The sequence below is a fragment of the Enterobacter dykesii genome, assembly GCF_008364625.2.
In the GTDB taxonomy this organism is placed as follows: domain Bacteria; phylum Pseudomonadota; class Gammaproteobacteria; order Enterobacterales; family Enterobacteriaceae; genus Enterobacter; species Enterobacter dykesii.
The window spans coordinates 2,919,305-3,034,647 of sequence record NZ_CP126604.1; the positions used below are offsets into that span (position 1 = coordinate 2,919,305).

Annotated in this window: 99 protein-coding genes and 2 riboswitches (2 of these 101 running past the window's edge); of the genes, 34 read left to right on the plus strand and 65 right to left on the minus strand. The window is 53.0% G+C overall.

All coding sequences use genetic code 11. The annotated features are described in order from the left end of the window. The 4 genes in view from hisH to hisIE are tightly spaced (each overlapping or abutting the next) and all read left to right on the plus strand, a layout consistent with a single transcriptional unit that may run on beyond the window. Window positions 1-195, plus strand: partial view of an imidazole glycerol phosphate synthase subunit HisH gene (hisH, locus tag F0320_RS14015; RefSeq protein WP_126331277.1) — the 3' portion only. The gene continues 396 nt to the left of window position 1, outside the view; 195 of the gene's 591 nt are visible here — the last part of the coding sequence; the start codon falls outside the window, past its left edge; its stop codon occupies window positions 193-195. Beyond that, window positions 195-932, plus strand: coding sequence for a 1-(5-phosphoribosyl)-5-[(5-phosphoribosylamino)methylideneamino]imidazole-4-carboxamide isomerase (gene hisA, locus F0320_RS14020; protein ID WP_126331275.1), 738 nt, complete (start codon window positions 195-197; stop codon window positions 930-932). The genes hisH and hisA overlap by 1 nt, the downstream gene beginning before the upstream one ends. Beyond that, a complete protein-coding gene (hisF, locus tag F0320_RS14025; protein ID WP_126331273.1) occupies window positions 914-1,690 on the plus strand; it encodes an imidazole glycerol phosphate synthase subunit HisF in 777 nt (258 codons plus the stop codon). The genes hisA and hisF overlap by 19 nt, the downstream gene beginning before the upstream one ends. After that, window positions 1,684-2,295 (plus strand): bifunctional phosphoribosyl-AMP cyclohydrolase/phosphoribosyl-ATP diphosphatase HisIE, encoded by a 612-nt coding sequence (hisIE, locus tag F0320_RS14030; protein ID WP_126331271.1) that lies wholly within the window; start codon window positions 1,684-1,686, stop codon window positions 2,293-2,295. Before hisF ends, hisIE begins: the two co-directional genes overlap by 7 nt. Window positions 2,296-2,334: 39 nt before the next feature. On the opposite strand, the gene wzzB is transcribed toward hisIE, so the two are convergent. Next, window positions 2,335-3,315 carry an LPS O-antigen chain length determinant protein WzzB gene (wzzB, locus tag F0320_RS14035; RefSeq protein WP_126331265.1) on the minus strand — a complete coding sequence of 327 codons (981 nt, stop codon included), beginning with the start codon at window positions 3,313-3,315 and terminating at the stop codon, window positions 2,335-2,337. Window positions 3,316-3,507: 192 nt separating this feature from the next. Here wzzB and F0320_RS14040 point away from each other — a divergent pair, with 192 nt between their 5' ends. After that, entirely contained in the window at window positions 3,508-4,512 is a 1,005-nt protein-coding gene (locus F0320_RS14040; RefSeq protein WP_126331263.1) for an NAD-dependent epimerase, read from the plus strand. A gap of 52 nt (window positions 4,513-4,564) precedes the next feature. On the opposite strand, the gene ugd is transcribed toward F0320_RS14040, so the two are convergent. The 36 genes from ugd to F0320_RS14220 all read right to left on the minus strand — a co-directional run bounded on the left by ugd (window position 4,565) and on the right by F0320_RS14220 (window position 44,642). Beyond that, on the minus strand, window positions 4,565-5,731 hold the full coding sequence (gene ugd, locus F0320_RS14045; RefSeq protein ID WP_126331261.1) for a UDP-glucose 6-dehydrogenase: 1,167 nt from the start codon (window positions 5,729-5,731) through the stop codon (window positions 4,565-4,567). Between the two features lie 226 nt (window positions 5,732-5,957). Beyond that, window positions 5,958-7,364: an NADP-dependent phosphogluconate dehydrogenase gene (gene gndA / locus F0320_RS14050; RefSeq protein WP_126331259.1), complete on the minus strand. Its 1,407-nt coding sequence runs from the start codon at window positions 7,362-7,364 to the stop codon at window positions 5,958-5,960. A gap of 167 nt (window positions 7,365-7,531) precedes the next feature. Further along, window positions 7,532-8,902 (minus strand): colanic acid biosynthesis phosphomannomutase CpsG, encoded by a 1,371-nt coding sequence (gene cpsG / locus F0320_RS14055; RefSeq protein WP_055703382.1) that lies wholly within the window; start codon window positions 8,900-8,902, stop codon window positions 7,532-7,534. Between the two features lie 18 nt (window positions 8,903-8,920). Next, window positions 8,921-10,348 carry a mannose-1-phosphate guanyltransferase gene (gene cpsB, locus F0320_RS14060; protein ID WP_126331299.1) on the minus strand — a complete coding sequence of 476 codons (1,428 nt, stop codon included), beginning with the start codon at window positions 10,346-10,348 and terminating at the stop codon, window positions 8,921-8,923. Between the two features lie 8 nt (window positions 10,349-10,356). Then, window positions 10,357-11,466, minus strand: a complete 1,110-nt coding sequence (locus F0320_RS14065; protein WP_126331301.1) for a glycosyltransferase — start codon at window positions 11,464-11,466, stop codon at window positions 10,357-10,359. Next, window positions 11,467-12,522: a glycosyltransferase family 4 protein gene (locus tag F0320_RS14070; RefSeq protein WP_126331303.1), complete on the minus strand. Its 1,056-nt coding sequence runs from the start codon at window positions 12,520-12,522 to the stop codon at window positions 11,467-11,469. Beyond that, window positions 12,519-13,793 (minus strand): oligosaccharide repeat unit polymerase, encoded by a 1,275-nt coding sequence (locus F0320_RS14075; RefSeq protein WP_126331305.1) that lies wholly within the window; start codon window positions 13,791-13,793, stop codon window positions 12,519-12,521. Before F0320_RS14075 ends, F0320_RS14070 begins: the two co-directional genes overlap by 4 nt. A 13-nt stretch (window positions 13,794-13,806) precedes the next feature. Beyond that, window positions 13,807-14,703 (minus strand): glycosyltransferase family 2 protein, encoded by an 897-nt coding sequence (locus F0320_RS14080; RefSeq protein ID WP_126331307.1) that lies wholly within the window; start codon window positions 14,701-14,703, stop codon window positions 13,807-13,809. Window positions 14,704-14,721: 18 nt separating this feature from the next. Further along, on the minus strand, window positions 14,722-16,179 hold the full coding sequence (locus F0320_RS14085) for an oligosaccharide flippase family protein (protein WP_126331309.1): 1,458 nt from the start codon (window positions 16,177-16,179) through the stop codon (window positions 14,722-14,724). A 2-nt stretch (window positions 16,180-16,181) separates the two neighbouring features. After that, window positions 16,182-17,006 (minus strand): NAD-dependent epimerase/dehydratase family protein, encoded by an 825-nt coding sequence (locus F0320_RS14090; protein WP_126331311.1) that lies wholly within the window; start codon window positions 17,004-17,006, stop codon window positions 16,182-16,184. Further along, window positions 16,999-17,559 (minus strand): dTDP-4-dehydrorhamnose 3,5-epimerase, encoded by a 561-nt coding sequence (rfbC, locus tag F0320_RS14095; protein ID WP_039262638.1) that lies wholly within the window; start codon window positions 17,557-17,559, stop codon window positions 16,999-17,001. The genes F0320_RS14090 and rfbC overlap by 8 nt, the downstream gene beginning before the upstream one ends. A gap of 26 nt (window positions 17,560-17,585) precedes the next feature. Next, window positions 17,586-18,461 (minus strand): glucose-1-phosphate thymidylyltransferase RfbA, encoded by an 876-nt coding sequence (gene rfbA / locus F0320_RS14100; RefSeq protein WP_039262639.1) that lies wholly within the window; start codon window positions 18,459-18,461, stop codon window positions 17,586-17,588. Between the two features lie 32 nt (window positions 18,462-18,493). Next, entirely contained in the window at window positions 18,494-19,576 is a 1,083-nt protein-coding gene (gene rfbB / locus F0320_RS14105) for a dTDP-glucose 4,6-dehydratase (protein WP_126331313.1), read from the minus strand. 32 nt (window positions 19,577-19,608) lie between these two features. Beyond that, window positions 19,609-20,193 carry an acyltransferase gene (locus F0320_RS14110; protein ID WP_039262641.1) on the minus strand — a complete coding sequence of 195 codons (585 nt, stop codon included), beginning with the start codon at window positions 20,191-20,193 and terminating at the stop codon, window positions 19,609-19,611. Beyond that, window positions 20,193-20,786, minus strand: coding sequence for a CatB-related O-acetyltransferase (locus F0320_RS14115; protein ID WP_126331314.1), 594 nt, complete (start codon window positions 20,784-20,786; stop codon window positions 20,193-20,195). The genes F0320_RS14110 and F0320_RS14115 overlap by 1 nt, the downstream gene beginning before the upstream one ends. 319 nt (window positions 20,787-21,105) lie before the next feature. Then, a complete protein-coding gene (gene galF / locus F0320_RS14120) occupies window positions 21,106-21,999 on the minus strand; it encodes a GalU regulator GalF (RefSeq protein WP_023312389.1) in 894 nt (297 codons plus the stop codon). Between the two features lie 176 nt (window positions 22,000-22,175). Continuing rightward, the gene (wcaM, locus tag F0320_RS14125; RefSeq protein ID WP_126331316.1) at window positions 22,176-23,567 is read right to left on the minus strand and encodes a colanic acid biosynthesis protein WcaM; all 1,392 of its coding nucleotides are present in this window, start codon (window positions 23,565-23,567) and stop codon (window positions 22,176-22,178) included. A 12-nt stretch (window positions 23,568-23,579) separates the two neighbouring features. Then, on the minus strand, window positions 23,580-24,800 hold the full coding sequence (wcaL, locus tag F0320_RS14130) for a colanic acid biosynthesis glycosyltransferase WcaL (protein WP_126331318.1): 1,221 nt from the start codon (window positions 24,798-24,800) through the stop codon (window positions 23,580-23,582). Continuing rightward, complete coding sequence (gene wcaK / locus F0320_RS14135) at window positions 24,797-26,077, minus strand: colanic acid biosynthesis pyruvyl transferase WcaK (RefSeq protein WP_126331320.1); 1,281 nt, start codon at window positions 26,075-26,077, stop codon at window positions 24,797-24,799. The genes wcaL and wcaK overlap by 4 nt, the downstream gene beginning before the upstream one ends. A gap of 17 nt (window positions 26,078-26,094) precedes the next feature. Continuing rightward, on the minus strand, window positions 26,095-27,573 hold the full coding sequence (gene wzxC, locus F0320_RS14140) for a colanic acid undecaprenyl disphosphate flippase WzxC (RefSeq protein ID WP_126331322.1): 1,479 nt from the start codon (window positions 27,571-27,573) through the stop codon (window positions 26,095-26,097). Window position 27,574: 1 nt separating this feature from the next. Further along, on the minus strand, window positions 27,575-28,969 hold the full coding sequence (gene wcaJ / locus F0320_RS14145; protein ID WP_047652466.1) for an undecaprenyl-phosphate glucose phosphotransferase: 1,395 nt from the start codon (window positions 28,967-28,969) through the stop codon (window positions 27,575-27,577). 46 nt (window positions 28,970-29,015) lie between these two features. Next, entirely contained in the window at window positions 29,016-30,386 is a 1,371-nt protein-coding gene (gene cpsG / locus F0320_RS14150; RefSeq protein ID WP_023312395.1) for a colanic acid biosynthesis phosphomannomutase CpsG, read from the minus strand. Between the two features lie 110 nt (window positions 30,387-30,496). After that, window positions 30,497-31,933 (minus strand): mannose-1-phosphate guanyltransferase, encoded by a 1,437-nt coding sequence (gene cpsB / locus F0320_RS14155; RefSeq protein WP_126330694.1) that lies wholly within the window; start codon window positions 31,931-31,933, stop codon window positions 30,497-30,499. A 3-nt stretch (window positions 31,934-31,936) separates the two neighbouring features. Continuing rightward, on the minus strand, window positions 31,937-33,160 hold the full coding sequence (gene wcaI / locus F0320_RS14160; RefSeq protein WP_047647341.1) for a colanic acid biosynthesis fucosyltransferase WcaI: 1,224 nt from the start codon (window positions 33,158-33,160) through the stop codon (window positions 31,937-31,939). Further along, a complete protein-coding gene (locus tag F0320_RS14165) occupies window positions 33,157-33,636 on the minus strand; it encodes a GDP-mannose mannosyl hydrolase (protein ID WP_126330696.1) in 480 nt (159 codons plus the stop codon). The genes wcaI and F0320_RS14165 overlap by 4 nt, the downstream gene beginning before the upstream one ends. Before the next feature lie 2 nt (window positions 33,637-33,638). Further along, window positions 33,639-34,604: a GDP-L-fucose synthase gene (fcl, locus tag F0320_RS14170; RefSeq protein ID WP_024908102.1), complete on the minus strand. Its 966-nt coding sequence runs from the start codon at window positions 34,602-34,604 to the stop codon at window positions 33,639-33,641. 2 nt (window positions 34,605-34,606) lie between these two features. Then, window positions 34,607-35,728, minus strand: a complete 1,122-nt coding sequence (gene gmd / locus F0320_RS14175) for a GDP-mannose 4,6-dehydratase (RefSeq protein ID WP_014884502.1) — start codon at window positions 35,726-35,728, stop codon at window positions 34,607-34,609. A gap of 24 nt (window positions 35,729-35,752) precedes the next feature. Continuing rightward, complete coding sequence (gene wcaF, locus F0320_RS14180; RefSeq protein WP_126330698.1) at window positions 35,753-36,301, minus strand: colanic acid biosynthesis acetyltransferase WcaF; 549 nt, start codon at window positions 36,299-36,301, stop codon at window positions 35,753-35,755. 15 nt (window positions 36,302-36,316) lie between these two features. Then, entirely contained in the window at window positions 36,317-37,063 is a 747-nt protein-coding gene (wcaE, locus tag F0320_RS14185) for a colanic acid biosynthesis glycosyltransferase WcaE (RefSeq protein ID WP_023312400.1), read from the minus strand. A gap of 16 nt (window positions 37,064-37,079) precedes the next feature. After that, a complete protein-coding gene (wcaD, locus tag F0320_RS14190) occupies window positions 37,080-38,300 on the minus strand; it encodes a colanic acid polymerase WcaD (RefSeq protein WP_029742034.1) in 1,221 nt (406 codons plus the stop codon). Further along, complete coding sequence (wcaC, locus tag F0320_RS14195) at window positions 38,275-39,492, minus strand: colanic acid biosynthesis glycosyltransferase WcaC (protein ID WP_126330702.1); 1,218 nt, start codon at window positions 39,490-39,492, stop codon at window positions 38,275-38,277. The genes wcaD and wcaC overlap by 26 nt, the downstream gene beginning before the upstream one ends. Next, window positions 39,489-39,980 (minus strand): colanic acid biosynthesis acetyltransferase WcaB, encoded by a 492-nt coding sequence (gene wcaB, locus F0320_RS14200; RefSeq protein WP_023312402.1) that lies wholly within the window; start codon window positions 39,978-39,980, stop codon window positions 39,489-39,491. Before wcaB ends, wcaC begins: the two co-directional genes overlap by 4 nt. After that, window positions 39,980-40,822 (minus strand): colanic acid biosynthesis glycosyltransferase WcaA, encoded by an 843-nt coding sequence (gene wcaA, locus F0320_RS14205; protein WP_023312403.1) that lies wholly within the window; start codon window positions 40,820-40,822, stop codon window positions 39,980-39,982. The genes wcaB and wcaA overlap by 1 nt, the downstream gene beginning before the upstream one ends. Before the next feature lie 65 nt (window positions 40,823-40,887). Beyond that, window positions 40,888-43,050: a tyrosine-protein kinase Wzc gene (gene wzc, locus F0320_RS14210; RefSeq protein WP_126330704.1), complete on the minus strand. Its 2,163-nt coding sequence runs from the start codon at window positions 43,048-43,050 to the stop codon at window positions 40,888-40,890. A 2-nt stretch (window positions 43,051-43,052) separates the two neighbouring features. Beyond that, window positions 43,053-43,496 (minus strand): low molecular weight protein-tyrosine-phosphatase Wzb, encoded by a 444-nt coding sequence (wzb, locus tag F0320_RS14215; RefSeq protein WP_023312405.1) that lies wholly within the window; start codon window positions 43,494-43,496, stop codon window positions 43,053-43,055. Between the two features lie 6 nt (window positions 43,497-43,502). Next, window positions 43,503-44,642 (minus strand): polysaccharide export protein, encoded by a 1,140-nt coding sequence (locus F0320_RS14220; protein ID WP_014170829.1) that lies wholly within the window; start codon window positions 44,640-44,642, stop codon window positions 43,503-43,505. A gap of 693 nt (window positions 44,643-45,335) precedes the next feature. Here F0320_RS14220 and F0320_RS14225 point away from each other — a divergent pair. Then, the gene (locus F0320_RS14225) at window positions 45,336-46,919 is read left to right on the plus strand and encodes a TerC family protein (protein ID WP_023312406.1); all 1,584 of its coding nucleotides are present in this window, start codon (window positions 45,336-45,338) and stop codon (window positions 46,917-46,919) included. A gap of 109 nt (window positions 46,920-47,028) precedes the next feature. Here F0320_RS14225 and asmA read toward each other — a convergent pair whose 3' ends face one another. The 3 genes from asmA to udk form a co-directional block, all read right to left on the minus strand. Further along, window positions 47,029-48,879 carry an outer membrane assembly protein AsmA gene (asmA, locus tag F0320_RS14230; protein WP_126330706.1) on the minus strand — a complete coding sequence of 617 codons (1,851 nt, stop codon included), beginning with the start codon at window positions 48,877-48,879 and terminating at the stop codon, window positions 47,029-47,031. A 22-nt stretch (window positions 48,880-48,901) separates the two neighbouring features. After that, on the minus strand, window positions 48,902-49,483 hold the full coding sequence (dcd, locus tag F0320_RS14235) for a dCTP deaminase (protein ID WP_023312408.1): 582 nt from the start codon (window positions 49,481-49,483) through the stop codon (window positions 48,902-48,904). 91 nt (window positions 49,484-49,574) lie between these two features. After that, a complete protein-coding gene (gene udk / locus F0320_RS14240) occupies window positions 49,575-50,216 on the minus strand; it encodes a uridine kinase (protein WP_008500855.1) in 642 nt (213 codons plus the stop codon). Between the two features lie 344 nt (window positions 50,217-50,560). On the opposite strand from udk, the gene F0320_RS14245 reads away from it, so the two are divergent. After that, window positions 50,561-53,890, plus strand: coding sequence for a diguanylate cyclase (locus F0320_RS14245; RefSeq protein ID WP_047652475.1), 3,330 nt, complete (start codon window positions 50,561-50,563; stop codon window positions 53,888-53,890). Here the strand turns inward: F0320_RS14245 and alkA are convergent. Continuing rightward, window positions 53,849-54,727 carry a DNA-3-methyladenine glycosylase 2 gene (gene alkA, locus F0320_RS14250; RefSeq protein WP_126330708.1) on the minus strand — a complete coding sequence of 293 codons (879 nt, stop codon included), beginning with the start codon at window positions 54,725-54,727 and terminating at the stop codon, window positions 53,849-53,851. The two genes, F0320_RS14245 and alkA, sit on opposite strands and share 42 nt — an antisense overlap. Before the next feature lie 130 nt (window positions 54,728-54,857). Between alkA and yegD the strand changes: the two genes are divergently transcribed. The 10 genes from yegD (at window position 54,858) to yegQ (ending at window position 70,930) form a co-directional block, all read left to right on the plus strand. Further along, the gene (yegD, locus tag F0320_RS14255; RefSeq protein WP_126330710.1) at window positions 54,858-56,210 is read left to right on the plus strand and encodes a molecular chaperone; all 1,353 of its coding nucleotides are present in this window, start codon (window positions 54,858-54,860) and stop codon (window positions 56,208-56,210) included. A 169-nt stretch (window positions 56,211-56,379) separates the two neighbouring features. Further along, window positions 56,380-57,582 (plus strand): MdtA/MuxA family multidrug efflux RND transporter periplasmic adaptor subunit, encoded by a 1,203-nt coding sequence (locus tag F0320_RS14260; protein ID WP_126330712.1) that lies wholly within the window; start codon window positions 56,380-56,382, stop codon window positions 57,580-57,582. Then, window positions 57,582-60,704, plus strand: a complete 3,123-nt coding sequence (locus tag F0320_RS14265) for an MdtB/MuxB family multidrug efflux RND transporter permease subunit (protein WP_126330714.1) — start codon at window positions 57,582-57,584, stop codon at window positions 60,702-60,704. The genes F0320_RS14260 and F0320_RS14265 overlap by 1 nt, the downstream gene beginning before the upstream one ends. Beyond that, a complete protein-coding gene (gene mdtC, locus F0320_RS14270) occupies window positions 60,705-63,782 on the plus strand; it encodes a multidrug efflux RND transporter permease subunit MdtC (RefSeq protein ID WP_126330716.1) in 3,078 nt (1,025 codons plus the stop codon). After that, entirely contained in the window at window positions 63,783-65,198 is a 1,416-nt protein-coding gene (locus F0320_RS14275) for an MFS transporter (protein ID WP_126330718.1), read from the plus strand. Beyond that, window positions 65,195-66,598: a two-component system sensor histidine kinase BaeS gene (gene baeS / locus F0320_RS14280; protein ID WP_126330720.1), complete on the plus strand. Its 1,404-nt coding sequence runs from the start codon at window positions 65,195-65,197 to the stop codon at window positions 66,596-66,598. Before F0320_RS14275 ends, baeS begins: the two co-directional genes overlap by 4 nt. After that, a complete protein-coding gene (gene baeR, locus F0320_RS14285) occupies window positions 66,595-67,317 on the plus strand; it encodes a two-component system response regulator BaeR (protein WP_126330722.1) in 723 nt (240 codons plus the stop codon). Before baeS ends, baeR begins: the two co-directional genes overlap by 4 nt. A 134-nt stretch (window positions 67,318-67,451) precedes the next feature. Beyond that, window positions 67,452-68,681 carry a pentapeptide repeat-containing protein gene (locus F0320_RS14290; protein WP_126330724.1) on the plus strand — a complete coding sequence of 410 codons (1,230 nt, stop codon included), beginning with the start codon at window positions 67,452-67,454 and terminating at the stop codon, window positions 68,679-68,681. After that, a complete protein-coding gene (locus F0320_RS14295; RefSeq protein WP_126330726.1) occupies window positions 68,678-69,373 on the plus strand; it encodes a nucleotidyltransferase domain-containing protein in 696 nt (231 codons plus the stop codon). The genes F0320_RS14290 and F0320_RS14295 overlap by 4 nt, the downstream gene beginning before the upstream one ends. 195 nt (window positions 69,374-69,568) lie before the next feature. Continuing rightward, complete coding sequence (gene yegQ / locus F0320_RS14300) at window positions 69,569-70,930, plus strand: tRNA 5-hydroxyuridine modification protein YegQ (protein WP_023312421.1); 1,362 nt, start codon at window positions 69,569-69,571, stop codon at window positions 70,928-70,930. A 132-nt stretch (window positions 70,931-71,062) separates the two neighbouring features. On the opposite strand, the gene F0320_RS14305 is transcribed toward yegQ, so the two are convergent. Then, window positions 71,063-71,593 (minus strand): DUF523 domain-containing protein, encoded by a 531-nt coding sequence (locus F0320_RS14305; RefSeq protein WP_126330728.1) that lies wholly within the window; start codon window positions 71,591-71,593, stop codon window positions 71,063-71,065. A 141-nt stretch (window positions 71,594-71,734) separates the two neighbouring features. Here F0320_RS14305 and yegS point away from each other — a divergent pair, with 141 nt between their 5' ends. After that, the gene (gene yegS / locus F0320_RS14310; protein WP_126330730.1) at window positions 71,735-72,634 is read left to right on the plus strand and encodes a lipid kinase YegS; all 900 of its coding nucleotides are present in this window, start codon (window positions 71,735-71,737) and stop codon (window positions 72,632-72,634) included. Between the two features lie 56 nt (window positions 72,635-72,690). On the opposite strand, the gene fbaB is transcribed toward yegS, so the two are convergent. Continuing rightward, entirely contained in the window at window positions 72,691-73,743 is a 1,053-nt protein-coding gene (gene fbaB / locus F0320_RS14315) for a class I fructose-bisphosphate aldolase (protein WP_023312424.1), read from the minus strand. Window positions 73,744-73,993: 250 nt separating this feature from the next. Between fbaB and F0320_RS14320 the strand changes: the two genes are divergently transcribed. Genes F0320_RS14320 through F0320_RS14330 form a run of 3 tightly spaced genes read left to right on the plus strand, consistent with a single transcriptional unit; the run spans window position 73,994 to window position 77,222 of the window. After that, window positions 73,994-75,271, plus strand: a complete 1,278-nt coding sequence (locus tag F0320_RS14320; RefSeq protein ID WP_033145997.1) for a nucleoside permease — start codon at window positions 73,994-73,996, stop codon at window positions 75,269-75,271. Then, window positions 75,268-76,272 (plus strand): ADP-ribosylglycohydrolase family protein, encoded by a 1,005-nt coding sequence (locus tag F0320_RS14325; protein WP_126330732.1) that lies wholly within the window; start codon window positions 75,268-75,270, stop codon window positions 76,270-76,272. The genes F0320_RS14320 and F0320_RS14325 overlap by 4 nt, the downstream gene beginning before the upstream one ends. Further along, entirely contained in the window at window positions 76,269-77,222 is a 954-nt protein-coding gene (locus F0320_RS14330) for a PfkB family carbohydrate kinase (protein ID WP_126330734.1), read from the plus strand. Before F0320_RS14325 ends, F0320_RS14330 begins: the two co-directional genes overlap by 4 nt. Here F0320_RS14330 and F0320_RS14335 read toward each other — a convergent pair. From F0320_RS14335 to thiM, 3 genes are read right to left on the minus strand one after another with little or no spacing between them, the layout of a single operon-like run. Then, window positions 77,196-77,942: a GntR family transcriptional regulator gene (locus tag F0320_RS14335; protein WP_023312428.1), complete on the minus strand. Its 747-nt coding sequence runs from the start codon at window positions 77,940-77,942 to the stop codon at window positions 77,196-77,198. The two genes, F0320_RS14330 and F0320_RS14335, sit on opposite strands and share 27 nt — an antisense overlap. A 42-nt stretch (window positions 77,943-77,984) precedes the next feature. Further along, the gene (gene thiD / locus F0320_RS14340) at window positions 77,985-78,785 is read right to left on the minus strand and encodes a bifunctional hydroxymethylpyrimidine kinase/phosphomethylpyrimidine kinase (RefSeq protein ID WP_126330736.1); all 801 of its coding nucleotides are present in this window, start codon (window positions 78,783-78,785) and stop codon (window positions 77,985-77,987) included. Continuing rightward, on the minus strand, window positions 78,782-79,552 hold the full coding sequence (gene thiM / locus F0320_RS14345; protein WP_126330738.1) for a hydroxyethylthiazole kinase: 771 nt from the start codon (window positions 79,550-79,552) through the stop codon (window positions 78,782-78,784). Before thiM ends, thiD begins: the two co-directional genes overlap by 4 nt. Before the next feature lie 35 nt (window positions 79,553-79,587). Then, window positions 79,588-79,684, minus strand: a riboswitch (TPP riboswitch). 391 nt (window positions 79,685-80,075) lie between these two features. On the opposite strand from thiM, the gene F0320_RS14350 reads away from it, so the two are divergent. Continuing rightward, window positions 80,076-80,747: an EAL domain-containing protein gene (locus F0320_RS14350; protein ID WP_149323820.1), complete on the plus strand. Its 672-nt coding sequence runs from the start codon at window positions 80,076-80,078 to the stop codon at window positions 80,745-80,747. Window positions 80,748-81,101: 354 nt separating this feature from the next. Here the strand turns inward: F0320_RS14350 and F0320_RS14355 are convergent, their stop codons facing one another. From F0320_RS14355 to F0320_RS14385, 7 genes are all read right to left on the minus strand, one after another. Then, window positions 81,102-82,160, minus strand: coding sequence for a major capsid protein (locus tag F0320_RS14355; RefSeq protein WP_149323821.1), 1,059 nt, complete (start codon window positions 82,158-82,160; stop codon window positions 81,102-81,104). Window positions 82,161-82,184: 24 nt separating this feature from the next. Further along, a complete protein-coding gene (locus F0320_RS14360; protein WP_228553234.1) occupies window positions 82,185-82,523 on the minus strand; it encodes a hypothetical protein in 339 nt (112 codons plus the stop codon). Between the two features lie 628 nt (window positions 82,524-83,151). Next, complete coding sequence (locus F0320_RS14365; protein WP_149323822.1) at window positions 83,152-85,284, minus strand: chemotaxis protein; 2,133 nt, start codon at window positions 85,282-85,284, stop codon at window positions 83,152-83,154. After that, on the minus strand, window positions 85,281-85,625 hold the full coding sequence (locus F0320_RS14370) for a hypothetical protein (RefSeq protein ID WP_202815419.1): 345 nt from the start codon (window positions 85,623-85,625) through the stop codon (window positions 85,281-85,283). Before F0320_RS14370 ends, F0320_RS14365 begins: the two co-directional genes overlap by 4 nt. Window positions 85,626-85,897: 272 nt before the next feature. Beyond that, the gene (locus tag F0320_RS14375) at window positions 85,898-86,485 is read right to left on the minus strand and encodes a hypothetical protein (protein ID WP_149323823.1); all 588 of its coding nucleotides are present in this window, start codon (window positions 86,483-86,485) and stop codon (window positions 85,898-85,900) included. An 8-nt stretch (window positions 86,486-86,493) separates the two neighbouring features. Continuing rightward, window positions 86,494-87,582 (minus strand): hypothetical protein, encoded by a 1,089-nt coding sequence (locus tag F0320_RS14380; protein WP_149323824.1) that lies wholly within the window; start codon window positions 87,580-87,582, stop codon window positions 86,494-86,496. Between the two features lie 199 nt (window positions 87,583-87,781). Continuing rightward, window positions 87,782-88,228 carry a hypothetical protein gene (locus F0320_RS14385; RefSeq protein ID WP_080329704.1) on the minus strand — a complete coding sequence of 149 codons (447 nt, stop codon included), beginning with the start codon at window positions 88,226-88,228 and terminating at the stop codon, window positions 87,782-87,784. A gap of 2,386 nt (window positions 88,229-90,614) precedes the next feature. Between F0320_RS14385 and F0320_RS14390 the strand changes: the two genes are divergently transcribed. Both F0320_RS14390 and F0320_RS14395 read left to right on the plus strand, forming a co-directional pair. Continuing rightward, window positions 90,615-90,881 (plus strand): hypothetical protein, encoded by a 267-nt coding sequence (locus tag F0320_RS14390; RefSeq protein ID WP_061354404.1) that lies wholly within the window; start codon window positions 90,615-90,617, stop codon window positions 90,879-90,881. A 46-nt stretch (window positions 90,882-90,927) separates the two neighbouring features. Next, complete coding sequence (locus tag F0320_RS14395) at window positions 90,928-91,923, plus strand: DUF4062 domain-containing protein (RefSeq protein ID WP_149323825.1); 996 nt, start codon at window positions 90,928-90,930, stop codon at window positions 91,921-91,923. Between the two features lie 126 nt (window positions 91,924-92,049). On the opposite strand, the gene F0320_RS14400 is transcribed toward F0320_RS14395, so the two are convergent. After that, window positions 92,050-93,402, minus strand: coding sequence for a tyrosine-type recombinase/integrase (locus F0320_RS14400; RefSeq protein ID WP_149323826.1), 1,353 nt, complete (start codon window positions 93,400-93,402; stop codon window positions 92,050-92,052). A gap of 63 nt (window positions 93,403-93,465) precedes the next feature. Continuing rightward, window positions 93,466-93,565: riboswitch (TPP riboswitch) on the minus strand. A gap of 614 nt (window positions 93,566-94,179) precedes the next feature. Here F0320_RS14400 and F0320_RS14405 point away from each other — a divergent pair. Beyond that, entirely contained in the window at window positions 94,180-95,148 is a 969-nt protein-coding gene (locus F0320_RS14405) for a YadA C-terminal domain-containing protein (protein ID WP_126330740.1), read from the plus strand. Window positions 95,149-95,361: 213 nt separating this feature from the next. Continuing rightward, on the plus strand, window positions 95,362-95,823 hold the full coding sequence (locus F0320_RS14410) for a hypothetical protein (RefSeq protein ID WP_185807267.1): 462 nt from the start codon (window positions 95,362-95,364) through the stop codon (window positions 95,821-95,823). Between the two features lie 84 nt (window positions 95,824-95,907). Here F0320_RS14410 and F0320_RS14415 read toward each other — a convergent pair whose 3' ends face one another. Together F0320_RS14415 and F0320_RS14420 are read right to left on the minus strand one after the other, a co-directional pair. After that, a complete protein-coding gene (locus F0320_RS14415; RefSeq protein WP_126330742.1) occupies window positions 95,908-97,341 on the minus strand; it encodes a glycoside hydrolase family 32 protein in 1,434 nt (477 codons plus the stop codon). Window positions 97,342-97,357: 16 nt separating this feature from the next. After that, window positions 97,358-98,599, minus strand: a complete 1,242-nt coding sequence (locus tag F0320_RS14420) for an MFS transporter (protein WP_047652490.1) — start codon at window positions 98,597-98,599, stop codon at window positions 97,358-97,360. 244 nt (window positions 98,600-98,843) lie between these two features. Between F0320_RS14420 and F0320_RS14425 the strand changes: the two genes are divergently transcribed. From F0320_RS14425 to F0320_RS14435, 3 genes are all read left to right on the plus strand, one after another. Continuing rightward, window positions 98,844-99,851, plus strand: coding sequence for a LacI family DNA-binding transcriptional regulator (locus F0320_RS14425; RefSeq protein ID WP_126330744.1), 1,008 nt, complete (start codon window positions 98,844-98,846; stop codon window positions 99,849-99,851). Between the two features lie 332 nt (window positions 99,852-100,183). Continuing rightward, on the plus strand, window positions 100,184-101,560 hold the full coding sequence (locus F0320_RS14430) for a diaminobutyrate--2-oxoglutarate transaminase (RefSeq protein WP_014884533.1): 1,377 nt from the start codon (window positions 100,184-100,186) through the stop codon (window positions 101,558-101,560). A gap of 18 nt (window positions 101,561-101,578) precedes the next feature. Further along, window positions 101,579-103,045 carry a pyridoxal phosphate-dependent decarboxylase family protein gene (locus tag F0320_RS14435; protein ID WP_126330746.1) on the plus strand — a complete coding sequence of 489 codons (1,467 nt, stop codon included), beginning with the start codon at window positions 101,579-101,581 and terminating at the stop codon, window positions 103,043-103,045. Between the two features lie 35 nt (window positions 103,046-103,080). On the opposite strand, the gene F0320_RS14440 is transcribed toward F0320_RS14435, so the two are convergent. Then, the gene (locus F0320_RS14440) at window positions 103,081-103,596 is read right to left on the minus strand and encodes a protein disulfide oxidoreductase (RefSeq protein ID WP_126330748.1); all 516 of its coding nucleotides are present in this window, start codon (window positions 103,594-103,596) and stop codon (window positions 103,081-103,083) included. Between the two features lie 251 nt (window positions 103,597-103,847). Between F0320_RS14440 and F0320_RS14445 the strand changes: the two genes are divergently transcribed. Together F0320_RS14445 and F0320_RS14450 are read left to right on the plus strand one after the other, a co-directional pair. Beyond that, window positions 103,848-104,171: an RcnB family protein gene (locus F0320_RS14445; RefSeq protein ID WP_126330750.1), complete on the plus strand. Its 324-nt coding sequence runs from the start codon at window positions 103,848-103,850 to the stop codon at window positions 104,169-104,171. Continuing rightward, entirely contained in the window at window positions 104,146-104,601 is a 456-nt protein-coding gene (locus F0320_RS14450) for a GNAT family N-acetyltransferase (protein WP_233443249.1), read from the plus strand. The genes F0320_RS14445 and F0320_RS14450 overlap by 26 nt, the downstream gene beginning before the upstream one ends. A gap of 93 nt (window positions 104,602-104,694) precedes the next feature. Here F0320_RS14450 and apbC read toward each other — a convergent pair whose 3' ends face one another. After that, window positions 104,695-105,804, minus strand: a complete 1,110-nt coding sequence (apbC, locus tag F0320_RS14455; protein WP_029740176.1) for an iron-sulfur cluster carrier protein ApbC — start codon at window positions 105,802-105,804, stop codon at window positions 104,695-104,697. Between the two features lie 137 nt (window positions 105,805-105,941). Between apbC and metG the strand changes: the two genes are divergently transcribed. Then, on the plus strand, window positions 105,942-107,975 hold the full coding sequence (metG, locus tag F0320_RS14460) for a methionine--tRNA ligase (protein WP_032658904.1): 2,034 nt from the start codon (window positions 105,942-105,944) through the stop codon (window positions 107,973-107,975). A gap of 31 nt (window positions 107,976-108,006) precedes the next feature. Here the strand turns inward: metG and F0320_RS14465 are convergent, their stop codons facing one another. From F0320_RS14465 to F0320_RS14475, 3 genes are read right to left on the minus strand one after another with little or no spacing between them, the layout of a single operon-like run. Then, window positions 108,007-108,477, minus strand: coding sequence for a DUF1456 family protein (locus F0320_RS14465; protein WP_047652496.1), 471 nt, complete (start codon window positions 108,475-108,477; stop codon window positions 108,007-108,009). A 46-nt stretch (window positions 108,478-108,523) separates the two neighbouring features. After that, a complete protein-coding gene (gene btsR / locus F0320_RS14470) occupies window positions 108,524-109,243 on the minus strand; it encodes a two-component system response regulator BtsR (protein WP_047652497.1) in 720 nt (239 codons plus the stop codon). Continuing rightward, window positions 109,237-110,922, minus strand: a complete 1,686-nt coding sequence (locus tag F0320_RS14475) for a sensor histidine kinase (protein ID WP_126330754.1) — start codon at window positions 110,920-110,922, stop codon at window positions 109,237-109,239. The genes btsR and F0320_RS14475 overlap by 7 nt, the downstream gene beginning before the upstream one ends. A gap of 217 nt (window positions 110,923-111,139) precedes the next feature. Between F0320_RS14475 and mlrA the strand changes: the two genes are divergently transcribed. Both mlrA and F0320_RS14485 read left to right on the plus strand, forming a co-directional pair. Beyond that, the gene (gene mlrA, locus F0320_RS14480; RefSeq protein WP_126330756.1) at window positions 111,140-111,880 is read left to right on the plus strand and encodes an HTH-type transcriptional regulator MlrA; all 741 of its coding nucleotides are present in this window, start codon (window positions 111,140-111,142) and stop codon (window positions 111,878-111,880) included. A gap of 69 nt (window positions 111,881-111,949) precedes the next feature. Next, the gene (locus tag F0320_RS14485) at window positions 111,950-112,063 is read left to right on the plus strand and encodes a protein YohO (protein WP_008500895.1); all 114 of its coding nucleotides are present in this window, start codon (window positions 111,950-111,952) and stop codon (window positions 112,061-112,063) included. Here F0320_RS14485 and F0320_RS14490 read toward each other — a convergent pair. The 4 genes in view from F0320_RS14490 to osmF are tightly spaced (at most 12 nt apart) and all read right to left on the minus strand, a layout consistent with a single transcriptional unit that may run on beyond the window. Beyond that, window positions 112,038-112,775 carry an ABC transporter permease gene (locus F0320_RS14490; protein ID WP_126330758.1) on the minus strand — a complete coding sequence of 246 codons (738 nt, stop codon included), beginning with the start codon at window positions 112,773-112,775 and terminating at the stop codon, window positions 112,038-112,040. The two genes, F0320_RS14485 and F0320_RS14490, sit on opposite strands and share 26 nt — an antisense overlap. Then, window positions 112,759-113,709: an ABC transporter ATP-binding protein gene (locus tag F0320_RS14495; RefSeq protein WP_039263145.1), complete on the minus strand. Its 951-nt coding sequence runs from the start codon at window positions 113,707-113,709 to the stop codon at window positions 112,759-112,761. The genes F0320_RS14490 and F0320_RS14495 overlap by 17 nt, the downstream gene beginning before the upstream one ends. Further along, entirely contained in the window at window positions 113,702-114,859 is a 1,158-nt protein-coding gene (locus F0320_RS14500) for an ABC transporter permease (RefSeq protein ID WP_126330760.1), read from the minus strand. Before F0320_RS14500 ends, F0320_RS14495 begins: the two co-directional genes overlap by 8 nt. A 12-nt stretch (window positions 114,860-114,871) precedes the next feature. Then, a protein-coding gene (osmF, locus tag F0320_RS14505; RefSeq protein WP_126330762.1) for a glycine betaine ABC transporter substrate-binding protein OsmF crosses the window boundary here: on the minus strand, window positions 114,872-115,343 show its 3' portion. The gene runs 446 nt beyond the window's last position; the window shows 472 of its 918 coding nt (coding positions 447-918); the start codon falls outside the window, past its right edge; the stop codon is at window positions 114,872-114,874.

Genomic DNA, 115,343 nt, shown 5'->3' on the forward strand with positions numbered 1-115,343 from the left:
ATCGATGACGGCGCGTATTTTTACTTCGTGCACAGCTACGCCATGCCGGTGAACGTGAATACGATCGCCCAGTGCACCTACGGCGAGGCGTTTACGGCGGCCGTACAGAAAGACAATTTCTTCGGCGTGCAGTTTCACCCGGAGCGCTCTGGCGCCGCGGGCGCGCAGCTGCTGAAAAACTTCCTGGAGATGTGATGATTATTCCCGCTTTAGATTTAATTGACGGCACGGTTGTTCGTCTCCACCAGGGCGATTACGGCCAGCAGCGCGACTACGGAAACGACCCGCTGCCGCGCCTGCAGGATTATGCCGCCCAGGGTGCGCAGGTACTGCACCTGGTGGATTTGACGGGCGCGAAAGATCCGGCGAAGCGCCAGATCCCGCTGCTTAAACAACTTGTTGCGGGTGTTGATGTGCCCGTCCAGGTCGGCGGCGGCGTGCGTACGGAAGATGACGTCGCGGCGCTGCTGGAGGCTGGCGTGGCCCGCGTGGTGGTGGGTTCAACCGCCGTGAAAGATCCTGAGACCGTGAAAGGCTGGTTCCGCCGCTTTGGCGCCGATGCCCTGGTCCTGGCGCTGGACGTGCGTATTGATGAACAGGGTAATAAGCAGGTGGCCGTCAGCGGCTGGCAGGAAAACTCCGGCGTGACGCTGGAAGAGCTGGTCGATATCTATCTGCCCGTTGGCCTGAAGCACGTGTTATGCACTGACATCTCCCGCGACGGTACGCTTGCTGGCTCCAACGTCTCGCTTTATGAAGAGGTTTGTGCGCGTTATCCGCAGGTGGCGTTCCAGTCTTCAGGCGGAATTGGTGATATAGGCGACGTGGCCGCGCTGCGCGGTACCGGTGTGCAGGGCGTGATTGTGGGCCGGGCCCTGCTGGAAGGTAAATTTACTGTGACGGAGGCGATTCAATGCTGGCAAAACGGATAATCCCTTGCCTGGACGTACGTGACGGCCAGGTCGTGAAAGGCGTGCAGTTCCGCAACCACGAGATCATTGGCGACATCGTCCCGCTGGCAAAACGCTATGCCGATGAAGGCGCAGACGAGCTGGTATTTTATGACATCACCGCCTCCAGCGATGGCCGCGTGGTCGATAAAAGCTGGGTGGCACGCGTGGCGGAAGTGATCGATATTCCGTTCTGCGTGGCGGGCGGGATTAAGTCCGCTGACGACGCCGCCAAAATTCTCTCGTTTGGCGCCGACAAGATTTCTATCAACTCCCCTGCCCTGGCCGACCCGGAGCTCATTACCCGCCTTGCAGATCGCTTTGGTGTGCAGTGTATTGTGGTCGGTATCGACACCTGGTTTGACGATACCACCGGCAAGTACCACGTTAACCAGTACACGGGCGACGAAAGCCGCACCCGCGTCACCCAGTGGGAGACGCTGGACTGGGTGCAGGAAGTGCAGAAGCGCGGCGCGGGCGAGATTGTCCTGAACATGATGAACCAGGACGGTGTGCGTAACGGCTACGACCTGGAGCAGCTTAAAAAAGTGCGTGCGGTCTGCCACGTGCCGCTGATTGCCTCCGGCGGCGCGGGCACTATGGAACACTTCCTGGAAGCCTTCCGTGACGCGAACGTGGACGGCGCACTGGCCGCCTCCGTGTTCCACAAACAGATTATCAATATTGGTGAGTTAAAAACGTACCTGGCCGGCCAGGGCGTGGAGATCAGGGTATGTTAACAGAGCAACAACAGGCGCAGCTGGACTGGGAAAAAACTGACGGATTACTGCCGGTGGTTGTGCAGCATGCGGTTTCAGGCGAAGTGCTGATGCTGGGGTATATGAACCAGGACGCGCTGGCAAAAACGCTTGGCAGCGGCAAAGTCACGTTTTTTTCGCGCACCAAACAGCGTCTGTGGACCAAAGGCGAAACCTCAGGCCATTTCCTGAATGTAGTGAGCATTACGCCAGACTGCGATAACGATACCCTGCTGGTACTGGCAAACCCCATCGGCCCGACCTGCCACAAGGGCACCAGCAGCTGCTTTGGTGAGGCGAGCCACGAGTGGCTGTTCCTGTACCAGCTTGAGCAGCTTCTGGCTGAACGTAAAACGGCTGACCCAACCAGTTCATATACCGCGAAGCTGTACGCCAGCGGAACCAAGCGTATTGCGCAGAAGGTGGGTGAGGAAGGCGTCGAGACGGCGCTGGCCGCGACGGTGCATGACCGCGAGGAGCTGACCAATGAAGCGTCTGATTTGATGTATCACCTGCTGGTGCTACTGCAGGATCAGGAGCTGGATTTGACGGCGGTGATTGAAAATCTTCGAAAACGTCACAAATAAAAAAACCGGGGATATCCCCGGTTTTTTTTAATCTGCAAATCAGGCTTTGGGTTTGTAGTTGCGCAATGCGTTGCGGCCAAGCACAAAACCGGAACCAAGCAACCCGCCCAGCAGTACAGCAAGAATAAGAGTAATTGCTTTTTTTGGGCTGTCACGGCGCACAGGGAGTTCCGGCTTCATGACATAACGGTAAACGTGGATCGTGTCTGGGTTAACGCTCAGATTCTGGATGTCCAGCAGATTTCGCCTGGTCTGGTAATAAGCTCTGGGAAAGACCAAAGGGAGAGAAGCTTCGTTGTCAATCATTGATCTCAGTCCCTCACTTCCCAGCAAGAACATCGTTTCCTGAGTCACCTCCTGGGTTTGCTGGAGACGCGGCGAGGTAATTTTCGCTGCTTCAGCGTTCTTGAGTGCCTCAGCAATCTGTTTTATACGCAGATCTTTCTGTTCCTGAGCGACTTTCTCCTGGTTTTGCAGGGAATCATTCAGGGTCTTTATCTGCGCTTTGATGTTGTCATTAAGGTCAGCGGCCAGTTCTTTAGCCGTTTGCTCATCTACCTGCTGGATGAACTGTGCCAATTGCTTTTGCGCAGCTTCTGCAGATGTACTGGTATACGATACTATTAATGGGAGCGGCTGCTCTTTAACCGTGGGCTCGATCGTCAGTTTTTCAGGCACTGCCTGGTTTTCAAGAGCCTGCGACAACGCCGAGAATGAGGAGCTAAAACGACCGATAGCGCGCGTTTGGTTGTCAAGCATTGTAGGTGCTGCGGTACCATAAAGGATGTTCAATGCATTAGAATAACTGGCAATCTGGGCCGCATCTGGTTGCGTAATAATCGCACTTGAGGTCCATTTTTCCTTTGCGACAGAGAGATATCCAATTGCCAGGGCGATACAAACAACAATAAAGGCGGCTATCACCCACTTCCCACGCCACAGCTGCAGCATTAAATCAAGTAAATCAATTTGCTCCGGGTCATTGCCTCGGCTGACCTGGCTATTGTTATTTTGCGTCATACAATCCCTAACTGATAAAAAAAGGGCAAACATAATTTTGTTTGTATAGTTTATCGATTACTGGCGATTTTTCTATAAGAATCCGATGAGTAATATCGGAAAGATGGGTTATGTAACTTACACCCTTCGCGCTATCATAGACGTCATCTGATGCGTTACGGCATCTGTAGAATAGGGTTTATGAGGGAAGCTATGAAATTTTTGGTCACGGGTGCAGCAGGTTTTATCGGTGCGAATGTCAGTAAACGCCTCCTTGAGGCTGGTCATCAGGTTATCGGTATCGATAATCTCAATGAATACTACGATGTCAACCTGAAGCTGGCACGCCTGGAACTGTTAAAATCTGAGCGTTTCACCTTTCACAAGCTGGAATTAGCTGACCGGGAAGGAATGGCTACGCTTTTCGCGGCTGAGAAGTTTGATCGTGTGATTCATCTTGCCGCGCAGGCGGGTGTACGCTACTCCCTGGAAAACCCACACGCGTATGCTGATGCCAACCTTATTGGGCATCTCAACGTGCTGGAAGGCTGCCGCCATAATAACGTTCAGCATCTTCTGTATGCCTCATCGAGCTCCGTATACGGTCTCAACCGGAAGATGCCTTTCTCCACTGACGACTCCGTGGATCACCCGGTATCGCTCTATGCCGCGACCAAAAAAGCCAACGAGCTCATGTCGCATACCTACTCCCATCTCTACAATCTGCCGACCACCGGCCTGCGCTTCTTTACCGTGTATGGTCCATGGGGACGCCCGGACATGGCCCTGTTTAAGTTCACTAAGGCGATCGTTGAAGGCAAAAGCATCGACGTTTACAACTACGGCAAGATGAAGCGCGATTTCACTTACATCGACGACATCGCCGAAGCCATTATTCGTCTGCAGAATGTTATTCCTCAATCTGACACAAACTGGACCGTTGAGACCGGCTCACCGGCAACCAGCTCAGCGCCCTACCGGGTTTACAACATCGGTAACAGTTCGCCAGTTGAACTGATGGATTACATTACCGCGCTGGAAGACGCGCTGGGTAAAAAAGCCGAGAAAAACATGCTGCCTCTCCAGCCAGGAGACGTACTGGAAACCAGCGCAGACACTAAAGCACTGTATGACGTGATTGGTTTTAAACCGCAAACCTCAGTCAAAGACGGAGTAAAGAACTTCGTTGACTGGTATCGCGATTTCTACAAGGTCTGAAAATAAAAAACCCGGCAATTCAGCCGGGTTTTTTAGAGGATAAAGCAGAGAATCAGTCGCTACCAAACAGATCGCGGGTATAAACCTTATCCGCCACATCTGCCAGCTCTTCCGCCATGCGGTTCGAGATGATCACGTCAGCTTCTTGCTTGAACGCATCCAGATCACGAATCACTCGTGAGTGGAAGAATTCATCTTCCTGCATTGCAGGTTCATAAATGATGACCTGCACGCCTTTCGCCTTGATACGCTTCATGATCCCCTGAATAGAAGAAGCGCGGAAATTATCGGAACCGCTCTTCATGATCAGACGATATACGCCCACCACTTTTGGTTGACGCGCAAGGATAGAATCAGAGATGAAATCTTTACGTGTACGGTTAGCGTCAACAATCGCCGATATCAGATTGTTAGGTACAGCCTGATAGTTTGCCAGCAGTTGCTTAGTGTCTTTTGGCAGGCAATAGCCGCCGTAGCCAAATGACGGATTGTTGTAGTGGTTGCCAATACGCGGGTCGAGACACACCCCTTCAATAATCTGGCGGGTATTCAGGCCAAGACTTTCTGCGTAGCTGTCGAGCTCATTGAAATAAGCTACTCGCATTGCCAGGTAGGTATTCGCGAAGAGCTTAATCGCCTCAGCCTCAGTGGAGTCGGTAAACAACACCTGAATATCTTTCTTCAGCGCCCCTTCCTGAAGCAGCGCAGCAAAACGTTCAGCGCGCTCAGAACGTTCGCCAATAACGATACGCGAAGGATGCAGGTTATCGTAAAGCGCTCTCCCCTCACGCAGGAATTCCGGCGAGAAGAAGATATTATCAATACCGAATTTTTCTTTAATGGATTTGGTAAAACCGACAGGAATGGTCGATTTAATGACCATCACCGCATCAGGGTTGATCGCGATAACGTCTTTGATCACCGCCTCTACAGTTGAGGTGTTGAAGTAGTTGGTTTTAGGATCGTAGTCAGTAGGCGTCGCAATGATGACGTAATCCGCATCGCGGTATGCATCTTCTTTATCTGTCGTGGCGCGGAAATTCAGCGGTTTATTGCTGAGATAGTCCTGGATTTCTTTATCCACAATCGGCGATTTTTTCTGATTGAGCATATCCACTTTGGCCTGCACGATATCCAGCGCAACCACTTCATGATTCTGAGCAATCAGAATGCCGTTAGAAAGACCGACATACCCTGTTCCGGAGATTGTTATTTTCATTCGCTAATGACTTCTGTGAGTTAACTGTATTGATGGCCGCCAGACCATCGCGATAAACCTAACTGTTGGGCTTTGTACCTCCTGGCAAACTGAACTGTCAAGGCAAACCAGGAGTAATCACTACGAGCGGGGCGAGATTCAGACTACTTCGAATAACAGGCGACATTTTTTGCATAAAAAAACCCGGAGACTGGCTCCGGGTTTTGATTACAGCGAGTAAGCTAACTTATTCCATCCATTCGGTATGGAACACGCCTTCTTTATCGGTACGCTTGTAAGTATGCGCACCGAAGTAGTCACGCTGTGCCTGAATCAGGTTAGCTGGCAGCACAGCAGCACGGTAGCTGTCGTAGTAAGCTACTGCAGCAGAGAAGGTCGGAACCGGGATACCGTTCTGGACAGCGTAGGCAACCACGTCACGCAGCGCCTGCTGATATTCGTCCGCAATCTTCTTGAAGTACGGTGCCAGCAGCAGGTTGGCGATACCGGCGTTTTCAGCATAGGCATCGGTGATTTTCTGCAGGAACTGCGCACGAATAATACAGCCAGCGCGGAAGATCTTCGCGATCTCACCGTAGTTCAGATCCCAGTTGTTCTCGTCTGACGCCGCACGCAGCTGAGAGAAGCCCTGCGCGTAAGAAACGATTTTACCCAGGTACAGTGCACGACGCACTTTCTCAACAAATTCAGCTTTATCACCCGCTGGTTTAGCCTGAGGGCCAGACAACACTTTAGATGCCGCCACGCGCTGCTCTTTCAGGGAAGAGATGTAACGCGCGAAGACGGATTCGGTGATCAGAGACAGCGGTTCGCCCAGATCCAGAGAGCTCTGGCTGGTCCATTTACCGGTACCTTTGTTGGCAGCTTCATCCAGAATCACATCAACCAGGTATTTACCCTCTTCATCTTTCTTCGTGAAGATATCTTTGGTGATGTCGATCAGATAGCTGTTCAGCTCGCCTTTGTTCCACTCGGTAAAGGTTTCAGCCAACTCTTCGTTAGAGAGGTTCAGACCGCCTTTCAGCAGGGAATAAGCTTCAGCAATCAGCTGCATGTCGCCGTATTCGATGCCGTTGTGCACCATTTTCACATAGTGACCTGCACCGTCTGCACCGATATAGGTTACGCAAGGCTCACCATCTTCAGCCACGGCTGCGATTTTGGTCAGGATAGGCGCAACCAGTTCGTATGCATCTTTCTGGCCGCCAGGCATGATAGATGGGCCTTTGAGGGCGCCCTCTTCACCACCGGAAACCCCGGTACCGATGAAGTTGAAGCCTTCAGCAGACAGCTCACGGTTACGACGAATGGTGTCCTGGAAGAAGGTGTTACCGCCATCAATGATGATGTCACCTTTTGCGAGGTAAGGCTTCAGGGAGTCGATAGCTGCATCGGTACCTGCGCCCGCTTTCACCATTAACAGGATACGACGAGGCGTTTCCAGAGACTCAACGAACTCTTTCACCGTATAGAAAGGAACCAGTTTCTTGCCTGGGTTCTCGGCAATCACTTCTTCGGTCTTATCACGGGAGCGGTTGAAAACGGAGACGGTATAACCACGGCTTTCGATGTTGAGCGCCAGGTTGCGCCCCATCACTGCCATACCGACAACGCCGATCTGTTGCTTGGACATTACATACTCCTGTCAGGTGTGGTCACCACGGCTTATGCGCGGCTTGAAATGTGGTTGAGATGTTAACTCAGTATTAGGTGACATGAATAGCTTTTGCTGATCTATGTCACACTGATTGCACAATCCAGGTACAGTCAAGCCGCCAGAAATACGCTGGCGGCAGACCCTCACTTCCTGAGCAAAGCCAGAATTTCTTGCGTTTTCTCTTCCATCAGCGCCGTGTCAGCACGGGACTCCACGTTCAGGCGCACCACCGGCTCGGTGTTGGACGAGCGCAGGTTAAAGCGCCACTGCGGGAATGCCATGCTGATGCCGTCCGTACGGTCAATTTCCAGCGCGTGGATCGCAAAGTGCTGCTCCACGCGGGCAATGGCCTCGGCCGGCTGCGCCAGCTTGCTGTTGATCTCCCCGCTCGCCGGGAACGCCGCCATGCGGTCGCGCACCAGCTCGCCCAGCGTCTGCCCCTTCAGGCACAGCAGCTCGGTCACCAGCAGCCACGGGATCATCCCGCTGTCGCAGTAGGCAAAATCACGGAAGTAGTGGTGGGCGCTCATCTCGCCGCCGTAGATGGCGTCTTCTTCGCGCATGCGCTCTTTGATGAAGGCGTGGCCGGTTTTGGACATCACCGGCGTGCCGCCCGCCGCTGACACCACGTCGACGGTGTTCCAGGAAAGGCGCGGGTCATGAATGATTTTCGCGCCCGGGTTTTTCTCGAGGAACGCTTCCGCCAGCAGGCCGACAATGTAGTAGCCCTCGATGAACTGCCCTTTCTCGTCGAACAGGAAGCAGCGGTCGAAGTCGCCGTCAAAGGCGATGCCCATGTCCGCGCCGTGCTCAATCACCGCGTTGCGGGTGTCGTCGCGGCACTCCGGCAGCAGCGGGTTAGGAATACCGTTCGGGAAGTTGCCGTCCGGGGTGTTGTGCACCTTGACGAAGGTCACCGGCACGTTCAGCGCCTTAAAGCGGGCTTCCAGCGCATCCACCACCGGGCCGGCCGCGCCGTTACCGGAGTTGATGACCAGCTTCAGCGGCTTGAGGTTCGCCACGTTGATGTAGCCCAGCAGGTGGTCGATGTACTCTTTCTGCAGGTTGATTTTTTTGTAGCTGCCGCGCTTCGCGTCGTTCACCGGCGGGAAGTCGTTGGCTTCCGCCAGGCGCTGCACGTCGCGCAGGCCGGTGTCGCCGCTGATAGGACGGGCGCCCTTGCGCACCAGCTTCATGCCGTTGTAGTCCATCGGGTTGTGGCTGGCCGTCACTTCGATACCGCCGTCCACGCCCAGGTGGAAGGTGGCAAAATAAATCTCTTCTGTCCCGGAAAGGCCGATATCCAGCACGTCCACGCCCGCGTCCTGCAGCCCTTTCGCCAGGGCCAGCTTCAGGGATTCACTGGTCAGACGCACGTCGCCGCCCAGCACGATGGTCTGCGGTTTTAAATATTCGCCATACGCGCGGCCGATGCGCCACGCGATGTCTTCATTCAGCTCTTCGCCCAGCTTGCCGCGAATATCGTAGGCTTTAAAACAGGTTAATTTTTCCATGATAATTTTACCGTAATCTCAAACACGACCATACCTGTCAGCAAAACGTACAATATCATCCTCTCCAAGATAAGAGCCTGAGCGAACCTCAATCAATTCCAAAGGGATCTTTCCAGGGTTCTCCAGACAGTGCGTTGCTCCAACAGGAATATAAATAGACTCATTTTCACCGAGGAGTTTGGTTTGCTCGTTAATTGTAACTTGCGCAGTTCCTGCGACGACTATCCAATGCTCAGCACGATGGTGATGCATCTGAAGAGAGATACCTTCGCCCGGCTTTACGGTCAATCGCTTAACTTGATAGCGGCTTCCCGTATCAATCGAGTCATATTTACCCCAGGGACGATAAACTTCGCGGTGAGTATGATGTTCATGACGGCCGTCTGCTTTGATCGATTCGACAATTTTCTTCACATCCTGAACGGCGTTACGATCGGCAATCAATACAGCATCCTTGGTCTGCACAACGACTAAATCTTTCACCCCAACAGTAGTCAATAGCCCGGATTCAGAATACAGGAAACTATTTTCGGTATTGCAGGACAAGACGTCACCTGTAACGACGTTACCCTCTGGAGTCTTATGGCTAATATCCCAAAGCGAAGACCAGGAGCCGACATCACTCCAGCCAGCATCCATTGGCACAACAACAGCATCTGAAGTCTGTTCCATCACAGCATAATCAATCGACTCATCAGGACAAGCTCTGAAAGCTTCCTCGTCAACGCGAATAAAGTTGAGGTCAGGATCAACAGAGCTCATGGCCTTTTCGCACGCCTTAAGAATATCCGGACGATATTTTTTCAGTTCCTCAAGATAGCGATCGGCACGGAAGAGAAACATCCCGCTATTCCAGTAGTATTCACCGCAGGCAACATAGGCTTCCGCCGTTTCAAGATTAGGTTTCTCAACAAATTGCGCGACCTCAAATGCATCTGCATGCTCAACGTCAACGCATGGCACACCTCGACAAATATAACCATAGCCAGTCTCTGGTTTATGCGGGACGATGCCAAAGGTCACAAGCTTTCCATTTTCAGCATAAGGCAGCGCCTTACGAACTGAATTACGGAAAGCTTCTTCATCCTGTATGACGTGATCGGCGGCCAGAACCAGCATGAGCGCATTGCCCTCGTGCTGGGTTCGAACTGCAGCAAGTGCAGCCAACGCTATCGCCGGAGCAGTATTACGACCAACCGGTTCAAGGATGATATTCTCAGTGAGTTTATTCATCTGGCGCAGTTGCTCGGCAACGATAAAGCGGTGCTGTTCGTTACAAATGACGACGGGACTTTCGCATTCAATGCCCTGTAATCGGTTAATTGTCGCTTGTAACATTGTCAGTTCACCTTCCAGACAGAGAAATTGTTTTGGATAGAGAACACGAGAAAGCGGCCATAAACGACTACCGGAGCCCCCGGCCATAACAACAGGAAATAATGACATGATTGAACTCACTTTAATGATGAATATAAATTAATTATATTCTTAACCATCAACTCTTTAGTAAACATAGTATCAAATCTGGCTTTCGCGCCTTTACTATATGTCTCACTACTTTGAATAACAGAAACAATTCCTTTAGCAAGTGCTTTAGCATCATTCGGCTCAACAACGATGCCAGTCTCGTTATGCTGATTAACCCAGGCCACACCACTTCGTGGAATATTTGTCGACACAAGCGGTCTGGAGAAACTCATAGCTTCTAACTGAACCACACCAAAAGCTTCAGATTCATGAATAGATGGCAGACAAAAAACGTCACATGCTTTATAATAAGAAGCCAAATCCGAATAATTGATACTACCAAGAAGAATTACTTTATCTGACAATCCATCATTAGCAATTTTTTGCATTAATGAATCAATCAATGGGCCAGTACCGCCAATAAGAACAATGTAATCTTCAGGAAGTTCCTTCGCAGCATCAATCAGGTATTCCATACCCTTATAGTAAACAAGACGACCCAAAGAAAAAATTATTTTTTTATTTTGATAACGTTGCTTGATACTTTTTTCAAGATCCTCATTCAGTGGCATAACACGGGTATCAACCCCAATTGGAATACAAACAATTTTATCCTGATAAGGCTGTAAAGTTGGAGAAGACTGCCCATACACAGGGCTAGTAACGATAATTCTGGTACACTTATCTAAAATCCATTTTTGTAGCGGAGCAAAAAGCATCAATAATTTTTTTTGCTTAACAATATCGCTGTGCCAATGGAGAACTATCTTCCCTTTGGGCGGGAATAAAAAGAGTGCCAAAACAGCCAGTGGATTTGGAAGATGGACATGGATAACATCATAATTATTTCTTATCGTTCTCCATCGGGATATTAAGGAAAATGATAACGGTGTTGAAAAAAGCTGTGCAAACAATTTCTGACGGTAAACTTTATAACGGAGTTTGTCGTCATTTTTTCTTTCTCCAATTGGATCAACACAGAGTACATCAACAGGTTGGTCATTACTTTTTGCGATACCTTCACTTATATCGAATGCTACCTGTTCGATTCCACCATGTACTGGAGGGTAAAATTTGCTAAACTGTAAAACCTTCATTCAAATATTCCTTTGAGAGATCACATCCATAAGTTTCGATGCAACATCACGTACGTCAAATTTTTCTAACCGATGATATCCATTGCGAATCAATACAGGACTGAGCTCATCATAATTTTCAATCAATTCACGTAACTTAGAACTAAAATCTAATGAGTCCTCTGGATTAAAATAATATGCCGCATCGCCACAAACTTCAGGGATACTTGCGCGGTCAGAAGCCATTACAGGACAACCGCGTTGCATTGCTTCCAGAGGAGGAAGTCCGAAACCTTCATATAGTGACGGATAGACAAAAATAGAAGCATCTCTGTATTTTAACTCTAAATCGTCATCTGATAGATATCCACAGAAGACAATGTTCTCATGCTGTGAAAACGTCACTTTTGAGAAAGCTGTCCCTAACCCTCCCACCACGATGAGTTTATAATCTTCGATTTTTGAATTCAAAAAAGCATTAATAACAAACTCGATATTTTTTCTCGGCTCTAAGGTACCAACCAATAAAATCTCTTTATGCTTAACCGCTTCGCTTGCAATATGATTCTTGAGGTTAATAGATGTATCTACGGAGTTTGGCAATACAGTGATCTTATCTGGATCAACCGTCAAATATTTCTCTATCTCTGATTTTGAAAAGTCACTAACCGTAAAGATACCTCTCGCAATTTTCGACTGAATGGCATAGTTAACCTTGTATACAGCACGGTATAAGAAACGGAACCACTTTGGATATGCGTACAATGACATATCATGGATAGTAAAGTAACAGTTCTTGTAAAACGCAGGTGATAACCCAGTGAAGCAGAGCAGTAACGGGCTACCGACGCTTCTTAGATAACGAGGTAATTCGATTTGTTCCCAGAAGTGACCGTTACGTTTTCCTATTTGAAGGATATTAAATTCCTTCCTCCATTTCTCATCAATGAGGTCAGTTTTCGGTGTCAAAAAACAGATATCAGGAACGTGTTTAACGAGTTCCCTACATAGTACCAATGCATATTGCTGTACACCAGTTTTACGTTGAGTCAAAAATCTCGCATTAATATAGATCATTTATTACTCGGCATTCTGTAGATGTAACACTGAAACATAAAGAAGGAATAAAAAAGAATAAATCTAAAAGGTAATGTAAAGAGCATCGAAGCAACAATATACATTAGAATGATAAAGTGGTTCTTATTTGCTTTAAGTCTGGCTGACAACAAACATATACCCAGGACAAATATGAGCAAGCCCGGCAGGCCGAAACTTAAAATAATAAAACTTAAGACATCTTTTGGTGCAAAACTTTCATAGGCACTGGGATCCGACGAAGATAAATAAGATCTCATCTCATTACAGTTTACGTCCAAACCAGAAAGAGCCTGACAATAGTCATGTATAAAAGGTGATAGCGTGCTCTTGAAACCATATACTCCACTGCCAAGTGGATAATCACTAAGATGCCATATGCTGACAATAGGGAAACCCAGACGAGTTACATACGTCATCGTTGCAGAATTTGACAAATTAGCTGCAATGAGTGCAAAAAGGTCATAATAGATGAATGCAAGACTGACAAAAAGAACAATAAAAGATAACGGAATGAGTTGATATGTATAATTATAAAAACCCTTCACCTTGAAAAAATAGACTAGCCCAAGGAGCACTGGGATTATCAGGAATGAAAATTTAGCACCTGAAATATAGGTGGTAATGGCAAACATACACGCAAGAATTAGTCTGTACTTTTGATTAGACAACATCACCATCAAGAACATTAGACCATAAAAATAGCCATTTAAACTTGGCTCTGCAAAAGTGCCTGCAAAGCGAAAGTTTTCATCATATAACCAAGCCCCACCTAATACTTTAACATGAAAACCAAACTTCGCCATGATGTAAAGTATCAGCGCCACACCAAGAAATAAACTTGATATCTTGACACTAAAACGATATATATCAAAGTTACTTTCAAGTTCTTTAGCATAACTAAATATAACAAACCATAAGAGCATATTTAGTAAAAGCGCGAAGGTTTTATCATATTCAGCACCATGATAGAATGCACCAAGCGCAGCACCTAAGAGAAGGATAAAGGCAAAAAAGAATATCTTTGCAAGGTTAAGACTGCGAATCCTGAAAAGTAGGAGTAATACGATTACAAGGATGATCTTCAGGCCAAAATCAGCAATACTTGAAAGGCCTTTCATCAAACCAATCTGAGAAAAGTCAACACCACTAAAAAGCGAATTAATTAATAATAGCCCAACAAGTGATTTGACAATAAAAGTTGTAGATAAATTATAGTTATTGACAAGTGTGCTACTGGAAATTTCGCTCACCTTAACCTCTTAGTCATTTATTTTTTAACATTAGTCCGTCGATAATCCCCCTGACAAAAGCCTTATAAACCTTATATGGCGTTTTGCGACAAAGTGGATAAACCAACCGGGTTACAATGGTAAATAAAACGCTAACAATATAATAAGGAGCTTCAATATTTTTTCTGGCAAAAAATATACGGTTCCTTGTCAAATAATATGCACCAAATAGACTTAACCCCCCCCCAGTAGAAGTACTAACCTTATGAAACACTAGAGGTTCATTAATAATTCTAACTCGGGTGCCAGCTATGTTTGCACGATAGAGAAAATCAGTATCATCGTAATAAGCAAAGTAACGAGCATCCATCATACCTATAGTGGCAAACATCGAAGCATGTACAAGTAAAAAACATGTTGGTGCATAATCGCACTCTTCTGGAATATTAGCGTAAATATCATCGTAGTCGGCTCCCTCAAAAAGATGAGGGGCAATAGCTTTTTTCTTATTAAAAAATGCGCCTGCGTACCAGACTTTTTTTTCTGGATAACTGAATATTACAGGTGAAACAAGTTTGTATTGTCCCTCCTCAGCAACACTCATCATTTTGCTGAGGGTATCTTCCTGTTCAAAAAGTAGATCGTTATTAGTGAGTAATATATACTCACACCCATCCTTTAAAGCTTCTTCAATGCCTTGGTTGTTGGCCTGCGCAACCCCAACATTATTTCCGTCATTATTAATATAGGTATACTCTATGTCTTTCCTCAAGAGAATTTCTTGCGTTAAGTTAAAAGAATCCTGATTTGTACTGTTATCCACAATATAAAGATGCTTGTTATGATATTTTTGTTTTTCAACACTCGAATAAAAGTCAGGCAGCACACCTGGAGAATTGAACAAAACAGTAACGAGTCCAACTTTTTTCACACTTTCACCTAAGCAATATTAGTATTGATTTAACAGATTCTTGATGCTTTTTACTTGTTTTATTATGAAGACAGTAAATACAACTATAAAAGCTATCTGGATGCCATAAATAATACAATGGATAGTTACCGACTGAGTCATCACCAGACTGACCAGGCAGATGGCTATCATCACTGGTATTACCAGAAAAGAGACAAATATCAGATTTGACTTATACTCAGCTTCAGCCCGATACTTGCATGCGTATACCGCCATGATTAATACGCCTGAAATAAACGTCGAATAGGCAATTCCAATCGCGCCATAGATACGAACAAAGAAAATCGACAACGCAAAGTTTAATAGTCCTTCGAGCACCGGCAGCCAGGCGATTGATAATTGTTTGCCGTAGGCGACTAACATAAGTCCGTAGGGCGCTGCAATCATTCGGATAAGATAAGCCGCAAGCAGCAAAGAAAACATTACGTGCAGGTTCGTCGCTTGCAGATAGCCCAACCAGACACCGAGGATATGAACAGCGGCAAACCAGGCAATAAAGACACCGATAAAGACAATCATCGAGAAAATGAAGATAAGTTTGTTAACCAAAAGTTCAACATGCTGGTTATTCCCGTGATTGTGCATCCTTATCATAGGTTGAATTATAGGATTAATCATGGCTCCCAAAATTCCCACCCCAGCATTAACAAGCGTCATTAATACGGCAAAACCAGCTAGTTCCTGAAATGAGTATTTACCGACGGTAAAGGTGCCTATACCGGAAATTAAGAACTGGGCTATATTCCATACTAAGAGCCCGCTGAAAAAGACAACTATTGTTCGAAATAAATTTATATCCAATGATAACTTTGCTCTTTGAGATGTATTTCTTAATTTATATAAAATATAAAATGCAATTTGATTAAAACTGTTTATTGCAAAATAAACCCATGCAATAACATCGAGACCATGATGAACAAGCAACAGAATCAACGTGCCCAGAATCACTTTAAAAAATATATTTATGCCAGCGGTAATATCATTGCGTTCTATACCAGTAAAATAACCAACAAAGGGTGAGAAAACGTTATTAATGACAAATGAACTGCCAATTAATATAAGAATTAGTTTAGCATTAGCGTTGGTTTCTGAAACTTCAGGGAAAAATGAGAAAAAGAATTTTGCTAAAATAAATATTCCGCCCAAACATACCATGCTGAGCAGTAACGAAAAAAGCAATGACTGATGCATTGCCTTTTGAACTTTCTGTGGGTTACTTAAATGAAGGGCGACAAAACGCCCTACCGTAACCTGAAGACCAATTCCAAAAATGCCGATCAAAACCCCGACCTGAAGAGTAAGGGACCAAATCGAAAAATCTACCTTTGAAAGATTGTGTAGTAAAACTGGAGAGATAACTATTCCAAGTATTACATTTGAGAAGCCATTTATTATATTAGATAAAGAGTTTTTAAGTAACCGCTTAAAACCACTCATATTTATCTCGCCAGTTCTTCTTTATAACTAGCTATCATAATTTTCAAATCATCAAGCACATGTTGTGGTTTATAATCCGGAATTTCAGTAGATAACTTATTTATGCTTGTTACGGGGAACTCTTCACGAGGAAAATGACCGTCATGCCAGTTAACTTTACAAGCCGTCTCTTTTTCAATGACATCAGCGATTTGCTTAGCTGTGACGTTAAATCCAGATGCGACATTGTATATTTCTTTATTGGTGTTTTGGTTTTCAGCCAACCACACACATGCTTTAGCGACATCATTGACCGAAACATAGTCCTTAGCATATTCAGGTGCAACAAACATGTTGATTTCACCATTATTAATGGCATGACGAATAATGGACGGCAGGAATAATGTACTATTAAGCGCTAAACCATAGACATTGCTAGGTCGAACTACAGTAACATCACGTTCGCTCTTAAGGCACAATTCTTCTGCTACCAGTTTGGTCAGATTAAACAGCTTCCTGTTATCATCCGCGGTGACTACCAGATCGTCAGTTTCATTCGCGCTATGATGGTTCATATAGACTCGAGTTGAGGATATATATACCAGCTTTTCAAACTGTGCATCCTGCAGTAACTTTGCCAACAAAACCGTATTTGCTTCCAGCACAGAAAAATAGCTTTTGGCACAATCACCATTACCAGCACAATAAATGACTTTGCCCAACTCACCATTGAGAGAATTGCAGCTGTTGCGATCAGGAACAACGACATCATGCCCTTGCTCTTTAAGCAATGTAACGATATGTGAACCAATAAAACCGTTACCCCCAATAACTGTATACTTAGCCATTTGTCCAGCCTTTAAGAATCTGTTCTTTGATACTTGCAAGTGAAGGTAAAATACAATCTTTAGCAGAAACTACAGGATTAGAAACTGGCCATTCTATACCCAGATCTGGATCGTTCCAGATAAGACCACCTTCATCAGTTGGATCATAATAATCTGTGCATTTGTACTGGAAACTAGCAGTATCACTTAATACACAGAAACCATGAGCGAAACCAGGAGGAATATAAAACTGAAGAAAATTATCTTCGGATAGAATGACTGAATGATGCTGACCAAATGTTGGTGATTCTGGGCGGAGATCAACGGCCACATCAAAAACAGAACCCTGGGTTACTGAGACTAACTTACCCTGAGGCTTTGTTTTCTGAAAATGAAGCCCGCGCAGAACATTTTTCGTCGATTTAGAACGATTATCCTGAACAAAGTCCAGACCAAATCCTAATTCCTGGTAACGTTTTTTCTGATATACTTCGAAGAAATAGCCACGTTCGTCACCAAAAACTTTAGGTTCAATAATTACAGCATCTTTTAAGGGCGTTTCAATAATTTTCATACTTTTTAGTACTTTATGTTAGATTTTCAGTCTTTAGCTAAATGCTGCAAATATTTGCCATAGTCATTTTTATTGAGTTCTTTGGCTAATTTTGCTAACTGTTTCTTATCAATGAAACCTTTGCGATAAGCAATCTCTTCCGGGCAAGAAACTTTGAGACCTTGACGTGATTCGATCGTCTGAATAAAGTTACCTGCCTCAATTAGACTCTCATGCGTTCCTGTATCAAGCCAGGCATATCCACGTCCCATAATAGCAACTGAGAGCGAATTTTTTTCCAGGTAGAGGCGGTTAATATCAGTGATCTCTAATTCACCACGCGCTGACGGTTTCAGCTGTTTAGCCATCTCAATGACGTCATTATCATAAAAATAGAGACCAGTCACAGCGTAATTACTTTTTGGCTTCAGTGGTTTCTCTTCTAAAGAAAGCGCTTTGCCATTCTCATCGAAATCTACCACGCCATAACGTTCAGGGTCTTTCACATGATAGGCAAAGACTGTAGCTCCTTTTTCCTGATTCATTGCCATTTCAAGTTCTTTTGGCAAATCGTGACCATAGAAAACATTGTCTCCAAGGACTAAAGCACAAGAATCGTTACCGATAAACTCTTCACCAATGATAAATGCCTGAGCAAGACCATCAGGACTTTCCTGGACTTTATATTCAATGTTCAGTCCCCATTTTTTACCGTTACCCAGTAATTGCTCAAAGCGCGGGGTATCCTGAGGTGTGCTGATGATGAGAATATCCCGAATACCCGCAAGCATCAGCGTGCTTAACGGATAATAAATCATCGGCTTATCATAGATTGGCAGCAGCTGTTTACTAACCGCCATCGTCACAGGGTAAAGGCGAGTACCTGAACCACCGGCTAAAATAATTCCTTTTCTTTTTGACATGTTCAATGCTTCTTATGACGGGGTTGAAAAGATTAGCGTTGCTCGTAATTTTTATTGATCCAGTCCTGATAGGCACCACTCATAATATTTTGGACCCAATCCTGGTTATCAAGATACCAATGAATCGTTTTCTTAATACCAGATTCAAAGGTCTCTTGAGGTTTCCAGCCGAGTTCCAGAGTGATTTTACTGGCATCGATAGCATAGCGTCGATCGTGGCCTGGGCGATCGGCAACATAAGTGATTTGTTCGCTATATGAGGTATTCTTCGGCTTTATTTCGTCAAGAATATTGCAGATGGTCTGTACTACTTCAATATTTTTTTTCTCATTATAACCGCCGATATTGTAGGTTTCACCTACGATACCTTCCGTGATAACGGTATAGAGTGCACGGGCATGATCCTCAACGTACAACCAGTCACGGATCTGATCACCTTTGCCATAAATAGGCAACGGTTTACCTTGTAATGCATTGAGAATTACCAACGGGATTAACTTTTCTGGGAAATGGTAAGGTCCATAATTGTTTGAACAGTTAGTCACAATAGTTGGGAAATTATAAGTCCGATGCCACGCGCGTACTAAATGATCGCTTGATGCTTTAGAGGCAGAGTACGGGCTGCTTGGAGCATAGGCGGTATGCTCAGTAAACAATGGAAGACTTTTGTTATTATCCCATTCATCAGGATGAGGTAGGTCCCCATACACTTCATCGGTTGAAATATGATGGAAACGAAATCCCTGTTTCTTTTCACCTTCCAGGTTTTGCCAGTATTTTCTGGCTGCTTCAAGCAAGACGTAGGTTCCAACAATATTCGTTTCAATAAACGCAGCCGGACCGGTGATTGAACGGTCAACGTGACTTTCTGCTGCCAGATGCATTACTGCATCAGGTTTATGAATTGAAAAAATTGCGTCTAATACCTGTGCATCGCAAATATCAGCATGAACAAAAGCATAACGATCGCTGTTTTCAATGTCTTTTAAAGATTGAAGGTTACCTGCATAGGTTAACTTATCAACATTTACCACAGAATCAGTTGTTGAATTAATAATATAACGCGCTAATGCCGAACCGATGAATCCGGCAGCACCAGTAACTAATATTTTCATTTTTTATCTCAAATAAGTAAAAATGGATTGCATTAAGAAACACTGATCCATTCATTTCGTTCGAAACAGTATTTTTTGATAACTTTTGCAGGTACACCGGCACAAACAGAATAATCGGGGATATCTTTCGTAACTACAGAATTTGCTGCGATCACACTATTTTTACCAATGCAAGCACCTATGATGGAGACATTTTCCCCTATCCAAGCACCCTCTTTAATAACCACATCCCCTTTGAATATTACAGGTTGTTGGCTTACTGGAATATGAATATTTTTGTATTCATGAAGATTATCTGATATATATACCTTATCGGCGATAAGAACATTTTTTTCGATAATTACACGGCGCACACTTACGATATGTAAAAAGCGACCAATATAAACGTTATCACCTATATTCAGAATCGGATTATGGTTATCAATTTTTAATGCCAATGCCCACAACCCCGGTTGGATTACCACTCTATCTCCAACCTCTATATATCTTACCCCTTGCAATATATCAGGTTTAAAAATACCGCTTTTAATTCCGAATTTTTTAAATGAAATACGAAAAATTAATGAAGAAAAAAGAGTGGCTATTTTACGCCTGACCTTGAACATCAATTCGTACATTATAATCCCTTTTTAAAATTTGAGGAAAATTCTACAAGGGTATCTACATCAAACTCCCACCAGGAACATTTTATGTTATGTCTGTCCCTAATAAATTTCGCAGGAACACCACCTACAATAGTATAAGGTTGTACATCTTTGGTAACAACCGATCCAGCCCCAATGACGGCTCCATCGCCAATAGTCACACCATCCATTACGATGGCATTAACGCCAATCCAAACATCATTGCCTATGATGATTTTCTCGGATTCAGTAATAGACTCAATTATTTTTTTACTAACTCTATGATTTTTCAATCTATAAGGGAAGCATGTATTTTCAGAGTAAAATATTGGATGTGTAGAAAATAAATCAACTGGATGTTTTCCAAGACCTATTTTGACACCTTCTGCAATCGAACAAAATTTACCGATCTGACAATTGTTGACAGAGGCGGTACCTGCAAAATACGTATAATCACCAACTATAGAATTAGTTATATGTGCACGACGAAATAACACAGTGTAACGACCGAATTGTGTAGACCGATTTTTTCTTTTATAAAAATATGATAACAATTTTATTTTCATTCTCGATAAAGCTTGCTTCATATAGTGACCTACACTGTTTAATATCAATTTAGTTTGAAAAATCAACGCTACCGCCCCTGGCTCAACAGCTACCAGTTCACTGAAACAATGGGCAAATTGTTCAAAATCTATCTTTCTTACACATTGAGTATGAAAGATTTAATCTGATATTGTGGTCCTAATTGCACATCAAAACAAGAAAAAAACCACAGTTTAACTTAATGGCGTTTCTTAGCATCAGTACATGACCCGCTGATTTTTAAATAAAAAACGGCAGAGAGCGATGAGAATGTATCATTTGCTCTTCTGCCGCTATTGTGTTTGTCTAATAACCAAACAGCTACTCAGCTAACAGTTGCTCGATTTTCTTACGGAACTTCGCCCCTTCCTTCAGGTTACGCAGCCCATAGTTCACGAACGCCTGCATATACCCCATTTTCTTACCGCAGTCATAGCTGTCGCCGGTCATCAGCATAGCGTCAACGGACTGCTTCTTCGCCAGTTCGGCAATCGCGTCGGTCAGCTGAATTCGATCCCAGGCGCCTGGCTCGGTTTTTTCCAGCTCTGCCCAGATATCGGCGTTCAGAACGTAACGACCCACTGCCATCAGGTCGGAGTCCAGCGTCTGCGGCTGATCCGGTTTTTCGATAAACTCAACGATGCGGCTCACCTGCCCTTCCGTCTCCAGCGGTTCTTTGGTCTGGATCACAGAGTACTCGGAGAGATCGCCCTTCATGCGTTTCGCCAGCACCTGGCTACGGCCGGTTTCATTGAAACGTGCCACCATTGCCGCAAGGTTGTAACGCAGTGGATCGGCAGAAGCGGTATCGATGATGATGTCCGGAAGAACAACAATGAATGGGTTATCACCCACAACCGGACGGGCACACAGGATAGAGTGGCCCAGCCCCAGCGGCTGCGCCTGACGCACGTTCATGATGGTCACGCCCGGCGGACAAATAGACTGCACTTCCGCCAGCAGCTGGCGTTTGACGCGCTGCTCAAGCAGCGCTTCGAGTTCGTAAGAGGTGTCGAAGTGGTTTTCTACCGCGTTCTTGGACGAGTGCGTAACCAGGACGATTTCTTTGATCCCTGCAGCAACAATCTCGTCGACAATGTACTGAATCATTGGCTTGTCGACGATCGGCAGCATCTCTTTAGGAATGGCTTTTGTGGCTGGCAGCATATGCATGCCCAGGCCTGCTACCGGAATGACTGCTTTCAAATTAATCATTATTTCTTCCACCTTAAAATGGTTGACGAATTATAGCTCTTAAAGCTGTTTTCGCCAGCATGATTTGCCGTAATCCTTGGGCAATGTTACGCCTTAGCATCACAAATTTCTGTAGTTGTAATCTGATTAGATCGCGCTTTTATGCCAGGAATAGTCTCAAAACTGATGATTGTCGATTATCTGTGCGGAAGCGCAAAGTTCAGCCTTTCCACATTCACCACCTGCTGGTCGACCCGGTCAATATCCACCGAACTCTGCCCCTTCTCATTCACAGCTTTAATGTTCGCCAGCGACAGCAACGTCTCGTCTTTCGCCATGAATTTACCCCGCACATCCTTGCGCAGGTCGAAGTTAATCTTCAGGGCGGGACCCACAGCGGCTTCCTGCATCACATTGATGTTGCGTAAAAAAAGATGCTGCGGCTTGTTGTGTAGTTCAAGCGTAGCACGCTGCATTTCCACGTTGGTTATCGCCACAAACGAGGTGGCGTTACCGGATGAAATCTGTATTCCGCGCAATTTATACGCAAGCTGTCGGTTATCGAGATGAATATTGTTGAGCTTGAAGTTCTGCGGGATGGACAAATAATCGCCTTTTATGACCCCATAGCCGATTAACATTCCGGCACTGTTCACCATATCGACATTATCAATAATGAAATTATCACAGCCATAAATGGCCACCGTGGCGTTGTCTATTCCCGCCTTTTTACTGAAGTCGGGAGTTATATTTTTGGCCTTAATATTGCGAATAACAAAATGTTTACCGTTTTCCACGTGCACCAGCTGGCGACAGTTGCTGCCGGTGATGTTGGCCACCACGAAGTTCTTAACGGTTTGTTTTTCCGGGTAGTCGTTATCATAGGTGCTGCCGGCGAGGCCAATGCCGATGCCCCAGTTGATTTTGCCGTTGGTGCAGTTGATGTTGTCGATGACATGATCGGAGATCAGGATATTGCGATCGTTGATGGCGACGTTCCACTCGATCGCATCCCCCTGCAGATGGCTAAATTTGCTGTTGGTGATGCGGGCTCCGTCCACCTGGTTGTGGAAACCCTGGCGCAGGATTGCGTAGTTGGCCTGACTTACGCTGATGTTATCAATCAGCAGATTGCGCATAATGCTCGGTTTCTTGCCGCCGATGTAGATCTGCGTCACCGGGCCAAAACCGCTCATGGCCAGCCCTTTGATAACGCAGTCAGAGCCGCGAACGTCGAGCGTAATGTTCTCCGTGCGACCAGCACCTTCACCGATTACTTTGCTGCCTTCCTGAAGAACAAAGCGGCCGCGCCCGTTGCCGGTTAATGCCCCACGGATCAGCAGCGTTTTACCGTCGGGAATGAAAATGCCCGTATTGATGTTTTCGCAGGTGAGTCCGGCCGGGACCACAACGGTGTCGCCGTCATTAAACGCCTGCTTAAAAGCGGCGATCCAGTCGTTGTTGTTGTACTGATTAACAGAGACCGTTCTGCCGCTTGCCGCCCGCGCGATGCGTGACGACAGCAGCGGCGTGGCCGCCAGAACGGAGAGAGAAGAGACAAAGGTGCGTCGGGTAATCTTTTTCAGCATACATCCTCGGCGTTACAACGTTTGCAGCAGGCTCGCTAACTGGCGGTTAATCACCTGCTGGTTAAAATCGGTTTCCACTTTTTGTCGGGCGTTATGGAGCACGGGCTCCAGCGCCTGCTGGTCAATATCGCTGAAGGCTGCCAATCGGTCCGCAAGGGCCATCGCGTTATTCTCCGGCACCAGCCAGCCGGAGTGGTCAGACTGAATCAGCTCCGGGATGCCGCTGTGCAGGGTTGATACCACCGGAATACCTACGGCCATCGCCTCCATCAGCGCCACCGGAATGCCTTCCATATCGCCATCGGCGCCCGTCACTGAAGGCAGCAGAAAGACATCCGCCTCGTCGAGCATGGCCTTGACCTCGTGGCTCGGCTTGAAGCCCGGCATCTCTACGACATCTTCCAGCTGATACTGTTCGATAAGCGTGCGCAGACGACGCTCCCACGGCCCAATGCCGAGAATGCGATAGTGGAAATCTACCCCGCGCGCTTTCAGCTGGCGGCAGGCTTCAATGGCCACATGGAGGCCTTTCTTCTCGGTCAGGCGAGCAACGGAGATGATCTGCAGCGGTTTGCCCGGCACCTTCACCGGACGGCGGGTAAAGCGCGTTAAATCCACGCCCATGCGCGAAACGGCAATTTTCTCTCCCGGGCAGCCCATGTTTTTCAGGCGTCCGGCCCACAGGTCGCTGATAGGCAGCATCATGTCGCCGCGCCTGAACAGCTGCTGATACTCCGGCGTGTAGTGGTTCAGCACTTCGCGGCTGGAGATGTCGATACCGTGGAAGATGGTCGCAATTTTACCGTCAATCACGCCCAGCTCGCGCAGCTTCGCGGCGGTGACGCCCGCCGGGCCAAAGTGGGCGATAAACACGTCGGCACGATACGGCTGCGCGGTTTGCCCGCAGATGGCCGACAGGATCAGATTGCGGGATTCGGCCCCATAGCGGGAAACGTTCAGCGCCCGCCACGTCGACGCGCGGTGGATCCCGCGCAGCGTCTGGCTGGCACGGTGGCGCAGCTTGCTCAGCTTCCCGGACGGCTCATCCTGCAGCCAGCGGGTTTTCGCCTCCAGCCCATACTGGGTATACGCCGCATGGGTATTTTTGGTATCGCCCTTTTGCAGGGCGATAATCTCCACGTCATATCCCATATCGATAAACGCGGTGATTTGGTTCAGGACAAACGTTTCAGACGACAGCGGAAATTTCAGTAAGAAGAAACCAACCTTCATTTCCCCTCCCGTACGCGGTCGAGTACCGATTTCACCATCCCAATGCCCTTCTCGCGCTCGGCTTTCACCGCCACGGCCAGGCGTTCATTGATCGCAGGCAGCTGGCCGAGCGTGTCGCCCACCATCGCACCGAGCGACCCATCAAGCAGATGACGGATATCCACGGCCATTTCCGGCATACCGAGCTGCTGCATGATGCCTGCTGATTTGTGTTCGTAGTTGATGGCAATGGCCGGCGTGCCAAAGTTCATGGAGATAATGGCGGAGTGCAGACGCGTGCCGACGGTCAGGTCGCAGGCGGAGAGCAGCTTGCCCATCTCCAGGTCGTTCAGTTCGTCCATCACCACGTGATAGCGGGACGGGTCATTGACCAGATTGCGCAGATTCAGCGCCACCATGCGGTCGTCTTTGTTGTAGCTGTCGATGCCGGTGCAGGTTGAGAGCGCCAGCACCTGGTACCCGCTGTCCAGCACGCGGTTCACCACGTCGGCGAAGGCTTTCTCATACGCCGCCTGAGTCGTGCCTAAACGCTTATCGAAGGGCGCCAGCTCGCGCAGGGTAATGGCAACGGTTTTCTGTTTCGCCGCCACGTCGAGCCAGTGCTGCACCGCGTAGCTCGGCTGGAAGCTGTCGTCCTGGTGATCGACCAGCCACGCGGTGTCCACGCCGTGCTCAACTTTTGAGGTGTCAATTTCGCTACGCTTCATCATGTCGAGGCTGACCGACTCGCGCAGGATCAGCGCGTCGCAGTGGCCGAACACGTAGTTTGCAAGCTGGTTGAACTGCGAATCCTGGAATGGCCCGACGCTGTGGCCAATCATAAACAGCGGTTTTTTCGCCATAAAGGTGCAGAGCGCATGCTCAAACTGCGGCACGCCGTAGAGATCGACGAAGAACGATCCGCCAACCTGGATAATGGCGTCGTAGCCGGACAGCAGACGGACAAAATCGGTAAAGCCCTGCGCGATAGCGATGTTGCGCAGCTTGCCGGTATCGGTCACGCGGGAAAGCAGCACCTGGTGCTGATAGCGACGACGCAGCACTTTCTTCACCCGGCCCATCACGCCCGCGGCGTTGTTGTGCTGTTTCATCTGGCTGTAGAGCGGGTCGCCCATTACCGGGCGGTTCAGTAACCAGGATGAGCTGACCGGATAACGGCTCATCACGTCTACTTCGGTCTCAGGCTTAAGGGTGTTAATTGCATCCAGTAAACCGCGCAGGATGGCGCTGTCGCCACGGTTGCCGCAGGTATGGTTGCCAAGAATTAATAATTTCATAATGGCCTCTTAAATAACTAGCCTGCGCGAAGCAGCGTTTTCATTTTTTCGTTACGGCAAAACTGGCGCTTCATCTCCACCACCAGCGCATTGCGTGACAGCACAATCATCACGCCAAATGCCAGCGCGCCCGCGGCAACCTGCACCGCCAGCAGCGCGGCCAGCGGCAGGTGACCGATGAGGATGATGCCCAGGCCGTAGCTCACCGCCAGGGTCGGCAACGAGAGATAGAACGGCAGCCACAGGCTCAGGATGTACTGACGGTAGCTGGAGCCCAGCACCGGCTTGATCATGATGAAGTAGCTCAGAACGGTATTGACTACCTGCACCAGCAGGAAGCCCAGCGTGACGCCGATGGCGCCCGCCATATGCCCGCCGACGATAATCGCCGGAATAAACAGGAAAGTTTTGAACACGTTGAACTTAAAGCTGATGTCCACGCGCGCTTTTGCCATCAGCAGGGAACCAATCGGATTCCCCACGGAGCGCAGGAGCCCCACCACGCACAGCAGCTGCAGGATCGGGATGATGCCGTTCCACTTCTCGCCAAACACCAGCGGCACGAAGTTGCTGGACACCACCATCAGCCCCAGCAGCACCGGGAAGTTAATGATCCCCACCACGGAAAGAAGCTTATAGAAGTTAACGCGCAGCTTCTCGGTGTCGTCCTGAATCTTGGCGAACGCCGGGAACAGGACGCGGGTGATGATCGGGTTCAGCTTCATCGGCGGCACCACCGCGACGTTGTAGGCCAGGTTGTAGCCCCCCGCCACGCTCGCGCCAAGAATACGCGCCAGCACCAGCGTCGACAGGTTGGTATTCACATAGTTGATGATGCTGTCCGCCGTCAGCCACGCGCCAAAGCGCAGGTTGGACGAGACGGATGCGAGAGAGAAATGCAGCCCGGGACGGTAGATCTTGCGGCCAAAGTAGCCGAACAGCAGCGTACGCACGGCAGAGTTAACCAGGTATCCGAGGATGGCGGTCATCGCCAGCGGCCAGAAATGGGCGCTCACCACGGTGAAGGTAAAGCCCGCCAGCACCGCGCTGGTCTCAATCATGCCGATCTTGTTGAACTCCAGCTCTTTCTGCATCAGCGCGCGGAACTGCTGCCCGTGCGGGATCACCACGAACGCAAACGACAGCGTGCGCATCAGCGGAGCCAGATCCGGGTTATGCAGCACGCTGGCGATGGTGTCGCTCAGCAGGAACACCAGCACGAACACGAAAATCCCCAGCCCCACGTTCAGCCAGTAGAGGGTGGTCAACTCAAGATGGCTGATCTCTTTGCGCTGGATAATCGAGTTGGCGATACCAAAATCAGACAGCGTATCGGCCAGCGCGATAATCACCAGCGAGACGGTCAGCAGACCGAACTGGTGATTATCAATAATGCGCGCCAACACGGTCATCTGCACCAGACCGAGGCCAATGATGACGATGGTCGCCATCGCTGACCATTTCGCCCCGCTGATGGTTTTTTCACGTAAGCTCATCTTAGTACGCCGCTTTGTTCACGAAACCTTTGAAGATGGTCAGAAAAACAATCTTGATATCGAACCAGATACTCCATTCACGGATGTATTCCAGATCGAATTCGATACGTTTTTCCATTTTTTCCAGCGTGTCGGTTTCGCCGCGCCAGCCGTTGATCTGCGCCCAGCCGGTAATGCCCGGCTTCACCTTATGGCGCAGCATGTAGCCTTCAATCAGCGAGCGGTACTGCTCGTTGTGCGCCACCGCGTGCGGACGCGGGCCAACAATCGACATGCCGCCGGTGAAGACGTTGATAAACTGCGGCAGTTCATCCAGCGAGGTGCGGCGCAGGAAGTTCCCCACGCGGGTGACGCGCGGATCGTTCTGCGTTGCCTGGGTCACCACCTTGTCGTTTTCCATCACCTTCATGGAGCGGAATTTCCACACCATAATCGGCTTACCGTCCATACCGTAGCGGGTCTGGCGGAAGATAACCGGGCCGGGAGAGCTCAGCTTCACCGCGAGGGCAATGCAGCACAGCACCGGGGAGATGAGCAGTAAAATCAGCGAAGAGAGCACAATATCTTCCGCGCGCTTCAGCACGCGGTTAATGCCCGACAGCGGGGTGTCGTACAGCGGTACGACCGGCACGCCGTTCACTTCTTCAATGCGTGAGTGAAGGATGTTGAAGGTAAACACGTCCGGGATCAGGATCACCGAACAGGTGGTATCCGCCAGCTCGCGCATCAGTTGCTTAATGCGGGATTCGTCTCTCATCTGCATGGCGATGTAGACGTTGTGAATTTTACCGGCTTTCGCGTCTTCAATAAGCTGTTCGTAATTGCCCGCCCAGTCCGACGGCACGCCGCCCGGCTTCGCGTCGTGATAAATCCCGACCACTTCAAACCCTAACCACGGCTCTTTGCGGAAGCTGTCGAGCAGAACCTTACCAACCGGCAGATCGCCCGCTACCGCAACGAAGCGACGGTTATAACCGCGGTTACGCAGCCAGCCCGCGCCGAAGCGGATCAGGGAACGGCACACCACCATGCCGACGCTGGTTAACAGATACCAGCTCAGATAGGTCACGAGGCGATTATCAAAATCATGGCTAAACGCCACCAGGCCCGCGCTGAAGATCAGGCTCAGGGTCCAGTTCTGCAGCAACAGCATCAGTTCAGTGGTCATTTTGACGCCGCGCCACGAGCGGTAGAAATCGGTCATTCCGCCGATCATCTGAAACACGACCAACGCAATAAGTGCCATCAGCAGATGCATATATAAGAACGGCAGCCCGCCGATCCGACACACCGCCCACAATCCGCCGACCATGATGGTGATATCAGAAAAACGCTGCACCATAGAGATTAACGATGCATTCGTTCTCGCTCGTTCGCGTTTTTTTAGATTCGTCATCGTTGTTCCTGTATTCGGTTCCCCCTCCCGCCGGGAGGGGCAATTGTTACTGATTCAACAGCGCCAGAATGTCCTTCGTTCGGGCTTCCATCAACGCCGTGTCAGCTCGGGACTCCACGTTCAGGCGCACCACCGGCTCGGTGTTGGACGAGCGCAGGTTAAAGCGCCACTGCGGGAACGCCATGCTGATGCCGTCCGTACGGTCAATTTCCAGCGCGTGGATCGCAAAGTGCTGCTCCACGCGGGCAATGGCCTCGGCCGGCTGCGCCAGCTTGCTGTTGATCTCCCCGCTCGCCGGGAACGCCGCCATGCGGTCGCGCACCAGCTCGCCCAGCGTCTGCCCCTTCAGGCACAGCAGCTCGGTCACCAGCAGCCACGGGATCATCCCGCTGTCGCAGTAGGCAAAATCACGGAAGTAGTGATGGGCGCTCATCTCGCCGCCGTAGATGGCGTCTTCTTCGCGCATGCGCTCTTTGATGAAGGCGTGGCCGGTTTTGGACATCACCGGCGTGCCGCCCGCCGCTGACACCACGTCGACGGTGTTCCAGGAAAGGCGCGGGTCATGAATGATTTTCGCGCCCGGGTTTTTCTCGAGGAACGCTTCCGCCAGCAGGCCGACAATGTAGTAGCCCTCGATGAACTGCCCTTTCTCGTCGAACAGGAAGCAGCGGTCGAAGTCGCCGTCAAAGGCGATGCCCATGTCCGCGCCGTGCTCAATCACCGCGTTGCGGGTGTCGTCGCGGCACTCCGGCAGCAGCGGGTTAGGAATACCGTTCGGGAAGTTGCCGTCCGGGGTGTTGTGCACCTTGACGAAGGTCACCGGCACGTTCAGCGCCTTAAAGCGGGCTTCCAGCGCATCCACCACCGGGCCGGCCGCGCCGTTACCGGAGTTGATGACCAGCTTCAGCGGCTTGAGGTTCGCCACGTTGATGTAGCCCAGCAGGTGGTCGATGTACTCTTTCTGCAGGTTGATTTTTTTGTAGCTGCCGCGCTTCGCGTCGTTCACCGGCGGGAAGTCGTTGGCTTCAGCCAGGCGCTGCACGTCGCGCAGGCCGGTGTCGCCGCTGATCGGACGGGCGCCCTTGCGCACCAGCTTCATCCCGTTGTAGTCCATCGGGTTGTGGCTGGCCGTCACTTCGATACCGCCGTCCACGCCCAGGTGGAAGGTGGCAAAGTAAATCTCCTCGGTCCCGGAAAGGCCGATATCCAGCACGTCCACGCCCGCGTCCTGCAGCCCTTTCGCCAGGGCCAGCTTGAGGGATTCACTGGTCAGACGCACGTCGCCGCCCAGCACGATGGTCTGCGGTTTTAAATATTCGCCGTACGCGCGGCCGATACGCCACGCGATATCTTCATTCAGCTCTTCGCCCAGCTTGCCGCGAATATCGTAGGCTTTAAAACAGGTTAATTTTTCCATGATGACCCCTTTTTCAGGCAACAGTCGGCCCTGACCACTTAATGGCCAAATTGATTTTTTGTCATTCGCAGGCCCGGTAAGCTCAGCGCCACCGGGCATAATGCAGAGTGCTACACCCGCCCGTAGCGATCCTGGAAGCGCACGATATCGTCTTCTTCCAGATACGAGCCGGAGCGCACCTCAATTAAGTCGAGAGGAATTTTCCCCGGGTTTTCCAGACAGTGCGTCGCCCCCAGCGGAATATAAATGGACTCGTTTTCACCCAGCAGTTTGATTTCACCGTCGATAGTGACTTTAGCGGTACCCGCAACCACCACCCAGTGCTCGGCGCGGTGATGGTGCATCTGCACCGACAGCCCCTCGCCCGGCTTCACGGTGATGCGTTTCACCTGATAGCGGTCACCGGAATCAATGGAGTCATATTTCCCCCACGGACGGTAGACTTCGCGGTGAATATGGTGCTCGTGACGGCCATCGGCCTTGATCTGCTCCACCACTTTTTTAACGTCCTGCACGGCGTTACGGTCAGCAATCAGCACGGCGTCCTTGGTCTGGACAACCACCAGATCCTTCACCCCGACCGTGGTCACCAGGCCGGATTCGGCATAGACGTAGCTGTTTTCCGTTTTGTGGCTAATCACATCGCCGTGGTGGACGTTACCCTCCGGGGTATGGGCGCTGATCTCCCACAGGGAGGACCAGGAGCCGACATCGCTCCAGCCCGCATCCATCGGTACCACGACGGCGTCCGCCGTACGTTCCATCACCGCGTAGTCAATGGACTCTTCCGGGCAGGCGAGGAACGCCTCTTCATCCACGCGGATGAAATCGAGATCCGGGTCCACCACCGCCATTGCTTTCTCGCAGGCGTGCAGAATATCCGGGCGGTATTTGCGCAGCTCTTCCAGATAGCGTCCGGCGCGGAACAGGAACATCCCGCTGTTCCAGTAATACTCACCGCTGGCGACATACGCCTGCGCGGTTTCCAGATTCGGTTTTTCAACAAACTGCGCCACGTCAAACGCCACGCTGTCGCCTTCACCCGGCGTCACGCTGCCGCGACGGATATAGCCATAGCCGGTTTCCGGCAGATCCGGCACGATGCCGAAGGTCACCAGCTTGCCGCTCTCGGCGTAAGGGATCGCCGCACGCACCGCGTCGCGGAACGCGTCTTCCTGCTGGATAACGTGGTCTGCCGCCAGGACCAGCATCAGCGGGTCACAGTCCGGGCTGCTGCGTTTTGCCGCCAGCGCCGCCAGGGCGATCGCAGGCGCGGTATTGCGTCCGGCAGGCTCCAGGATGATGTTTTCGGTGAGCTTATTCAGCTGGCGCAGCTGCTCGGCAACAATAAAGCGGTGCTGTTCGTTACAGATCACCACCGGGCTTTCACACTCCACGCCGTGCAGACGGTTTACCGTCGTCTGCAGCATGGTGAGATCCCCTTTCAGGCAGAGGAACTGTTTTGGATAGAGCACGCGGGACAGCGGCCACAACCGGCTACCAGAGCCACCAGCCATCACAACCGGATACAAAGTGGTTTGACTCATGATTTATCCCCGTATATCTGCAATAAATTGGCTCAGCACGTTCTCTTTTTCGAGCGTGCGTTCGGCATATTCACGTGCCACCGTGTTCACTTTTGGCATAGCAAGTGCCTGCTCAATTCCGGTGACCAGCGCCGGGACCGATTCCGGCTCCACGCACACGGCAATCCCCGGATAGCTGTCACACAGCTGGCCTAACTCTGTTTCGGCTTCTGCCGTAATCACCGCGTTACCGCCCACTGCCAGAATGTTGGTCAGCTTGGACGGCAGCACCGCGTCCGCGGCGCCGCGTTTTTGGACCACCAGATGGCAGTCGCCCATCTTCAGCAGCGCAGGCAATGCCTCGTAAGACTGAAGCGGGAAAAATTTTACGTTGGTCAGGCCGCGTTCCCCGGCCATTTTTTCCAGCCGCGCCTTTCCACCGCCCTGCCCGACAATCACAAACGTCCAAGGATGTTCACTCAGCAGCTGGGCCGCTTCAATCACGCTCTCCAGCCCCTGCTTTTCGCCGATGTTGCCTGAGTAAAGAATGATTTTTTGATCTTCAGGCAAACCAAGCTGCGCGCGCAGGGCCTGAGCGTCTTGCTCAGTCACGTCGCGAAAACGCGCCACTTCGGACCAGTTCGGGAAGAAGATTACCTTCTCTGCCGGAACGCCCTTCTCCTGCGCCTTGTTCATCATCGAGCGCGAGATAGTCGAGACGTAATCCACGTTATGCAGGCCGCTGCGCTCAAAGGCGCTGGCGAGCTTCGCCACCTTGCCGCCTTTACTTTTGCCTGCCATCCCCAGGCCCAGCATGGCGTCAACTTCGTAATCCTGAATGTGCAACAGAGTGCGCGCACCGGAGAGTTTGCCCAGCAGACGCATGCCCGGCGTGCAAAACAGCGTTGGCACAACGCCGATGATGCGATCCGGCTTCCAGCGACGCTGCGCCATCAGCGGGAAGAAACTGCTCAGGGCAAAGCTGCCCAGATGAAGTAACCGTTTCAGCGTTGAGGGCTGCTTAGGCACATACAGCGGGCAGCGCCAGACGGTCGCAGCGCCCTCTTCGCGACGGTAGCGCCAGCTTGAGTAGCGCTCCCCGACTTTCCACTCCGGGTAGTACGGCGGCGCGGTAATGACCCGCACGTCATGTCCCTGGCTCGCCATCCACTCGACCATCTCGCCGGTGTATTTCCCGATGCCGGTTAATTCCGGCGAGTAGTTGATTCCGTACACTAAAATTTTCATAAGCCCGGCACTCCGGACTGACGATCTGCCAGGAAATAGGCACGACTGTTGTCATGCACATTGTCGCTCGCCAGCAGCGCCTCTGGCGTCTGCCAGCGGTAGTCGTCATGCTGAGAATCAGGCAGACGCAGGTCTGCCTCACTCACCTTCAGGCGGAACCCCAGCACGATGTAGTGCGTGGTGAATCCGGTGCCTGAAAAGTTATCGTCATAGAAGTGCTGCCAGACCCCGTAAAACTGGCCCGCTGCCATCGGCAGCTGCAGGCCCAGTTCCGCCAGAGTGAGACGCTCAAACGCATCGGTAAGCGTCTCATCCTTTTGCACGCGCCCGCCGGGCACGAACCAGAAGCCCTGTGCAGGACGGTTGGTTCGTTTCCCCAGCAAGAACTCGCCGCGTTCGTTCTCCACGATCAAATCAATCGAGATGAGCGGAGTGGAACGCACTACCGTGGCAAAATCTTCCTGACTTAAAAACATCTTTACCCCCGGAAGCGGTGCTGGTTTTCCAGGAACCACTGGTAGGTACTGGCCAGCCCCTGCTCCAGTGACACCTCGTGATACCAGCCCAGCTGATGCAGACGGGTCACGTCCAGCAGCTTGCGCGGCGTGCCATCCGGTTTCGTCGCGTCAAACACCACGCGGCCTTTGTAGCCCACTACCTGCGCGATGGTTTGCGCCAGCTCGCGAATGGTGCAGTCCACGCCGGTACCGACGTTGATGTGCGACAGCATCGGCTCGGTGTTCTCCTGCCACACTTCGCGATCCAGCTCCATCACGTGAATGCTGGCGGCAGCCATGTCGTCCACGTGCAGGAATTCACGCATCGGCGTACCGCTGCCCCACACCACCACGTCCGGCGCGTTCTCGGCGGTCGCCTCGTGGAAGCGGCGCAGCAGCGCCGGGATCACGTGCGAGTTGCTCGGGTGGAAGTTGTCGTGCGGTCCGTACAGGTTGGTCGGCATCACCGAACGATAGTCGCGGTTGTACTGACGGTTGTAGGACTCGCACAGCTTAATCCCGGCAATCTTGGCAATCGCGTACGGCTCGTTGGTCGCTTCCAGCGTGCCCTGCAGCAGTTCGCTCTCAGCGATCGGCTGCTTCGCCATTTTCGGATAAATACAGGACGACCCGAGGAACAGCAGCTTATTCACGTTGTGCAGATGCGCCGCGTGAATGATGTTGCTCTCGATCATCATGTTTTCGTAGATGAAATCCGCCGGGTAGGTGTTGTTAGCGACAATACCGCCCACCTTCGCCGCCGCCAGATACACCTGGTCAATGCGTTCGTTAGCAAAGAAGTCCTGTACCGCGCGGCTGTCGAGCAGGTTCAGCTCGTCGCGGGTGCGGACAATCACTTCCACGTCACCGCGCTGCTCCAGCTGGCGAACAATCGCGGAACCCACCATTCCGCGATGACCGGCGACAAAAATACGTTGTTTTGTCATTCTCAGGACTCCAGCGCGATGGCAACCTCGTAGCCATGAGACTTGAGCAGGGAGTGTTTTTTCGCTGCTTCAAGATCTTTAGCTACCATCTCGGAAACCATTTCCTGCAGAGTGATTTCTGGTTTCCAGCCCAGCTTCTCGTGCGCTTTGGTTGGGTCGCCCAGCAGGGTTTCCACTTCAGCAGGACGGAAGTAGCGCGGGTCAACCTGGACAATCACGTCGCCTGGCTTCACGCCCGGAGCGTCATGGCCGGTCACGGAAACCACGATACCTTTCTCTTCCACGCCGGTACCTTCGAAGCGCAGTTTGATGCCCAGCTGTGCCGCGGCCATTTCAACGAACTGACGTACGGAGTACTGCACGCCGGTCGCAATCACGAAGTCTTCTGGCTGTTCCTGCTGCAGCATCATCCACTGCATTTTCACGTAGTCTTTGGCATGGCCCCAGTCACGCAGGGAATCCATGTTGCCGAGGTGCAGGCAAGATTCCAGACCCTGCGCGATGTTGGCGATGGCGCGGGTGATTTTGCGGGTCACGAAGGTTTCGCCGCGACGCGGAGATTCGTGGTTGAACAGGATGCCGTTACAGGCGTACATGCCGTAGGATTCACGGTAGTTCACGGTGATCCAGTAGGCGTACAGTTTTGCTACCGCATACGGAGAGCGCGGGTAGAACGGCGTGGTCTCTTTCTGTGGGATTTCCTGCACCAGGCCGTACAGCTCGGAGGTAGATGCCTGGTAGAAGCGAGTTTTCTTCTCAAGGCCGAGGAAGCGAATCGCTTCCAGCAGACGCAGCGTACCCATGGCATCAACGTCGGCGGTGTATTCCGGGGATTCGAAGGAGACCGCTACGTGGCTCATCGCGCCCAGGTTGTAGACTTCATCCGGCTGTACTTCCTGCAGGATACGGGTCAGGTTGGAGGTATCGGTCAGGTCGCCGTAGTGCAGGTGGAATTTCGGGTTCGCCGCGTGAGGATCCTGATAAATATGATCCACACGTTCGGTGTTGAAAGAAGACGCACGACGTTTAATACCGTGTACTTCATACCCTTTTTCCAGCAGGAACTCTGCCAGGTAAGAACCATCCTGCCCGGTAACGCCGGTGATGAGAGCGACTTTAGACATGTTTATATTCCTCTACTTATGAATTTAATCAGTTTCAACGCGTTCGCGTATCACCACTGCGGGGTTGCCACGGCAAATTTTATTTGCCGGTAGCGATTTAAAAACGCTGCTGCGGGCACCGACTACCGTGCCATCGCCAACAGAAACACCCGGTGCAACAAAAACATCCGTTGCCAGCCAGCATTTTTCGCCAATCACAACAGGCGAAGCGGTAATATCAAAATGCTGACTCATAAAGTCGTGGCTGCCGGTGCACAAATAACATTTCTGTGAAACCACCGAATTTGCGCCAATCGTAATTTCGCCAAGGGTATATAACACCGCGTCATCCCCAACCCATGCGTAATCCCCCAGCGTTAATTTCCACGGATAGGTAATTTTCACAGAAGGTCGGATGACTACGTTTTTTCCGATTTTTGCGCCAAACAGGCGCAATAAAAAAGCTCGCCAGCGGTACATTATTTGCGGGGACCAGGCAAATAATGTTGCCTGAACGGCCCACCACAGCTGTACCTTAATACCGTTCCCGCCCCGAAAACCTTTCGGCACTGAGAAACCTTTTAAATCCTGCATTGCGTTTCCTTATATTCAGGCTTTGTTATATAAGGTTTTCGTTTTGCCTGTGGTACGCAGGCGTAATAAATAAGACAATTCCGCCCAGAACCCCGGCACGCGTAATATTTTACGCTGTACGTTTTTGGCATCCTGGCACAATTCCAGATTATTAGACGTTGACACGCCGCCCATGGAGAATTCAGACACCAGCCCTTTAATTCGACGGAACGGGTAACCTGATTTATACAGGCTGGCTGCCAGCGCATAATCGGAAGACACTTTATACTGCAAATCGTAAGGCTGTTTTTTCAGACCCTTTACCGGGAAGAAAATGGCCTGATGGCTGGCCGGCAGGCTGTGGTAGATATACCAGCCTGGCTTCGCGCTGCGGCACACTTTATGTCCGTCGCCAAAATCGAGCAGCGCATCGCCAATATACATGGCGTCCTCTTTCTGGCGAGCCAGCTGACGGGCAAACAGCGCCACGTCTTCATGGAAAATATCGCCCGAGTTCAGGAAGATGGCATAACGGCCTTGCGCCATGCTGATGCCTTTATTCATCGCATCGTAGATGCCTTTATCTTTCTCGCTGATGTAGCGTAAGTTGAACTCACCGTTGAGTTTTTCCAGAAACTCCGCCGTGCCATCGTTCGAGCCGCCGTCGACCACAATCCACTCAAAGGTGAGGCTTGGATCGCGCGCCAGGTTGCGCAGCGAGCGCCAGGTTTTTACCACCCCTTCGTAATTACGAAATGCGACAGTAATGACGCTAAGAAACATAAATCACCTCATTTCGTCATACGTTCGTAATATTAAGCGCCTTGCGCAGAATAAACGGACAGACAATCAAGAAAGCATATTCCGGGCTAAATATTGACCCGGTAAAAAACAGCGACACCGGAGTAAACAGATAAAGCTGAACGCGAAAGTTCTGGTTATCACCAAACGCGTTAATCATCATTTTGAAAACTTTAAACAGATACCACAGGGTCAACAGTACGGCGAACCACGAAAAATAAATAATTAACAGATACAGACCATTGTCTATGGTTTTACCGACATCCGCACCGTTAAAGATTCCGAATGATGCAACATATTCGTAAAGTGAGCCGAATCTTACTACCCCATCAATATGGGTTAAGGAATAACCCACCATTACCAGTGGCCCAATGATGCGATAATAGGACGAAGACCCTTCCGTTCCCAAATCACCCAGACGTTCTGAGATGTACGGGAAGGCAAATATCACGCCTACCATAAATACCGTCAGGGAGATAATCGCCAGCGGCAGTTTTTTCTTAATCGCATCTTTGTTCAGGTACTGAAACGCCCATTCCAGCAGGTAAAACAGGATAAATGTCATTACCCCTGAGAACGATCCAGACAGAACAATTCCTGCAAGAATCATAGCATCGGTCTTAGGCGTTTTGATACCAAACTGTTTGATGCTGAGCCAAATTGAGATTAACGCCAGAGCGAAAAACGCCGGTTCAAAATAGAGGGCTGTGGTACGTTTCCCGCCAAACTTGATGAAGTTCAATACATAGCTGTTACTGTAAATGAGATATTTCGAAATTATCTCCATCAGGCTGCTGCCGCCGGTGAGAATAATTTGCGCCATCTCCAGCGCGGCAAGCATAACAATTAACGCAACGGCAATATAAAAGAACCTAAGGATTTTCCGATAATTGTGCGGAGAAATAGTTTTAAACCGAATACTCCAGACCATACCGATAATAATGACAATATAAACAAACAGCATGGTCGACGTGACGTATTTACTCGCATCCAGCGACTGGCCAAAGATGTAGTTAAACAGCGTCAGGCCCGTGCCCAGCCCTAGGGCAATCATCAGCTTCTTGAGGTTGATTTTATCGACATACAGCAGAAGCAGAACGGGCAGGAAGGTTACGATGGTTATCGGGAAGCTTTCGCCGAGCTGGGCAATTTTGACGTTGACCAGCAGGTAGATCAGCGGCAGCAGCAGATAACTACAGATTCTGATAGAACGAGACATATTCCTCCAGCATCTGTTGTCCACTGTAGGCCTTGCGGCTGCGGTTGCGGAACGATTCCAGGTCCGTGCCAAAAACGATCTCAGCGATCTGCGCCTTCGGCAGCTGTACCAGCGGCAGGACCTCCTGCTCCGTGAAGGTTTTCCCGCCGGACTTTTCCAGCACTTCGCGCGCCGCATCGCTGTGGGTGGCGATCACCGGCACGCCGATAGAGAGCGCTTCGCAGAGGATCAGCGGGTAGTTATCCACGCGGGAGCTGAACACCAGCGCGTCCATTTCATTCAGCGCACTCATCAACTTGCGCTTGTCGGTCTCAAACCCGTGGTTCACCACGTTGGTCCCTTCGAACGGCGAAAACTTGCCGAAGGTGTGAAGCTCTATCTTGTCACCCAGCGCCATCATGTCGCGCACCAGCTGCTGGTTGGTTTTACCGTCGTAACGCAGGTCATGCGCAACAATAGCGATTTTCGGTTTGCCCGCGGTTTCGGCCACCGGGGTCAGCTCGGCAAGAATGGCTTCCGTCGCTACGTCGATGCCGTTGTTGATAATCTGACAGCGCCCTGCCCCGTACAGGCTGTTGAAGGCATCGGCCACGTGCTGGCTCGGGGAGATGAACGTACAGCCGAGCGAGAGCATGTCGCGGAACAGCTGACGTTTTCCGGCCACCAGCTGATGCGCGCGATCCACCTTCACCGGCGGGTAGTTGCCTAACGTCGGGCACTTCTGGCAGTTATCTTTCCAGCCTTCGCAGCCGTCGGTAAACGCGCAGCGTCCGGTCACGCTCCAGTGATCGTGCAGCGTCCAGACAAAGCGGGTGTCGGGCTTGTGGGCCTGCACCTTCTGGCAAAACGCCACTACCTCTTCCAGATTCAGCCAGTAGCTGTGCAGCACGTGAAAATGCAGCACAACCGGGCCCGCGGTGCGGGTAACCGTGCGGTACAGCGTGTTCAGGTTGCCAAACAGGTCGCGGTTAAACAGACGGAACAGCGCAATGTTGGCAATGGAGGTCAGACGCGGCGTGTGCTTGTGCACCTGCGGGAAATTATCGTGGCTGACGCTTTTCTTGCCGCCTTTGCCGTAGCCGTAAATAAAACGCGACTGAAGTCCTTTTTGCAGCGCGCGCTGGTGCAGATCCAGGGCCACGCCTGCCGCTCCGCCTTCTGCGAGGCGTACGTTAAATTGCAGAATGTTCATTTAATCACCTTCACGCGGGCTTTTTCTCCCACCACCAGCGCGTTATCCGGAATGCTGTCCAGCACCACGCTGCCAGCACCAATCGTGACGTTGTTACCAATCGTGATGTCACCGATGATTACCACGTTCGCCCCCAGCTCGACGTTGTTGCCGATGACCGGGCAGGCCAGGCTGTCAGGCCCGCGGTTGCCAATGGTGACCGCATGACGAATGGTGAAATCATCCCCGGCGACCACAAACTTGTTGATCACCACCGCATAGCCGTGGTGGATGGTAAAGCGGCGGCCAATGGTGGCAGCGGCCTGAATTTCATAGCCAAAAAAGCATTCGGTAATGATGCGGTACAGCACCAGCACGGGCGCCGCCCAGATATTGTTCAGCACGTTTTTCTTACGCCACACCGAGCAAAAGTGCGCGATGCGGTACGCCAGAACCATGCAGCACGGACGCAGGCTCCAGCTGTTAGCGCGGCAATCTTCCAGAAACATTATTTCCCCCGAAGTCCATCAGCCAGGCGCTTGCCGTTACGCACGGACAGCAGCGTCAGCAGCGTGCGCCAGTTCATGCGCTTATTGCGGATCTGATAGAGGGTAAAGAGCTGATATTTACGGCTGGCACGGTCAAACTTGTCCTTGTGCTTGCGGTAAAAATGGAAGTAGCCGGAGAACTTCTTCGGCGAGGAGGTGATTTGCATCTCCCCGTGGTTGATGTGCAGGATCTGCGTAGCCTCTTCCACTTTCCACGGCTCGCCGTATTCCACCACCATGCGCAGGAAGATATCGTAATCCTGCGCGGCCTTGAGTTCGGTATCGAACAGGCACTCTTTGAAACGCCACGCCCAGGTGAAGACCTGGTTACCAATAATGTTGCGCTTGTAGAACAGGCGGCGAGAGTAGGGTGATTTCGGATAGAGCGGCAGACTGGCTGGCTGCGAGTAGACCTCGCCCTGGCAGACATAGTCGTTGGCGTAAAGGAAAGCGTGCGTGACCAACTGCTCTTTATGCGACAGGAAGATAGACAGGCGGTTCGGCGTCCATTCGTCATCGTCGTCAATTCCGGTCAGATACTGCCCTTTGGCCTGCATAATCGCCTGATTACGCACCGCACACGCGCCGGAGTTGATGGCGTTGTGGGTATAGACCACCCGCGGGTCGTTGAGGTCAGTCACAAACTTTTGCAGCTGTTCATACGAGGAAGAGCAGTCATCAACAATGATCAGCTCCCAGTTATCGTAATCCTGTCGCAGGACCGACTTGATTGCGCGGATCGCCAGCTGCTGACGATTCCATGTCGGCATATAGATTGAAACTAAAGGGCGTTGTGTGGTCATGGTCTTCCCCTTATCCCTCACCCCGCCCCTCTCCCGGAGGGAGAGGGTTAGGGTGAGGGGGATTTTTATTTGCTGTCAGATTTATATTCGTACTCGTAATAACCGTAATCCTGGTACCCGGTCGCGCGGCGGAAGATGGAGTTCAGGATCACCCCTTTCACCTCAATCCCGTTCTGCTCGAAGCGGCTCAGGCTGGTTTCCACCTCTTTCAGGGTGTTCACCGCGTAACGCGCCACCATCAGCGTGGTGCCAGCGTGGCGGCCAACAACCGCTGCGTCGGTTACGGCCAGAATTGGCGGCGTATCGATCAGCACCAGGTCGTAGTTTTTGCTCGCCCACTCCACCAGTTCGGTGAAGCGTTCGCTCATCAGCAGCTCGGACGGGTTAGGCGGCACCTGACCGCGTGGGATCAGGTCAAATTTCGGCACCGTTGTGGGTTTCGCGCTCTGGCTGATGTCACCTTTGCCGAGCAGGATTTCCGACAGACCGTTCACGTTGTTGGTGCCCAGCAGTTCGTGGGTGTAGCCCTTACGCATATCGCAGTCGATCAGCAGCACGCGCTTGTCGGTCTGGCTGACCACCGCCGCCAGGTTGGCGCAGACGAAGGTTTTACCGATCGACGGGCTCACGCCGGTTAACATCAGGACGTTGTTTTTGGCCTGCATCATGGCGAAGTGCAGACTGGTACGCAGGCTGCGGATCGCTTCGATGGCGAGGTCGGTCGGGTTACCCACCGCCAGAAGCTGGCTCTGTTTGTAACGCTTGACGCCCTTGATGGTTTTGACGCTGTCACGGGATTTTTGCCACTCGGACAGCGGAATGCTGGCATAGACGTTGATACCGCTCTCTTCCAGCACCTGCGGGCTTTCGATACCGCGGTTGAACAGCGAACGCAGCAGCACGCCCACGATGGAGAGCATCAGGCCGAGAATAATGCTGCCGAGAATAATCAGCGCTTTCTTCGGCTTCAGCACGCCTGGCTGGGTAATCGCCGGGTCGACGATGCGCACGTCACCGACGGTACTGGCTTCGGTGATTTTCAGCTCCTGCTGCTTGTTCAGCAGCTGCATGTAAACCTGCTGTCCGGACTCCACGTCGCGGGTCAAACGCACGATCTCCTGCTGCGTTTTCGGCATCGCGGTCACGCGGTCATTGAGCTTCGCCTTCTCCTCTTCCAGCGTGCGGCGTTTCTCCAGCAGCGTGCGGTAGGCCGGGTGACGTTTGGTATAAAGCTTGGAAATCTCCGCCTCTTTGAAGGTCAGCTCGTTGAGCTGCGCGTCAATGTTGACCATCGAATCGAGGACCGATTTCGCCTCCAGCGGCAGGTCAACGGAGTCTTTATCCTGACGATAGGCGTTCAGCTTGTTCTCGGCATCATCCAGACGGGCACGCACTTCCGGGAGCTGTTTTGACAGGAACGCCAGGCTTTTCGCCGCTTCTGCCGACTTACGCTCGACGTTCTGCTCAAGGTAGTTGCGGGTAATGCTGTTCAGGATGTCGCGGATTTGATCCTTATCTTCACCGGTAAAGGTCATGCTCAGCACGCCGGTGTCCTTACCGTTTTCGGTGACGGTCAGGTTGTTTTGCAGATTGTTAATCATTCCCAGCGTGGAGAATTTGGTGACGGTGAATTCACCTCCCTCCTGTGCGTTGATGGCGCTAACCATCATGCTGACGCCGTCTTTGGTCAGCATCTGCCCCACTTCACCGCGGGCGCTAAAACCTGCGTCGCTGGTTAGCTGATACTGTTTCGGGCCAAGCACCGTCAGGGTAAACGTCTGATCGGCGGCCCCTTTCGGCAGCACGAAGTCAGTCACTTTCACCGTGTCGTTGCTTCGCCCCATCAGACGATCCCAGCCGGCACCAAAGACTGGGAAGGTATTTTTGGTGACGGAGATATCGAGCCCGAGGTCGTGAACCGTTTTACCCAGCACCAGGCGTGACTGGATGAGCTGAATTTCGGCGTCGGATGCCGGCGGCTTGTTCGCCAGCGCGGAACCAATGTCCTGCACCAGCGAGTTGCCGGTATTCTGCTCGATCTGCACCAGCGCGTCGGCGCTGTAGATAGGAGTGGCGAAGAGCGTGTAGACGACGGCCGCCGCGGCGAACACGGCGGTAATGCCAAGCACCCACCACTTTGCCTCTACAACAGTGCCGACCAGGCGCCCAATATCAATTTCATCACTGCCCGAAGTCGGGGCGGCAGAAGGTCTTGTTTTTTCTGTCATTGTTATCCCTGCTGAACTTTCAGTGCCTGCGCCCACTGTTGGGCAGACTGGTCAAGTAAGGTGTAAACCGCCTCAAAGGCCTCATGGCTTTTGCGATACGGATCGGGGATTTCACGTTCATTGTCCCAGTGACCAAACAGCATCACCTTGCCGCGCATCTCCGGAGCGATATCGCACAGCGCATGAATATGGCGTTTTTCCATAGTCAGGATCAGGTCATACTCGCGGCACATGCGGCCAGTGACCTGGCGGGCCACGTGGCCGTCGAGAGAGAGGTGATGATCCCGCGCCACGCTCGTTGCGCGCTCATCGGCACCTTTACCGACCAGTGCACCCAGCCCTGCCGAATCAACGGTCAGTTCGGGCTGGTAGTGTTTCAACAACCGTTCAGCCGTAGGGGAACGGCAAATGTTCCCCACGCATACCACCAGAATTTTGTTAAACATCGCGGATTACCAGGTATGAATGTCGCGCGCCGTATCCGTCATGTAGCGAACGCCACTGATGGTTGGCAGCAACTGGTTGATCAGACGGTTCCAGCGGGCAACCGGCGCGGTGGTGACGTACACCACATCGTATGGCTGGAGACGGAACTCCGTTGCCATCACCAGAGAGGTCGCATCGGACATATCCAGCTGGTAAATGTTGGCAATCTTGCCTTTCGCACTGCCCTCACCTTTCAGCGGACGGATAACGAAGATACCGGTCGCGTTAGAGGTCGTCAGATCGATACCTTCAGCATTGCCCAGCGCTTCGGTCAGCGTCATACCGCTGAAGTCCATTTTGAGGGTGCTCTGTTTCTTCACTTCACCCATCACGAAGACTTTCAGATCGTCATTGCGCGGTACGTAGAGAATGTCGCCCGGATAGAGCAGGCGGTTCTGGGTCAGATCGCCGTTTTGCATCAGCGCCTGCAGCGAAATGCGCTGCTCCTTCCCGTTGTGGGTGAGCACGACGTTGCGCCAGTCGGCGCCGTCGGTTAACCCGCCCGCGGCGTTAATGGCATCCAGTACGGTCAGAGGAACGTTGGTGATGGCCTGCTGGCCGGATTTATTCACCTGGCCGGAGATATAGGCTTTTTGCGAGCGGAATGCGGCGATATTAACGTCCACCTGCGGATCGGCGATGTACTGCGCTAAGCGGCCGGTAATATCACTACGGATCTCGGCAAGCGTTTTCCCTGCAACATGGACTTTACCAATGTAGGGATAGAACATGGTGCCATCTGACTGCACCCAGTTACCGGTGTCGCTTGAGCTACGGTACTGGCCCGCTGGCGTGGTCAGTTCAGGGTGGTCCCAGACGGTCACGTTGATCACGTCACCCGGCCCCACGCGGTACTGGTAAGACGCAATTTCCTGGTCCAGCGACATATTCGGCTGGGCAACATTCGGACGTGGACGTAATTGCTCGACCAGACGAGGCGTAAGTGGATAAACATTCACCATTTTGTCGAGATCAAAATCGGCATCCTGTTGCTTGATCACATCCTTACCCATTGTTGACATATTGCTGCCGGGAAAGACCGTGCAACCACTCATCAAGGTCACAGACACCAATAATGGCATCAATTTCATTTTGGATTTCATCATTGATTATTTATCACTTTGGCAGAGTAATTATCCTGTGCAATTTAAATAAGCTCGAGTCGTATTGGGTTTCAGCATGCAGTTAATCAAATAGAAATATAACTGGCATCAGTCCTAAAAAAAGCTTATTCATCCATTGGCTATTGACAGAATAATCGAGGCTGATTCACACGCTTTCAGGCACGCTACCGCCCTTGGCTTTCAGTTACCAATCCACTGACTAAACAATGCGTTATGGATAGACACCCTCTTGAGCAAGGTCTTCTGGAAATATATCTGTCGCTTGAGAAACCCAACGGATAATGAATAACCATCTCCTGAAGACCGAACATTAATAGCAACACTGAGATTTAACATTTGATGCTGGGAGAATTGTTGCAGCTAACCTAATAGCAGGCAAGGAGACAACAGTCCTAATATCGGTTTTTAAGATTAATATTAAGAGCAAATTTTTGACCTTTTAGGATTTTCTTTATATTGACAAAATGAGAGTAAAAAACACCGCCTGCGATATATCTTAAAATGACATCTCTGCAATTAAATATTCGCATTTCGCTTATTTACACATTATTGAGAATGCTCTCTTTTTTAACCGTCGTATTAAGAGAAATCTCAGCCCGGCATTGCAATTTCCCCCAGCTTTATCCATGATCGAAGTGTGACATTCGTCATATAACAGAAGGTATTGCTATTACTATGGAATGGATTGCCGATCCCTCAATCTGGGCCGGGCTGGTTACGCTGGTCGTCATCGAGCTGGTGCTCGGGATTGATAATCTGGTTTTTATCGCCATCCTTGCTGAAAAACTGCCCCCTTCCCAGCGCGACCGCGCGCGCGTAACGGGTCTGCTGCTGGCGATGGTGATGCGTTTACTGCTGCTGGCCTCTATCTCCTGGCTGGTGACGCTCACTCAGCCTCTGTTCTCCATTCACGGCCTGAGTTTTAGCGCCCGCGATCTAATCATGCTCTTCGGCGGGTTGTTTCTGCTGTTCAAAGCCACGGTGGAGCTCAACGAGCGGCTGGAGGGTAAAGACAGCGAGAACCCAACCCAGCGCCGCGGGGCGAAATTCTGGCCAGTAGTGGCGCAAATTGTGGTGCTGGATGCGGTCTTTTCTCTGGACTCGGTGATCACCGCCGTCGGGATGGTGGACCACCTTGCGGTGATGATGGCCGCGGTGATCATTGCCATCACGCTGATGGTCATGGCCAGCAAGGCGCTGACCCGCTTTGTGAACAGTCACCCGACCATCGTGATCCTCTGTCTGAGCTTCCTGCTGATGATTGGCTTTAGCCTGGTGGCCGACGGCTTTGGCTTCCATATTCCGAAAGGCTACCTGTACGCCGCCATCGGCTTCTCCGTCATGATTGAAGCGCTCAACCAGCTGGCAATATTTAACCGCCGCCGCTTCCTGTCCGCGAATCAGACCCTGCGTCAGCGCACGGCCGACACGGTTATGCGCCTGCTAAGCGGTAAGAAAGAGGATGCGGAGCTGGATGCCGAATCCTCCGCCATGCTGGCCGATCACAGCGACGGGCTGATCTTCGACCCGCAGGAACGACGGATGATCGAGCGGGTGCTCAATCTGAATCAGCGGACGGTCAGCAGCATCATGACCTCGCGGCATGACATTGAACATATCGACCTGACGGCACCGGAAGAGCACATTCGCGCCCTGCTGGATAAAAACCAGCACACCCGCGTGGTGGTGACCGGCGGTGAAGAGGAAGAGGAGCTGCTGGGCGTGGTGCACGTTATTGACCTGCTCCAGCAGCAGCTGCACGGCGAGGCGCTCAATCTGCGCGTCCTGGTCCGCCAGCCGCTGGTCTTCCCTGAGGGGCTACCGCTGCTTTCCGCCCTTGAGCAATTCCGTAACGCGCGCACGCACTTTGCCTTTGTGGTGGATGAGTTTGGTTCGGTCGAAGGGCTGGTCACGCTCAGCGACGTCATGGAAACCATTGCCGGTAATCTGCCTAACGAGGTGGATGAGATTGACGCCCGCCATGATATTCAGAAAAACGCAGACGGTTCGTGGACGGCTAACGGCCATATGCCGCTGGAAGACCTGGTGCAATACGTGCCGCTGCCGCTGGATGAAAAACGGGAATATCACACTATCGCCGGTCTGCTAATGGAGTATTTGCAGCGTATCCCGCAGCCGGGAGAAGAGGTTCAGGTGGGCGACTATCTGCTCAAAACGCTGCAGATTGAAAACCATCGCGTGCAGAAGGTTCAGCTCATTCCGCTGCGGGATGAGGAAGAGCTGGATTTTGAGGTTTAGGTAAAACAAAACGGCAACCCGGTTGCCGTTTTTAGTGTTTGCTCCCTCTCCCACGGGAGAAGGCCGGGATGAGGGCATCAGGCCGCAACGCTACCCGGCGCAACGGACATCAAAGCTTATCCAGCAGCTTCTTCACGTCCTTACCGTCCTGTGAATCTTTATTGCGATCCGCCCAGCCGCTAAGCCGACGTTTCGCTTCATCCTGCAGATGCTTGCGCAGGATCTGATCCACCTGCAGGCTGTAATTCAGAGCCTGCCATTTGCCGTATACGGTCAGCGGGACCGGCGTCTCTTTCAGGAAGTCGATGAGCTTGCTTTCACCCTGCCAGCCGGAAAGTACCCGCACGTTAAAGCGCGTATCCGCCGTCTCTTTCACCAGATCCAGCTTACCTTCACCGGTCATTGATAACAGTGAAGAGGCACCCTGCATCCGGTCGAGTGTAAGTTGCCCGTTGTCCAGCGTCAGGTCCGTGGTGAAGCTGTCGAGGCGCGTGGCGCTGTCGTAGTTATCCTGGGCCTTCACATCGCTGCTGCGCTCAACCGCCTGCTGCACCAGCTGCTGGAAGTTAAGCCCTTCCATACGGGAATTTCTCAGCTCAAGATGCGCCTGCCCCTGCCACTCGCGGCGGAAAGCATCTGCATCAATTTTCGTCCCTGAGAAGTCACCCGCGAGCGTCAACTGCCCCGTCAGGGATATCGGATAGTTAAACGCGTTCAGGATGGTGCCTATCTCAACGTTGTCGAGACGCGGCTGGAATTCGGCACTGGCAACGTCTTTACGGACATCCAGCGTGCCGGGCAGCGAGAGGTTCCCTGCGCCCATCTTTCCGCTCAGCTCGGAGATCACCAGCAAACCGTTATGGTTAAACATCTGGCTGCTCACGTCGGTAAAATCAATGCCGCGCCAGCGCAGGCTATTGGCTTTCAGCAGAATATCCGCCGTGAATCCGCGCAGGGCGTTATAGTCAGGCTGATCGAGATTAGACGAGATAACCGGACGTGATGCCGGTGCCTGGCTTTGCCCCGTCTGGGCGGCATCGCTATCCGTGGCGCTGGCCGGCAGAGGCGGCAGCAGGTTTTCCAGATTGAGCTTGTCAAACTGCAGATTCAGCACCCACTTCGGCTTCTCTTCGAGCGTGACGCTCGCCTGCCCCTTCAGGCTACTGTCATTTGCCTGCAGGTTGAGATTATCCAGCTCCAGCTGCTTTTGTTCTTCGCGCCACACGGCCTGCAGCGTTCCCTGCCCGGTTATCCCCTGGGTGGGGAGATCGGCACCCATCAGCTGCCAGCTCAACTGCTGGATGTCGGCCGTCAGTTGATGCGGGTAGTCCGAGGCGTTCACATTAGCATTCAGCGACAGGGTCAAATCGCGCTGATCGCGGTTTACGCGCCCGCTAAATTCCAGCGACGCAAGATGGTGAGCATCCTGTTCCATCTGCAGGTTAATGTTGCGAATGGTCACCTGCTCCTGGTGCTCATGCTGGAAAACCAACACGCTGTCGGCAACTTTCAGCTTGCCGATATCAAAGGACCAGCCGGTATCAGACGGTTCATCAGGCAGGGTATTTTCGCGCGGCGCAACCGGCGCACTGGCATCACGCACGGCTTCGGTTTGCGGGGTGAGCTGAATCACCGCGCCTTTTAGCATCACCTGCTTAACCTGCAGCTGATGGGAAATGAGCGGGATCAGCGCCACATCAAGGCGCATGTTGTCTGCGGACACCAGCGGCTGGGCCGCCCCCGGTGCCATGAGGGACATGCGGCCAGAGAGAATGCTGAGCTGCGGCCAGACGTGCCAGCGCAGCGGCCCGTCAAGCTTCAGTTGATAACCACTGCGCGCCTCGACCTGCCGCACCATATAAGCGCGGAAATCGTTGGGATTAACCAGCAGAACCAACGCCGAAAGGCCAGCCACCAGCACCACCAGCAAAATCATCAGCGTCGTCAGAACTCTTCTCATGGCATCCTCAATGGACTAACGATCAGTCTTTATCAATACGGCTGGCAACCGCGCCCTGCTGGTCGCGATATTTTGCGTCCTGTCGACGGTTATAAGGACGATCTGCCGGGCCTGACAGCGGTTCAAAGCTCAACGCGCCGATCATCATGCCCGGGCGCAGCGCCAGCGGCAATTTACCGGCATTGAAGAATTCCAGCACGATACGCCCCGACCAGCCTGGATCGATACGGTGCGCGGTCACGTGAACCATCAGCCCCAGTCTCGCCAGCGAAGAACGGCCATCAAGCCAGCCGACCAGGTCCGGAGGCAGGGTGACGGATTCAAACGTCACCGCCAGGGCCAGTTCACCCGGATGCAGATAAAAAGCTTCGCCTTCATCGATAACGATTTCGTCACTCATCACGCGATCGAGCGCGGCGCTGACTTCGTCCTTCGGCCCGCTGAGGTCAATGAACGGTGCGGTATGGCCACTAAAGGTGCGGAATTTATTCCCCAAGCGGACATCAACGGTCACGCCATTGATACGCTCAACAGGTGGGCGTGGGGTAATAGATAAACGGCCTTCATCCAGCCAGGCTTCTATATCGCGATCACAAAGACGCATGCCAATTTCTCCTTTCATGCATCGTACCCTGAGGCGGTAAGCGCTCAGGGTAAAACCAGGTTATCTCTGAACGGTACACAATTCACGCGGCTTATTCAAAAAACTGGCTGATTTTCGCTTTTAAGATATCAATAGCAATGCGGTTTTTACCCCCGCGCGGCACGATGATATCGGCGTATTGTTTGGATGGCTCAATAAACTGCAGGAACATCGGGCGAACCGTTTTCTGATACTGCGCCATGACGGAGTCCATCGAACGGCCTCGTTCATTCACGTCACGCTTGATGCGGCGCATCAGGCAGATATCCAGCGGGGTATCAACGAAAATCGAGAAATTCATGGATTCACGCAGGCGGGCGTCGGTCAGGAGCAGGATGCCTTCAAGGATAATGACCTTTTTCGGCTCGATGCGGATGGTTTCCTGCGTGCGGGTGTGTTCTACATAACTGTAAACGGGCAGCTCAATCGCCTGGCCGCTCTTAAGCGCTTCTAAATGCTGGAACAGCAAGCTGTGATCCATTGCATTTGGGTGGTCATAATTGGTTTTGACGCGCTCTTCCATCGACAGATGGGATTGATCTTTGTAATAGCTGTCTTCGGGAATGACGCCGATATGCTCATCACCTACTTGTTCACGCAGTTCGCGATAAAGCGTACTGGCAATTAGACTTTTACCTGAAGCCGATGCGCCGGCGATGCCTATAATGACGCACTGATGAGACTTATCAGTCATAAATTTAGCGACCTGATTAACCTGGATGTTAAGGAAGGACGACGCCGGAGCGTCAAACGCGGCAATTATAGGGATTTCGCGGGCGTGATACCAGTCGAATGCACAGGTTCTGCGAGACTGGCCGAAAAGTGACGTTTTATTCCCTGAGTGAAATTTAAATGAACGTTTTTTCAGCGTTTAACCGTTTTTTTCTCACGGAGCCTCTATTTAATAAGTCTGTGGTGTCAAATTCTGAGCGGTCACCATATGAATTGTAAATTGTTTGTACTAGCATAAACCAAATTATCAAATTCACGCGTTCGGACATCTTCCCTGACGGCATGGCGTCTCTGGATAAAGCGGTAATGAATAAACAATACCAGCGGGTTTTGGTTACCACCCCACATCCTTTAATACGACTTGTCTGTCTGGGCCTGGTCACCTTTATCTTTACCTTATTTTCGCTGGAGCTCACCCGGTTCGGCACCCTGCTGGCCCCCCTCTGGTTCCCCACCGCCATTATGATGGTGGCGTTTTACCGCCATGCAGGAAAAATGTGGCCCGGAATCGCCCTGGCCTGTTCGTTTGGCAATATCCTGGCCACCTGGATGCTCTTTTCGTGGGGATCGATAAACCTTACCTACACCTCAGTTAACGTGGTTGAAGCCTTTATCGGTGCGTTGTTGTTGCGCAAGTTGCTCCCATGGTACAACCCGCTGCAGAATCTGAATGACTGGATCCGCGTGGCCATCGGCAGCGCGGTGATACCGCCGCTGGTTGGCGGCTTGCTGGTTTCCCTGCTGGCGCCCGGCCCCGAACCCCTGCGTAATTTCTTCGTCTGGGTGTTATCCGAAGCCATCGGCGCGCTGGCGGTGGTTCCGCTGGGGCTGTTGTTTAAACCGCATTATCTGCTGCGCCACCGTGACCCGAGACTGCTGCTGGAAACCCTGACCACGCTGGCCGTAACGCTGGCCCTCAGTTGGGCAGCCATCACCTGGCTGCCGTGGCCTTTCACCTGCGTTATCGTTTTGCTTATGTGGAGCGCCGTGCGCTTGCCGCGAATGGAAGCGTTCCTGGTGTTTCTGGTCACCGTGATGGTTGTGTCGCTGATGATTGCCCAAAATCCTGTGGCGCTGACAACCCAGCACGTCGGGGCGATGCTGAACGCTCCCTGGCTGCCGTTCCTGATGCTGCTCCTGCCTGCCAACGTGATGACCATGGTGATGTACGCCTTCCGCGCCGAGCGCAAACACATCACCGAAAGCGAGGAGCGTTTCCGCAATGCGATGGAGTATTCCGCGATTGGCATGGCGCTGGTCAGCATTGAGGGCAAATGGCTGCAGGCTAACAAGGCGCTGTGCAATTTCCTCGGCTACAGCCAGACGGAGCTCCAGTCGCTGACCTTCCAGCAGCTCACCTGGCCGGAAGATCTGCACACCGACCTGGAACAGCTCGAACAGCTGGTCAACGGCGACATCAATACCTATACCCTCGAGAAGCGCTATTACACCCGCGACGGGGAAGTAGTCTGGGCGCTCCTTGCCGTCTCCGTCGTGCGCCATGCCGACGGTTCGCCGCTCTATTTTATTGCTCAGATTGAAGACATTAATGACCTGAAGCAGACCGAGTGGGTTAATAAACGCCTGATGGAGCGCATTACGCTCGCCAACGAAGCGGGCGGCATCGGCATCTGGGAGTGGGATCTGGAGCCGGACATTATCAGCTGGGACAAGCGGATGTTTGAGCTGTATGAAATCCCGCCGCACATCAAGCCCACCTGGCAGCTCTGGCATGACACGATGCTGCCGGAAGATCGTGCCCACGCCGAGCAGGTGCTGCGGGACTCGCTGATATCCCGCCTGCCGTTTAAGCTGGAATTTCGCATCCGCGTGAAGGAAGGCGTGCGTCATATTCGCTCCCTGGCGAACCGGGTGCTCAATAAGCAGGGTGAAGTCGAACGGCTGCTCGGTATCAACATGGATATGACCGAGGTTAAGCAGCTCAACGAAGCGCTCTTCCAGGAAAAAGAGCGTCTGCACATTACCCTTGATTCCATCGGTGAAGCGGTGCTGTGTACCGATATCAACATGAACGTCACCTTTATGAACCCGGTGGCCGAAAAAATGAGCGGCTGGCTGCAGACCGAGGCTATCGGCCAGCCGATCCTGAAGGTGCTGCACATCACCTTTGGTGAAAAAGGGCCGCTGATGGAGAATATTCACAGCGGCGATATGTCCCGTTCCGATATCGATCAGGACGTGGTGCTGAACTGCCGTACCGGCGGCAATTTTGATATTCACTACAGCATTACGCCGCTCAGCACGCTGGACGGGCAGAATATTGGCTCGGTTATCGTGATTCAGGACGTAACCGAGTCGCGCAAGATGCTGCGTCAGCTGAGCTATAGCGCCTCCCACGATGCCCTGACCCATCTGGCAAACCGGGTCAGCTTCGAAAATCATCTCAAACGACTCCTGCAGACCGTTCGCGAAACGCGCCAGCGCCATGCCCTGGTCTTTATCGATCTCGACCGCTTCAAAGCCGTCAACGATACGGCAGGCCATGCGGCGGGCGATGCCCTGCTGCGGGAGCTCTCTTCCCTGATGTTGACCATGCTCCGCTCCAGCGACGTGCTGGCGCGTCTGGGCGGAGATGAGTTCGGGTTACTGCTGCCTGACTGCAATATTGAAAGCGCGCGCTATATTGCCGGGCGTCTGATCCACACGATCAATGACTATCACTTTATGTGGGAAGGCCGCCTGCACCGGATTGGCGCCAGCGCAGGTATCACGCTGATTGATGAAAATAACCATCAGGCGTCAGAAATCATGTCGCAGGCGGATATTGCCTGTTATGCCTCGAAAAACAGCGGGCGCGGCATGGTGACGGTTTACGAACCCCAGCAGGAGCGGGATCACAACACGCGCAGCATGATGTCGCTTGATGAACAGTGGCACATGATTAAAGACAATCACCTGATGATGATCGCCCGCAGCGTCGCCTCCCCGCGTATCCCTGAAAGCAGTAATTTCTGGCTGCTGTCGTTACGCCTCTGGACCAGCCAGGGCGAAGTCCAGGAAGAGCATGCCTTCCGCTCGGGCCTGGCAGAGCCTGAGCTTTTGCACGCCCTCGACAGGCGCATTTTTAATGAGTTTTTCCGCGCCTCTGCCGCCCAGATCGCCAGTAAAGGCATGGGAGTGGCGCTGCCGCTATCTGAGGCCGGTTTAGCCAGCGTAACGCTGGTCGATGAACTTCTCGACCTGCTGGATAAAAGCCCCATGCCGGGCCGTCTCCTGCATCTTGTTATCTCTGCCGACGTGGTGTGCAGCCCGGATAAAAACCTGCAGCGGAGTCTGCAAAAGCTTCGTCAGGCGGGCTGCCGCGTGATCTTCAGCCAGGTGGGCCGCGACATGAACGTCTTTACCCACCTGACCGCCAATATGGCCGACTATCTGATGCTGGACGCGGAGGTGGTAAGCAACGTGTATGGCAACCTGATGGATGAGATGATGGTGACAATTGTTCAGGGCCACGCCCAGCGTCTGGGGATGAAAACCATCGCGGGCCCGTGCAATCAGCCCATCATGATGGATACGCTCTCCGGCATCGGCATTGATTTCATCTATGGCGACACTATCGCCGAGCCGCAGCCATTAGATCTTCTGCTCAACACCAGCTATTTCGCCATCAACTGACGGCGTCCAGCCGTCGGTGTACCAGATGTGCAGCAGCGCGTAAGAGCGCCACGGCTGCCAGCGTTCGGCATAACGACGAATTTGCGCGGGCGTCATCCCGGCAAAGCGTTGCTTAATCAGATAATCATCCGGCAGAAAGACATCTTTCGCCTGCCAGCCGCGCAGGGCCAGGTAGTTTGCCGTCCAGCGCCCTATCCCCGGCCGCTGCTGTAGCGCCTTCATCCCGGCCTCAATATTCTCGGGCGGGAAAAGCGGAAATGTCCCGTCAATGACCGACTGCGCCAGGTGAATTAACGACTCCGCGCGCTTTACCGGCATGCCCAACGCTTTCAGCGCCAGCGGGTCCGCTGCCGCCAGCGCGTCCGGCGTGGGAAAGCAGAGATAGCCCGCACAGTCCGCCACCGGTTCGCCGCACAGTGCCACCACGCGCGAAGTCAGTTTCGCCGCCATCGCCACGCTCACCAGTTGCCCGAGGATCGCCCGGACGCCCTGCTCGTACGCGTCCATCGCCCCCGGTAAACGCAAGCCTGGCAGGGCAGCACCGAGATCGCCCAGCGTATCCGCGATGTGCTGCGGGTTGCAGGTGAGATCGAACAGGCGCTCTATGCGTTCAAGGCACGTCTGCGCAACCGGAATTAACCCCGGGCTGAGCGTGACGGTCAGCGTATGGGTGGCGATATCCGGCGTGACGCGAAATATTCCCTGATGCCCTTCGCAGGCAAAACTGCGCTCGTAATAGTCGTGCGTGACGGTTTCAATGCCCGACACCGCACGCGCGCCAAGAAAGCCAAACATCCACTGCCAGTCGTAAGGGGGAAGCCAGTTCAGGGTGTACATCGTCTCTCCTTTTGGGTTCTCCACAGCATAAACGGAAAGGTCCTGTTTTGCCTTGCTTTCATATTCCTGTTGTCGCCATGAAGACATTTCGTTAAAGTCTCGCCCCTTCTCACTGGCATGGGGATTTATCGTGTTTATTGGATTCGACTACGGTACGGCAAACTGCTCGGTTGCGATTATGCAAAACGGGCAGCCACGGCTCCTGAAAATGGAAAAAGAGAGCACGCTGCTGCCGTCAATGCTCTGCGCGCCGACGCGTGAAGCGGTGAGCGAATGGCTGTTCCGCCACCATCAGGTTCCGGCCACGGCGGCGGAGACCCAGGCGCTGCTGCGCCGGGCGGTCAGCTTTAACCGCGAGGAAGACATCGACGTTACGCCGTCCAGCGTGCAGTTCGGCCTCTCTTCGCTTGGGCACTACATTGAAGATCCTGAAGAGGTCTACTTCGTTAAGTCGCCAAAATCCTTCCTCGGCGCCAGCGGGCTGAAGCCGCAGCAGGTAGCGATGTTCGAAGACCTGGTGTGCGCGATGATGCTGCATATTCGCAATCAGGCGCAGACGCAGGTCTCCGATGTGATTACCCAGGCGGTGATTGGCCGCCCGATCAACTTCCAGGGGCTGGGCGGCGATGAGGCCAACCAGCAGGCGCAGGGGATCCTTGAACGCGCGGCGCACCGGGCAGGCTTCCGCGACGTGGTGTTCCAGTACGAGCCGGTTGCCGCGGGGCTGGACTTTGAAGCCACGCTGACGGAAGAGAAGCGCGTGTTAGTCGTGGATATCGGCGGGGGCACCACGGACTGCTCGCTGCTGTTGATGGGACCGCAGTGGCATAATCGTCGCGATCGTGAAAACAGCCTGCTCGGGCACAGCGGCTGCCGCGTAGGCGGTAACGATCTCGATATCGCGCTGGCATTCAAGAGCCTGATGCCGCTGCTCGGCATGGGCGGGCAAACCGAAAAAGGCATCGCCCTGCCGATACTGCCGTGGTGGAACGCAATTGCCATCAACGACGTGCCTGCGCAGAGTGATTTTTACAGCACCGCGAACGGCCGCTTCCTTAACGATCTGGTGCGTGACGCGCAGGACGCCGAAAAAGTCGCGCTGCTGTACAAAGTGTGGCGTCAGCGCCTGAGCTACCGCGTGGTGCGTACTGCCGAAGAGAGCAAAATAGCCCTTTCCGACCGTACTGAGCATGCGGTCTCCTTGCCGTTTATCAGCGACGATCTGGCCACCGCGATTTCGCAGGACGGGCTGGAGACGGCGCTCGCGCAGCCGCTGCAGCGTATTCTGGAGCAGGTGCAGCTGGCGCTGGAGAACGGCAAAGAGAAGCCGGACGTGATTTACCTGACCGGGGGTAGCGCCCGTTCGCCGCTGATCAAAAAAGCGCTGGCGGAACAGCTGCCGGGCATTCCTATTGCCGGTGGCGATGACTTTGGCTCCGTTACCGCAGGGCTGGCGCGCTGGGCGCAGGTGATGTTTAGCTAATGTTGTTGCGGTCCGGTCTGATACCCTCTCCCACAGGGAGAGGGAGAAAACCGCGGCGCTACTCTCAGACCATTCCTGACAGTCTTCCATATTTCCTCCATTTTTCCGCTGTGTTAGCTGACTAAACTAGTATCATTCCCCGAAGTATTCAGGATGAGAACGTATAACGATGAAAGGCAGTAACAAATCCCGCTGGGCAATCGCCGCTGGCATCATTGTGGTGATCCTTGCCGCCGCATGGTACTGGCACAGTCAATCCGCGAACTCCGCCGCTCCCGCCGGTGCCACCGGTCAGGCGCAGCGCCCGGCAGGCGGAGGACGTCACGGCATGCGCGGCGGCGCGCTGGCGCCGGTTCAGGCGGCGACGGCGGTGAATAAAGCCGTTCCTCGCTATCTCACAGGTCTCGGGACCATTACCGCCGCCAACACCGCCACGGTGCGCAGCCGCGTCGACGGCCAGCTCATCGCGATCCACTTCCAGGAAGGTCAGCAGGTTAAGGCTGGTGACCTATTGGCGGAAATCGACCCGAGCCAGTTTAAGGTCGCCCTCGCCCAGGCGCAGGGGCAGCTCGCGAAAGACAAAGCCACCCTCGCCAACGCCCGGCGCGATTTGGCCCGCTACCAGCAGCTGGTGAAAACCAACCTCGTGTCTCGTCAGGAGCTGGACACCCAGCAGTCGCTGGTCAGTGAAACGCAGGGCACTATCAAAGCAGATGAAGCCGCCGTCGCCAGCGCACAGCTGCAGCTGGACTGGAGCCGCATCACCGCGCCGATTGACGGGCGCGTGGGCCTGAAGCAGGTCGATATCGGCAACCAGATCTCCAGCGGCGACACCACGGGCATCGTGGTGATCACCCAGACCCACCCGATTGATTTAGTCTTTACCCTGCCGGAAAGCGACATTGCGACCGTGGTGCAGGCGCAAAAAGCCGGTAAAGGCCTGGTGGTGGAGGCCTGGGATCGCACCAACAAGCAGAAGTTGAGCGAGGGTTCCCTGCTCAGTCTGGATAACCAGATCGACACCACCACCGGCACCATCAAGCTCAAAGCGCGCTTTAATAACCAGGACGATGCCCTCTTCCCGAACCAGTTCGTCAATGCGCGCATGCTGGTCGCGACCGAAGAGAACGCGGTGGTGATCCCAACGGCTGCGCTGCAGATGGGTAACGAAGGTAACTTCGTCTGGGTACTTAACGGCGACAATAAGGTCAGCAAGCACCTGGTGAAAACTGGTATTCAGGACAGCCAGACGGTGGTCATCGCCGCCGGCCTTTCCGCAGGCGACCGCGTGGTTACCGACGGCATTGACCGTCTGACCGAAGGGGCCAAAGTGGAAGTGGTTGAACCTGCGAAACAGGGAGAGAAATCCTGATGCAGGTGATGCCCCCAGGCTCTACAGGCGGGCCGTCACGTCTGTTTATCCTTCGTCCTGTCGCCACCACGCTGCTGATGGTGGCGATCCTGCTCGCCGGGATTATCGGCTATCGCTTCCTGCCCGTCTCGGCGCTGCCGGAGGTGGATTATCCAACCATCCAGGTGGTGACGCTTTATCCTGGCGCCAGCCCGGATGTGGTGACGTCCGCCATTACCGCTCCGCTGGAGCGCCAGTTCGGCCAGATGTCGGGGCTAAAACAGATGTCCTCCCAGAGCTCAGGCGGGGCATCCGTCGTGACGCTGCAGTTCCAGCTGACGCTTTCGCTGGACGTCGCCGAGCAGGAGGTGCAGGCCGCCATCAACGCCGCCACCAACCTGCTGCCGTCGGATCTGCCTAACCCGCCGGTCTACAGCAAGGTCAACCCGGCGGATCCGCCGATCATGACGCTTGCCGTCACCTCCTCCGCCATGCCGATGACCCAGGTTGAAGACATGGTCGAAACGCGCGTGGCGCAGAAGATTTCTCAGGTTTCCGGCGTCGGCCTCGTCACGCTGGCGGGCGGCCAGCGTCCCGCCGTGCGCGTGAAGCTTAACGCGCAGGCGATTGCCGCGCTGGGTCTTACCAGCGAAACCATCCGTACCGCCATCAGCAGCGCCAACGTCAACTCGGCGAAGGGCTCGCTGGACGGCCCCACTCGCGCCGTGACGCTCTCTGCCAACGATCAGATGCAGTCCGCCGATGAGTACCGTCAGCTGATTATTGCGTACCAGAACGGCGCCCCGGTTCGCCTGGGCGACGTGGCGACCGTGGAGCAAGGCGCGGAAAACAGCTGGCTGGGGGCCTGGGCCAACAAACAGCAGGCGATCGTGATGAACGTGCAGCGCCAGCCGGGCGCAAACATCATCGAAACCGCCGACAGCATCCGCGCCATGCTGCCGCAGCTGATCGAAAGCCTGCCGAAATCGGTCAGCGTGAAGGTGCTTTCCGACCGCACCACGAATATTCGCGCGTCGGTCACCGACACCCAGTTCGAGCTGATGCTGGCGATTGCGCTGGTGGTGATGATCATTTACCTGTTCCTGCGTAACGTCCCGGCGACCATTATTCCCGCCGTCGCCGTGCCGCTCTCGCTGGTCGGGACCTTTGCGGTGATGGTGTTCCTCGACTTTTCGATTAATAACCTGACGCTGATGGCGCTCACCATCGCCACCGGGTTCGTGGTGGATGATGCCATCGTCGTTATCGAGAACATCTCGCGCTATATCGAGAAAGGCGAAAAACCGCTGGCGGCCGCGCTGAAGGGCGCGGGCGAAATCGGCTTTACCATTATCTCGCTGACCTTCTCGCTGATTGCGGTGCTGATCCCGCTGCTGTTTATGGGCGATATCGTCGGGCGGCTGTTCCGCGAGTTTGCCGTGACGCTGGCGGTCGCCATTTTGATCTCCGCCGTGGTGTCGCTGACCCTGACGCCGATGATGTGCGCCCGCATGCTCAGCCATGAGTCCCTGCGTAAGCAAAACCGCTTCTCGCGCGCCTCCGAGCGCATGTTCGAGCGGATTATTGCCGCCTACGGTCGCGTGCTGGCGAAAGTTCTGAACCATCCGTGGGCCACGCTCGGCGTGGCGCTGGGAACCCTGGCGCTCAGCGTGATGCTGTGGATTTTCATTCCGAAAGGCTTCTTCCCGATTCAGGACAACGGCATTATTCAGGGCACGCTTCAGGCCCCGCAGTCGGTCTCCTTCGCCAATATGGCCCAGCGCCAGCAGCAGGTGTCCGAAATCATCATGAAAGATCCGGCGGTCGAAAGCCTGACCTCCTACGTGGGCGTCGACGGCACCAACCCGTCGCTCAACAGCGCGCGTCTGCAGATCAACCTCAAGCCGCTGGATGAACGCGACGATCGCGTCAACGCCGTCATTGAGCGTCTGCAAAACGCCGTCGCGCGCGTGCCGGGCGTTGAGCTTTACCTGCAGCCGATTCAGGATTTGACCATTGATACCCAGGTCAGCCGCACGCAGTATCAGTTCACCCTACAGGCGACCACGCTGGATGCCCTCAGCACCTGGGTGCCGCAGCTGGTCAATAAACTTAACACCCTGCCGCAGCTCGCCGACGTCAGCAGCGACTGGCAGGACAAAGGGCTGGCGGCGCACGTTAACGTCAACCGCGATACCGCCAGCCGCCTCGGCATTACCATGGCAGACGTGGATAACGCCCTGTACAACGCCTTCGGTCAGCGCCTGATCTCCACTATCTACACCCAGGCCAACCAGTATCGCGTGGTGCTGGAGCACAACACGGAGAACACGCCTGGCCTGGCGGGGCTGGACTCGGTGCGCCTGACCAGCAAAGACGGCGGCATTGTGCCGCTGAGCGCTATCGCCACGGTGGAAGAACGCTATACCCCGCTGTCGATTAACCATCTGGATCAGTTCCCGTCCACCACCATCTCCTTCAACGTGCCGGACAATTACTCTCTAGGCGAAGCGGTGGAGGCGATTCAGGCTGCTGAAAAAGAGCTCAGCTTCCCGTCCGATATTCAGACCCGGTTCCAGGGCAGCACGCTGGCGTTTCAGGCCGCGCTGGGTAACACCATCTGGCTGATCGTCGCGGCTGTCGTGGCGATGTACATCGTGCTCGGCGTACTGTACGAAAGCTTTATCCACCCGATCACCATCCTCTCTACCCTGCCGACGGCGGGCGTGGGAGCGCTGCTGGCGCTGATGCTGGCGGGCAGCGAGCTGGACGTCATTGCCATCATCGGCATTATCCTGCTTATCGGGATCGTGAAGAAAAACGCCATCATGATGATCGACTTCGCCCTGGCCGCCGAGCGCGAGCAGGGCATGTCGCCGCGCGACGCGATTTTCCAGGCCTGCCTGCTGCGTTTTCGTCCAATCCTGATGACCACGCTGGCCGCCCTGCTGGGCGCGCTGCCGTTGATGCTCAGCACCGGCGTCGGCGCGGAGCTGCGCCGTCCGCTGGGTATCGGCATGGTCGGCGGTCTGCTGGTGAGCCAGGTGCTAACGCTCTTCACCACGCCGGTGATCTACCTGCTGTTTGACCGCCTGGCGCTGTGGACCAAAAGCCGCTTCCCGAAACGTGAAGAGGAGGCATAAGTGAAGTTTTTCGCCCTCTTCATTTATCGCCCGGTGGCGACGATTTTAATCTCGCTCGCCATTACCCTCTGCGGCGTGCTGGGCTTCCGGCTGCTGCCGGTAGCGCCGCTGCCGCAGGTGGATTTCCCGGTGATTATGGTCAGCGCCTCGCTGCCGGGCGCCTCGCCGGAAACCATGGCCTCGTCCGTTGCCACGCCGCTGGAGCGCTCGCTCGGGCGGATTGCGGGGGTCAACGAGATGACCTCCAGCAGCTCGCTGGGCAGCACGCGCATCATTCTGGAGTTTAGCTTCGACCGGGACATTAACGGCGCGGCGCGCGACGTGCAGGCCGCCATTAACGCCGCGCAAAGCCTGCTGCCGAGCGGGATGCCGAGCCGCCCAACCTACCGCAAGGCCAACCCGTCCGATGCGCCGATTATGATCCTGACGCTGACCTCGGATACGTATTCTCAGGGGCAGCTTTACGACTTTGCGTCTACCCAGCTGGCGCAGACAATCTCACAAATTAACGGCGTCGGTGACGTGAGCGTCGGCGGGAGCTCCCTGCCCGCCGTGCGCGTCGGCCTAAACCCGCAGGCGCTGTTCAACCAGGGCGTGTCGCTGGACGACGTGCGCTCCGCCATCAGCAACGCCAACGTGCGTAAACCGCAGGGGGCGATTGAGGACAGCAGCCACCGCTGGCAGATCCACACTAACGACGAGCTGAAAACCGCCGCGGAATATCAGCCGCTCATTATTCACTACAACAACGGCGCGGCGGTACGCTTGAGCGACGTTGCCAGCGTCACCGACTCGGTGCAGGACGTGCGTAACGCCGGGATGACCAACGCAAAACCGGCCATTCTGCTGATGATCCGCAAGCTGCCGGAAGCGAACATTATTGAGACGGTGAACAGCATTCGCGCCCGTCTTCCGGACCTGCAGGAGACCATCCCGGCAGCTATCGATCTGCAAATTGCCCAGGATCGCTCCCCGACCATTCGCGCCTCGCTTGAAGAGGTGGAGCAAACGCTGATTATCTCCGTCGCGCTGGTGATCCTGGTGGTCTTCCTGTTCCTGCGTTCCGGTCGCGCAACGCTTATCCCGGCAGTGGCCGTGCCGGTCTCGCTGATCGGTACCTTTGCCGCCATGTACCTGTGCGGGTTTAGCCTCAACAACCTGTCGCTGATGGCCCTGACGATAGCGACGGGCTTCGTGGTGGATGATGCCATCGTGGTGCTGGAAAACATTTCCCGCCACCTGGAAGCGGGCGTGAAGCCGCTGCAGGCCGCGCTGAAGGGCACGCGTGAGGTGGGCTTTACGGTGCTCTCCATGAGCCTGTCGCTGGTGGCGGTATTCCTGCCGCTGCTGCTGATGGGCGGGCTGCCGGGCAGGCTGCTGCGCGAGTTTGCCGTCACCCTCTCCGTCGCCATCGGGATTTCGCTGGCCATCTCCTTAACGCTGACGCCGATGATGTGCGGCTGGATGCTCAAGCGCAGCAAACCCCATTCGCAGCCGCGCCGCAAAGGCTTTGGTCGCTTCCTGATGGCGATGCAAGAAGGCTACGGCAAATCGCTGAAGTGGGTGCTGAACCATACCCGGCTGGTCGGTCTGGTGCTTATCGCCACCATTGGGCTGAACGTCTGGATGTACATCACCATCCCGAAAACCTTCTTCCCGGAGCAGGACACCGGCGTGCTGATGGGTGGCATTCAGGCGGACCAGAGCATTTCGTTCCAGGCGATGCGCGGCAAGCTGCAGGACTTTATGAAGATCATTCGGGAAGATAAAGCTGTGGATAACGTCACCGGCTTTACCGGCGGATCACGCGTTAACAGCGGGATGATGTTTATTACCCTGAAACCGCGCGGCGAGCGCAACGAAACCGCCCAGCAGGTGATTGACCGCCTGCGGGTGAAGCTCGCCAAAGAGCCGGGGGCAAACCTGTTTTTGATGGCCGTTCAGGATATCCGCGTCGGTGGGCGACAGGCGAACGCCAGCTATCAGTACACGTTGCTCTCGGACGATTTAGCCGCCCTGCGCGAGTGGGAGCCGAAGATCCGCAAGGCGCTGGCCGCCCTGCCGGAGCTGGCGGACGTCAACTCCGATCAGCAGGACAACGGTGCCGAGATGGCCCTGACCTACGACCGCGAAACCATGTCGCGGCTGGGCATTAACGTTGAAGCCGCCAACAGCCTGCTGAATAACGCCTTCGGCCAGCGCGAGATCTCCACCATCTACCAGCCGATGAACCAGTACAAGGTGGTGATGGAAGTCGATCCGCGCTACACCCAGGACATCAGCGCTCTGGACAAAATGTTTGTGATCAACAACGACGGCAAGGCGATTCCGCTCTCCTACTTTGCCAGCTGGCAGCCTGCCAACGCGCCGCTGTCGGTGAACCATCAGGGGCTGTCGGCGGCGTCGACCATCTCCTTTAACCTGCCCGCCGGTTCGTCGCTTTCTGAAGCCAGCGACGCAATTAACCGCGCAATGACGCAGCTTGGCGTGCCGTCCACCGTGCGCGGCAGCTTTGCCGGGACCGCGCAGGTGTTCCAGGAGACGATGAACTCGCAGGTGATTTTGATTCTGGCCGCCATCGCCACGGTCTATATTGTGCTGGGCGTGCTGTATGAGAGCTACGTTCACCCGCTGACCATTCTTTCGACGCTGCCGTCGGCGGGCGTGGGGGCGCTGCTTGCGCTGGAGCTGTTTGGCGCGCCGTTCAGCCTGATCGCGCTCATCGGGATCATGCTGTTGATCGGCATTGTGAAGAAAAACGCCATCATGATGGTGGATTTCGCCCTGGACGCCCAGCGCAACGGCAATCTGTCGTCGGAAGAGGCCATCTTCCAGGCCTGCCTGCTGCGTTTTCGTCCGATTATGATGACCACTCTGGCGGCGCTGTTTGGCGCGCTGCCGCTGGTTATCTCGGGCGGCGACGGCTCAGAGCTGCGCCAGCCGCTGGGGATCACCATCGTCGGCGGCCTGGTGATGAGCCAGCTGCTGACGCTGTACACCACGCCGGTGGTCTATCTGTTCTTCGACCGCCTGCGGCTGCGCTTTTCGCGTAAAAACAGAGAAACGGTAAACGGGTAAATGACCGAGCTTCCCAGCAACGTTCGCTGGCAATTATGGATAGTCGCCTTCGGCTTCTTTATGCAGTCGCTGGATACGACCATCGTCAACACCGCCCTCCCCTCCATGGCGAAAAGCCTGGGGGAGAGCCCGCTGCATATGCACATGGTGATTGTCTCCTACGTGCTGACGGTGGCCGTCATGCTGCCCGCCAGCGGCTGGCTGGCCGATAAAGTGGGCGTGCGGAATATCTTCTTTACCGCCATCGTGCTGTTTACAACCGGCTCGCTGTTTTGCGCCCAGGCCAACACCCTCGACCAGCTGGTGATGGCGCGCGTGCTGCAGGGCATCGGCGGGGCAATGATGGTGCCCGTCGGGCGGCTAACGGTGATGAAGATCGTACCGCGCGAGCAGTACATGGCGGCGATGACTTTTGTCACCCTGCCCGGCCAGGTTGGGCCGCTGCTGGGCCCGGCGCTCGGCGGCATGCTGGTGGAGTACGCCTCCTGGCACTGGATCTTCTTAATCAATCTCCCTGTTGGCATTATCGGTGCCATCGCTACCCTGACGCTGATGCCAAACTACAAAATGCAGACGCGGCGCTTTGATTTCTTTGGCTTTATCCTGCTGGCGGCGGGCATGGCAATGCTTACCCTGGCGCTGGACGGGCAAAAAGGGCTCGGGATTTCCACCCTGAAGCTGGGGATGCTGGTCGTTATCGGCATCACCGCCATTCTGTGGTATCTGCGGCATGCCAGAGGTAACGATAAGGCGCTGTTCAGCCTGAACTTGTTTAAAAACCCTACCTATCGCCTTGGCCTGTTCGGCAGCTTCGCCGGGCGCGTCGGCAGCGGCATGCTGCCGTTTATGACGCCCGTTTTCCTGCAAATCGGAATGGGATTTTCGCCGTTCCACGCGGGGCTGATGATGATCCCGATGGTGCTCGGCAGCATGGGAATGAAGCGCATCGTGGTGCAGGTGGTGAACCGCTTTGGCTACCGTCACGTGCTGGTGACCGCCACGCTGGGGCTGGCGCTGGTAAGCCTGCTGTTTATGGCCGTGGCGCTGATGGGCTGGTACTACGTCCTGCCGCTGGTGCTGTTCTGCCAGGGGATCGTCAACTCCATGCGCTTCTCGTCGATGAATACCCTGACGCTGAAGGACCTGCCGGACGATCTGGCGAGCAGCGGCAATAGCCTGCTGTCGATGATCATGCAGCTCTCAATGAGCGTGGGCGTCACCATTGCCGGCCTGCTGCTCGGCATGTACGGCCAGCACCATCTCAGCGTCGACACGCCGGTGGCGCATCAGGTCTTTATGTATACCTATCTCAGCATGGCGGTCATCATCGCCCTGCCCGCTTTCATCTTCGCCAGAGTGCCGGATGATACCAGCAAGAACGTCGTGATCAGGCGCGGCAAAAGGAGTGGTTCATGAAATTCTGGCGTCCGGGCATTACCGGCAAGCTCTTCGTGGCGATATTTGCCACCTGTATCGTCCTGCTGGTCACCATGCACTGGGCAGTGCGGATAAGCTTTGAGCGCGGTTTTATTGATTACATCAAGCATGGCAATGAACAGCGTTTACAGGGCTTAAGCGATGCGCTGAGTGAACAGTACGCCCAGCATGGCAACTGGCGTTTTCTGCGCAATAACGACCGCTTTATTTTCCAGATCCTGCGCTCGCTGGAGCACGATACCGGTGACGATCGCCCGGGGCCTGGCATGCCGCCGCACGGCTGGCGCACCCAGTTCTGGGTAATTGATCAGGACATGCGCACGCTGGTGGGTCCGCGCGCGCCGATACCGCCGGACGGCACCCGTCGTGCAATCAAAGTCAACAACGCGACAGTCGGCTGGGTTATCGCCTCTCCGGTGGAGCGCCTTACGCGCAACACCGACATCAACTTTGACCGCCAGCAGCGCCGCACAAGCTGGCTGATTGTCGCCCTCTCCACCCTGCTCGCCGCGCTCGCCACCTTCCCGCTGGCGCGCGGTCTGCTCGCTCCGGTGAAACGGCTGGTGGAAGGGACGCACAAGCTCGCCGCCGGGGATTTCACCACCCGCGTCGATACCCGCAGCCAGGACGAACTGGGCAAGCTGGCGCAGGACTTTAACCAGCTCGCCAGCACGCTGGAGAAAAACCAGCAGATGCGCCGCGACTTTATGGCCGATATTTCCCACGAGCTGCGCACGCCGCTGGCGGTGCTGCGCGGCGAGCTGGAGGCCATTCAGGACGGCGTGCGCCAGTTTACGCCCGAATCGGTGGCCTCTCTGCAGGCGGAGGTGGGCACACTCACCAAGCTGGTGGACGATCTCCACCAGCTCTCCATGTCCGACGAAGGCGCGCTGGCCTACCAGAAGGCGCCGGTGGACGTAATTAACATTCTGGAAGTGATCAGCGGCGCCTTCCGCGAGCGGTTTGCCAGCCGCAACCTGAAAATAGACCTCTCCCTGCCGGACAGCGCGGTGGTGTTCGGCGACAAAGACCGGCTGATGCAGCTGTTCAATAACCTGCTGGAAAACAGCCTGCGCTACACCGACAGCGGCGGCGGGCTGCATATCTCCGGCAGGCAGGAAAACGGGCGCTTTGCCCTCACTTTCGCGGATTCCGCCCCCGGCGTGCAGGACGCGCAGCTGGAAAAGCTGTTTGAACGTTTCTACCGTACCGAAGGTTCTCGCAACCGCGCCAGCGGCGGCTCCGGCCTTGGGCTGGCGATTTGCGTTAACATCGTCGAGGCGCATAATGGCACGATCCGCGCCGCCCATTCGCCTTTTGGCGGGGTTAGCATTACAGTAGAGTTACCTCTGGAACGGGATTTATCGAGAGAAGTATGATCGAGTTACCGATTGACGAAAACACGCCGCGCATTTTGATCGTGGAAGACGAACCCAAGCTGGGACAGCTGCTGATCGACTATTTACGTGCGGCCAGCTACGCTCCATCGCTAATCAGCCACGGCGACCAGGTGCTGCCGTACGTGCGCCAGACCCCGCCGGATCTGATCCTGCTGGATTTAATGCTGCCAGGCGTTGACGGGCTGACCCTGTGCCGGGAAATTCGTCGCTTCTCCGACGTGCCGATCGTCATGGTCACCGCAAAAATTGAAGAGATTGACCGCCTGCTGGGGCTCGAAATTGGCGCGGACGATTACATCTGCAAGCCCTACAGCCCGCGTGAAGTGGTCGCCCGCGTGAAAACCATTCTGCGCCGCTGCAAGCCGCAGCGCGAGCTTCAGGTGCTCGACGCCGAAAGCCCGCTGATTGTCGACGAAAGCCGCTTCCAGGCAAGCTGGCGCAGCAAGCTGCTGGACCTGACGCCTGCGGAGTTCCGCCTGCTGAAAACCCTTTCCCACGAGCCGGGGAAAGTGTTCTCCCGCGAGCAGCTGCTGAACCACCTGTATGACGATTACCGCGTCGTGACCGACCGCACCATCGACAGCCATATCAAAAATCTGCGCCGCAAGCTGGAAGCGCTGGACGCCGAGCAGTCGTTTATTCGTGCGGTGTACGGCGTGGGGTATCGCTGGGAAGCGGATGCGTGCAGGATTGCGTGAGGAACGTTTACATATTAAAATACCCCTTTTGAAAACATTTGAATTAGCGTGATTTAGATTAAGGATACTATAGATTCAGATGGATTCATTTTAATCTTCAATTAAACCATATGTAATAATATGCTGGGGTTTTGATGCAACGTACACCACAATTTAAAAAATTCCTCAAAACAGCAAGGAAACACAGGAAAGAAAATTTTTGGGATGTTTGTTATGATATATCAGCCCCTACCTTTACAAACTCAATTATAAGTGATTATTTTGGCATGCGCTCAACGCAGCATACGGTTTCCGAACAGAATATATCAATTGAAAAGGAGGATATTAAAAGTAATAAAACCTCACCTGATAAAAATCTTCTAGTGAATAAAGTAGATTTCGATAAATGTGATTTCTCAGGCAATAATGGCGGAAAAAAAATAACATTCCAAGATTGCAAATTCCATGAATGCTATTTTTCATTTAGTGAGTTCAACGACACCTCTTTCAAAAATTGTAAGTTTGAGTCATGTTCATTTTCGCAATCTAAATTTTTCAGATGCGTCTTCGACTCCAGATGCATTTTCTATAGAATCTCTTTGAGTGGCGGTACGACTTCATTTGAAAACACTGAAATCAATGCTACTAAATTCTTTAAGGATGTATATAAACCATATATTGAAAAAAAAGAATTATATGCGAGCAAAAATAAGAAAGAACATATCGAGGAATACTTACTTTCAAAAAGCATAGTGAAATTATCACGGAAAATTCTGGCATCGAATCAATCTTGCGCAAATGATGAATTGTACTATGACTCAGTTAAAAACCTATATCTACAAAAATTAAATGAGAAGCAACACTATAATACAAATTCACTTATGGAGTCGATGGAAAATATTCAAAGCAAGAAAAAATACTCTAAATCAAGAAAAAACAAAGAGACAAAATATATAACCAAAGAATTTTTAAAAGTAATGGCTTTTTACCTAAAAAACTTAGCGCTGCCTTTAGAAAAAAAGATCACTCAACTATTCGGATTTATAAATGGATGGGGTGGAAGTCTACAGCGCATGTTTTTCATAGGGTTATGCATACTTTTTGTTTATTCAATAATTTATTCTATAATGGATTTAGGATATGTTACTTATAAATCTAGTGACGGTATTACTGAAAAGATTCATGTTGAAGGATACTATTACATTATGTCTTCTATAATTAAAAGCTTTGATATTACTTTCCTTGCCGGGTATACTAAACACATATCTAATACTGATGGGCTATTTAAACAATTTACCATATTAAGCAACATGCTTATGGGACTTTTTTGGTATGCTGTAGCGATTCCGTCATTGATTAACAAAATAAGCATTAATAGACTATGAAAAAAATTATTGATAACATTCCCTTAGATTGTTTAGTGGTTATTGGCTCTCATGCCAGAGGGGATGACGACCGCCATTCAGACGTGGACTTACTTGGGATTGTAAAGAATAGTCAACCCGAAATGATTAATGTAAAAAAAATTAATCTTGCAATCTATTCCGAGCATGACATGTCTCAGATGATGCAATCAGGAAATCTATTTGCATTGCACATTGTAAATGAAGGAATACCTTTAACAAATGAATTGTTATTTAAAAAGCTTTGCACTTGTTTCACATATAAGGATTCTTACGCACGAGATAAAAAAGTTTCTTACTTAATGGGGTCTATGATTTTAGGGCATCGCGAATCTATCACAAACTGGGCAGTTGTGAATAAAAGAATTGCTTGGTGCGTAAGAACTTATATTCTTTCTTTGATGGCTGAAAAAAGAACCCCCATGTTTTCAAAAAATGAAATTGCTTTTTTTGGCTCTCACGCACATAAAGAATTATCTTACGCAGATCTTTTAGAGTTAATTAATGCAAAACAAGTTAATGGTTATTCAGAAAATATCTTTAACACTTTTATCCGTTTTATGAATTCAATTATATATTGCCAACCCTCTGTAGCGGAAACCAATATAATATTTAATGAAGAAAGTATATTGCAACATACTTTCGATAGGATGCAATCAAACCATTATCGTTAATGGTATTATTACTTCTATTAATTATATTACTATATTTAGAAAATAACATATTAAAGGTTTTGTAACTTACGATTTTTTTCAACTTTACCTCCCTGTCCCGCAGCGCTACAATGCCCGCCCTTAAAGTGGGGGATCTCCCCTTACCGCTGCACCTGGTGCACGCGGATCTGACCTGTCATCAGAACGAGAACAAACATGTTTAAACCGGAACTCCTTTCCCCGGCGGGAACGCTGCAAAATATGCGTTACGCTTTCGCCTATGGTGCCGACGCCGTTTATGCGGGCCAGCCGCGCTACTCGCTGCGCGTGCGCAACAACGAATTCAACCACGAGAACCTGCAGCTCGGCATCAACGAAGCGCATGCCCTGGGCAAAAAATTCTACGTGGTCGTGAACATCGCGCCGCACAACGCCAAGCTGAAAACGTTCATTCGCGATCTGAAGCCCGTTGTGGATATGGGGCCGGACGCGCTGATCATGTCGGACCCGGGTTTAATCATGCTGGTTCGGGAGAACTTCCCGGAGATGGATATTCACCTCTCCGTACAGGCTAACGCCGTCAACTGGGCGACGGTGAAGTTCTGGAAGCAGATGGGGTTGACCCGCGTCATCCTGTCCCGCGAGCTTTCGCTGGAAGAGATTGAAGAGATCCGCACCCAGGTGCCGGATATGGAAATCGAAATCTTCGTTCACGGCGCGCTGTGCATGGCCTACTCCGGCCGCTGCCTTCTCTCCGGCTATATCAACAAGCGCGACCCGAACCAGGGCACCTGCACCAACGCCTGCCGCTGGGAATATAACGTCCAGGAAGGCAAAGAGGATGACGTCGGTAATATCGTGCACAAGCACGAGCCTATTCCGGTGACCAACGTTGAGCCTACGCTGGGCATCGGTGCGCCAACCGACAGCGTGTTTATGATTGAAGAAGCCAAACGTCCGGGCGAGTACATGACCGCCTTTGAAGACGAGCACGGCACCTACATCATGAACTCGAAAGATCTGCGCGCCATCGCCCACGTTGAGCGTCTGACACAGATGGGCGTGCACTCTCTTAAAATCGAAGGCCGCACCAAATCCTATTACTACTGCGCGCGCACAGCGCAGGTGTACCGCAAAGCCATCGACGATGCGGCGGCCGGTAAACCGTTCGATACCAGCCTGCTGGAAACTCTGGAAGGCCTGGCGCACCGCGGCTATACCGAAGGATTCCTGCGTCGTCATACTCACGATGACTACCAGAACTACGAGCACGGCTACTCCGTTTCCGAGCGCCAGCAGTTTGTCGGCGACTTCACCGGCGAGCGCAAAGGCGCGCTGGCGGCCGTGGCGGTGAAAAACAAATTCACCAAAGGCGACAGCCTGGAGCTGATGACCCCGCAGGGCAACATGAACTTCACGCTGGAACATCTGGAAAACGGCAAAGGCGAGGCGATTGACGTGGCGCCGGGCGACGGGCATACCGTCTGGCTGCCGGTTCCGGAAGAGGTGGAGCTGAAGTTTGCGCTGCTGATGCGTAACTTCAACGGTGAAAGCACCCGAAACCCACACGGCAAATAGTTAATCAGGGAAATTTTTTCGCGCTGGGATAATTCTTAGAATCGGATCACATACCGCTTCGTTCAATACGGGTATTATCCCCCCGCTGAAAAACATAACCCATAAATGCTAGCTGTACCAGGAACCACCTCCTTAGCCTGCGTAATCTCCCTTACGCGGGCTTATTTTTTTGCCTTCTCTCTCCTCAACCCAGGCAATCAGTTCGTCGATTTGCCCCTCAGAGAAGACGGCTATCCCATGCTCTGCGAGCAACGATGCAGCAACACCCCTCCCCGCTTTATGGATCCCGCGAAACGATCCGTCAAAAATAAACTGACTGCCGCACGTTGGGCTGCCATCGGTTAAAAGCGCTGCGCTACACCCCGACTCCTGAGCAGCGTGTAGCGCGAGCCAGGCTGCAAGCTGATACTGCTCAGTCACGTCCTGCCCTGTATTTTCCCTAATTCTGGCTTGCCCGCGCATTACGTCTTTGCCATCAGCGGACATAATCTCTGCCGGAGGACGAGGTACAGGCAGCCCGGCCGCAAGTTCAGGGCAGTGGATAACCAGACGCTGTTCCTGCTGCCAGCGAATGAGCTGCTCGTTCATTCGCGCTTTTTCACTTCCGTTATAACGAACCTTAAAGCCCATCAGGCACGCGCTTACCAAAATTTTATTCATCATCACTTTCTTGTGATTACATTACTATCATCGCTGGAGTGTAACGCGCTTTCGGGCATATTTTGTTCCTTTCATCCTGTTCTTACCCGCTTTTTTCCTCTCTGCTATACACTCTTACTAACGCTAAAAAAGGGAGCAGCGCGGATGGCAACCTATCCAGACAGTTTATTGATTCTCAATGGCAAAAGTGCGGGCAACGATCTGCTGCGTCAGGCCATCATAGGTTTGCGTGACGATGGCGCGCGCATTCACGTTCGGGTGACGTGGGAAAAAGGCGACGCGGCACGCTATATCAATGAAGCTCTCGGGCTTGGCGTCAGCACAATCATTTCCGGCGGCGGCGATGGTACCATCAATGAGATCGCCTCTGCGCTTATCAACCTGCCCATAGCAGACCGGCCGGTGATGGGCATTTTACCGCTCGGCACCGCCAATGATTTTGCCTCCAGCGCCGGGATCCCGGAAGAGCTGGAGAAGGCGCTTCAGCTGGCGATCCTCGGCAAGGCCACCGCTGTGGATATCGCACAGGTGAATGATAAAACCTGCTTTATCAATATGGCGACCGGCGGGTTTGGCACGCGCATCACCAGCGAAACGCCGGAAAAGCTGAAGGCGGCGCTGGGCGGCGTGTCGTACCTGATCCACGGCCTGATGCGCATGGACACCCTCAAGCCTGACCGATGCGAAATTCGCGGCGAGGATTTTCAGTGGCAGGGTGACGCGCTGGTAATTGGGATTGGCAACGGACGTCAGGCGGGCGGTGGACAGCAGCTCTGCCCGGAGGCGCTGATTAATGACGGACAGCTTCAGCTGCGTATTTTCACGGGCGACGGCCTGCTGCCCGCGCTGTTTACCACGCTGACGCAGCCGGAAGAGAGTCCAAATATCATCGCCGGGAAATCGGCGTGGTTTGAAGTGAATGCTCCCCACGGGATGACCTTTAACCTCGACGGAGAGCCGCTGAGCGGAACGCAGTTCCGCATTGAGGTATTGCCCGGCGCGCTGCAGTGTCGGCTACCGCCGGACTGCGTGCTTTTGCGCTGATGTTTCACACGGTGCGCGATGATGCCCTCTCCCACCGGGAGAGGGATATAGAGCCGTCAGGCAATCGTGACTTTGCTGTCCAGATAGACGTCCTGAACCGCATTGATCAGCTTCACGCCGTCGGCCATCGATTTCTTGAACGCCTTGCGTCCAAGGATCAGCCCCATGCCGCCCGCACGTTTGTTGATCACCGCCGTACGCACCGCGTCTGACAGGTCGGTATCACCGCCCGCCGCGCCGCCGGAGTTGATCAGCCCCGCACGGCCCATGTAGCAGTTCGCCAGCTGGTAGCGCACCAGGTCGATCGGGTTATCGCTGGTCAGCTTGCTGTAAACGCGATCGTCGGTGTAGCCAAAGTTCACCGCTTTGTAGCCGCCGTTATTCTCGGCCATTTTCTGCTTCACGATATCCGCGCCGATGGTCGCCGCCAGGTGGTTCGCCTGCCCGGTCAGGTCGGCAGACACGTGGTAATCCACGCCGTCTTTCTTGAACGCGTTGTTGCGCAGATATGCCCACAGTACGGTGACCATGCCCAGCTCGTGCGCGCGCTCAAACGCCGCGGAGATCTCTTCAATCTGACGGCGCGACTGTTCGGAGCCGAAGTAAATCGTCGCCCCTACCGCCACCGCGCCCATGTTGAACGCCTGCTCGACGCTGGCGTAGAGGGTCTGGTCATATTCGGTTGGATAGCTAAGGGTTTCGTTATGGTTCAGCTTCACAAGGAACGGAATGCGGTGGGCATAGCGACGCGAAACCGAGGCCAGCACGCCGTAGGTAGACGCCACGCAGTTACAGCCCGCTTCAATCGCCAGCTCAACAATGTTCTTCGGATCGAAATAGAGCGGATTCGCCGCAAAAGAGGCGCCCGCAGAGTGCTCAACGCCCTGGTCCACCGGTAGGATAGAGAGATACCCGGTGCCGCCGAGCCGCCCGGTGTTGTAAAGCGTCTGCATATTTCGCAGGACAGCAGGCGGACGGTTGTTATCGATCATCACGCGGTCAACGTAGTCGTGACCAGGCAGATACAGCTGGTCGGCTGGAATGGTCATACAACGATGCTGTAAAAGGCTGTCGGCGTCTTTGCCAAGCAACTGCGCAATATCAGTCATGTGATACTCCCGTAAGTCCGACGTCGTGTCGGTGTGTGTTTATCCAGTCCCATCTTTTATGGGCAGACTAAGCCTGGTACCGACTTAACAGATTTTCCACTCTTTGCTTTTTTTTTCAGCACAATCTGCTGGCTCGATTCGTGTACAACAAAACTGTTACATTGATCAAACAATCGCCACAAAGGTATTTAAAAGGTATTATTGAGTGGTATGTTAAAGGCGTACCCTCTCTGACATGCAGGATTATAAAATGAAAACGAAAGTCCAACTGTCATTCATGATGTTTGTTGAATGGTTTATCTGGGGCGCATGGTTTGTGCCGCTGTGGCTGTGGCTGAGCAAAAGCGGTTTTACCGCCGGGGAAATCGGCTGGTCTTACGCCTGTACCGCCATTGCCGCGATCCTCTCGCCGATTCTGGTCGGCTCGCTGACGGACCGCTTCTTCGCCGCGCAGAAAGTGCTGTCAGTGCTGATGTTCGCCGGCGCGATTCTGATGTACTTCGCCGCGCAGCAAACCCAGTTCAGCACCTTCTTCCCGCTGCTTTTGGTTTACTCCCTGACCTATATGCCGACCATCGCGCTGACCAACAGTATCGCCTTTGCCAACGTGGACGACGTCGAGGCCGATTTCCCGCGTATCCGCGTGATGGGCACTATCGGCTGGATCGCCTCCGGGCTGGCGTGCGGGTTCCTGCCGCAGATGCTGGGCTACAGCGATATTTCCGACACCAATATCCCGCTGCTGATGACGGCAGCCAGCTCCGCCCTGCTCGGCGTCTTTGCCCTGTTCCTGCCAAATACGCCGCCGAAAAGTACCGGCAAGCTGGACTTCAAAGTGATGCTGGGGCTGGACGCGCTGATCCTGCTGCGCGACAGAAACTTTCTGGTGTTCTTCTTCTGCTCGTTCCTGTTCGCCATGCCGCTGGCCTTCTATTACATCTTCGCCAACGGCTACCTCACCGAAGTGGGGATGAAAAACGCCACCGGCTGGATGACGCTCGGCCAGTTCTCCGAAATCTTCTTTATGCTCGCCCTGCCGTTCTTTACCAAACGCTTTGGTATTAAGAAGGTCTTACTGCTGGGTCTGATTACCGCCGCCATCCGCTACGGGTTCTTTGTTTACGGCGGAGCGGAACAATACTTTACCTACGCCCTATTGTTCCTCGGCATTCTGCTGCACGGCGTGAGCTATGACTTCTACTACGTCACCGCGTATATCTACGTGGACAAAAAAGCGCCGGTGCATATGCGTACCGCCGCGCAGGGTCTGATTACGCTGTGCTGTCAGGGCTTTGGCAGCCTGCTGGGTTACCGCCTGGGCGGCGTGATGATGGAAAAAATGTTCGCCTACAAAGAGCCGGTGAATGGGCTGACCTTCAACTGGGCCGGAATGTGGACGTTTGGTGCAATCATGATTGCCGTGATTGCCGTGCTGTTTATGCTGTTTTTCCGCGAATCGGATAAAGAGATCGCCGCCATTGCGGTGGTTGATGGCGATGCCGCGCTGACACAAGGGGAAGTTAAATGAAACAAGAACGTGTTCTCGGTGCCCTTTACGGGCAGGCGTTAGGGGATGCGATGGGCATGCCGTCGGAGCTGTGGCCGAGAAAGCGCGTCAAAGCGCACTTCGGCTGGATCGACCGCTTTTTACCCGGCCCGGCAGAGAATAATGCGGCCTGCTATTTCAAACAGGCAGAGTTCACCGACGATACCTCAATGGCGCTGTGCCTGGCGGACGCGCTCATCGAGTGCGACGGGGAGATTAACGCGGACGTTATCGGCAAGCATATTCTGCGCTGGGCGCTCGATTTCGACGCGTTTAATAAGAACGTGCTCGGCCCGACCTCCAAAATCGCGCTTAATGCGATTCGCGACGGCAAGCCGGTTAGCGAACTGGACAACAACGGCGTAACCAACGGGGCGGCGATGCGCGCCTCCCCGCTGGGCTGCCTGCTTCCGGCTACGCGTCTGGAACACTTTGTTGAGCAGGTGGCGCTGGCCTCCAGCCCGACCCATAAATCGGACCTCGCCATTGCCGGCGCGGTGGTGATTGCCTGGGCGGTTTCGCGCGCCGTCGACGGCGAAAGCTGGCAGAACATCGTCGATGCCCTGCCGGGTATCGCCCGCTATGCGCAGGAGGCGAAAACCACCACCTTCAGCGCGTCGCTGGCGGCACGTATTGAGCTGGCGCTTAAGGCCGTACGGGAAGCCAACGGGGTTGAGTCCGCCAGCGAGCAGGTTTACCAGCTCGTGGGGGCCGGAACCAGCACCATTGAGTCCGTTCCGGCGGCCATTGCGATGGTCGAACTGGCGGGAACCGACCCGAACCGCTGCGCCATTTTATGCGCCAATCTGGGCGGCGACACCGACACCATTGGCGCAATGGCGACGGCCATCTGCGGCGCGCTCCACGGCGTCCAGGCGATTGACCCGGTGCTCAAAGCCGAACTCGACGCCGTCAACCGGCTCGATTTCGGCCACTATTGCGAGAAACTGCTGCACTACCGGGAGCAAAGGGAGGGCGTATGAATTCATTTGCCCAACGTCTCGACACCCTGCACGCCGCGCGCCCGGTGACGGTGCTGGGCGCGGCGGTGATTGACGTCATCGCCGACGCCTACGCCCTGCCCTGGCGCGGGTGCGATATCGAGCTCAAACAACAGAGCGTGAATATCGGCGGCTGCGCGCTGAACATTGCCATCGCCCTGAAACGGCTCGGCATTGCGTCGCAAAACGCCCTGCCCGTCGGTCACGGCGTCTGGGCGGATATTATCCGCAACGCGATGGCGAAGCAGGATCTGCACAGCGCCATCGAGGCCGAAACCGGCGATAACGGCTGGTGCCTGGCGCTGGTGGAGCCAGACGGCGAGCGCACCTTTATGTCCTTTAGCGGCGTGGAGAACCAGTGGCAGCAGCGCTGGCTTGATGTGCTCAACGTCCCGTCGAACAGCCTGGTCTATTTATCCGGCTATCAGCTCGCCTCCTCGTGCGGCGAGCTGCTGACGCGCTGGCTGGAGGGGTTGCAGGACGTGACAGCGTTTATCGATTTCGGCCCCCGCATCGCGGATATTCCCGACGCGCTGATGGCGCGGATTATGGCCTGCAGGCCGATCGTCTCGCTTAATCGTCAGGAAGCGGAGATCGCAGCTGAACGACTGGGTGTCGCGACTGAAAACCTGGGTGTGGAGTGGCAGCATCGCTTCGGCGCCGCGCTGATTGTGCGGCATGATAAAGACGGCGCCGCATGGTATGACGGTGACGCCTCGGGCATTGTTCCGCCGTTCCCGGCCACGGTTGTGGACACCATTGGTGCTGGCGACAGCCACGCGGGCGGAACGCTTGCCGGGCTGGCGGCGGGATGGTCACTGGCAGACGCCGTTCTACTGGGGAATGCCGTGGCGTCCTGGGTAGTCAGCCACCGCGGCGGGGACTGCGCCCCGACTCGCGAGGAATTACTCCTCGCACACAAAGACGTATAGATCGCTACGACAGTAGCTGATGCTGTACTCAATCGGCCGGTGCTGTTGGTCAAGCGCGACCTGCTTGATTACCAGCACCGGTATTTTTTCGTCCATCTTAATGTGCGCCTGAAACTCGCTGTCCGGCATGCGGGCGCTGACCCGTGAACGGGTGCGCTGCGGGAAAATATTCTGACTGCGGAAGTAGTCGTACAGCGAAATGCCAATCGCATCCGGATCGGGAATGAGCCCAACCGGGACCCAGGACTCTTCAATCGACACCGCATCGTCATCCACATAGCGAATGCGCTTGAGCAAAAAGACCTCGCTATCCGGAGGGATCGACAGATGGTTTGCGACCTCTTCCGGGCATTTCACCACCCGCTTGTTGACCCACAGCGTATTAGGTTTTTGGCCGCGCAGCACCACCTGCTGGGAAAAGCCGCGCGCCTCTTTCAGCGAATATTCAAAGATATTGTTGATTTGCGTGCCATAGCCACGGGAGCGCGTCACCACGCCCTCTTCCTCCAGCGCCTGCATCGCCTTTCGCACGGTGATGCGCGACACCCCGGTTAACTGGCTCAGATCGCGCTCGCCGGGCAAAATATTCCCGTGCTCCAGCACCCCGCTGCGCACCGCGTTTTTTACCGTTTCGGCAAATTTCAGGTACAGCGGCGTGTTGTCAGGCGCGGCGATCCGTTCATTCAGTTGAGCGATTAACCGGGTATGCGCTTGTTCCATCTCTGTTTTCTCAGGCGTGGTGTTTCCTGCCAGTATACTGGGTTACCACCATGCATGAAAATGATGAACCGGCCCAATACCGTGACCCACTTCCAGAGTATCGGCTTTTGCCAGCGCCGCCGAGAGCCAGATTTTCGCTTCGCGCACCGTATCGGCCCAGCCGTCATGCCGCGGGCGCAGCGCCGCCAGCGCGGCGGAGAGCGTGCAGCCCGTGCCGTGGGTGTTTTTGGTCTGCACGCGCGGCGCGGTAAAGCGTACTTCGCCGTCGCGGGTAAACAGCCAGTCCGGGCTTTCAGCGTCGTCAAGATGCCCCCCTTTCATCAGCACCGCCCCGCAGCCCATCGCCAGCAGCGCGTATCCCTGCTCCTTCATCTCGCGTTCAGTTTGCGCATGCGATGTGCCCAACAGCGCGGCGGCCTCCGGCAGATTGGGCGTGATAAGCGCCACCTGCGGCAACAGCTTATTGCGCAGCGTCTCGACGGCGGAGGCGGAGAGCAGCGGATCGCCGCTTTTTGCCAGCATGACGGTATCCAGCACCACGTTTTGCACCTGATAGCGCTTAAGCCGCTCCGCCACCGCTTCCACAATGTCCGTCTCGGCCAGCATGCCGATCTTGGTGGTGTCGATGCGCACGTCGCTGAACACTGAATCCAGCTGCGCGGCAACAAAATCCGGCTCGATACGGTAGACCGACTGCACGCCGCGCGTGTTTTGCGCCACCAGCGCGGTAATGACCGAGCAGCCGTACGCGCCAAGGGCCGAGAAGGTTTTGAGATCGGCCTGGATACCCGCGCCGCCGCTGGGATCGGTGCCGGCAATGGTCAGGGCGTTAATCCGTTTCATGGCTGCTCCTCCAGCGTATAGAGCGCATCCAGGAACGCGCTGGCAAAACTGCCTGGCCCGCGTGACTGCGCAACGGCCACCGTTCCGGCTCGCTTCATCCATCCGCAGGCGGCAGTGACGTTATCCATCCGGTCGCCCGGCAGCGAGCAGCTCGCCGCCACAACGGCAGAAAGCGCGCATCCGGTTCCCACTACGCGCGTCATCAACGGATCGCCGCCCGTTACCGTGCGGGTGCGTTGCCCGTCAGTGATGTAATCCACCTCACCGGTGACGACCACAACGGCATTGGTCTGGCGCGCCAGCGCCTGTGCAGCGGGCACCGCGCTGGCTGCGGTATCGGTTGTATCGACACCGCGCCCGCCCGCGCTCATTTCGGCAAGGGCCAGAATCTCTGAGGCATTGCCGCGAATGGCGGCCGGTTTCAGGGCAAGGATTTGATGGCAAAAACGGGTGCGGAACGTAAGGGCACCCGCGGCAACCGGGTCCAGCGTCCAGGGCTTGCCTGCCGCCACCGCGCTTTCTATTGCGCGACGCATCGCCTGGGCGCGCGGCGAGGTCAGCGTACCAACGTTAACCAGCAGCGCATCGGCGATGCTGGCAAACTGTTCAGCCTCTTCGGCCTCAATCACCATCGCGGGTGATGCGCCAAGCGCCAGCAAAACGTTGGCCGTGAAGGTCTGTACGACATCGTTGGTCATACAGTGGGTCAGCGGAGAACGGGTTCGGAAGTGGTGTAAAACGTGTAAATCGAGCAGGTCAGGCTGCATGGGTTCGCTCCTGCCTTGCGTGAAGAAGCGATGACCGGGAAGGCATCTGACTTCCCTACGCTGGCATTATCCAGATCAGGTAATACGGGTATTTCTCAGCCTTCACAAAGAAGGGCACCCCGAGTCAAATAAAACAGAATCAAAAGCTTGCGATTAACGTCCCGTTAATCCCTGTTCTGGATCATGCCAGCGGAAAGCCAAAGACTCAACCATAAAAAATGCTCTGTGTCCCAGTTTGTGTCCCACGTTGTGTCCCACATTCAAACGACAAAAAGGCCGGGTTTCCCCAGCCTCGTTTAGTTGTGATCTTTCGTCGTTTTCGAACCCGTAGATATGAATGTGATGAAAAAGACCTGCTCTTGTTTCTCAACACAAGATTAATCTTAAAAATAAATTGTCATTACATTTCAAAAAGATACATCTATCGTTTTTATCGATCGTTATTTTATTATTGATCGTTATTATTGATCAATAATTTTTAAAGGTGCATTATCAGGCAGTTATCACTCAACTGGAACGTAACATGCACTCTGAATTCATTGCTGAACCCATCATGAACATTGAAGGTAAGCTGTTAGGAGTCGAACTTCTTACGCGGTTTGTCTCAGAGTCCAAACGACCCCTTCACCCAGCGTTTGTCATTTCAGGATGGGATTTCGATCAGAAACGCCTTTTTCTCTACAAACAGTTTGGGGTCATAGCCAGTAAGCAGGACTGGTTCGAGCATCACGGGTTGTTCTGCTCGCTCAATGTTGACTACGATATGGCGACACTCTTAAGGCATGACGGTTTGTTACAGCTAACTGTCAGTTCCATGCCGTTTATCAAACTTGAAATTTCTGAAGAATTTCCTGGTCTTGAGCAAGGGCTTAAAAGCCCGATTCTGAAATCACTATGTCAGGGTGTTAACTCACTGTGGCTGGATGACCTGGGAGCCGGAAATGCAAATGTTGCCAGCCTGCTTGAGGGTTACTTCGAAGTGGCGAAGATTGACCGTCATTTCTTCAATGAGCAAATTGATAAACCCACATTTCCCTTGTTGATAAAAAACATAAAGCGGTACTGCGAGAAGATAGTGGTGGAAGGCGTAGAGAGCAGACAATATCTCGACCTTCTACAGGAGGTTGGTATTTGGGGAGTTCAAGGATACCTTTTCAAATCAGTCCCGTTTCACAAGGTTAAAAAATTGCTATAAAAAAGCCGGGATTAACCCGGCTCTTATGTTTTCAGTTTTCGTTGTCGCTGTAGGTTGAGGTAATGCTTGATAGCCCCCTCAAGCCCAAGTCGCTCGACCTTATCGAGAAATGAAGAGCGCGGAATATCTCCTAGTGCCCTGCATAGCCCACTGACATTAATCAGGTCGTTATACTCTAGAGTCTTGACATGTGAAACCACCAAAGGCAGCCCACCAACACCTGAAATTGTAATTCTCATTCTTGTGTATCTCCTCTGGAGATTTGCCGGAGGCAACCCCGCTAACGGGTATCTTTCCCCTCTTCATCTATAAATGCGGCGGGGAGCAAATCGCTCCCCGAAAACAGCCGTTTGGTTATGCCTCAGCAGTATTCACCGTTAGACGGGTAATCATTGACTGGTTATAGCAAATCGGCAGCAGACCGTACTCGGATTGGACAGTGGTATTGTGCAGGTGGTCCTCCCACGAATACTGGAAGAATTGACTCTCAGCTTCCTCTGCCGCTAGACGCGCATCTCGTGATGCTGGCCCGTGGTAAATTTCGAAGGGTTGCAGGTCGCTGCCAACGAGATTGTTTGCACCGAATACCGGAACCATGAAGGCCTCTCCAGCCGGAATGAATTCACGATACAGCAGACCAGTATTAACAAAGGTCAACCCGTCAATTGTCATCGCCTGGAATGCTGGCAGACTTTCCTTAACACTACCGTTAAACAGATTGCTATCTGGCAGCACACCATGATTGATCAGGGTCAGCATAGACGGATGGAACTTGATCGCCTTGTATGCTTCTGGAGAGCACAGAACAACCACACCACGCATTGAACTTAGCCAACCACCAAGAGCAAAACGCATGTTATTTGCAGCGGTATCCAGATCCTCTAACGGACCATCACCTGCTTTGGTAGCGTCTACGGTAGCTGTTGCTACGGTCTGACCGAATTCATTTTCAAAATCCAAAATGGGGCGATCTTGAGTATACGGTGATAAAACCTGTCCGGCGAATAATGCACGAGCGAGATATTCCTCTTTTGTGGCTCGGAATTTCAGATACTGGCGAATACCCTCATCAGAAATTAGTTCATCACGTAGTGTCTGACGCTGAGTCGCGATACGGCGGCGTGACTGGAAGTCAGCAGCGCTCACCGTTCCAACAGTTACAAAATGTGGAATTTCAATCAGGCGGTTTTTTCCAAGTGGGCGTTCTGTCGAATCAACTTCTGTCGAATATCGGTTAACGCTAGAAGAAACGGCCTGCATATTTTCATGAAGCTCGTCGATCTCCAGCTTAGGTAGTGGAGAAGTTTTATCTTTGAAGATATCCAGCGCCTGAAGCAGGAAATTATCCCCAAACTTCTCTTTATACGCACCAGTGAAATATTTGACTTTGAAGCCAGAGGTAGAAATTGTCATATTTTGATGTCCTTATCGTTATTATTATTCAGAAACAGAAACACGATTCAGGCCAGAGGCCTCAATTTGAGCGATAGCATTCGCAACGGCGGTTGCATCGGTGCCAATCAATCCGGCTCGATTCAGTACGCAACCACGGTCAACCACAATCACAGGGACATTAGAGCCTGCCTTGTGGCTATCAAGAGCGATTAGCAGATCGCTACCGCTGGCGTATGCCTCACCTGTGGAGGTGAGCAATGTTCCGGGAACCGCATCCACCGCTAGTGTGGCAAAGGTTTTGGTCTTGTGTGAAAAGACGGGATCATCACGGTAAATTACGACATCCCGGAATGAACGTTCTTCAGAAGATACAATCATCATTAACTCCATAGATTTTTATATTGTTTGTACATCCGACATATTCGTCAGACGGCAGGCAAGAAAAACGCCAGTTAAGGCGCTTAAACTTATGCTTGGTTTTTGTCAGAAAAAAGCCGAAGCGAGAGTGATCTCGCCCGGAGGTAGGAGAAATAACGATGATGTTATTATTTTCTGACAGTAGGAATGAGGGAGTACAGCAGCGGGAGACCTCATATCTTCGCTGCCGCACTCAATGCCAGTTTTCGTCTGGCAAGACGGCCTTCCGAGGATGAAAGGCTTGGCAAATCCCCGATCCAAGGTCGGAGAAAATTCTTCTACATCCGTTTACGGGTTAGCAACATACGTTGCTAATCGTTCTACGATGCTTTTCTGATACAGCCAGCGGCAATGGCCTAACCTTACCGTGAGAGGGTGCGGATATTGGCTGTATGAGAAAAGGCGCTCTGGGAAAAGCGCACTTTGATTCCTAAGGAGAAGGGAAAAACATTTGGCTGTTGTAATTCACCTTGTATATTATTTTAACACGAATGATTATCATTTGCAACAGCAAAAACAATAACATGACGCAGCAAATTGGCCCACACGAGAGAGGGCCGTTAAATGCGTCATTTTTGACGGAACGATGATTTTAGTCTGCAATCCCAAGGATGAGGTTATTCTGCGCGTGGTTGTTCTCCCTTATCTTGGTATCAATCAAACCGTTAATAGCGCCGTCATTCACGTTAATATCAAGCGGTGAGAGTTTAATCTCAGCTTCGCCAGTGACCGCAACAGGAATCGGCTGTCGCTGCGTCATGCTGTCAATTGTCGGAACCGTAAACGTTGGTTCCTGGGTTGTTAGATAGTTCAGGCCAGGAACGTTTAATGCTAGCGCTGGATCGTTATACGCCGTGCCTGAGCCAATATTGCTTGGTGCTGAACTATCCAACCACGGGTAAATCTGCTTAAGCGTCTGACCGATGCTACGAGGATCGAAGCCTGTCTTTTCCTTAATCCAATCGGCGGTGCTATTCGCAGAGTCATCCACAACGGTGTTGTAGACTGCATCCGGCAGTGTTGCGCCTTTCTTGAGTTCTTCACCGACTCGACCAGCGAATGAGAGAATGTTGGTGGTTAGCTCACCAAGGGCAACGCCGAGGGCATCGGAAATTGGGATCAGTCCAGTCATATTCTGACGTAGAGTGTCAGTATTGGCAGCGTACTGCCCCAGGCCTTCAACAAACGAGGCTGAGAAATGATCTGCAAGGCTGGTTTGCACTCGGTTGTACTCAGCACCTAACGCCGCCAGTTTATCAAGGTTGGCCTGCTGTGCATCAGATAGGGTCCATCCTTCAGAAGCGAGTTGACGCATACGGGCAATAACCTCATCACCCTCCCCTGTAAGCCCGCTGAGAAGCACCGATCCGTCATCGATCGCCTCCAAAAAATGGCGCATGGAGTTTTCAGACCAAGCAAATTGTTTTCCCAACTGCCGGACGTATGTAACAAAGGTTCCCATGTCTAATTTCTGGAGTTCACCGATCACCTTCTGGGCTGTTCGCTGGTTGGTTTTGCTAAGAACTGCATTCACCAGATCGGCAAGTTCACCACCTCCGCTGAATGTTGTTACCCCTTGCTTGTTAGTTTTAAAGGAACCGGTATTTATTAGCTCACCTGCTTTCTCGAAGTAATCCTTATTCATGGACGCATACTTATCTACAGTCAGGTCGTACCCTGTACGCTTCTGTACAACGTCATGGATAGCATTAAATTCAAGTTGGCTAATGTCATACTGCCTTAATTGCTGCGCCTCTCTGGAGCGTTCAAGACTCCCCTGGAGGGTCTGACCAACACGAGCTACGCCCATGCCACCTATCAGCGACGCACCACCAATAACACCAGCGGCAAGAGCGACACGTCCTCCTTGGCCTTTTGTACGAACACGACCAGCACGAACACCTGCGGCTTTCTGCTCACGGGTGATACGCTGTTGCAGCCTCGCATGCTTGCGTAATTCTTTTGTGATACGGGCCACCTCAAAACGGGTCTCTTCGGTGGTGAAACGCGATTCTTTCTGGGCTTTGAGTGCCTCTTTTGCTGCACTGATCGCCTTGTAACGGGTTGCAACGTCAGCGCCGTTCACATTAGCCAGGGTCAGAGCGCTACGGCGCAAACTGTTGTAATAAGTCACCTCGCGCTTAAGACCTGCCTCTTTCTCACGCTGGCGCTTCTCCTCCAGGGCCATCGCCTTTTTGGTGGCTGCGATGTCAGCAGCAACAGCGCCGTGACCACGGTTCATCGCTGCATTTTGACGTGCCACCAGAGATGGATCGGAGTGAACTCCAAGCATGTTAGGGTTGTAGGTCATTGCACGGGAGCGACTCGCCTGTCTCACCTTGTCAGATATAGCTGCTAGTCTGGCACTCTGCGCTTGTTTCTGCTCCTGCTGAGATAACTGGCGAGACTGAAGTGATGTCATTTTATTGGCGTGGGCTACTGCGTCCCGCTCCATTTTGGCCTGTATCTGAGCTTGTTTCTGTTGCTGTTTAGACAGTTGTTCAGCCTGTCGAAGCTTCGCTGTCTGGGCTTTCGCTGCGGCAAGTGCTGCCTTGCCTTCAGAGACTTGCACTTTCTTCTGAGCCTTCTCCAGCGCTTTAGCGGGCTTCTCGTGAGCTGCCTTAAGCGATTTGATTTTCTGAAGGCTACGTTTGTATGACGCGCTGTCGGTTTCGAAGCGGATTTCATTTACAGTCGAAACGATAATTTTATTAGAGCCACTCATTCAGCCTCCAGTTTACCGCCATTGATAGCGTACCCCAGACGCTTGAGGGCTTCGATCTGCTCAGGTGTGAGTGTAGAAACATCGGCCTTCATCATGAGACTTACCGGACGCAGATTAGCGCTATAACCTTGGGCCTGGTGGCACAGAGCGATCCCTTTTTCCTTTATGGTCTTTGCTTTCGGGGCTGATTTGCTGGCTGTTGCAGTCGAAGCGGTCAGATATCCCTCGATAGCATCAGCCAACACCTGATCGGCGCTTTTATTCAGATCTCCGCTCTCCGGTTCGGCAGCGGCCTGCATTGCGGCGAGAATATCGGCGCGGATGTCGTTTACGTTTTTCATTTTTATGGAGTCTCCAAAGTAGGATATTTGTCGCAAGGCGATGACGGGCAACGTCACTGCTTCGCAGCAAGAGGATCAGCCCATCACGGGCGCAACGATACGCCAGCCAGACAACGGGCAGGTAAGAAGTGATTGTTTCAAGGTTCATTGGCCCCCGATGTGGGGTTGGGTCAGTGCATCGCAAGGCGATTAACAGCTAACGGTGAGAAGCACTTTACCAGAGGTAAACACCTCCGGTGCTGAAGGCAATTGCTGTTAACCCTTTTAGGGTATTAGTAGTGCAGGCGGGGTGAACGTCGCTGTGGGCTCTTCTGTTTTCTGGCGACTGTTTCACGATAGGCCACAAACAACGGATCAGTATGATCCGGCATTCGAGATGCCATTTCTTTTTCAGTGATTCCTTCACGCTTAAGCAGCGTCACCACGGTGAATAGAGGCAGTTGAAGGTCAGCACAGATTTTTGCCAGCATTGCGCCGGATTCGTAGTACATTCGGGCCATTCGCTTAGTGGCATACTGACTGGTATTGCTTATCTTACGACAGCGAGGATTCCACGAGTTATCGTAAAGGCCTTTTACCAGGTCATACGGCAAACGTAGGAGCAGCGCCGTTTTGCCTGGGGTGTAACCGTGAACGAGCATTTTTTTAGCAGTCTCGATCAGTGAGGTATCACGAGAGCGGGCCTTGTAAAAACGGGACAAATCAGGGGCTTCAGCACCGGAGGTGTTTACCTCTGGTAAAGTGCTTCGCACCGTAAGGGATTCAGCCGTCAGGCTGTTGGTTGTCTGGCTGTTGCCAGTTACTTTCTCACACAATATTCCTCCAGTATCAGAATGGTTGATCTGCCTCAGATAAATCATACACAGGTTCAGGTTTCGGCTCGGTGCTCTTTTGGCAACAGGTGCGCTGGGATGTGTTCCGGCCCGGCTTCTGCCATGTATTCCTCGCGTGTCCGTACAGGTATGCCTTCACGTTCATCTTGTGAATGTCGAGCAACCCAATAAACGTACTTGATACTCTGCAACGAACCGTCAGCATTACGATTAGGGGCAGCGTCACCGCTCAGGGCATTGATAAACTCTTCAGTAACCACACCATCTTCATCGAAGATCGTTATCTGCTTCAGTGCTTCAAAATAATGCTGATCGATCAGAGCTACGACCCTGTCAACATCGGTTTCACCGTGTTCAGCACCGTACTCCATAAATCCGAAATCATCGGGACCATTTTCGCGCCAGAGCTTAAGATCAAAAATGTCGGCACGCTGTGGCGTTTCCGAACTGTTCACCGCATCATGAGCGGAAACATCATCGCTGCTATCACTAGCAGGCTGTGAAAAGCCAGATCGCTGTTCAGGATCATCCTCGGCAGATGCAGAGGCCACACTATCAGCCTGTTGCACAGGTTCACTCGCCGTGGGGGACACATCAGGGGATTGCTGTCCGTGTTCTTGCTGCTGTGCCTGCTCGTCATCGCCTTTGTTCTCCTCGTTTGTCGGCTCTGCTGCTTTTTTCTTCTTAGGCTTGGATGTTGATTCGTTAGGATGTGGTGGAGTAATCCCCAGGGCAGCAACAGACGCAGGGGGGATCGCCACGTAGTTACTTGAATTAACGTTACCACGCACTTTTTCAGTACGCTTTATAACCACCTTTGCATCATCCAGCGCCTTAAGAGCATCGATCACAGTCTTTTCTGATACGCCCATCTCCCACGCAATAACGTTGGTGTTGGTATGAATGGGATCATTATTTCCACGATCCTTATTCTCCTGAAACGTCCAGATGTATGCATAAATCAACTTCATCGTGGCAGTGAATCGAATTTCACCTTCTGGCGTGCGTAGTTTAGTAATCCGGCGAATGCTGGAATAAATGACATCGTAAGTGTCAGTTTTTTTGTTGCCCATCGTTGTTTCTCCCTGCTGGGTGCGGTTGTTGTTCGTTGCGTTGTTGAACATGTTTTGCCAGGTTCTGGCATATGTTGCGGATCAGCTGTGGAACACGAATCCCCAGTCGATCAGACTCTTCACGTAAAATTGCATATGTTTCATCGTCTAGCGACAGCTTCATATCAAAAATCCTCCTCAATAAGGTACAAAAGACCTCCCGCCAGTGGTCGCCCAGAAGGCGAACCGGCTCAGGTTTTGTTCAGTGTTGTTAGGCTGCGGTTGCTGTCGGGAATTCGCCAGCCAGTGGATAACCGTAGGCTTCAAGTTCTTCTGCACCGCTGACAGCCACAAGCAGCATAATGATCTGCTCATGAGTCAGGGAAAGACCTAGCTTATCCAGATAAAGCTGTCGATGGCCTTCCAGGATTGGACGAAGTATATCGGTCAACTCCATTCCGGCAGCGCGTTGATTGCTCAGAGGCTTCAGCACCGACTTCACTGCCCGTGCATGTTTCGCCTTTTTACGTTCCTGCTTCAAAATATTAAGACAGACGGCGATCTGCGGGAATCGAGCATGTACAGCGTCTGCGCCGCCGTTTCTACTTATGAAGGCCCACAAGGCTGATTTGGTGTATTTGCCGTTCAGGATGAGATCAGCGATCTGCTCGCCTGTCATAGTGGTCAGGTCGAGACGTTGGGATTTCGGTTTATTCATTGGGTTCTCCGTTTTCGTTAAAAATATTAGCGGAGGTCTCTTTGTACCCATTTTGTATTGCCATCGGTTTGACAGAGGGTGTCAGAAATGCGGCAGTTTTTTTTCGTTCGAGGATTAGTAGATAAATCATTACCCTACTAAGATCTATTGTATCAGATTCCCATGGGAATAGCAATCATTATCATGTAGGATTATATAATACGTAGTAGTCATTATAACATTACCAGCCAAAGAAATCTTTGTCAATAGGGCTAAATCGCTCTGTAACGCTCCACACGGGGATTTGTCACCATAGGAGTACATACGCATCACCACCACCATTTAAACGCCGTAGAGAGGCGTTGAGGAGGTTAGTTAGTTAACCCGCGCCGCGCCGGAGTGAACCGGACAGATGCAAAGCAGTCCTCTCCGCCGTGCTCCGATCCACATATGGCGAACAAGTTCGCAGCTTCCACACAGAGTGAGAGCGTAGCTCTCTGGCGTAGCCTGTCGGGTTACCCGAGTCACAGAGCGTAAGCGATGGGCTAACGAGGGTTAGAGGGTCACGAGATGACGAGTCTGTTCACGTCATCGAAGATGAGCTTCTTACCACACATATCTGAAGAGGCAGAGCCATTCAGAGCAGAGCGATAAGACATCACTCCTTAACACCAACAATTGAACGCATGTTCAACCAGTCTTTGACCTTAAGGTGTTGACCTTGTTTTTATGATTTAGTCAAAAGGATGTGTTAGTAAAATAGTTAACGAAGTTAAAAAATGATTTAGTAAGCTGAACTTTCTTCAGTGGTAAAACGGCACTATACCACTTACCTTTATTTAGTGGATTACCACTTACTTTTCTTCAGTGGCTAGACGTGCTTATGGTCTGCCTCCTACGAGGCCACTGAACTTTCTTCAGTGGCCTACTTGTCAATAATCCACACCATCCTGGGGAATTAAATACAGCTTAAATAGAGTTAAATACTCATTAAATGCCCCCTCCTGCCGTCTGGTGTCACTGGCTCGCCTGTGGGATTTGGTGATCGTTATATCGAGATGTACACAACGAACCCGCGCCAGTGCTGGATGCGTTAAGTCTGTCAACCAAATGTGTGTCAAACCAGTTTACCCCCCTCCTCATTTCAAGCCGAAAAAATTAATTTCTTCGAAAAAAACAACTGAAAACCTCCATTTCTGGGCCTGTGAGAGCCTCTCAGCACGGCGCTGCGCTATCGGTGTGTCAGTTACAATTGTGTGGAGATGACGCGCTGTAGCGCTTCTGGTGGAGCATACGGGGCCATTGGTGGGGCAGTTCACACTTGTGTGGGAAAAGATACGAAGCGGTGACGGCTAGGACGGGAGAATTTCGCTTGGTGATGGCAGACTTTCAGCCCGCTGTGGTAACGTCGCCGTAGTAGCTCTTTTTCTGCTGATAAAGAGAATAATGCTCTTTCATCATGTTTGATGCGCTGGCAGCTTCAAAGGCCTGAAACCTGAAATTGTTTGGTGACCGGACAAACTTATCCAAAATCCTTGAACAAGAGAACTCACCTCAAATCCTCTCTAATGCTTTCCTTCTGTTGATGAAATCGCTGTTGTGTACCCCGCTTCGCATCAACGCTCCGAAAAGCAATACCTGACTATTCCAGTCAAGTACTTATAAGATACAATATGTTAAATGGCTGTACAATTAGTGAACATAGGCACTTCAAAACATCAAGTTATCTCCCTTGCGTCAGCCCAAAGCAGCATTGTGTAACAGCACTGCTTGTTGCAGTGAGGCGTGTCGCTGAAGGCATCACGTAGCGATATTTGGCGAAGAAAAGCGCTTTTCACCGAGGGCCTGGGCTGACGGTCTAGCAGATCACAAACTGTTATGGGTACATTCTTAGTTCCATCGTTACGCACACATATATGTTATCTATATGTTGCACGTAACTATCAAAACCACTGGCAACATTCATTATTCTTATAAAGATTGCGCGACATCATGTTGCGCAATTCTGACCTCCCGTTGAAGAAATCAGCACTCGATCAGATTTTGAATTTTTTTTCTTAATTATTGACATCTCTTCCAGGCCTTATGCTGTGTAGGGTTTTGCATTTTTACCCTTTCACAACCTCAATTTAACGTCAAAATCAACCCTTGTGCAGAAAAGAATCATCACTAGAATATCGACTATGTGGGGCCGCTATTGATTGACCACCCCCACATGTAGTGCCGCGCCTGAATTTTAGGCGTAAAAAAACCGGATTCATTTGCATGAACCCGGCTTACAAAGCATGACCAATACGAGTCGCCAAACTCGTATGAATCTTAGCCTTGCCTTCATTTTTCACGGCTTGATTGTGCCAGGCAAAGAGGATCATGTAAACCTTAAAATGACGCTCATAAGGAGCAATGCATGACTATTTGTAAACAATCACACCGTTACAACACTCTTTTCATTAGCTTACCTCACGATCAAGGTGGTGAAGGTCGCCATAAATGTTGTGGCTGCGCTTACGATCAGGGTTACCGCGCTGGCTTGGCTCGCACAGGTCAGGTTTGGGTAGACTTAGCCGCCTTACCTGATAGCCAGGCGGGAACCGTTCGCCACAAAAGTCCTCAAGCAGCGTTTGCTGATGGTTATCGTGATGGTGTGCGTGAATCCTACCGTCACGCTGGTTAATGTTGAATGAAGGGGCTCATGCCCCTTCCTCTTTCAAGGGATAAAAATGGATAAACGTTACCAGGTTTTCGTAAGTTCAACTTTTACGGATTTAGAAGAAGAACGAAAACACGTCATACAAACTCTGATGGAAATGGATTGCATTCCAGCAGGCATGGAGTTGTTCCCAGCAATCGATGAAGGCCAATGGGAGTTCATAAAAAAAGTAATTGATGACTGTGATTATTATCTGCTGATCATTGGTGGTCGTTATGGCTCTGTTGCGGAAGATGGTTTAAGTTACACCGAAAAGGAATTCGATTACGCTGTTTCAAAAGGTTTACGCGTCGTTGTTTTGGTACATGAGAATCCGGAAAATCTACCTTTAGCCAAATCTGAAAAAGATTCTGAACTCAGAGAGAAGCTAGTTGCATTCATAGAGAAGGCCTCAACCAATCGTCTCAGGAAAACATGGGCAACAGCAAAAGACCTACCAGGGTTAGTAGCCCTTAGTATGAGCAAGACAATGAAAACGTATCCAGCAGTCGGTTGGATTAGGGCAAACCAAACTTCTAAAGAATCCGATTTAAGAGCACTTATAGAGTTACAAAAAGAAAATGAACAACTTAGGTTTGATCTTGATCAACTCAAAGCACATAGCCCTAAAATTGAAGAGTTGAACCTCGCTGATTTTGAGAGTGTTTTCGAGTTTAAATGCCAATCTACTTATTTACAGAATAGCCGTGAAAGGTTATCAATATGGGATGCAAGGATGTCCTGGAAAGACATTTTTGCTCTTATCTCGCCCTATCTTACACAACATCTCAATGAATCAATTGTGTCGCGAACTTTGGGCGATGCAGCCAAAGAAAAAGAAAATCAAAGCGGAAGCTCACCTAAGGTCGTATCTCAAGATTTAAAAACTATCTCTATACAATTACAAGCATACGGGCTAATCAACGTTGAAAATCTGAGGACCACAACAGGAAAATATGACTTATTTTGGACTTTGACCAAAAGCGGTAAAGATTTAATGATTAAAATCCGAACAATAAAAAAATAAACTCAAGTAGCATCAGAATAAGTAGTCTTTGTTTCGCCCCCTACGATGGGGGCGATTTTTATACTCCTTTCATGGATACTGCTATTATCTGTTACGCAAATATACCAACCGAGTTAGTGAAATCAATTACCAATCCAAGCCATCAACCACATAGCATACCGTGGATAGCGGGAATGTATGAAGATAGCGCCTAGTGATTCCAGAGCCGCTCTTCTCATGACCAACCACCTGTTGCAAATGCGCCAAGTTGCCAACCCAACCAGCCAAGCAGGTTGAGATCATTGTGTGTCTGAAACTATGCACCAGGCGGCGTTGTCCGTAATCATCAAGGTAAGGGATTCCAAGTTGATCGCGAACGTCAGCAAGCACTTTGCCGATCTTCGGCATGTTCTTACCCGACACAGGTGAGAAAATCTTCTCTTTCCATTGACGGTTTACAAACTCAAGAAAACCCCACTCGATTAGTTTGGGATGGATCGCCACCTGCCTTGTAGCGTTTTCGGTTTTACCCTGTCCTCCTTCAGCGATCAGGAGATAGTGCCGCTGGCTATCTTCATCAAATTTGATCTGTGATTTCTCCAGCTTGGCGATCTCCCCTCTTCTGGCTCCCGTATACGCCAACAAAAGAGTGATCCATTTCTGCCAGCCATCAGGCTGCATGAGCGCCCACCCTACAAACTTTCTCATTTCTGCTGCACTGTAAGCTCCAAACCTAGCTTTCGACGGTGCGGCGACTACACCATCAGTCGGTGATTTCTCCAGAATATCTTTATTGTCAGTCAGGAAGGTTTTAAACAGCGATTTGTAAATCTTCAAATGCTTGTGGATAGACTCAGCGCCAACCAAATCTTCTGGCGGAACATCATCACACTCGATCAGTTGCTGAACCGTCATTGACCGATAAGGCTGCACAACACGCTTTGGCAAGTTTTCAACAACTTCCATCACCTGCTTGATGTCCTGCTTGGTGATCGTCATTACATCTGTTGATGCACCAAGGACAATGAACATGACTTCCATAAAGCGCTCATTGGCCTGTGAAATTGCCTTCGTCCAGTTTTGGGCTTTCTCCTTTTTGTACATATTCCAAGCGCCAGCAAGTGTTAACACATCCTTTGACTGTGCTTCTGTTTGTTCTTCCTCATCTTCTGAAGGCGCAACAACCTCGCGGTATTCCTGAACAACTATCGGCTGAAGATTGCGCCGTTCTTCACTGAGAAATTGTTGTGCCAGCCATTGTTCATTCTGCTGCTTCAGGCTATTGCCATACTCGGAAAGACGCTTACCGAAGTGATCCGGTTGGATGGTTCCACGTTGAACCAGAGGGATTACAGGAGAAGCAAAAGACATGAGCAACTGCGCCTGGGTGTGGCTGTCAGTCTCCAGCGACTTGCGAAAATATTTATTACCGGGCAGGCGGAAACGAACGTAATAAATCCCGTTGCGTGTGATGGTGTGACGTATGGTTCTGTGGCCCATTCTGAAAGCCTCATTGAGTAATGAACTATCAAAACAGGACGTTAAAGCTAGAAATTTATTTTTATTTTCAATGAATAACCGCCAGACTACGCTGGCATTATCCAGATCAGGTAATACGGGTATTTCTCAGCCTTCACGTGGAAGGGCACCCCGAGTCAAAATACTTTTAAAACAGTGACTTATTAAAATCAATGTTCTTAATCAGTGTAACCGTGGCCACAGGCCAGGCGCAAGGGGTTTCGATTTATCACGCCAGCGATCGCGTTATGAATCTCCCTAAACACTTTTTCGCTGGCATCTTCAACATAAATATTTTTTCCTGGTATATCCCGGAACAAAAATGAGCTGAATTTATTTTCATTCGAAGCTGACGAAAGGTTCGATAATAAATAATCGGCAAAAACCCATAAATTTACATAAACTGTTATGTGTATTTTTAATCTTTTTTCGTCTAAACACATAAATATATTTAATGTATTAATATTTTATTTCCAATTTATCCCCATTCATTATAAACAGGTAATACATTGTATTATATAATTATTTTCTTCATCCCTTCTGGATCATCTTATTTAGCTATTCCTGCTATTTATGATTTAGATCAATAAACAAAATTACACATTCATAGATAGTTACTGCACGTTACGAAATAAGTTTTCAAACCAAAATTATCAACCTTATTATCGAATTTATAGAGATATAACAAGACGTTGTATCTTCCCGCCAGGATAGCGCCCTTACTTTTTTTTTTCTTGTAGTGATGATGAGAGCTTTAAAATGAACTATTTAAATACAACAGCTATCGCTGTTTTTGGTTTTGTGTTTGCTGGTTCAATGAATACAGCAAATGCTGCGGAAGTAAACGTAAACCTTGACGATAACGTCAACAATCCAGGTGCTCACATTCAAATTCAGGGTACCGATAAAACCGTCTATAACCTTGATAACATCGAAGGAAGTAACATTAAGCAAGACGGGCAAATCTATAACCTTCAAGGCGATATTGACAGAGCAAATACAGCTATTAATAAAGCACAAGATACAGCTAACACCGCTCAAGATGGCGTAAACGCTAACACTCAAGCTAACGCTATCCTTAATCAGAAAGTCGACGATAACAAAGCAGATCAGACAATCACTGATAACAAACAGAATATATTGATTGATAACACTAATAATAAAGCAGACGCTAATACACAAGCGCTTGCAAGTAAGGTAGATAAAAGCATTTTCAACGCCGATCAGGATAGACAAGATCACGCCCTTCAGGACGCCTCTGACAAAGCGACTCAGGCATTTAATACGGGCGCTTACGCGCAATCTTTAGCTTTAGATGCACAAACGGTAGCCGCAGCGAATAAAACTGCTGTTGTTAACGTTCAGTCACGACAGCAAACACAGGAAGCGACGATTCAGAATCACAGCGCACAATTAGCGAATCATGAATCACGTATTACTGCGTTAGAGAGTCAAAATAACGCTAAGTTCTCTTCTCTGGAGAATCAGCAGAGTGAGGATCGCAAGGAATATCGTGCTGGTATCGCTGGCGCTGCTTCTCTTGCTGGTTTGCATTATGTTGATACAGATAACGCGGTTGCTGTCGGTGCTGCCAACTTCAAAGATGCGCAAGGTTATGCGATCGGCTACCGTCATAAGTTCGCTGAGAATGTAGCCGCTACACTCTCTACATCAGGTACATCCAACGGTGATGAAATTGTTGCGGCGTCCGCATCTTACGGATGGTGATGTTACAGTATTAAAATAAAAAGCCAGTGAGCTAAAAAACTCGCCCATGAGTTTTAATCAGCTGGCTATAACTCAATACATTGCTGCTCGCAAAGAAAATGACAAAGTACATTTTTATCTCCGCTGTTTTGTATCTCACTTTTATTTTATTAGGGATATGGATCGGCTTGATGTTAGGCACCTATATTTATAATTGTAATTACTAAGGCAATAATGAAAAAGTTAATGATGGTAGCGGCTGTATTATCTCTTGCTGCGTGTTCCTCACCGGCTCAACGGATGGCTGATTGTCAAAGCAAGGGAGTGAGTAAAGATGCTTGTTATATAGCAGAGCAAAACCGCACTACAGCCATTAACGCTGCTGCTGAAAAACAGGCTTTGGAGAATGCTGCTCAACTTGCACAATCAGCACGTAAGCATCTTCCTGAAGGCTGCACTCAGGTGATGGATGCTGCGGGCCGTTGTGACAGCAAGCCTGCCAAAGCAAGCGGCGATGTTAAACAGTTCTCAGGTGAAGCGGATCGCATTATGAATAAGTCAATCTCTGAAGCTGCTGAATATCTGCTTTCGAAAGGCTGGAAGCCAAATAAGGGTTCATGGCACAAGGGTGGCTATATTATGCAGCTGGTTGTCGAAAAAGAGAGAGTTGTAAACGCACAATTATTAAAAATGTGATCTTAGCACTACGCTCCCACCTCATAAGATTTACATAGCCCCATTTGTATGGGGCTTTATTTTAGCTCGTGACTAAATACACATTTACTCCAGCTGCCACGCTCCGCCATGGATAAGCGACGCTCCCCCCGTCCAGGCAAACAACGCCAGTTCGCGGCAGTCTGCATCAGGATAAATACGGCTGCTGAGGCACGCCTCACCCTCGTTAACAAACACTTCCACGGAAGAGTAGTCAAAAAACAAGCGCAGACTGAGCACGCCGTTCAGGTTAAGCGCGACGCTTCTGGTGCCGCACAGGCCATACTGTGGATAGTGTCGCTCCAGCACCAGGCGCTGCATCTGCGCATCAACATAGACGCGTAGCCCGTCGCCGAGACGAATGCCGTATTGCTCCGCGCTGCTGTTCGCGCAATCCCATTGCAGAATGACTTCCATCGCATCGCAGTGTTCAACCAGCGTCATCTGCTGGTTATTAAGCGTACTTACCGGCCAGGGGAACCATGCTCCGCGCAGGATTTCAACTTCTCTGGCCGGCCGCATTTGCAGGCGGTTATCCACACTCAGCGTCAGCTCGCGCGGTAAGGAGAGCATGCCTGCCCAGCCATCCTGCTGTTCCGGCAGGGGCGATTCCCACATGTCCAGCCAGCCGATAACGATGCGGCGGCCGTCAGGAGTCAGGAAGCTTTGTGGCGCATAGAAATCATGTCCACGATCCATCTCCACAAATTCTCCTTCACGCGCGAAAGGTTTGCCGGGCTGCCACTCGCCCAGCAGGTAGCCACTCTGGAAAAGATTACGATTTTTGAATCCCTCTGCCGCCAGCCCCTGAGGCGAAAACATCAGCACGCGTTTACCGTTGAGGGTGAAAAAGTCCGGACATTCCCACATATAGCCCATCTCTTTTTCAGCCACTGCGAGCACGCCCATGTCCTGCCACTCGCGCAGATCGGCAGACCGGTACGCACGCACCTGGCCCGTATCACCCTCCCGCGCACCAACGACCATGTACCACCACTCCCCTTCACGCCATACTTTCGGATCGCGGAAGTGATGCAGTCCGGGCGGTGTGTCAATGACGGTCCCGTGCCGCACAAAGTGGATGCCGTCACGGCTGGTTGCCAGGCACTGAACCTGGTAGAGATTCGCCTCATCGCCGGGATCGCCGTGGAATTTGTGGCCGGTGTAGATTAGCGCCAGCGTGTCGCCATCGACCACCGCTGAGCCAGAAAAACAGCCGTCCTTGTCGTCTGGTCCTTCCGGTGCCAGCGCAACCGGGAGGTGCTCCCAGTTAACTAAATCTTTGCTTCGCGCATGACCCCAGTGCATCGGCCCCCACTGGGTCGAATATGGATGATGCTGATAAAAGGCGTGATACCAGCCGTCAAACCAGACCAGGCCATTCGGGTCGTTCATCCAGCCAGCACGCGCAGCGAGGTGGTAACGGGGATACCAGCGCAAGTTAAGCCCTTCGCGTCTGGACTGCAGTTCCTGTTCTGCTTTCGTAATTGAATACGTCATTTCTCTACTCTTTCGATCAGATGGTGGAAGGTTGCGGCATGAGCGGGTCAGAAGAGGACTTACCCGAGCGCAACAGGAAGATGGAGATAAACGTGGTGCTGAATACCAGTAGCCCCATGATGAGATAGGACTGAGCAAAGCCGTATTTCTCATAGCTGTAACCTGCCAGCGGCGACAGTACCGAGGCAATCACCGAGCTTGTACAGGCAAAGCCCACCAGATAGAGGGTGGAAGAGAGCCGCTTATCAAAATGCAGGCTGTTGTATTTAAAGATGGAGACCAGCAAAACGGGCAGCTCAACCGCGTGCAATAGCTTGGTAATGGAGATCAGTACCGGTCCCTCAACCAGACCCGATGCCACCATACGCATCGCCATCACCATTCCGGCGAAAATCAGGCCGTTTTTCGCACCGAGACGATTCACCAGCCACGGGGCGCAAAACATACCCGCCGCCTCCAGGAAAACCTGGAATGAGTTGAGATAGCCGTACATGGCGTTCCCTTCCTGTAACGTCGGGAACTGGGAGGAGAAATAGACCGGGAACTGCTGGTCATAAACGCCATAAATACAGGTGCCGATAACGAAAAACACCAGCGCCCAGAAGCGCGGCAGCGTCAGCAGGCGCAATGCATCCTCCAGCGTGACCTTACCGCCGGACACCGCCTCCTGCATGGCGTGCGGGGCGGAAGAGACCCTGAGACGCGCCAGCAACACAAAAAACACCAGCCCTGCGCAGCTGGCGACAGCGAAGTTCAGCTTTGGATTAATGTTAAACAGGAGCCCCGCAAAAAAGGTTGCCACCGCCCAGCCAAGCGATCCCCACATCCTTGCCTTACCAAACTCAAACTGACTCTGGCGGGCCACGCGCTCGGTATAGGATTCCAGTACTCCAATCCCGCCGTTAAACGTTAGCCCGATATAAATCCCGCCGAAAATACTGCCGAGTAACACGTTAATGTGCAGCAGATAACCAAACAGCAGGAAGGCCGGACCGGAAAGAATGAGCAGGCTGGTCAGAAACCAGAGCAGGTTTTTTCGCAGGCCGAGTTTATCCTGAATGAAGCCGTAGCAGATTTGCGCGCACAGCGCGGAGACAGACAGTACGGCATAGATGACTCCCGTATCCCCTGCCTTTAACCCCACCTCCTGGTGGAGCCAGATAGAAAGCAACGAGCCGGAAGAGGACCACGTGACAAAAAAGAAAAACAGCAATGCGCTTAATAAAGGGTAGCTGTGAGAGTGATGCGTTTTCATCATGACATTCTCATGTTGGAGTAATGACAGGATGGTAACGTTAACATTTAAGTTCTCTCATGCTATTTGGTAAAAAATTAAGATGTTAATCACGAAAGTTAACGTTAACATTAACATTAAGAGAGTGAGATCGCGATCAAATTTTCATCACTCAGGTAAGAATGGCCTGGCCTGTGCAGCAGCCTTCCTTTTACATCAGCGACTTAGTTGTATACCCTCTCACACAGAGCACTAACGGAGTAACAAGATGGCTTCCCTGAAGGACGTCGCAAAGCTGGCTAACGTATCGCTGATGACGGTCTCCCGCGCACTGAACAGCCCGGAGCGCCTTAAACCGGAAACGCTGGCACGCGTTCAGTTGGCTATCGAGCAGACCAGCTATGTGCCGGATCTGTCCGCCAAGAAAATCCGCGGCGCGCATGCCTCGCCGAAAACCATAGGCGTACTGGCGCTCGATACGGTGACGACACCTTTCTCGGTGGAGATCGCGCTGTCTATTGAAGAGACGGCCAGAATGCACGGCTGGAATAGCTTCGTGATGAATATGTTTACCGATGACAACCCGGACGCCATCGTCGACCTTCTCCTCTCTCATCGGCCTGACGGGATTATCTACACCACCATGGGGTTACGTCGTGTCCCTCTCCCGGCTAAATTACTCACCCTTCCCTGCGTGCTGGCCAACTGCGAAAGTGACGGCGAAAAGGTCGCCAGCTATATTCCCGATGATGAACAGGGCCAATATACCGCCGTGCGGGCGTTACTCACGGAGGGTTATCGACGCCCTCTCTGCCTGCATTTGCCTGAGGGACATCTGGCCACAACCCGGCGCCGACAGGGGCTGGAACGTGCATGCCGAGAAGCGGGGCTCGATCCGGACAGCCTGGCGCACAGCTATATGACGTCAGGGGACGAGCACTATCGTGATATCCCGTCAGTGCTGCTGACGCACGTGCAGAATGGCATTCCCGGGTTCGACTCCGTTATCTGCGGCAACGACCGTATCGCGTTTATGGTCTACCAGACGCTGCTGGCGCAAGGGCTTCGCATACCAGAAGATGTCGCCGTTATCGGCTATGACAATATGGTGGGTATTGGGGAGTTGTTCCTGCCTCCTCTCACTACGGTTCAACTGCCACACTATGAAATTGGTCGTCTGAGCGCCTTGCATATTATTAACGGTGAAGAGCATCAGAACACCACGCGTGTAGAAAGTCCTTTTTTACTGCGTAATTCTATTGTGCATGCATCATGAGCACCGCTTTTTGTCCATGACGCAGAAACAGGCAGAACTCCCCCCTTTTATGCCGTTCGATGGCACGATTTGTCACACTCTTTTCTGTGACTTTACACACCGGGTAAACAGCCTGTAACGCGCTGATTTTATTTGGCATAAAATGCAATTTTCATTTTAAAAATGGGGATATTTCCTCGTTACAGCCCCGTGTCACAAAACAGTAAACAAATTAACCATTGAGCCCCGTGGCAAAAGGCTCTATATTGGCGGCGTTTTTTTCAGGCCCCCATCTGTTTTTTAACTTTTTATTCAATCGTGGCTCATAACGAAGCGGCGGTTGTAGGAGTGATATGATGACGGATAAAGTCCGTATTGACACCGTAGATGCCCACAAAAGCAACGAAACCTATCTGGCCCGTCAGGCCGAGTTTGAATCTAACGTCAGGAGTTATCCGCGCAAACTGCCTTTAGCCATCACTAAAGCAGAAGGCGTGTGGATCACCGATGCAGATAATAAAGAATACCTTGACTGTTTAGCAGGCGCGGGGACCCTTGCGCTTGGCCATAACCATCCTGATGTGCTGAAAAGCATCCAAAATGTCATTACCAGCGGCTTGCCGTTACATACACTGGATCTGACTACGCCTCTGAAAGACGCGTTTTCTGAATACCTGCTCTCTCTGCTGCCTGGTCAGGGCAAAGAGTACTGCCTGCAGTTCACCGGTCCATCCGGTGCTGACGCCGTTGAAGCTGCGCTGAAGCTGGCGAAAAAAGTGACCGGTCGTAGCGGTATCATCAGCTTCTCTGGTGGTTACCACGGTATGACCCACGGCGCACTGTCCGTGACCGGCAACCTGTCTCCGAAAGAAGCGGTTGACGGTATGATGCCAGAAGTACAGTTCATGCCTTACCCGCACGAGTACCGTTGCCCGCTGGGTATCGGTGGTGAAGCGGGCGTGAAAGCGCTGACTTACTACTTCGATAACCTGATCAACGACGTTGAAAGCGGCGTGCGTAAACCTGCTGCGGTGATTCTGGAAGCCGTTCAGGGCGAAGGCGGCGTGAACCCGGCTCCGGCTGAGTGGCTGCAGCGCATCCGTAAAGTGACTCAGGAACACGGCATTCTGCTGATCCTCGACGAAGTTCAGGCTGGCTTTGCCCGTACCGGTAAATTCTTCGCCTTCGAACACGCGGGCATTGAGCCAGACATTATCGTGATGTCTAAAGCCGTAGGTGGCGGTCTGCCGCTGGCCGTGCTCGGTATCAAAAAGCAGTTTGACGCATGGGCACCAGGTCACCACACCGGTACCTTCCGCGGCAACCAGCTGGCGATGGCGACTGGCCTGACCACGCTGAAAATTCTGAAAGATCAGAACATCGCGGGCAAAGTTGCCGCTCAGGGCGAATGGCTGAAAGGCCAGCTGAAAGAGATGGCGAAACGCTATCCGGTGATCGGCCACGTGCGCGGTCTGGGCATGATGATCGGTATTGAGATCGTTAAACCACATGAAGCCGCTGACCACATGGGCTGCTTCCCGGGCGACGGCGAACTGTCTGCACTGATTCAGAAGAAGTGCTTCGAAGCCGGTCTGATTCTGGAGCGCGGTGGCCGTAACGGTATCGTTCTGCGTCTGCTGCCGTCTCTGCTGATCAGCGACGAAGAGCTGAAAATCTTCCTGGATAAATTTGAGCAGGCACTGCTTGCTGCGGGCGTTCGCCCGGCGTAACCGGAGTTATTGATTACGATGTCTGATTCAAACCCAATTTTGTTCTCCTCTGCGCAGAGCATTGAAGCTTATCAGCAGGCGATCGAACAAAGCACTCAGGCTGTGATGCAGTGGCTGAAACAGCCTGAGATGTACCAGGGCAAAACGGTCGCAGAACTGCGCGACCGTATTAAGCTGGATTTCAACCCGAAAGGGCTGGGCAACGAAGCGGCGATTGAACGCGCCGTGGAGTTCTTCCTGAAAGACAGCTTGTCCGTTCATCACCCGCAGTGTGTGGCGCACCTGCACTGCCCAAGCCTGGTGGTAAGCCAGGCGGCGGAAGTGCTGATCAACGCCACTAACCAGAGTATGGACTCCTGGGATCAAAGCCCGTCCGCAACCATCATTGAGATCAAACTGATCGAGTGGCTGCGTACCCGCGTGGGTTATCAGGCTGGCGACGCGGGTGTCTTCACCAGCGGCGGCACCCAGAGCAACCTGATGGGCCTGATGCTGGCGCGCGATGCGTTCTTTGCGCGTCAGGGTCACTCCGTTCAGCAGGACGGTCTGGTGGGCGATCTGCGCAAAATTCGCGTGCTGTGCTCCGAAAACGCACACTTCTCCGTGCAGAAAAACATGGCGCTGATGGGTCTGGGCTACCAGTCCGTGGTGCAGGTGAAAACGGACGAATTCTCCCGCATGGATCTGACCGATCTGGCGGCGAAAATTGAGCAGTGCAATGCAAACGGTGAGCAGATTCTGGCGATCGTCGCGACGGCAGGTACCACCGATGCCGGTGCCATCGACCCGCTGCGTGCGATTGCAGAGCTGGCGGCGAAACAGAACATCTGGGTACACGTTGATGCTGCCTGGGGCGGCGCGCTGCTGATGTCTGAGCAGTATCGTCACTACCTGGACGGCATCGAGCTGGTGGATTCCGTTACCCTGGACTTCCACAAGCAGTTCTTCCAGACCATCAGCTGCGGCGCGTTCCTGCTGAAAGAAGCGCGTCACTATGAGCTGATGCGCTATCAGGCGGCCTACCTGAACTCTGAGTTCGACGAAGAAGCCGGCGTGCCTAACCTGGTGTCCAAATCTCTGCAGACCACCCGTCGTTTTGACGCGCTGAAGCTGTGGATGAGCCTGGAAGCGCTGGGTCAGGAGCAATACGCGGCGATCATCGATCACGGCGTGACCCTGGCACAACAGGTTGCGGCCTACGTGAAAGCGCAGCCTGCGCTGGAACTGGTTATGCAGCCACAGCTGGCAAGCGTTCTGTTCCGCTTCCGCGGACAGGTGCAGATGGATGACGCAGGTATCGCCCTGCTGAACCAGAAAATTGGTGATGCGCTGCTGGAATCCGGCCGTGCGAACGTCGGTGTGACCGAGCATAACGGCGTCACCTGCCTGAAGCTGACGCTGCTGAACCCAACCGTGACGCTGGAAGATATTAAAATCCTGCTCTCTCTGGTTGAGCGCACCGCGCAGGAAGTTCTGGCTAAGTAATACAACCCCCTCTTCCGCAGGGAGAGGGGGTTATTTTATACGCCTGCCCACCACATCCTTAATTTTAAACCCCAGTAACTCGTCCAGCCCGTCGTGGTGCTGACCACATTACCCTTCGACACAATGACCAGCGTCGGCGTTACGCTCACCAGCCACTGCTGCGACAACGCACCGTTTTCATCGTTAATCACCGGCATTTTCAGCTGTTTCTTTTCAACCCAGCGCGCAAGCTTTGCGTTATCACCGGAACGCATGGCAATACTCACAACGTTCCCGCCCTCTTCTGTCAGTTGATTAACGGAAGGCGTCGTGAAACGGCATATGCTGCACCAGGTGGCCCACACGTAAATCAGCAGCGGGCGTTCCTGGCTCAGGGCCGAGATATCGTGAATGTTACCGTCGATGCTCTGCATCGGTGTTGCACTAAAACTGGCGGGGAGTGTCGGTTCTCGATACCGATCAACACCCCACACTACGGCCAGCGTCAGCAGAACAAGTATGATCCCTTCCCGCGCCCAGCGGCGCAGTCGACCGAATTTGCGGTTATCCATTGTGACCTCATGTTTTAACGAAGGTCATCTTAACGGGCAAAACGCCATCACGCTGTAAAGAAGTGTCGCGTCTGTATGATGGTAAAGATCATGTCATCGATTAGGCATACCAAATGCAAAACGATTATCAGATAGGTTCATTTTTGTTACATTTTTTATCGAACAAGCCATAGTCTGATATTTAAAATAGGCAGGTTGCCGTATTGTTGACAGGCAAAAACAAACTTAAAAACCGTTCAACTGGAGAAAAAATGGCTAAGTGTAAATGGCTGCTTCTTGGTGTCGCGATGTCTCTGGCAAGCGCGGCGAATGCAGCGTCACAAGCAGCATCCGGCATCAAGGCCTATGAAGAACAAGAGTTCATCGCGGACTTCACAAAATTCAAGATTGGCGACACGGCGCCGGCGCAGTATCAAACGCCGGAGTACACCATCAAACAGTACCAGCTGCGTAACCTGCCGGCTCCGGATGCCGGAACCCACTGGACCTACATGGGTGAGAACTACGTGCTGATTGGCGATGCTGATGGCAAGATCTACAAAGCCTACAATGGAGATATTTTCTATCACCGCTAACGCAATTCTGATTCGCCCCTGGCAGGAAAGCGATCGCCCTTTCCTGCGCACGCTCTACCTCCACGCCCGGCGTGAAGCCTGGCCATGGCTGGACGGCGCAGACTGGCAGCTTGAAGATTTTGACGCGGCAACCCGTGACGAAGTGATTTGGGTTGCTGTTCAGAACGGTCATCGCCTGGGTTTTGCCTCCGTCTGGACGAACGATAATTTCCTGCACAACCTGTTTGTCGATCCGCAGTATCAGAGCCTGGGCGTCGGGCATGAGTTGCTTGAGCACGTACAGAAGACGTTTACCAGTACGGGTTCGCTTAAGTGTCTGGTGAAGAATGCGCGGGCTATTGCGTTTTACCAGCGACACGGCTGGCACATCGAGGCGACGGGTGATTCTCCGGACGGAGAGTATTATCTGATGCATTATCGGCTTAGGTAAAGTCAGGTGGCGCTTCGCTTACCTGACCTGGAAACCCAAACTTCATAGGCCGGGTAAGGCGAAGCCGCCACCCGGCACTGAAGCACAGAGGAATTACACCGCGCGGAACGCGATTTCCCCCGGGATGATTTCGCCCTGCCAGTAGAGCTGCGCCGCAACGCGTCCTGCCAGCTGGCGATACATTTCCGCGAACTCGCTGTCCGGACGGCTGACCACCGTCGGCTTTCCGCTATCCAGATCTTCACGCAGGGTAATGTGCAGCGGCATCTGCCCCAGCAGCTGAGTGTGATACTTCGCGGCCAGTTTTTCTGCACCACCCGTACCGAAGATAGGTTCGTGGTGACCGCAGTTGCTGCAGATGTGCATGCTCATGTTCTCGACGATACCGAGCACCGGCACTTCCACCTTCTCGAACATCACGATGCCTTTTTTGGCGTCGATCAGCGCGATATCCTGCGGCGTAGTCACGACGACCGCCCCCGTGACCGGAATGTTCTGCGCCAGCGTCAGCTGAATGTCACCGGTGCCCGGCGGCATGTCCAGCACCAGATAATCCAGATCAGGCCACATCGTCTCCTGCAGCATCTGCAGCAGCGCTTTGCTGGCCATCGGGCCGCGCCAGACCATGGCGTTATCGTCAGTCACCAGGTAACCGATAGAGTTGGTCGCCAGACCGTGCGCCATAATTGGCGCCATGTGGGTCCCGTCCGGCGAGGTTGGGCGCTGGTTTTCCGCGCCCAGCATGTTCGGAATAGACGGACCGTAGATATCCGCATCCAGAATGCCGACCTTTGCCCCTTCCGCTGCCAGCGCGAGCGCCAGGTTAACGGCGGTAGAGGATTTCCCTACCCCGCCCTTGCCCGAGCTGACGGCAATGATATTTTTCACGCCGTTCACGCCAGGCTGGTTTTTCACGCGTTTCAGCGTGGCGATGCTGTGGCTCAGCTTCCAGTCAATCGCCTTCGCGCCGGTGATGCGCAGCAGTTCAGAGCTGGTTTGCTCCTTCAGCGCGTCAAAGGCGCTGGTCCAGACGAACGGCATCTGCAGCTCAATGTGCAGGGTATCGTCCAGCCAGGCAACGTGGTGTAACGCTTTCAGCGTAGTGAGATTGTGCTTCAGGGTTGGATGCTGAAAGTTAGCCAGCGTCCCGGCGACCATTGCTCGTAAGGCTTCCGGTGATTTGGCCTGGGATTGAGAACTCATCCCGACTCCTTTGTTCTTGTGAATAAGACCTTAGATGGACAAGTTTACCTGAAAGGCCGTGGTTTGTGCTTACTTAATAATGCCCCTTTTGGTAATATCAAAAACCCTTTTCACAGTTAAAAGAAGTAATGCCTACTATGACTCAAGTCGCGAAGAAAATTCTGGTAACGTGCGCACTGCCGTACGCCAACGGCTCAATCCACCTCGGCCACATGCTGGAGCATATCCAGGCTGATGTCTGGGTCCGTTACCAGCGAATGCGCGGCCACGAGGTTAACTTCATCTGTGCGGACGATGCTCACGGCACGCCGATCATGCTGAAAGCGCAGCAGCTGGGGATCTCCCCGGAGCAGATGATTGCCGAAATGAGTCAGGAGCATCAGACCGATTTTGCTGGCTTTGACATCAGCTATGACAACTATCACTCCACGCACAGCGACGAAAACCGCGAGCTGTCGGAGCTGATCTACACCCGTCTGAAAGAGAACGGTTTTATCAAAAACCGCACCATCTCTCAGCTGTACGATCCGGAAAAAGGCATGTTCCTGCCGGACCGTTTCGTCAAAGGCACCTGCCCGAAATGTAAATCCCCGGACCAGTACGGCGATAACTGCGAAGTGTGCGGCGCGACCTACAGCCCGACCGAGCTTATCGAGCCGAAATCCGTGGTTTCCGGCGCCACGCCTGTGATGCGTGACTCCGAGCACTTCTTCTTCGACCTGCCGTCCTTCAGCGAAATGCTGCAGGCGTGGACCCGCAGCGGCGCGCTGCAGGAACAGGTGGCGAACAAAATGCAGGAGTGGTTCGAATCCGGCCTGCAGCAGTGGGATATCTCCCGCGATGCGCCGTACTTCGGCTTTGAAATCCCGAACGCGCCGGGCAAATACTTCTACGTCTGGCTGGACGCGCCAATCGGCTACATGGGCTCCTTCAAGAACCTGTGCGACAAGCGTGGCGACACCGTCAGCTTCGACGAATACTGGAAGAAAGATTCCACTGCCGAGCTGTATCACTTCATCGGTAAAGACATCGTTTACTTCCACAGCCTGTTCTGGCCGGCAATGCTGGAAGGCAGCAACTTCCGCAAGCCAACCAACCTGTTTGTTCACGGCTACGTGACGGTGAACGGCGCGAAGATGTCCAAGTCCCGCGGGACGTTCATTAAGGCCAGCACCTGGCTGAACCACTTCGACGCGGACAGCCTGCGCTACTACTACACCGCGAAGCTCTCTTCCCGCATCGACGATATCGATCTGAACCTGGAAGATTTCGTGCAGCGCGTGAACGCGGACATCGTCAACAAGGTGGTGAACCTCGCCTCCCGTAACGCGGGCTTTATCGCTAAGCGTTTTGACGGCGTGATGGCGGCTGAACTGGCTGACCCAGCCCTGTACAAAACCTTTACCGACGCGGCAGCCACCATTGGCGACGCGTGGGAAACCCGTGAGTTCGGTAAAGCCGTGCGCGAAATCATGGCTCTGGCCGACCTGGCGAACCGCTATGTGGACGAACAGGCACCGTGGGTTGTAGCGAAACAGGAAGGTCGCGATGCCGATCTGCAGGCCATCTGCTCCATGGGCATCAACCTGTTCCGCGTGCTGATGACGTACCTGAAGCCGGTTCTGCCGCAGCTGGCTGCCCGCGCTGAAGCGTTCCTGAACACCGAACTGACCTGGGATGCCATGGCGCAGCCGCTGCTCGGCCACAAGGTGAACACCTTTAAAGCGCTGTACAACCGCATCGAGATGAAGCAGGTTGAAGCCCTTGTGGAAGCGTCTAAAGAAGAGGTGAAGGCGGCTGCGGCACCGGTCACCGGCCCGCTGGCAGACGATCCGATTCAGGAAACCATTACCTTTGACGATTTCGCCAAAGTCGACCTGCGCGTGGCGCTGATCGAAAACGCGGAATTCGTGGAAGGTTCTGACAAGCTGCTGCGCCTGACGCTGGATCTGGGCGGCGAGAAGCGTAACGTCTTCTCCGGCATCCGTTCTGCGTATCCGGACCCGCAGGTGCTGATCGGCCGTCAGACCGTGATGGTGGCGAACCTGGCGCCGCGCAAAATGCGCTTCGGCATCTCCGAGGGGATGGTGATGGCCGCAGGCCCTGGCGGGAAAGATATCTTCCTGTTAAGCCCTGACGAAGGCGCGAAGCCTGGCCAGCAGGTGAAATAACAAAAAAGCCGGAGATAATCTCCGGCTTTTTTTATGGTTTCGGGTGATGCACCCGGTGGGTCAGCCCGCGCAGGAAATTACGCAGAAACTGATCGCCGCACTCACGGTAGTTTTTATGATCCGGCGCGCGCATCATGGCGGTCACTTCCGGCACGGATACGCGGTATTTTTGCTCCGTCATGATCGCCACAATATCGTCCGTTTTCAGCGAAAACGCGATACGCAGCTTTTTCAGCACCGTGTTGTTGTTCACCCGACGCTCCAGCGCCAGCTCAGGCGCGGAGGGATCCTTGCCACGCTTATCGTAAATCAGGCCATTAAGGAAACCCGACAGAATGATGTCAGGGCAGCGGACAAAGCCCTCTTCGTCTTCTTTGGTCATCCACGTGTCAAAACTCGCAGACGTGGATTCCATGTCGGACAGCGCAAGAATGCGCACCATGTCGTTATTGTTCGCTTTCAGGGTGTAGCGCAGGCTACGAAGAATATCGTTACTTAGCATAGAGCCTTCGAATGTCGATGATGCAATGGCGCGCAGTGTACCAGCTTTACAGGCCAATCGCCTCTTTCAAACTCTTGAGATAGCGACGGCTGACGGGTACCGTTTGCCCGGCACGCAGCACCAGCTCGGCCTGGCCGTTATCTTCCAGGCGGATCTCCTTCAGGTGCGCCATATTTACAAGATACTGGCGGTGGCAGCGGAGCAGAGGCGTGCGACTCTCCAGCGTGCGCAGGGTAAGCTCGGTAAACCCTTCGTTCCCTTCCGCGCTGGTGACAAACACCCCGCTCAGTCGGCTGCTGACGAACGCCACATCATCCATCTGCAGCAGATAGATCCGGCTGTGTCCGGTACAGGGGATAAACTTCAGCGGCTGCTGGTTCTCCGGCAGCAGCGTGACGTCCTGCACGGTGCGCTCCTGGCGTAAACGAGTGAGCGTTTTTTCCAGACGCTTCTCTTCAATCGGCTTGAGTAAATAGTCAAACGCGTGCTCCTCAAAGGCCTTAACGGCGTATTCATCAAACGCCGTCAGAAACACGATGTACGGGCGATGCTCCGGGTCAAGCATACCGACCATCTCCAGCCCGCTGATGCGGGGCATCTGAATATCGAGAAACAGCACGTCCGGGCGCAGCTTGTGCACCGCGCCGATGGCCTCAATCGCGTTCGCACACTCTCCCACAATCTCAATATCCGGCTGCTCCTGCAGCAGAACGCGCAGGTTTTCCCGTGCCAGCGGCTCGTCATCCACAATCAGCACTCTTAACATGCGTTTTCCTCCAGCGGCAGTCGTACGGTAATACGGGTAAATTGGTCGGGCTCGCAGGCGACGGTAATGCCGCAATCGTCGCCAAAATGGGCGTGCAGGCGTTTATCCACCAGGCTCATACCTAAACCGCCGGAGGCGGAAGGCTGGTAAAGACCGGCGTTATCTTCAATATCCAGCACCAGATGGTGGTTGAAACGGCTGGCGGCAATGGTTATCTCCCCCGTTCCCAGCAGCTGTGATGTACCGTGCTTGATGGCGTTTTCCACAATAGGCTGCAGGGTAAAGGCCGGGAGATGCTGATACGCCAGCTCGTCCGGAACGGAGAGCGACACCTGCAGGCGCGACTGGAAACGCGCCTGCTCAATCTGCAGATAGGCATTCACGTGCTCAATCTCATCGGCGAGGGTCACGATCTCTGAAGGCCGTTTCAGGTTCTTGCGGAAAAAGGTCGACAGAAATTGCACCAGCTGCGCGGCCTGATCGCTGTCGCGGCGGATCACCGCTTTAAGCGTATTGAGGGCGTTGAACAGGAAATGCGGATTGACCTGGGCATGCAGCAGTTTGATCTCAGACTGCGTCAGCAGGGCTTTCTGCCGCTCATACTGCCCGGCAAGGATTTGCGCGGACAGCAGCTGGGCGATCCCCTCCCCCAGCGTGCGGTTGATCGAGCTGAACAGACGGTTTTTGGCCTCATACAGCTTGATGGTTCCCATCACCCGCTGATTTTCCCCGCGCAGCGGAATCACCAGCGTGGAGCCCAGCTTGCACTGCGGATGCAGCGAACAGCGGTAAGGCACTTCGTTACCGTCGGCGTACACCACCTCACCGGTTTCGATGGCGCGCAGCGTATAGGCTGAGGAGATGGGTTTACCCGGCAGATGGTGATCGTCCCCGGTTCCGGTAAAGGCCAGCAGCCGCTCGCGGTCGGTGATGGCCACCGCGCCGATATCCAGCTCCTTGTAGAGCACCTGCGCGACCTTCATGCTGTTCTCTTCGTTAAAGCCCTGGCGCAGGATCCCTTCGGTCGAGGCGGCGACCTTCAGCGCCGTGGCGGAAAAAGCCGAGGTGTACTTTTCGAACATGGCGCGCTTGTCGAGCAGGATGCGCATAAACAGCGCTGCCCCCACGGTGTTGGTCACCATCATCGGGGCGGCAATGCTGCTGACCAGGTGCAGCGCATCGTCAAACGGACGGGCAATCAGCAGAATGATCGCCATCTGCGCCATTTCGGCCACAAAGGTAATGGCACCGGCGGTAAGCGGGCTAAAGACTTTATCAGGGCGGCCGCGTTTGATCATATAGCTGTGCACCAGCCCGCCGAGCAGCCCTTCCACGATCGTCGAGATCATGCAGCTGAGCGCCGTCATCCCTCCCATGGAATAGCGATGCAGCCCCCCGGTTAAGCCGACAAGGCCACCGACGACGGGACCGCCCAGCAGCCCGCCCATCACCGCGCCAATCGCGCGCGTATTGGCAATAGAGTCTTCGATATGGAGACCAAAATAAGTCCCCATGATGCAGAAAATAGAGAAGGTGACGTAGCAGAGCAGCTTATGCGGCAGACGTACGGTGACCTGCATCAGCGGGATAAACAGGCGAGTTTTGCTCATCAGCCAGGCAATGACCAGAAACACGCACATCTGCTGAAGCAACAGCAGCACCAGATTAAACTCGTACATACTCAAAACCGCACACGCTAAAAACGCGTAACATACACGGATGTGGGTTTACTTTCTTTGAAGCATCCCAAAAAAGCGCAAAATCGTGTCCGTTATCACACATTTTTCTAAATATCGCGCATGCTTCGCATTGCTTGTTCAAAAATCAATCAATTCTTCCTAGTTCGCCAAAGTGGGTCTACAGTTAAGCTGGGAACGCGTAAGCCAGGGGGCGAATATGGCGCTTTACACGATAGGTGAAGTGGCACTCCTTTGTGATATCAATCCCGTTACCCTACGGGCTTGGCAGCGACGGTATGGATTGCTTAAACCGCAAAGGACCGACGGTGGGCATCGCCTCTTTAATGAGGCCGATATCGACCGTATCCGCGAAATAAAAAGCTGGATCGACAACGGAGTGCAGGTCGGGAAAGTGAAATCCCTGTTGAGCCACGACGATCCTGACACGCAGCACCTCTGGCGCGAACAGCAGGAAACCCTGCTTCGGCTTCTGCAGGCGGGCAACCTGCAGCGCCTGCGCGCATGGATAAAAGAGCAGGGCCGCGACTATCCGGCACAGACGCTGATCTCCCATCTTTTCATTCCGCTCCGTCGACGCCTGCAGTGCCAGCAGTCCACCCTGCAGGCGCTGCTCAGCCTGCTCGACGGGGTGCTGATCAACTACATTGCCGTCTGCCTTGCCTCGGCGAAGAACAAAGCCGGAAAAGATGCGCTGGTGGTCGGCTGGAACGTGCACGATACCACCCGCCTGTGGCTGGAAGCGTGGATTGCGACCCAGAAGGGCTGGCGCGTGGATGTCCTGGCGCATTCCCTGGCGCAGCTCAGACCTGAGTTTTTCGACGGTCAGACCCTGCTGGTCTGGTGTGGGGAAGTGCCCTCCGCCACGCAGCAGCAGCTGCTGACACAATGGCGAGAGAATGGTTACCCGGTATATTCCCTTGGCCCGGATGAGCCATAACGGCATTTAATGGTTCATTAACAGCTGCGCTTCACCGTATAATTGTTCCGTTAACAACAGGAGCACATGATGAAGGCAACCAAACTGGCCATTATTACCCTTTTTGTCCTGATGGCCGTGAGCGGTATCGGCGGCGTGATGCTGGCAGGATACTCGTTTATTGTTCGCGGCGGTGTCGGCTGAGGTACAGCGCCAGCCGCTCAAAAAGGCGATCGACGACGATTGCCGCCAGCGCGACCAGCACCGCCCCCTGCACGATATAAGCCGTATTAAACCCGCTCAGGCCGATAATAATCGGCGTTCCCAGCGTATTGGCACCGACCGTAGACGCAATGGTCGCCGTCCCGATGTTGATAATCACCGATGTGCGGATCCCGGCAATGATAACCGGCGCCGCAAGCGGGAGTTCAACCTTGCGCAGCCGCTGGCCGCGACTCATCCCCATCCCTTCTGCCACACTCAGCACTGACGCCGGTACCGCCGCGAGGCCCGCCAGCGTGCCCTGCAGTACCGGCAATACGCCGTATAAAATCAGCGCAATAATGGCGGGCTGCTGACCAAAGCCCATCACTGGAACCGCTATCGCCAGCACAGCCACCGGGGGAAACGTCTGGCCAATCGCCGCTATCGTCTCCACCAGCGGACGAAATTCTTTGCCCGCAGGCCGCGTGACCGCGATGCCTGCTCCAACCCCCAATACAACCGCGATGACGCTTGAGAGCGCCACCAGCCAGAGATGCGCCAGGGCGAGATTAATAAAGCTCTCCTGCTGATAAACCGGCCGCGGCAGCCCCGGGAAAAGGACGTTAAACAGCGCCGCGCTGTGGGGCATCAGAAACAGTAAGGCGACAAACAGCGCTACCAGCCAGAGGAGCGGATCACGCAGTGCCTTCACGCGTCACCTCCCCGGCCAGCAGATCGCGAAAATGTAAGGTTCCGCACGGCGTACCGCGCGAGTCAGAGACAGGCAATACCTCGCACTGGCGCGCGACAAACGCCGAGAGGGCATCCCGCAGGCTCATCTGCGCCTGCAGCGGTTCGCCGCTCACCGGTACCTCCTCCCGACGCATATAGTCGCTGACCGTCCGCAGGGAGAGCAGCCTCACGCCCAGCTCGCTGCGGCCGAAAAACTCGCGCACAAAGTCGTTCTTCGGCCATGTTAATAGCTCAAGCGGCGAGCCCTGCTGCACCACTTCGCCATGATCCATCAGCACCAGATGGTCGGCCAGGCGCAGAGCTTCATCAATATCGTGCGTCACGAGAACGATCGTGCGCCCGAGAATGCGGTGAATGCGGGTCATTTCCGCCTGCAGGGCCCCGCGAGTGACCGGATCCAGCGCGCCGAAGGGTTCATCCATCAGCAGTACCTGCGGGTTAGCGGCCAGCGCGCGCGCCACGCCCACGCGCTGCTGCTGGCCTCCGGAGAGCTGGTGCGGATAGCGATCGCGCAGCGCGGGCTCTAACCCCAGCAGCGACATCAGCTCATCCACCCGGTCAGCGATTTTTGCTCGCGACCATTTCTCCAGCTGCAGCACGGTGGCGATGTTCTGCGCCACCGTCCAGTGCGGAAACAGGCCGATAGACTGAATGGCATAGCCCATCCGCCGACGCAGCTCCAGCACCGGCAAGCTGCGGATCTCTTCCCCGGCAAAGCGAATCAGCCCGCTGTCATGCTCAACCAGACGGTTGATCATCTTCAGCGTGGTGGACTTGCCCGACCCAGAGGTGCCAATCAGCACGGAAAACGCCCCCTCGGCAAAGTTCAGGTTCAGGTGGCTCGCCGCCGGGCGACCGGCAAAGGTTTTACTGACATCATGAAATTCAATCATTGGCTCTTCTCCTGAGCAGCGCGAGCCATAAGGCAAACAGCGCGTCGACGACAACCGCCAGCGCAATCGTGGGCACCACGCCCAGTAACACCAGATCGAGGGCACTGCTGAGCAGCCCCTGGAACACCAGCGCGCCAAAGCCTCCCGCGCCAATCAGCGCCGCAATCACCGCCATGCCGACGGTTTGGACCGCCACCACCCGCAGGCTGCGCAGCAGCAGGGGCAGCGCCAGCGGCAGCTGAATTTTCCAGAAACACTGCCGCGCGCTCATCCCCATCGCATGGGCGCTTTCAAGCACATTCGGCGCGACCTGACTCAGCCCCGCGACCACGCCGCGCACCAGCGGCAGCAGCGCATACAGCACCAGCGCGTTAAGCGCGGGCGTTAACCCCGTTCCGGCTATGCCGAGCGTTCCCAGCACCGGAAACGACTTCACCAGCCCGGCCAGCGGGGCAATCAGCAGGCCAAACAGCGCGACGGAGGGAATGGTCTGGATAATGTTGAGGACGGTAAAAACCCCACCCTGGCGTGAAGGATGGCGATAGCACCACATGCCGAGCGGTATCCCGACCAGCAGAGCCGGGATCAGGGTGCCAAAAAGGATCGTCAGGTGTTGCGCCAGGGCATCATCAAACACCTCCTGACGGTTGGCGTACTCTTTCAGAAGCGAGAGATTGTTCAGCTCACCGCTGAACAGCAAGAACAAGGGAATACACCATATCTGCGCGTTGAGCACCCAGCGCCAGACGGCGCTGGAGATAAGTCGACGAATGGCATCGCTGCTGGCCAGCAGACACAGCGCCAGCCACAGCCAGAGGCCGCTGCCTATTGTGGTTCTCGCCAGCGGACTTTCCGCCGACGCCATATGCGTCGCCGCCAGCCCGGCGCTCCAGAACAGGATGATAAACAGCCCTTCAGCGAGGAGCAGCGTCAGCCACTGCGCCGTGCGTCCCTGCCAGAGCGAAAGCGCAACCCACGCGCCCAGCGACGCCACAAGCCATCCCGGCGTAAAGGACCAGACCTGCCAGAGCGCTTTGCCCTCCCCCGACATCAAGCGGTTTGGGGCAACGTTGACAAACGGTAATGCGACCGCCGCGATGGCCACGCAGGCCAACAGCAGCAGGACGCGGTTATGACATTTTATTGGCACAGCCCTTTCCCGTTACTTCACAAGCCCTTGTTGTTTCAGGAAGTCGGCGGCCACTTTTTTGGCATCCAGCCCCTCGACGGCAATGCTGGCATTCAGCTGCTGCAGCGTTTTTTCATCCAGTTTTTCGAAGACCGGTTTGAGCCAGTCGGCAATCTCCGGATAGGCTTTCAGCACCGCCTCACGCACGACCGGGGTCGGGGCGTAAATCGGCTGTACGCCTTTAGGATCGGTCAGGGTTTGCAGGCCGAGCGCCGCCACCGGACCGTCGGTGCCGTAGGCCATTGCCGCGTTAACGCCGGAAGTTTGCTGCGCCGCCGCTTTGATGGTTACCGCCGTATCCCCGCCCGCCAGCGAGAGCAGCTGCGCCTGTTCGAGCTTGAAGTCGTAGGCTTTTTCGAACGCCGGGAGCGCGTCAGGACGCTCGATAAACTCCGCGGATGCAGCAAGCTTAAAGTCGCCCTTCTCTTTCAGATAGCGGCTAAGA

Coding starts and splice junctions, on each gene's coding strand:
- hisA (WP_126331275.1), top strand. CDS start 195: ATGATTATTCCCGCTTTAGATTTAATTGACGGCACGGTTGTTCGTCTC.
- hisF (WP_126331273.1), top strand. CDS start 914: ATGCTGGCAAAACGGATAATCCCTTGCCTGGACGTACGTGACGGCCAG.
- hisIE (WP_126331271.1), top strand. CDS start 1,684: ATGTTAACAGAGCAACAACAGGCGCAGCTGGACTGGGAAAAAACTGAC.
- wzzB (WP_126331265.1), bottom strand. CDS start 3,315: ATGACGCAAAATAACAATAGCCAGGTCAGCCGAGGCAATGACCCGGAG.
- F0320_RS14040 (WP_126331263.1), top strand. CDS start 3,508: ATGAAATTTTTGGTCACGGGTGCAGCAGGTTTTATCGGTGCGAATGTC.
- ugd (WP_126331261.1), bottom strand. CDS start 5,731: ATGAAAATAACAATCTCCGGAACAGGGTATGTCGGTCTTTCTAACGGC.
- gndA (WP_126331259.1), bottom strand. CDS start 7,364: ATGTCCAAGCAACAGATCGGCGTTGTCGGTATGGCAGTGATGGGGCGC.
- cpsG (WP_055703382.1), bottom strand. CDS start 8,902: ATGGAAAAATTAACCTGTTTTAAAGCCTACGATATTCGCGGCAAGCTG.
- cpsB (WP_126331299.1), bottom strand. CDS start 10,348: ATGTCATTATTTCCTGTTGTTATGGCCGGGGGCTCCGGTAGTCGTTTA.
- F0320_RS14065 (WP_126331301.1), bottom strand. CDS start 11,466: ATGAAGGTTTTACAGTTTAGCAAATTTTACCCTCCAGTACATGGTGGA.
- F0320_RS14070 (WP_126331303.1), bottom strand. CDS start 12,522: ATGATCTATATTAATGCGAGATTTTTGACTCAACGTAAAACTGGTGTA.
- F0320_RS14085 (WP_126331309.1), bottom strand. CDS start 16,179: ATGAGTGGTTTTAAGCGGTTACTTAAAAACTCTTTATCTAATATAATA.
- F0320_RS14090 (WP_126331311.1), bottom strand. CDS start 17,006: ATGGCTAAGTATACAGTTATTGGGGGTAACGGTTTTATTGGTTCACAT.
- rfbC (WP_039262638.1), bottom strand. CDS start 17,559: ATGAAAATTATTGAAACGCCCTTAAAAGATGCTGTAATTATTGAACCT.
- rfbA (WP_039262639.1), bottom strand. CDS start 18,461: ATGTCAAAAAGAAAAGGAATTATTTTAGCCGGTGGTTCAGGTACTCGC.
- rfbB (WP_126331313.1), bottom strand. CDS start 19,576: ATGAAAATATTAGTTACTGGTGCTGCCGGATTCATCGGTTCGGCATTA.
- F0320_RS14110 (WP_039262641.1), bottom strand. CDS start 20,193: ATGTACGAATTGATGTTCAAGGTCAGGCGTAAAATAGCCACTCTTTTT.
- F0320_RS14115 (WP_126331314.1), bottom strand. CDS start 20,786: ATGAAGCAAGCTTTATCGAGAATGAAAATAAAATTGTTATCATATTTT.
- galF (WP_023312389.1), bottom strand. CDS start 21,999: ATGATTAATTTGAAAGCAGTCATTCCGGTAGCAGGCCTGGGCATGCAT.
- wcaM (WP_126331316.1), bottom strand. CDS start 23,567: ATGCTGAAAAAGATTACCCGACGCACCTTTGTCTCTTCTCTCTCCGTT.
- wcaL (WP_126331318.1), bottom strand. CDS start 24,800: ATGAAGGTTGGTTTCTTCTTACTGAAATTTCCGCTGTCGTCTGAAACG.
- wcaK (WP_126331320.1), bottom strand. CDS start 26,077: ATGAAATTATTAATTCTTGGCAACCATACCTGCGGCAACCGTGGCGAC.
- wzxC (WP_126331322.1), bottom strand. CDS start 27,573: ATGAGCTTACGTGAAAAAACCATCAGCGGGGCGAAATGGTCAGCGATG.
- wcaJ (WP_047652466.1), bottom strand. CDS start 28,969: ATGACGAATCTAAAAAAACGCGAACGAGCGAGAACGAATGCATCGTTA.
- cpsG (WP_023312395.1), bottom strand. CDS start 30,386: ATGGAAAAATTAACCTGTTTTAAAGCCTACGATATTCGCGGCAAGCTG.
- cpsB (WP_126330694.1), bottom strand. CDS start 31,933: ATGAGTCAAACCACTTTGTATCCGGTTGTGATGGCTGGTGGCTCTGGT.
- wcaI (WP_047647341.1), bottom strand. CDS start 33,160: ATGAAAATTTTAGTGTACGGAATCAACTACTCGCCGGAATTAACCGGC.
- F0320_RS14165 (WP_126330696.1), bottom strand. CDS start 33,636: ATGTTTTTAAGTCAGGAAGATTTTGCCACGGTAGTGCGTTCCACTCCG.
- fcl (WP_024908102.1), bottom strand. CDS start 34,604: ATGACAAAACAACGTATTTTTGTCGCCGGTCATCGCGGAATGGTGGGT.
- gmd (WP_014884502.1), bottom strand. CDS start 35,728: ATGTCTAAAGTCGCTCTCATCACCGGCGTTACCGGGCAGGATGGTTCT.
- wcaF (WP_126330698.1), bottom strand. CDS start 36,301: ATGCAGGATTTAAAAGGTTTCTCAGTGCCGAAAGGTTTTCGGGGCGGG.
- wcaE (WP_023312400.1), bottom strand. CDS start 37,063: ATGTTTCTTAGCGTCATTACTGTCGCATTTCGTAATTACGAAGGGGTG.
- wcaD (WP_029742034.1), bottom strand. CDS start 38,300: ATGTCTCGTTCTATCAGAATCTGTAGTTATCTGCTGCTGCCGCTGATC.
- wcaC (WP_126330702.1), bottom strand. CDS start 39,492: ATGAACATTCTGCAATTTAACGTACGCCTCGCAGAAGGCGGAGCGGCA.
- wcaB (WP_023312402.1), bottom strand. CDS start 39,980: ATGTTTCTGGAAGATTGCCGCGCTAACAGCTGGAGCCTGCGTCCGTGC.
- wcaA (WP_023312403.1), bottom strand. CDS start 40,822: ATGACCACACAACGCCCTTTAGTTTCAATCTATATGCCGACATGGAAT.
- wzc (WP_126330704.1), bottom strand. CDS start 43,050: ATGACAGAAAAAACAAGACCTTCTGCCGCCCCGACTTCGGGCAGTGAT.
- wzb (WP_023312405.1), bottom strand. CDS start 43,496: ATGTTTAACAAAATTCTGGTGGTATGCGTGGGGAACATTTGCCGTTCC.
- F0320_RS14220 (WP_014170829.1), bottom strand. CDS start 44,642: ATGATGAAATCCAAAATGAAATTGATGCCATTATTGGTGTCTGTGACC.
- F0320_RS14225 (WP_023312406.1), top strand. CDS start 45,336: ATGGAATGGATTGCCGATCCCTCAATCTGGGCCGGGCTGGTTACGCTG.
- asmA (WP_126330706.1), bottom strand. CDS start 48,879: ATGAGAAGAGTTCTGACGACGCTGATGATTTTGCTGGTGGTGCTGGTG.
- dcd (WP_023312408.1), bottom strand. CDS start 49,483: ATGCGTCTTTGTGATCGCGATATAGAAGCCTGGCTGGATGAAGGCCGT.
- udk (WP_008500855.1), bottom strand. CDS start 50,216: ATGACTGATAAGTCTCATCAGTGCGTCATTATAGGCATCGCCGGCGCA.
- F0320_RS14245 (WP_047652475.1), top strand. CDS start 50,561: ATGAATAAACAATACCAGCGGGTTTTGGTTACCACCCCACATCCTTTA.
- alkA (WP_126330708.1), bottom strand. CDS start 54,727: ATGTACACCCTGAACTGGCTTCCCCCTTACGACTGGCAGTGGATGTTT.
- F0320_RS14260 (WP_126330712.1), top strand. CDS start 56,380: ATGAAAGGCAGTAACAAATCCCGCTGGGCAATCGCCGCTGGCATCATT.
- F0320_RS14265 (WP_126330714.1), top strand. CDS start 57,582: ATGCAGGTGATGCCCCCAGGCTCTACAGGCGGGCCGTCACGTCTGTTT.
- F0320_RS14275 (WP_126330718.1), top strand. CDS start 63,783: ATGACCGAGCTTCCCAGCAACGTTCGCTGGCAATTATGGATAGTCGCC.
- baeS (WP_126330720.1), top strand. CDS start 65,195: ATGAAATTCTGGCGTCCGGGCATTACCGGCAAGCTCTTCGTGGCGATA.
- baeR (WP_126330722.1), top strand. CDS start 66,595: ATGATCGAGTTACCGATTGACGAAAACACGCCGCGCATTTTGATCGTG.
- F0320_RS14290 (WP_126330724.1), top strand. CDS start 67,452: ATGCAACGTACACCACAATTTAAAAAATTCCTCAAAACAGCAAGGAAA.
- F0320_RS14295 (WP_126330726.1), top strand. CDS start 68,678: ATGAAAAAAATTATTGATAACATTCCCTTAGATTGTTTAGTGGTTATT.
- yegQ (WP_023312421.1), top strand. CDS start 69,569: ATGTTTAAACCGGAACTCCTTTCCCCGGCGGGAACGCTGCAAAATATG.
- F0320_RS14305 (WP_126330728.1), bottom strand. CDS start 71,593: ATGATGAATAAAATTTTGGTAAGCGCGTGCCTGATGGGCTTTAAGGTT.
- yegS (WP_126330730.1), top strand. CDS start 71,735: ATGGCAACCTATCCAGACAGTTTATTGATTCTCAATGGCAAAAGTGCG.
- fbaB (WP_023312424.1), bottom strand. CDS start 73,743: ATGACTGATATTGCGCAGTTGCTTGGCAAAGACGCCGACAGCCTTTTA.
- F0320_RS14320 (WP_033145997.1), top strand. CDS start 73,994: ATGAAAACGAAAGTCCAACTGTCATTCATGATGTTTGTTGAATGGTTT.
- F0320_RS14325 (WP_126330732.1), top strand. CDS start 75,268: ATGAAACAAGAACGTGTTCTCGGTGCCCTTTACGGGCAGGCGTTAGGG.
- F0320_RS14330 (WP_126330734.1), top strand. CDS start 76,269: ATGAATTCATTTGCCCAACGTCTCGACACCCTGCACGCCGCGCGCCCG.
- F0320_RS14335 (WP_023312428.1), bottom strand. CDS start 77,942: ATGGAACAAGCGCATACCCGGTTAATCGCTCAACTGAATGAACGGATC.
- thiD (WP_126330736.1), bottom strand. CDS start 78,785: ATGAAACGGATTAACGCCCTGACCATTGCCGGCACCGATCCCAGCGGC.
- thiM (WP_126330738.1), bottom strand. CDS start 79,552: ATGCAGCCTGACCTGCTCGATTTACACGTTTTACACCACTTCCGAACC.
- F0320_RS14350 (WP_149323820.1), top strand. CDS start 80,076: ATGCACTCTGAATTCATTGCTGAACCCATCATGAACATTGAAGGTAAG.
- F0320_RS14355 (WP_149323821.1), bottom strand. CDS start 82,160: ATGACAATTTCTACCTCTGGCTTCAAAGTCAAATATTTCACTGGTGCG.
- F0320_RS14360 (WP_228553234.1), bottom strand. CDS start 82,523: ATGATGATTGTATCTTCTGAAGAACGTTCATTCCGGGATGTCGTAATT.
- F0320_RS14365 (WP_149323822.1), bottom strand. CDS start 85,284: ATGAGTGGCTCTAATAAAATTATCGTTTCGACTGTAAATGAAATCCGC.
- F0320_RS14370 (WP_202815419.1), bottom strand. CDS start 85,625: ATGAAAAACGTAAACGACATCCGCGCCGATATTCTCGCCGCAATGCAG.
- F0320_RS14375 (WP_149323823.1), bottom strand. CDS start 86,485: ATGATTTATCTGAGGCAGATCAACCATTCTGATACTGGAGGAATATTG.
- F0320_RS14380 (WP_149323824.1), bottom strand. CDS start 87,582: ATGTTCAACAACGCAACGAACAACAACCGCACCCAGCAGGGAGAAACA.
- F0320_RS14385 (WP_080329704.1), bottom strand. CDS start 88,228: ATGAATAAACCGAAATCCCAACGTCTCGACCTGACCACTATGACAGGC.
- F0320_RS14390 (WP_061354404.1), top strand. CDS start 90,615: ATGACTATTTGTAAACAATCACACCGTTACAACACTCTTTTCATTAGC.
- F0320_RS14395 (WP_149323825.1), top strand. CDS start 90,928: ATGGATAAACGTTACCAGGTTTTCGTAAGTTCAACTTTTACGGATTTA.
- F0320_RS14400 (WP_149323826.1), bottom strand. CDS start 93,402: ATGGGCCACAGAACCATACGTCACACCATCACACGCAACGGGATTTAT.
- F0320_RS14405 (WP_126330740.1), top strand. CDS start 94,180: ATGAACTATTTAAATACAACAGCTATCGCTGTTTTTGGTTTTGTGTTT.
- F0320_RS14410 (WP_185807267.1), top strand. CDS start 95,362: ATGAAAAAGTTAATGATGGTAGCGGCTGTATTATCTCTTGCTGCGTGT.
- F0320_RS14415 (WP_126330742.1), bottom strand. CDS start 97,341: ATGACGTATTCAATTACGAAAGCAGAACAGGAACTGCAGTCCAGACGC.
- F0320_RS14420 (WP_047652490.1), bottom strand. CDS start 98,599: ATGATGAAAACGCATCACTCTCACAGCTACCCTTTATTAAGCGCATTG.
- F0320_RS14425 (WP_126330744.1), top strand. CDS start 98,844: ATGGCTTCCCTGAAGGACGTCGCAAAGCTGGCTAACGTATCGCTGATG.
- F0320_RS14430 (WP_014884533.1), top strand. CDS start 100,184: ATGATGACGGATAAAGTCCGTATTGACACCGTAGATGCCCACAAAAGC.
- F0320_RS14435 (WP_126330746.1), top strand. CDS start 101,579: ATGTCTGATTCAAACCCAATTTTGTTCTCCTCTGCGCAGAGCATTGAA.
- F0320_RS14440 (WP_126330748.1), bottom strand. CDS start 103,596: ATGGATAACCGCAAATTCGGTCGACTGCGCCGCTGGGCGCGGGAAGGG.
- F0320_RS14445 (WP_126330750.1), top strand. CDS start 103,848: ATGGCTAAGTGTAAATGGCTGCTTCTTGGTGTCGCGATGTCTCTGGCA.
- F0320_RS14450 (WP_233443249.1), top strand. CDS start 104,146: ATGGAGATATTTTCTATCACCGCTAACGCAATTCTGATTCGCCCCTGG.
- apbC (WP_029740176.1), bottom strand. CDS start 105,804: ATGAGTTCTCAATCCCAGGCCAAATCACCGGAAGCCTTACGAGCAATG.
- metG (WP_032658904.1), top strand. CDS start 105,942: ATGACTCAAGTCGCGAAGAAAATTCTGGTAACGTGCGCACTGCCGTAC.
- F0320_RS14465 (WP_047652496.1), bottom strand. CDS start 108,477: ATGCTAAGTAACGATATTCTTCGTAGCCTGCGCTACACCCTGAAAGCG.
- btsR (WP_047652497.1), bottom strand. CDS start 109,243: ATGTTAAGAGTGCTGATTGTGGATGACGAGCCGCTGGCACGGGAAAAC.
- F0320_RS14475 (WP_126330754.1), bottom strand. CDS start 110,922: ATGTACGAGTTTAATCTGGTGCTGCTGTTGCTTCAGCAGATGTGCGTG.
- mlrA (WP_126330756.1), top strand. CDS start 111,140: ATGGCGCTTTACACGATAGGTGAAGTGGCACTCCTTTGTGATATCAAT.
- F0320_RS14485 (WP_008500895.1), top strand. CDS start 111,950: ATGAAGGCAACCAAACTGGCCATTATTACCCTTTTTGTCCTGATGGCC.
- F0320_RS14495 (WP_039263145.1), bottom strand. CDS start 113,709: ATGATTGAATTTCATGATGTCAGTAAAACCTTTGCCGGTCGCCCGGCG.